Raw genomic sequence first — 115343 nt, forward strand, 5'->3', positions numbered from 1 at the left:
ATTTTTGAGAAATTTTACAGGGAACATACCGGCGATTTACACAATGTAAAAGGACACGGGCTTGGATTAGCCTATGTAAAGCGAATTGTAGATGACCATAACGGTCAGATATTCGTTGAAAGTGAGAAGGGAAAAGGAAGTACCTTCATTATAAAAATGCCACTAATAAATTAATGATATGGATACGACTAACAAAAAAATTCTTTTAGTAGAAGATGACCCCAATTTTGGAGCAGTGCTCAAAGATTACCTTTTAATAAATGATTTTGAAGTTACTTTAGCCAAAAACGGAATGGAAGGTTTCGAAAAATTCAAAAAAGACAACTTCGATTTATGTATTTTGGACGTAATGATGCCTTACAAAGATGGTTATACCTTAGCGAGAGAAATCCGCGAAAAAAATAAAGAAGTGCCGATTATCTTTTTAACGGCAAAATCAATGAAAGAAGACGTTTTAAAAGGCTATAAAGTAGGTGCAGATGATTATTTGAACAAACCTTTTGACTCGGAAGTATTATTGATGAAGATCAAAGCGATCATTCAGCGTAAAGCTTCGGAAGTAAAAACAGACAATACAAAATTTGAATTCCAGATTGGTAAATTCCACCTGAACTCCAAATTACGTTTCTTATCGTTCCAAAATGAGGAGCCGATCAAATTGTCGCCAAAAGAAAATGAATTGCTAAAAATGTTGGCTTTACACGAAAACGATTTGATGCCAAGAGAATTAGCATTAACCAAAATCTGGAGAGACGACAACTACTTCACCTCAAGAAGTATGGACGTTTATATTGCCAAATTGCGTAAATACCTAAAACAGGATGAGGATGTTGAAATCCTTAACATCCACGGAGAAGGTTTCCGTTTGGTAATCAAAAATAAAGTTACAGAATAAAAAGCACCCAAGCTACTTAGAAAAAAAAAAGCGCCCGGATTTGAATCCGGGCGCTTTTTTTACGATTTATTTAGTTACACCTGACAGGTTTTCGAAACCTGTCAGGTGTTTTTAGGCGGATTTAAAAAACTGTCAGGTGTTTTATAGGGTTCGCTTATTTCCAATCCAGTTGTAACGCAAAACAAGTCTTATCAGCTTTAGTAACCGAAAAATAAGCCGGTTTCACTTCCGGTGTTTTATGAATCGAAATCACATCATTCAGATTCAGTTCCCGTAAAAAATTCATTTCAAAGCTTTTGATTTCCTGTTTCAGGACGGCTTTGGCATCGAGCGTATCCAAACACCATTCCAGGTATTTTACGTTGTTTACGTGATTCACAATGTCCAGATCAGACAACACTACATTTCGGTTGGCTACCGTTTCTGTATCGCGGGAAACATTGATTTTAGAAAAGTGCTGTTCGGTGGCATGCCATTCCGGATATTTTTCAAAATGTTCGTGTGGTAAGGCCAGGGCCTCGGCTTTTCGGAGTTTGGTATTAAAAACAGCCCAAAATGTAGACGCTCCGGCTACTTTTTTTCCATTCAGATACATTTCGATATTTCGGATGGAACGCGAACCCTGTAGGTCTTCGATCCAGGTTTTAACCGTTACCTTGTCCATCCATTTGGGAAGAACGTCGGTTATTTCTACGCGAATACGACTCAAAACCCAGGCCTGATCGTGTTGTTGCATATCATTAAAACTCAGTCCACCGTGAATGGAATGTTCTGCTGCTGTCAATTGTAATATATTACACAAATCAACATATTTCAGGTAACCAAAAGGCGTACATTGTGTAAAATTAATTTCCCATTCGTGTTCGTAAACGGAAGTAAAATCAGGGGATATAGGCATTTTTATTTATTTTGGATTTGTTGATCCGCATACGCGATAATTTGCGCGATCGGAGTTGTATAATCGAACCATTGAGCGTTTTCGGTACGCTTAAACCAGGTAAGCTGCCGTTTGGCAAAACGTCGCGTGTTCTTTTTAATCTCTTCGATGGCAAAATCGAGTGTGTAATCACCGTCAAAATAACTAAATAATTCCCGATAACCGACAGTTTGTAAGGCGTTTAACGTTTTGTTGGGATAAAGTAATCGGGCTTCTTCAAGCAAACCGGCGTCCAACATCAGATCCACACGACGATTGATACGGTCGTACATCACCTCGCGCGCGGCTTCCAGTCCGATAACTACCGGAATAAAGTTGCGTGCATTTTTTTTCTGATTCAGAAAGGAAGAATACGGTTTTCCGCTACCAAGGCTAACTTCCACAAAGCGCATCATACGCTGTGGATTTTGTAGTGTCTGCGGATTTTCGGAACTTATTTTACGATAATATTCCGGATCGAGTCGTTCGAGTTGCTCCTGAAGGTAGCTAATCCCTTTGTTTTCGTAGTTTTCCCGAATGTTTTCCCGAACACAAGAAGCTATATCCGGAAAATCGTCAAAGCCCTTTAAAATGGCGTCTACATACAAACCGGAGCCGCCCACCATAATCTGCACATTGTTTTCAGCAAACAGTTCATCGAGTTTTGTTATGGCTTCTCTTTCGAAATCGCCAACGGTATACGGATCGAAAACCGAAATATGCTGGATGAAATGATGCGGTGCTGCGGCAAGTTCGGCTTCTAATGGAACCGCGGTACCGATAGTCATTTCTTTAAAAAACTGCCGACTGTCACAGGAAAGGATATCGCATTTAAAGTGTCGGGCGAGTTCAATACTTAAAGCCGTCTTGCCAATAGCGGTCGGGCCTATAATGGTGATCAGGTAATTAGCCATTTGTTAATTTTTCGCCACAATGATGGCAATATCTGGAATCTTCGTTATAAATGATAGTCGTACAGGACGGGCATTTTCGTTTTCCGTCCATATCGGGAGTATTTCGTTTGGCATTGGCAAACTCGGCTGTTACAATACCGGTTGGAACCGCAATGATACCATAACCCATGATCATAATAAAAGCCGCAATAACCTGACCTAAAGTGGTCACCGGTGCAATATCACCATAGCCTACGGTTGTGAGGGTAACGATACACCAGTAAATACTTACCGGAATACTGGTAAAGCCACTTTCCGGCCCTTCGATAACATACATAATCGCACCAAGTAAAATAGAAACGACCAATATAAAGTAGATAAATACGATGATTTTGGTCCGGCTGGCTTTAATGGCCAGTTTCAATTGAGATTCCTGTCCGGTAAAATGCACCAGATTCAAGATTCCAAATAAACGAAGTAGTCGTAAGGCTCTGATAACCGACAACATTCGCGATCCCGGAACAAAAAAGGACAAATACATCGGTAAGATGGAAATAAGATCCACAATACCGTAGAAACTAAAAACATATTTCAGCGGACGCTTGTTACAAAGGATCCGAAGTGCATATTCGATACTGAAAAATACCGTAATAATCCATTCCGAAACCACAATAAAGGTGTGGTATTTCGCATCGAGTTTTTCGATCGATTCGAGCATAACGAGCAAGACACTCAGTAGGATAACGCCCAGTAAGGCCAAATCGAAAAGACGCCCGGCAAACGTATTGGAACCATAAATAACAATATACGTTTTTTGTTTAAAAAGATCGTATTTGGTTTTTAAAGCTTTCAAAACGGTTTGGTGTTAAAACGTTACTACTTTGTTGACTTTTTTCTTCCGCAGGAAATTCTGAATAATATTGCGGGTATCCCGGTTGTTTTCCATCGGGATAATGATCTTTTTTAGAATATCGATGTTGTTGATCTGGTAATTCAGATCGTAAAAACAATAGCCTTTATAGATGCCGTTTTCCACCAATATGGCCGTTCGTTCGTCGATACTGCGACCACGGTCCACAATAACCATATTCTGGTTCTGAAACTGATAGTTATCGATAAAATCCTGTACGCGTACATTGTACTCTGCAGGACTTTCCTTGCCGATGCAGGCGCCGTTACATTGTTTGATGTCGTATTGAAAACAGCCTTTTTTAGTATCGTACAAACCGTTGATCTTCTGGCACAACTGGTATTCGGCGGTAATCTTATGCAGGAAGTTTTTACCTTCCACAACGGTTACAAAAGAAGTGATTTCTTTTTTGCGACCATCGGCTTTTGCCAGACGAAGACTCAAATAACCTTCGTTGTCTTTTTCAACATATAAAGCCCACGGAAATATGGTTTTGCGTTGTGCACGGTTGTAAATCGGTTTGTTGATCTTGATTTCTTCGCTTTCTTTTAAAAGCGCAATCAATTCGCTACCGGTTTCTTCAAAAGTGACGGCGTAAACCTCGTTTTGTATTTTTTTAGCCTTACGGGAAGTTCCGGTAAAATGCTGGTTAACACGTTTTTTAATGTTTTTGCTTTTGCCGATATAAATAATGGTTCCGTCTTCACGATGGATGTAGTAAATGCCGGTTTTGGATGGAATACCTTCCACAATATCCAGCAATTTTGGTGACATTCCGGATTTGATTTCTTTTTTGATAAAAGTCGTAACGATTTCCTTTTTAAGATCCTTGGACAAAAGCATTTTAAACAGCTTTACGGTGGCCATCGCATCGCCGGTCGCACGATGACGGTCGGCTATAGGAATTCCAAGACTACGAACGAGTTTTCCAAGACTGTAGGAAGGCTGATCGGGAATTAGTTTTTTAGATAACTCTACCGTACACAGCGTATTGCGGTTGAATTCATAACCCAATCGTCGGAATTCCATACGGAGTACGCGATAGTCGAAAGCCGCATTGTGCGCCACGATAATACAATCCTGTGTAATTTCGATGATACGTTTGGCGACTTCATAAAATTTAGGAGCCGAACGTAGCATGGCATTATTAATACCGGTCAGTTTAACTACAAACGGTTGTATGGGAATTTCAGGGTTTACCAGACTAATAAACTGATCAACCACTTCATGGCCGTCGAAACGATAGATGGCAATTTCGGTAATGCCCTCTTCGTTGTATTGTCCTCCTGTCGTTTCTATGTCAAGTATAGCGTACAATTCTGTGTCTGAGTTTTAAAATTCGCGGTTAGCGGGAGCCAAAAATACTGCTTCCGATCCGTACCATTGTACTGCCGCAGTCGATAGCAATCGCATAATCGCCCGACATGCCCATCGATAAAATGGAAAGGTCAGTAGTTAGGGTCTTATTATTTTTATACGTGTCAAAGATAGCTTTTAAACGGCTAAATTCTTTTTTAATTTGCGCTTTACTATCGGTAAAGGTTGCCATTCCCATTAAACCTTTAATTCGCACGTTTTGTAAGTCGTGTAAAGCATCAGAAGTGAGCACTGTTTTTAATTCATTTTCATCCAATCCGAATTTGCTTTCTTCTTCGGCTATATATATCTGCAGCAGGCAATCGATAACCCGATTGTTTTTTTGCGCCTGCCTGTTAATTTCCTGTAGTAGTTTTAAACTGTCCACACCGTGAATAAGGCTCACATAAGGTGCCATATATTTCACTTTATTGGTTTGAACATGTCCAATCATATGCCATTGGATATCCTTAGGCATTTGCTCCCATTTTTCGGTCATTTCCTGGATCTTATTTTCCCCGAAAATACGCTGACCGGCGTCATAGGCTTCCATTAAATCGGAAACGGGTTTGGTTTTGGAAACGGCTACCAGCGTAACCTGTTCCGGTAAGCCTGCTTGTATTGCTGTAAGATTTTCACGTATTGTCATAGCGTCATTACTGTTTTTGCCAAAATTAAATTTCATAAACCACAAGACCGCTTCTGAACTTCGGTTCGATAAACGTACTTTTTGGTGGCATGATCAAATTGGCATCGGCCAGATCCTTAATTTCTTTAATACTAATCGGGAAGAGCATAAAACCGACTTCAAATTCGCCATTATCGACCTGTTCTTTGATGGTTGTAATGGATTTTGTACCGGGAACATATGCAATTCTGTCGTCCGTTCGCAAATCGTCAATACCCAGTATCGGTTGTAAAACCGTTTTGTAAAGGATCTGAGCATCTAACCCGGACAGGGCATCATCAAAGATAAAGTTTTCTTCTTTAAGTTTTAAAGAATAAAAATCGTTATCCAGATACATACCAAATTCAAATTTATGCTTTGGTTTCCACAATTCCTGTTTTTTGCTTTTGATCACAAAATTATCGGCCAGTTTTTTGATAAAATCCTCTTTGGAAAAACCATTCAAATCGCGGATCAATCGGTTGTATTCGTAAATTTTTACGTTACTATCGGCAATCAGATAACTCATAAAATAATCCAGATTCTGATTTCCGGAATTTTTATCCTGCTCGTATAGTAATTCCGCCGATGCGGAACGATGATGGCCGTCGGCAATATACAAATCGCCAATACTTTTAAATTGTTCCTGCAGCCATTGGATTTCGTTTTCGTCTGCAATCTTCCAGAGCGTATGTTTCTCTTTATTCGTTGTAGAAAAATCCAATAGTGGACGTTCCTGTGATTTCGCTTTGATCCATTCGCTTAAAGCGGTAGTACTGTTATAGGTCATCAATACAGGTTCGGTATTAAAACCGGTTTGATGTAAATAATCTTTAAATAAATCCACGCGATACTGTAGCGTATCCTCGTGTTTTTTGATCACGTTATCCTGGTAATCCTTGATGGAAGTTCCGGCCAGGATTCCGATAAACGCATGGTTTTTGGATTCGATCTGATACAGATACAATACCGCCTTTTCTTCCTGAACCAGAATTCCGTCCCGCTTAAAATCGGCATATTTATGCGCCACGGCTTTAAAGCGTTTGTCAAAACCGATTTTTTGCTGGTTCATATAGGCCGGATTTAAAATATGCAAAAAGGAAAACGGATTAAACTCCAGGTAAGCAGCCAACTCGGTTGCTCCGTAATCGTCGTACGAACGGGAAGTCACCAGACTTACTTTGTCTGCCGTAGGATGGACCGCTTTAAAAGGTTGTATTATAGCCATTGAATCGAAATTAAAATTGGCAATTGATAACCGAAATTACCAATTGCCAATCGGGTATACGTATAATTAAGCGAACATTTTCGCTACTTTCTCTGCTTTTTTGCTTTCGGAATAATCGTAGAAACCTTCACCGGATTTCACACCCAGTTTTCCGGCCATTACCATGTTTACCAATAAGGGACAAGGCGCGTATTTTGGATTTTTAAATCCGTCGTACATTACATTCAGGATCGAAAGACAAACGTCCAATCCGATAAAATCGGCCAATTGTAATGGTCCCATTGGATGCGCCATTCCCAGTTTCATTACCGTATCGATTTCGGCTACACCGGCTACGCCATTGTATAAGGTTTCGATAGATTCGTTGATCATTGGCATTAAAATACGGTTGGCTACGAATCCAGGGTAATCGTTTACTTCTACTGGTGTTTTCCCCAGTTTTACAGACAAGTCCATAATCGTTTTGGTTACTTCGTCTGTTGTGTTATAACCGCGGATGATTTCGACCAGTTTCATAATTGGCACCGGGTTCATAAAGTGCATTCCGATAACACGTGCCGGGTTTTTCACCACAGAAGCAATCTGCGTAATGGAAATGGAAGAGGTATTGGAAGCCAAAATCGTATTTTCGTTACAAACCTCGCTTAATTGTTTGAAAATGTTCAGTTTTAACGTTACATTTTCCGTAGCTGCTTCTACAACCAGGTCGGCATTTACCACACCGTCTGCAATATCGGTATAGGTGATGATATTTTCGATAGTCGCTTTTTTGTCGGCTTCGGTAATGGTTCCTTTGGCAATCATACGATCCAGGTTACCTACGATGGTAGCCATTCCTTTTTCCAGAGATTTTTCGGAAATATCAATTAATAATACTTTAAAACCGCTTTGTGCAAAAGTATGCGCAATTCCGTTGCCCATTGTTCCGGCTCCGATTACAGCTATGTTTTTCATTTTATGGTTGTTTTTTAATGTTTGTTATGATTCCGTTTGATAGTAACGTATTCGGGATGATAATCCTGTTTTGGGTATCGTCCAGAATAATGGTGTCGTGTAAATTTACTTCCAGTACACGTCCCGATTTGCCCTGAAATTCGATATAATCGTTTACGCGAAACGGTTTGAAAATCAGGATAAAAATGCCGCCTACAATATTACTCAGTGCCTGTTGTGAAGCAAATCCGGCGATTAAGGTGGTGACACCGGCACCGGCGAGTAACGAATGACCGTAGGTTTTGGCGATCGGTAAGGTGAGCAAGGCCCATCCAAATCCGAAAAGATAGATAATAGCAGTCGCAAAATGTTTAAAAAAAACATAATTCGTCGGATCGCTGTCTATGATGTTGGATTTTTTGTAGATCAGTCGCTTTAGATACAAATTGGCAAAATACGAAAATAGCAATGTCAGTCCGCAAATAATTGCGAAATGTACCAGCGTTTCTGTATCCTGAAGCAACTTTTGGATCATGGTTATTTTTTAAAACAGTCGATAATCTGATGAGCCACCCGAAGCGCCTCTGTTCCGTCTTCCAACGTTACAATTGGTGTTGTATTGTTAGTGATAGCATCGGCAAAAGTCTCCAGTTCGTCCAGAATAGCATTGTTTTGTTCCACTTCTGGATTGTCGTAATAGATTTGTTTTTTGATACCTTCGGCATTTTGAAGGATCATATCAAAATCGCCGGGTACTTCCGGAGCGTCTTTCATTTTGACTACTTCGCAGATTTTGTCGAGGTAATCCACCGAAATATAGGCATCTTTCTGGAAAAAGCGCGCTTTACGCATGCTTTTCATCGAAATCCGACTGGAGGTTACGTTGGCCACACAACCGTTTTCAAATTCGATACGGGCATTGGCAATATCCGGAGAATCACTGATCACCGAAACACCGCTGGCGCTAATATTTTTGACTTTGGATTGAACGACACTTAGAATAGCGTCAATATCGTGAATCATCAGATCCAGTACTACCGGAACGTCGGTACCACGGGGATTAAACTCCGCCAGACGGTGCGTTTCGATAAACATCGGATTCTCGATTTTGTCTTTTACCGCTTTAAACGCCGGATTAAAACGTTCTACATGACCCACCTGACCTTTAACCTGATGTTTGGTTGCCAGTGCTATAATTTCCCGGGCTTCATCAACTGTGTTGGCGATAGGTTTTTCAAGGAAAATGTGCTTTCCGTTTTCGATGGCTTCTTTGGCACAATCGAAATGGGAAAGGGTTGGGGTTACAATATCCACCACGTCAACAGCCTGAATCAGTGCTGTGATCGAGTCGAATTTTTGGTAACCGAATTCCTGAGCCACTTTTTCGGCATTGTCGGTATTCGGGTCGTAAAATCCTACTAATTCATATTTTTCAGATTGATTGAGTAATCGTAAATGTATTTTTCCAAGGTGGCCGGCACCTAATACGCCAACTTTTAGCATGAGCATCTATTTTCAACAAAAATAAAAGATTTCGACGTAAAAACTTCTATTTCAAATTTAAAAGTTAGGGGATTTTTTTTAAGAGAAGCACGTGTTAATAATTTCCGGAGATGGATTTCAAATTGTAAATTTGTTTGTTATTTTTACCCTTTAATAATTGCCATAAAAGTGAGAGATACTGCCAAACATCAAGGACTTCGAAATCAGCTGGTAACCGTATTACAACAAAAAGGTATTACGGACAGAAATGTATTGGAAGCCATTAAAAAAATCCCGAGACATCTGTTTTTAAATTCAGGATTTGAAGATTTTGCCTACCAGGATAAGGCCTTTCCGATCGGAGCCGGGCAGACGATTTCACAACCCTATACGGTAGCCTTCCAATCGGAATTATTACAGGTGAAAAAAGACGACAAAGTATTGGAAATCGGAACCGGTTCGGGTTACCAAACGGCCGTTTTGTGTATGATGGGTGCAAAAGTCTACAGCGTGGAACGTCAGAACGAGTTGTTTAAAAGTACGTCCTTATTATTGCCAAAACTGGGAATTCGTCCGAAACAATTGTCATTCGGCGATGGTTATAAAGGATTGCCCAATTTTGCACCATTCGATAGTATTATCGTTACGGCCGGCGCACCGTTTATTCCGCAACCGCTTATGGCACAACTTAAAGTGGGTGGCCGATTGGTTATTCCATTGGGAGAAGATGTTCAGGTAATGACCTTGCTGATCCGTAAAAACGAAACACAATTTGAAAAGCACGAATTCGGCGACTTCCGATTCGTTCCTTTACTGGAAGATAAAAATTAATGAAAGCGCCCGACTCGTCGGGCGTTTTTTATTGATGAACCAAAAGGTTGAGGTAGCGCTCCAGACTTTCCTTTTCTGCCTGAGCAACGATTAACAATAGCTTTTCTTTATTTTGAGTGGAATGGGCTTCATGCAGTGCATTTTCAAACACTATTCGCGATGCCGCATCACCTTTGATCAACGCATAAAGATAACCGTGTTGGATTAAAATGGAATTCATCACCAAACGGCCGACTTTATTATTTCCGTGCGTAAAAGCCTGTATAAAACCAAACTGCGCAAGGACTTCACCGGCCAGAATCACCGGATGCAATTTGTTTTTATTGGTTTCGTACCATAAAAAGAGATCGTCCATCAGTTTGGGAATACTGTTGGCACGTGGTAAGGTGTCGGAATTGTGGTTTGGTATGTTGTCGCTACTTCTGTATTTTCCGGATTCATCGGGAGCTATACCACGGACGATCAGATTGTGAAGCGTAAAAATATCCTTTTCGGCTATAAAGCTATTCTTTTCCGGAAGACTTTCGAGGTAACGAATGGCTTCCTGATGGTTGATCGCTTCGAGGTGTTCCCGCATACTTTTGCCGGAAATGGTTTCGCCTTTCTGAATTACGGCTCGGGTTTCGTCCAGTGAAAAAGCGGCTCCGTCCAATTGATTACTGCAAAAAATATAGTCAAGTGCCAGAGTTTGTCGGATCGCTTCGGTTTCGAACGACCGGAAGCGCGTTACTTTTTCCTTTAAATTGTCGATTTCGTGTAGTAGGATTTGCAGCGCGGCCGGAATAAAATAGGTCTTGGTAAAAGCGTTGCGTTTGAGTTCTTCCTCGGCCATTTGTATCGCTTTTAAAGCCAATTCGTCCTGACCAACTTCATAGAGAATCTTTTCTTTAAGCCAGTTGACCAATATGGTGTCAAAATCGATTTCGAGTAAAGTAGCCAGTTTAACGAGTTGCTCGCGTGTGGGTTTACGCTGTCCGTTTTCGAATTTACTGATCAATGCCTGATCGATATGAAGCAGCTGCGCCACTTCGCGGGTTTTAAGTCCTTTTTGTTCGCGGGCGTTTTTAAGTAGATCTTTCATGTTTCCGGCTATTTCATGACAATTTTAGTCATAAATCAGCAAATGCAAAACACTTTTAAACGATAAATTAGTGTGATTTTTTGATACGATCCAGATCCCGTTTGTTATCACGGTCTTTGATAGTATCCCGTTTGTCGAAATTTTTCTTACCACGACAAAGGGCGATGTCCAGTTTCGCCAGTCCTTTTTCGTTGGTAAACAAACGAAGCGGAATAATGGTAAGTCCTTTGTTTTGCATGCTTTTTAAAAGACTTTTCAGTTCTTTTTTGTTTAGCAATAACTTACGCTCACTTTTGGCTCTATGGTTGTAATGCGTACCGTATAGGTATTCTTCGACATTGGAGTTGATCACAAACAGTTCATGACCGTGGAATTCGCAGAAACTCTCGGCTATAGAGGCTTTACCCAAACGAATCGATTTGATTTCCGTTCCGGTTAATACGATTCCTGCGGTATACTTTTCGAGTATTTCATAATCGAATTTCGCTCTCTTATTAAGTATGTTAACTGTTTTTAGCATAGGACGGCAAATGTAAGAACAAAAAGCGAATCGTAAAAATTTTGTGATTCCAATTACTAATGAAAAAGTTTTTGTACTATGATTTTTGTCAGTTTTTGCGCGTTATTATGCGGTTACTTTTGTCCTGTAATAATTAACTGATTCAATGATGAAAAAAATAACTTTATTAGCAGCAGCAGTATTCCTATTTGGTGCAAATGTAATGCAGGCACAGGAAACCAATACAAAATATAAGACCGAAGATTTTAAAAGATGGCAGGTTCGACTACGCGGTGTAGGTGTGGTACCAAACGAAAGTGCCGATATCAGTACGATTGGTGGCGATGTTTCCATTTCGAACACCATTATTCCGGAGCTGGATTTCTCGTATTTCTTTACTAAAAACTTTGCCGTGGAATTAATTCTGGGAACCTCAAAGCACGATGTACATACGGTAGGTTCCGATATTTCGGCCGTTGGCGGACCAACAAAAGCGAATGTCGATCTGGGTTCGGTACGTTTATTACCACCAACCTTGATGGCGCAGTACCATTTTTATCCGATGAACGAAAAAGTATTTAAACCGTATGTAGGTGCCGGACTAAACTATACCATCTTTTATGATGTAAAGGCCGGAAATACGGTTAAAGATGTGAAATACGACAATGCATTAGGCTATGCGGTTCAGGCAGGTTTTGACCTTATGGTGACCGATAAGTTCTTTATCAATGCCGATGTAAAACGATTATTCTTGAAAACAGATGTCACAGTGGATGCTTCCAATTTAGCCGATGGTTTAAGTATTCCGGCGGATGTTAAAATAAATCCATGGTTATTAGGGTTAGGGGTTGGAATGAAATTCTAATCCATGGTTTAGTGGTTTTTTGATAAGAAAGGTTGCCAACTGGCAACCTTTTTCTTTTTTAAAACTGTAGCAGATAATCGGTAATGCTATCGCCTTTAATGACTACGAGGTATAGGTTTCCGAATACACTTTCGTCAATTTCTTTGTATTTCGACTGACCAATCAGCGCGTTGACAAAACCAGGGATGGAATTGCTATGTCCCACAATGAGCACATTTTTCCCTAAAGTTTCCTTTTTAAACTTTGAAATGTCGAGGTCTTTATGGTTGTAAACGATGATGTCCTTATGATTCCGATTCGCGGTTGGCTGAGCGGTTTGTTGTGTTCGTTTGTATACAGTACCATACACCGCATCAAAAGAAATATTTTGTAAAATACTATCCCATTTGGCCGCGCGTTCAAGGCCTTTTTCAGACAGATTGGTGTCTTTTGACGAATCGGCTTTTTCAGCATGACGGATTAAAAAATAGGAGGTCGTAACTTCTTGTGCGTGGAGTACCTGTGCCATGATCAGGGAAAAAATAAATAGTAAATTTTTCATTTTAGCATCTTTAGTGCTTAAAGGTAACATTATTTTATAAAACCAGTAGTAGTAAGGGTTTGTTGTTTTTTATTGTTGTATTTGAGTATTTTTGTTATAAATATTTTGTTTTTGTGTTAAAAATATTGTTATTTTTAGAAAATGTAATCCCAAAAACAGATAAATAATGAAAAAAAATTATGTTGTAGTGGCACTGCTGAGTGTAGTGCTTTTTTCGGCCTGTTCTAAAGATGAAGATCGCTATTCGGGTGCCAACCAATCCGGGCAGGAGTTATTTCAAAAAGATACCCTGTCTAAAGCAGCGATCAATTCCCGTATTGATCAAATTAGCAATGAAAAAGGATCGTTTCATTGGAAAGATGGTGGCTACCAGATGTTATGGAGTGCTATTATCCGCGGAAACAACACCGTTACGATCGGGTATGGTGTGAATGCCGATGATTTCGACAGCCACAAATCCGGGAAAGGACGTGAAATTAAAGCCCGTTTGAAAAGTATTATTCTGGAATCTGAAAAAGGATCCGAAAAAGAGGTGATTTTCAAAGAGGATGATGATCTAAACCTTATGGATGTGGTGATTAAAAAACGCGAAACATTGGAAGCGTTATTAAAAGAACAACATATCCGTTATATCGAACCAGCCGATTACCGTTATTTTGATACTGTAGAGGCACGTCCGGTTTATGGACCGGAAGTAAGTTCGAGTTCGGGTTGCGGTTTTTCATCGGCTACCATTGCGACAGCCGATTATACAACGGTAACACCGAATGCGCGAGTGCCGTGGAATTTTTACAAGCACAATATCCCGGGAGCCTGGAATTACAGTACCGGAAGCGGGATCACCATTGGGGTTGTCGACACCGGATTATCGCCGCAACAAAGCCTGATGGGAAGCAGTTTTAACTCCGGCGCTTCGTCCGGCAGAACCGTACAGCGTTTTGGTGTTTATGTCGATTCGATCTGGCCGTGGTCTTCGGGATTTGACGGACCGGATGATCAATGCGGACACGGAACCAGTATGGCATCGGTGGCAACAGCACCAAGAAACAATAGCGGATTACCGGTGGGTGTGGCCTATAATGCCAGTCTGATTACGTATAGAGCGGCTTCGAATGTGGTTCTGGACGGTTATCACGAACAGGAAGGCGTTAAACTGGCCTTTACCGCTCTTGGAAATAACAACAATGTTAAAATCATTTCGATGTCGATGGGGCATATTATTTCGGTTGGAAAAATTGAAGACGGTGTAAAATATGCCTATAGCAAAGGAAAACTGATTTTCTGCGCCGGTGGAACCTCTACCAGTTTTACCAACTTTGCGGGTGTGATCTTCCCGGCTTCGATGAGCGAGGCGGTTGCGGTAACCGGTGTTAAAGAAGGCACGACTTTTCAGGAATGTGATGTGTGTCATAAAGGAGGTAAAATCGACTTTACAATCGTAATGGAACGCGCTGGAACCAACAACAATGTTCCGGTATTGAGCTACTACAATAACCAGGCGAATTACGTAGGCGGATCGTCGGTGGCTACTGCGACGACAGCTGGTATCGCGGCTTTGGTTTGGGCTAAAAATCCGGGCTGGACACGCGATCAGGTGTTGACAAAAATGAAGCAGTCGTCGACATTCTATCCGACTAAAAATGCCGATTTCGGACATGGAAATATCAATGCGCAGCTAGCGGTGCAATAATTTAAGTATGATCAAATATAAAGGGTTGCCCAATGAAGGCAACCCTTTTTTATTTGTAACTTCTTCAGACCTGACAGGTTTTCGAAACCTGTCAGGTCTTTTAGAAAGTATTTTTATTGATCAAATAAAAACTAAAGACAATTCAGTACAAATAGGAACCATTAAAACTAATGGTATTTCTGATAGATTGTTTTGATTTAACTTTAAGATACGACCTAAGAAAAATACAGATCGAATATCATTAAGGAATTAAATAAGTAAAGATGGGAAGGATTTTAAAAAAAATATCTTTTTATGGAATAATTTGTTTTGGTTTTATAATGATACTATTCACATCATGTAGTTGTTCAAAACCCTATTCTGAGGAAATGAAGACTGAATTGGCTAGAATGTTTAAAAAAGATCAAGAACTTCAGGATTGGGATGTCAAGCGATTAGAGGATCGTAAATATACAGATTCTATGCAAACTGAAATGTCTAAAACTGTTAGAGCGAATTGTGAGACGATTAAAAAATATTATAAGGAATGTGGTTATCCGGGTTTAAAAGAGAATGGTAGGGATGCCTGTGTAAGATTTTGGTTAGTTGTACAACATAGTGACCACGATGTAATATTCCAGGAAAAAATGCTAAAGGCTCTTAAAAGGCAATTAAAGAAAAAGAACGCTCTGGTAAGAAATTATGCGTATTTGTATGACAGAGTAATGAAAAATAAAGGGAAAAAGCAAAAATACGGAACACAACTGGGACGTCGTACTGGTGGAGAAAAAATGCATCCAATTCCGGAACTTGAATTTCCTGATAAGGTTGATGAACTGAGGAAGGAAATGGGATTGGGGACATTAAAAGAATATGTCGATTCGTTTGAAAATTAAACAGCTATTTATTAACTAAAATGTATATGTTATGAGAAAATTAGAATCTTTCAAAAAAGAAATCTTCACTAAAGAAGAAATGAAAACAATCAAAGGTGGCTTAATATATGCTAGTCCTACTAAAACAAAGTGTAATGGAACAACTACTGGACTTCCAGATGGTACTCGTGTCCAAGATTGCGGTGACAGTGATAACATTGATTAATTAGATTAATTGTTTAAAAATGTAAAGACTGGTTTATTAGTAGTCTTTACATTTTTTAGAAATTACTTTAATATATGATATTAATACTTTCCCATGAGCATATCGATGAACCGACTAATACGATTATTGATTGGCTAAGTTTTTACAATGCGCGTTTTTTGCGTTTAAATGGTGATGACTTTTTACAAAATAAATATGTAAAAATTGATATTAATAATACTACTGTTATAACGAACTACGGACAAGTAATCAATTCCAATGAAATCAGTATCGTTTGGTATAGGAGATGGATTAAGCCAACAGAGAAAAAAACTTTTTTCGAAAAATTTAAGCAACTGAACTTTACCAATGAAGAAGCGCTTTTAGTGGAGACCTATGATAAATATTTACAAAAGGAATCAACAACTTATGTTAATGGCATTTTTTCAGTATTTAAGGATAAATTATGGATACCAAAGCCGAGTAAAGCCAGAGGAAACATTAATAAGTTAGATGTACTCTTACGAGCAAAAGATATAGGGATGAAAATTCCAAATACTATTGTGACATCTTCAAAAAAAGAAGTTGCATTATTTTTGAAAGCAAATGGTAGTATAATCACTAAGCCTATCTATGAGGCAAATTGTTTTGATTATAAAGGAGAATCGGCACCAATGTATACTAAAGAAGTTTCCGAGAATGATGTAAAAGCTTTTCCTCAATTATTTTTTCCGTCATTATTTCAAAAAAAGATTGACAAGCAGTTTGAAATAAGGACATTTATTCATCGAAATAAAGTTTACTCTATGGCAATGTTTAGCCAAAATGATGTACAAACAAGTATCGATTTCAGAAATTATAATTGGGTAAAACCTAATAGATATGTTCCTTTTAAATTACCACAGAAGGAAGAAGAAAAGCTATTAAAGTTATTAAATGACCTTGATTTAAATACGGGTTCCATTGATTTAATTTATGATGATAAAGGGAACTATGTATTCTTGGAAATCAATCCGGTTGGACAATTCGGAATGGTCTCTATAAATTGTAATTACAATTTAGAAAAAATCATTGCAAACGACTTGATAGCATTGAGTAACGAACAAAAAAGAACCGATGAAAGAGATAATTAAAGTTTTAGAATTAGAATATGATGTTCCATTCCAATTAACATTAGTAAATCCAAAAAGTAGTAAAACGAATAATTTAGTTTTGAAGTTTTGTTATTCAAGTTCTCATAAAACGAGGCATCTTATTGTTAGGCCATTCTATAAAAAGACATTCTGATTTTGATATGAGAAATTTTCTATCAGACATTCCGTTTCATTTATTTGCTTGCTGTATTTTGGTTAAAGGTTACAATAGATCGTGTATTTATGATTTGCAAAGAGACGATTTTGAATACATTCCGAATTCGCTGTACGATATTTTAAAAGAGTCGAAAAATCTAAGTTTTGATGCTCTTTTAAGCTCATTTGACCAGAAAGAAGATAAGGAGACTTTGTTAGATTATTTTAAATTTTTATGTGACAAGGAGTTTATTTTTTTCTCGAATTTGGATAGCTCTTTTTTTCCTAAATATGAAATTGAATTTTCAAAGCCTTATCATGTTTCTACAATGGTAGTCGATATTGATGTCTTTGAATTAGCCTATATCAATAAATTATTAGATACTATTTTTAAGGTAAAAGTGGAGTGTTTAGTATTGCGTTTTATTGCTACTACTTATGAAAATATTATAAAAGTATTGAAAGAATTTAATGATATGCCTACTCGAATACTACAGGTATTGATTGATAAAAATACCAGTGTTGAAAGAGAATTAGTGGAAGGAGTTTTTAAAACCAACGATAGAGTCTCATTAATTGTTAGTTCAAGCGATGAAGAAGAGTACATTGATCAATTTGATAGAGGTGTATTCTTTAGTACAAAGAGGGATATCATTAATGAAAAAAAAGGGATAACTGATATAGCTGATTTTACGCCGAATCTGGACTTGTATATGGAATCTAACTTTTATAATACATTTTATAACAGAAGAGTTTACATTGACCGTAATGGAAATATATTAAGATATGAAGGTGATACAATGACTTTTGGAAATAGTATTGATGTCGAATTAAGTATGATATTACAATTGCCCGACTTTAAAAAATATTGGAATATAAAAAAAGATGATATTCAAAAGTGTAAAGACTGTGAATATCGGTATATGTGCGTAGATAATAGATTGCCAATAAAAACGAACAATGATATTTGGGGATTTGATGAAGAATGTAATTACGATCCGTATCAGTCAGAGTGGAAAAAATGATCGATTAGCTTATAGTGATTTTAGAAATATGATATACATCAGATATATTTTGTTATTGGTGTCAAAAAATATATAATGTCGCTTTACATTGAAAAAGATTTGTGAATAGCAAAATTCCAACGTCTATTTTTTAACACCCGACAGGTTTTAAAACCTGTCAGGTGTTTTTTTATAAAGTTTTTATTTTTTATTGATCAATGAATATACATAGCTATCCAGATATTGACCGTTCCAGTAGGTATCTTCTTTAAAATGGCCTTCGCGGATAAAATCGTTTTTTTCCAGTAATTTCCAGGAAGCATAATTTTCCGGAGCGGTAATCGCTTCGATGGAATGTAGTTTCATTTCGTTAAAACCATAATCGATAGCTCTTACCAATGCTTCCTGCATAATCCCTTTTCCGTGATAATCGGGTGATAACATATAACCGATTTCGGCACGATGGTTTTCCGGTTTCGGACGGAAATAGCCAATCAGACCCACTATGATATCTTCGTCTTTAAAGGTAATGCCCCAGTTTACACATTCGTTATTCAACCGTAGGTCATTCATATAATTGATATGCGCAATGGCATCGTCGATCGTTTTAGGTAACTCCCGCGGAATATATTGCATGGTTTCGGGATTGGAACGAAGTTGGAACATTTGTTCGGCATCCGTTTCAACGATTTGACGCAATCGTAAGCGATCTGTTTCCAGAATCGGAAAAGGGGAGAAATTCAAATGGAGCATAGTATCAGAATTTAAAATCGAAATAAAAGTATAAAAACTTTTGATTCAAAAAACGATTTTAGCGCAACATTGAAAAATGTCCTTTAATAACGCGTCCGCTGTCAAACGTTACCGTAAACCAATAATCGGTCGAAGGCAGATCGCGGCCGTTGTATTTTCCATTCCAGCCACTGCCGTTTCCTTTAAAAAAGTAAAGCAGTTTTCCGAAGCGGTCAAAAATAGCCACCTGTGCGGTTGGATAACGGTTGAGGTACGGAATGCGCCATACGTCGTTATAGCCATCACCGTTTGGCGTGAAAAAGCGCGGATAATCCAAAACAAAAAAAGTTTTAGTCGTGATACCACATTCTTTTTTGTCTTTTACCGTTACGGTATATTCACCCGAATCCAGATTGGTAAAAGTAGGCGATGCCTGGAAATGAACGCCGTCTAGCGAAAATTCGTAATCGCCAATTCCCTGATAATTTACAGTAGCACTGTTTTGCCCGGATTGAAAATCGTCCACCGTAACCGATAGGATGGTAGCCGGTGCCGAAGCCACTACGGTAAAGGTTTTGATCACGGAACAACCGTCGGAATTGGTAATTTTTACACTAAAAGTACCTGCCTGAGCCACGGTAATATGCTGACCGGTTTGTGTTGGATCATTATTCCATTCGTAGGTAAAACCAGCCGGAGCATATAGAGATAGTAAAGTGTTTGGACAAATCGTTTTGGTTTCGTCCTGAATATTGGAGCCGTTAAAATTATTCACCACCAGCGAAACGGGAGCGATACCATAGCAATCGGAACCGTTTACCACGCGGGCATAAATGGTGGTACTGGCAGTGTTATAAGGAGAATTGAGCGGGTTAACTAATAAAAGGGCGTCATTCGCCGAGGCAAAATACTGTATCGTAGCGCCTGCCGGTAGGCCGGTAAACATTGCAGTCATTGCATTCAGATCAAAATTGGCTTTACCGTCGCCATCGTTATCACATTCGCTTTGCGGACCAATAGGAGTAATCGTGTTGTTTACAACCTGTAAGGTTACCGTTGCATAATCCACACAACCGTATTGGTTTTCAACACGGGCTACAACGGTAGTATTTGAGGCGTTATATTGATAATCGTCCGGATTGGTGATTAAGTTAGTTTGCGCCTGAGCATTGGCTAAAGTTGGATAAAAAGCCACACTAAGATTGTTTCCGCCAGCGGTAATGGTCGGATTGGCAAGCGTGAGATTAAATTTTGTTGGCCCGCTAGGAGCGGCACATTGGATCAAAGTAGCGTTGTTTGCCGTTACCGGAGCATATTCGATAGTCACTTCGCTACTGGATGTACAACTTCCGCCGGACGTAGTAATCGTGGTTTCCACGCGATAGGTTCCCGGAGCAGTTACGTTATAAATCGGATTCGTCTCACCGGTAATAGCTCCAGTAGCATCAAACCACTGATAGGTAACATTAGTACCCGTTACCGTTGCATCCAGTGGATAGCTGCTTCCGGGGCATAATGGATTTCCGGTAGCAATAAGTCGGTTCGGGCCTAAATCGGTTGCAATATTAAAACTACCGCCTTTTAGGAAAATAGCCGAATCGTAATATTGATTTCCCTGATCGGCAATAACCATTTTAATATGATAGGTCACACCCGGGGTTACGGTCGCTTCCGCGCGTAAGGTTTGAGTTTGTCCGTTGTAATTGGTTGGACTGTTTACATCGTTAAATCCACCAAAATATTGTGGATTCGCCTGCGGGCAAATAGTTCCCGGTCCGCGAACGGTAGTTACTTTAACCGGGATATTGGTTCCTGGAACTACGGCCAGATTTTGGTATTGTGGCGTAGTCGCTTCCCGTAGTAAAAAAGCAAAACCATCCGAGTAATTACATTGATTAGCACTCGGATTGGTTAAATATTGTTCGGATGCAAAGACGTAGTCAAAGCTCATTTTATTGGAAATCGGTACAAAGTCGAATTCTAAAACAGTAGCATTAATCGTGTTGTGTTCGTTAATGGCTTGTTCCAGATCCGGATCACCGAGCCAGCTGGCCGGGCCTTCACTCAAAATCGAGGAATTCGGACCTACTGCCGATATCGCTTTCCCTGTGGTGATGATTACACCGTCGTTAAAAGGAAAACCGTTGTAACCCTGGAAGTAGCCATAACTTTTGGCGCCATCCGAAAAAGTGTATCCATTGATCGCAATATTGGAAACCTGTGCACAGGAACTGTTAAATAGTTTATCAAGAACGAGTTGATCGTCTGTGTAATTCTCGGTTACTTGTATGTATTGTGCCCATATCGTTGAGGAAAACAACAATACTATTGCTGTAAAAAAACGGGAGATCTGTACCTGCATAATGCCTGCAAAGATACTACAAATCTCGTTTTTTTAGAATTTTATACGATATTAACATAAAAATAACGGTCCAGACAAGCACAATGGTTACGTCGCCAAAATGAACACTGTAGTCTTTTGCCATGTCTTGTCCGCTAATGGTGCTGCTCAGGTTTTTAATAACCGAAAGACGGCTAAAAGGCTCTTTAATCAGATTGCTCATCGATTCTAAAGGAAAAAACTGACTAACTTTTTGGTAAACATCCGTGTCTTTGAAAAATTTCCAGCGCATTAACCCGATGGCGATCGCTTCTAAAATACTCCATAATAAAAGGAAACCAAGTGCAAAGGCCGAACGTTTTACTAAAATACCCAATAACAAACAGAACGAGAAAAAGGCGGTTAGTTTTATAAAATAGGCAAATAGATATTCCATATCGGAAAAAACAATGCCGAATTCATTATAGGACGAATAACTATAGCCTAAAATAAGGGACATTAGGAATACAAAAACAGTCGATCCAAAGGCAAAAAGCAACACCGTCAGGAATTTGGACTGGATAAACTCTTTTTTACTTAAACCATCGATAAGATTTTGTTTTAGTGTACCATAGCTATATTCATTTGCCATCATGGAAACGATTACAATGGCCAGGAAAAGTTTAAAAATGGACGCTATCCAGGTATTAAAGTGCCAGATAAACGGGAAATTAAAAATTCCTTGTTCGGCAATATGCAGTCTGAAGTTTCCAAAATCGAATTTGATAGCTGCGATTAAAGCGATAAACGATAATAAAATAAAATAGGAAAGAATCAGTACTTTACTGGCTCTGTTTTTCCATAGTTTTTGAAGTTCGATTTCTAAAAGACGTTTCATAAGATGCGATTGTGATTGATGAGAATTAGTGCTTGCTGGTTAATTGTAAAAACTGTTCTTCGAGACTGTGCTTGCGTTTTACAAGGTGATTCAGGACAATATTGTGCTGAAACAGAAAGCGATTGAGTTCCGAAGCTTCCAATGGAGCATTGAGATAGACCAGCAATTTACCTTCTTCCTCTTCAATTTTATCAATAGCGGTAAGGTTTGTAAGCGTCGATTTTAGAATTTCGTGATCGTCCGATTGCAGTTCAAAGAAGCCTTCGTTCGAAATAATACCATCAACGGTACCGGTATACAGGATTTCGCCTTTGCGAAGTACGACCACATGTGAACATACTTTTTCAACTTCGTCCAATAAGTGCGAAGCCAATAGAATTGTGGTGCCCATTGAGGCAATATGTCGGATAATATCACGAATCTGACGGATTCCCTGTGGATCCAATCCATTGGTAGGTTCGTCCAGAATCAGGATTTCCGGATCGTTTAAAAGTGCCGATGCAATGGCAAGACGTTGTTTCATTCCTAGTGAAAAAGTTCTGAATTTGCTGTCTTTTCGTTCGTAAAGCCCTACAACTTCCAGCTTTTCTTTTACTTTATCATACGAAACGCCTTTGATTTTACAAACCAGTTTTAGGTTTTCTTCAGCGGTTAAATACGGATAAAAATTAGGACGTTCGATAATGGCACCGACTTTTTTAAGCGCATGATGCGTGTCCAGTTTGCCATCGAACCAGGTGTAATTTCCGGATGTTTTGTTAACCACATTCAGGATAATACCCAATGTAGTGGATTTTCCACTACCGTTCGGTCCTAAAATGCCATATACATTTCCTTTTTTGATCTCGAAAGAGACATTTTTTACGGCATGTACATTCCCGAACTTTTTATCTAAGTTTTGAATAGTAAGGATTGTTTCCAAAGTATATTTTTTTGATTGATAAAATATATGACGAACCACCAACCAATTTGTTACGACAAAAATAAAATTATTGATACGGAACCACGGTAGGGTTTCCCATCTGGAAATTCTGTAAACCGAAATCGGTGTTTTTAAAGGAATTTGTCTTAAAAATATTATCTCCGTTTCCGGGAATCGTAGGGTAGAAGGCAAACGACAATTGGAAGCTGTTAAAAACGAGGTAATCGTTACTGATCAGTACTCCCAAACCGAATTTAGAATAGAGTCGGGTGGAAAACAGATGGTTTTCATCGCCTAACATACCAAATGAAAAGTTGGCAAACGGACTAAAACGGAAACCGTACCAACTTCCCGGCATATACGATTGTGTTTGAACCGTAAACTGCCATCTCCGACTACCATAGAGATCGACGCTATCAAAACCCTGGATGCCATTAGTGCCGGATAAGGTTAATAAATCCCGTTCTGTAGGCAAACGATGGCTACCAATAATCAGTTCGGGTTTTATAAACTGACGGAATTTCCAGCTTCCGAGTTCAATCAGTTTGGTGAAATAGTTAAGTTCGAAGCGGAATACCGTTTGTTCGGTAGATGCACCGTTAAAATAAGCACCCCATTCGACAGTAGTGCCTAAAAATCCGAAATTATAATAATCGCCGGATGATAATCGGCCGCCCAAATACAGACGTTTCAATTGGTTTTTATGATGAATTCCGGTGGTAATCGAATACACACGTCCTACCGGGACGTCTTCAATAATACCGTAGTTAAATAAAAACCGTTCCTGAACAAAACTACGGGTGGTAATTCCGATACTGGCCAGATACAATTGGGTATTGGAAAAGAAATTGATGGAATCGTATTGTATTCCGGGTTTTTCGATAAACTTGAGGTTGTAATATCGAGCTGTGGTTACCAGATTAGTTACCCGATTGTCTTCCGATCGGTCTTTAAAAATACGGAACGCATGACCAGCCCAGATATTTTGTCCTTCGGCTTTAAAATTTTGGAAAACCGTATTCGGGTTGCCTTCATCGTCGAAAGTACCGTCTTTAAATTCTTCTTTATGAAAGTTTTGTTCAAAACCATAGCCGCCGGCCCATCGGGTTAAGGGTGAAAAGAACCCACGTTCTACGGCAAAACCTTTAATATAATCGTCTTCCAGTCCGTATTCGTAGCGAAGCGTTGTATTGATATAGGTATTCCGGATGTTTGGAATTGTATATTTCGCACTATAGGCACTTTTATTATCGGAAAAGCGTTGTTTAAAATTATTTTCGAATTCATGTCCCAATCCCAGAAAATTTCGTTCGGTTAATTCCAGGTTACTTTGCGAACTGGAAATGGCTCCGGTAGGTACAAAACTCCAGGAATCGAGTACGCGGATTACGACATCGACCGAATCGGGGCTTGTGGTAGGAACGGGTTTTACGACCACGCTGCGCACATAACGCTGGCGACGGATCAGACGTTCCGATTCCCGCATTTTTAGCGAGTCGACCGTTTCGTTTGGCTTAAAAAGTAACAGATTGCGCACCGTCCAGTTTTTGGTGCGTATATGAATCCGGTTTCCAAAACGTTCGATCCATTTTCGCGGCGCCTCACTTTCATTGGTAACGGAATAACCAAACGGATCCAGTGTTTCGATTTTGATGTTACGGATTACTTTTCCTTCAAACGGTAAATAGGAAGCTGCTTTGGGTGGCGGTACGTTTTTAATTTCCTTTTTTGGAGTGGTTACGCTACGGGTTGGCCTGAAAATAAGCCGGTGAATAAAGCTGGTAAATTTTTTCTTTTTGGAAAACTTTTCGATATCCTGATAAATGGCTTTTGTTGAATCGGCTTTGGTTTTGTTGTCCTGCGCATATCCATGTGATGCGAGAACGAGAAATACAACCAGAAAAGCAGCAATTTTTTGTAACATTTATCGGTAATAATCGGTACTTGATGTTATAAAGATACGTTAATGAACGGAAAAAAACGAATGTTGTTATCTTGTGGAATAAAAAAAACAGGGAAGTACCTTTTTATTTTTTGTGAGGGAAATTTGATTAGTAACACCTGACAGGTTTTTAAAACCTGTCAGGTGTGGTTATTGCTAAAAAAAAAAGCGGCTGTTCACTTTTGAAACAGCCGCTTTGTTGTGTATTAGCTTTTTTGTTCTTTGTTGAAGTATACTAAGTAGTAATACATCTGTTTTTCTTCGTCCCAGCCTTTTTCTACGAATTTTTCGGCACTTTCCGGGTTAATAAAGTCCAGTTTGATCTGAATATTGGTATCCAGCTCGATGATGTTCTTCATTTTTTTACGGGCATCCGATACGGCCGCATTGGCAATCGGGAAGTTGGTCAGGTCTTCAATACTGTATTTCTCACCTTTGTCAACTTTATAGTTTTTGAATTCGGAAATCAAATCCGGATTGTCGATTACCTCATTTAGGAAGTTGGTTTCTTCGAACTCGTCATTTTTAGCAAAATAATTTACCGAACGGTTCATAAACATAACCTCTTCTTTTTTGTCTTCGGCCGGTAAAACAACTTCTTTTGCAAAATCCTGGCAGAATTTCAGGTATTTTTTAGTCATAAAGTTTTCGTCCTGAAACGCGTCCACCGATAGGAAATGCTCCAACCAGTATCGCGCATCATAACGGTTACTGTCGATCGTTAAAATTTTATAACCTTCTTCTTTTTTATAGTTAAAGATCAAACAACCTTTGTCCAGTTTGTTCAGGTTGATTCCCTGTTGCAAAATCATCTCCAAAGTCGAACCTTTTTCTTCAAATTGAAGGAAATCGGCTTTTAACTCGCTTTTAAAAATTCCGATCGCATCCACTACATTATTGTCGATCGAAACATTGGTCAGGTAGGTTACATACACCTCTCCGTTTTTGATATGCGGATGATTGGACTGTTCAAAAAGGTGTTTGGTTATTTTTTTAGAAACATCGTGAATGCTTCCCGGATTGGCAAAAATCTCGTTCGAGAAATTGTACATTTCGTTATAATCCAAATCCACATCGTGTGCAAACTGAAAGTAATTTTCCTCTTTTTCGCGGAAAGGTTTGAAAAAATACTCTTTTAATAAAGGCATAATCTCATCATTCAGACCATAAGGTGTTTCTGAAAGAAAGATGGCCTCACTGCGGCTTTTATTTCCTACTCTGTGGATAGAAAGGTTGTCGATGTGGGTATTAAATAAGTTTATCATGGTGTTATAATTGCTGTGGCAAAAAAAACCGACTGTTTTTTAGTCGGATTTTTTATGCCGGATATAGTATTGATGTGGTTGTATTTTTAAAGCGATTTTTAGTTCCAGTTTTCTTCAAAACCGTAATCGTTAAAACTGTCGTCTCCGTCGAACATATCAAGATCTTCCTCGTCAAAATCGTCTTCAAACTCTCCATACATATCGTCGCTCGATACGATAGGACTATTGAAATCTTTGGTTGGTGCATCTGTTGGTAATTCGCCATGCGCAAACAACAGATCCGGATAGGTTACCCCATTTTCAGGTTCTTCTACAGCGGCCAATTCTACGAAGAACGTCCACATATTTAAGAAATCGTATACATAGATGATTTTAGTACTGGCTTCGTCCAAAATGGAAGAAAGCGGATAATCCGCCATGGTTCTTTGTTCGCCAGGAACATCACCGGTATCAAACAACGGGATTTCATCTTCCTGTGTCCATTCGTCATCGCAAGTATAAAATGAAGCGATTTCCATTCCGTCAAAGCCAAAAGCGTTTACGATAGCATTGTGTAAATCCTCCAGAGAATCGTCTTCAAGAATGGCAATGTCCCTGAAAATGTCTTCTTCGGCGTCGAGTATAACTCTAAATTTATAAACCATAACCTTATTTGTTTTAAAAAGCCAAAGTTACGGTTAATACTTTTGAATCCAATTAGTGTTGATAATTTTTTGATGAAGTTTTGTAAGTTGTTTAATTGTAGTGATTTAAGTGTTTTTCTGATCTGCTGCTGTTTCGGATGTGAAACGTTTATTTTTCGTAGAATTCGATCGGAAGATCGTCCGGATCGGCGATAAAGAAAAAGCGTTTTCCGGTATATTCATCCACGCGAATGGTTTCGGTTTCGATTTTACGCTCGGAAAGATACTGCTGTGTTGCGACAATATTGTCGACTTCAAAAGCCAGGTGGCGCAATCCGGCAGCTTCCGGTCGGGAAGGGCGTTGCGGCGGATCGGGAAAAGAAAAAAGTTCAAGGCAATAATTTCCGTTAATCGCCAGATCCAGTTTATACGATTGGCGTTCGCTTCGGTATACTTCCTGAAGGACGCTTAATCCTAAAATTTCGGTATAGAAATGTTTGGAAACGGTATAGTCCGAACAGATAACGGCAATGTGGTGAATTTTGTTAAGCGATAACATGGAATAGAGAAAGAAAAAGCCTGGTGTTAACCAGGCTTCTGTAAATTATTTTTTAGCTTTTGGAGCTGGAGCGGCACTTTTAGCCTTTGCAGTTCCGTTTACTGTATTTAATACTGTTTGGTACGAATCGTTTACTTTGGTAAGCGCTTTTAAAATCGCATCATTAGAACCTTTACTGTTAATGATGTCATTTAAGTTTTTGGTTTCGTTGTGTAGTGCTTCTACCTTTTCCGTTAAACCGGATGTTCGGGTTACGTGCTCCGGAAATTTGTTGGCATCAATAGCTACTGCATATTGTACCAGAGATTCTCCATTTCCTTTAAGCGGAGTGAAATTCCCTTTCTGAGCGTCACGGGATACTTTGGTTAATAAATCCTGAAAATTTTTCATTTCCGGCCATTTATCGGTAACGGACTGTGCTGAAATCGTGTTTAATGCGAATAATGCAACGATAACTAATAAAGATTTAAAGTATTTCATAGTTTAAGGTAGTTAATATTGTTTTGCAATACTAAGAAAATTAATTTTATAATTATAATATTTTAAGAGTAATTAAAATATTGATATCATTTTGTTATTAATTCGCACTTTTAGCAGCACTTTGTTAGTTTAAGGTTTTAACCGGCTGATGATGCTTTTCTTAAAATGAGTAAACTTCGGATGCGTAGGATACTGTCGGTTGGAGGTCATATTGTTAAAGAGGAGTGCCACTACCAGCAATACCAGTGCTCCTGTTAACACCGGCGAAACCACATACCAGTAACCGAGTTCCTTAATCTGAGGCGAACCGGTAACCGCGATTAATGCTGTGGCGCCTCCGGGTGGATGTAGCGTTTTGGTGATTTGCATCAGCACAATCGACAGGGAAACAGCTAAAGGAGCCGAAATCCATAAAATATCCGGAATCAGTTTTTGTAAGGTAACACCAATCAGTGCGGAAATAAGATGACCACCTACCAGATTGCGCGGTTGTGCCAGCGGACTCTGAATCACACCATAAACCAGTACGCACGACGCACCAAAAGAACCGATCAGGAAGGTATAATCCTGAGGCGTAAACAAACCATATTGGAAGTAGGAAATAATCCCCAATCCGACCAACGATCCGAGGAAAGCCCAAAAATGTTCTTTATAATCGATTAAGGTTTCTTTGTAAAGCACATAACGGGCCTTGCGGTAATTGCGTTTGATTTTAGGGGTAGGCATATTAAACTCGGGAATAGTTGTAAACAGTATATGGATAAATGAATTTAGCAGTAGTTTTCGATACCAGACAAACCATCAGGATCGGGAAAAATAACGTATAATCGCCAATGGCTTCACAAACCAGAAATAAAGCGGTAAACGGAGCATGGATACTGGCACTTAACATCGCTGCCATTCCAATGACCATAAAATTAATTGGTAAGACATTGGCGTGGAAAAACGTATTTAAAACGGAGGCAGTTAGTAAGCCTAAAAAGGCACCGATAAACAAACTCGGTGCGAATACACCGCCATCGCCACCGGAAACCAGGGTCAATGAGGTAACGATTGGTTTTAGTAAAATTACAAAAACCAACGTTGCGGCCAGCGATACGGTGAGTGTAAGATTGCCCGATTGTAGCGTCAGTTCTTTTACCGCGTGATAGCCTTCCCCGTAAAGTTGCGGGAAAACAAGCAGCGCGAGACTAACCAATCCGGCACCAATGATAATACGAAAATGATGCTGATCAATTTTGGCGAATTTCTTTTTAAAAAGCAAAACACATCGATTCAGATATACGGCATTCACACCGGCTATCATTCCTAGGAGGATCATATAGGGAAGAGCATGCAAATGCCAGGGCAATACGTTAATATTAAAAAGGGGCTGATTGTCTACAAAATACGTAAAGGCAAAAGCGACTGCTACCGCAACGCCATTGGTCAGTAAAAACGATCGGGACCATTTTCGGGAAATCACTTCATAAGCGAAAATCAGTCCGGCAAGCGGGCTACCAAAAAGCGCGGTGATTCCGGAAGCAATTCCGGCACAAATAAGTTGCGTTTTATAACGTTTAAACAGATTTTCCTTTTGCTGAACCACCGAACCGATCGCCGCCGAAGCCACTACGGTAGAAACTTCAATCCCGGTTGAGCCACCAAAAATAACCGTGATCAGGCCATTTAGGAAATGCGAAGTCACTTTATAGGCCGGCAGGTTTTTGTTTTTGGATTCGGTACTCTCGTAAATTTCCTTGATGCCTTTGTTTTCCTTTTTACGGAATAGTGTCTGCCTTAAAAAATAAATGATCGAAAAACCCAAGATCGGGAACAATAAATACAAAAGCCAGTGTTGTTGTGCCAGTGTAAAGAAAATAGCTTCGTAATGTTCCGTTATTTTTTTGAGCGTATTGCCCAGTAAGGCACTTAAAAAACCGATAACAGCAGATATTATGATCAACTTTTGAAGAATAATCAGACGATGGTTCTTTTTGATCCGGGTTGTTTTTTTCATTTCAGGGGAACTAGGAATGCAAAATTTGATACGCAAAAATAACCATTGAAATGCTAAAAAACGGAATAAAAACGTTAAAGTTACGGTGTAACAACCCACCATTGGTTTCCAAAAGGATCTTCAAAACCAGCCGTATAGCCGTAATTCTGGCGAACAGGTGGCATTAACGAGACCGCTTTTTGTAGTAATGCTTTTTGATAGACAGTATCCACATCGGCTACATAAATAAACATCCCGCAGGAGCGAGTCTCATAGTTGTCCGGTTTCTGGGCAAACATGATTACCGCGTCTCCAATCCGAATTTCGCCATGCATAATCGTTCGGTTGCCTTCACCGGGAACGATAAGCTGCTCCCGGGCATCCAGTACTTTTTTAGTAAAATCGAGAAAAGCCTCGGCATGGTCAGTAATGATATACGGCATGACTGGTAAGTATTGGTCGGGTATTTTCATGGTTTTGTTTTTTTGGATTACTATAGTGAAGCCTGAACTTTTGCTGACAGTTTTCCTTTGATCAGTCGATAGGACTGCGCGATATAGTGTTCCCACTCTTTTGATGTTAGTACGGAACTGTCTTCTACCAATACCCATTTATACCGGGCCATATACGGAGCCGGTTTTATATGCAGTCGTGTGGTTAATTGATCAAAATCTTCTTCGGTCGTTTTAAACGAAACCGTTAGCGGTGTGCTATCAAGACCGATAACACAAAACATTTTATTGGCGATCAGAAAACACAGATCATTTCCCCATTTGATGTCCTCCGTTACACCCGGAAAAGAGGAACAAAGGATTTGTAGTTCTTCAATATTCATACGATAATAACTTGGATTCCTGCTAATTTACGCCATTTTGCGACAAAAGAAAAGCACGCTTCTAAATAATTTACAATTCATCCTAAGAAAACTACAGTTCGGTATCCTTTTTTATTAAATGAAAACCAACTGTTGCAATTTTGAGGCACTAAAAAACAAGAAATGATGAAAACGATACTTACAATTTGTAGTCTTTTATGTTGTCTGGTATTTCAGGCGCAAACAAAAATTTCCGGAAAACTGGTTGATCAAAAAGGGAAACCGCAGGAGGGGGTGAATGTGTTTATAGAAGGAACCTATGACGGAGCGCCATCTGCAGCCGATGGTACCTTTTCATTTGAAACCGATGCCAAAGGAAGCCAGGTTTTGGTGATCAGTTCGTTACTGTTCGAAACCATTCGGGAAGCTATTGTAATAGAGACTTACAAATCCCGTTCGTTTACGGTAAAATCCAGTGCGAATGCTTTAAATGATGTAGTGATTTCTGTAGGTTCGTTTCAGGCCGGAGCTACTACAAAAGCATCGGTTTTAAAACCACTGGATATTGTCACTACAGCCGGTTCTCCCGGTAATATAATCGGAGCCTTGCAAACCCTTCCGGGCGCGCAGATTGTAGGAGAGAGCGGTCGTTTGTTTGTTCGCGGTGGGGAATCTGATGAAACCCAAACCTATATTGATGGTATCCGGGTCGCACAGCCTTATGGCGCTTCGGCCAATAATCTGCCAACCCGGGGACGTTTTTCACCTTTCTTGTTTAGTGGAATGTCTTTTACAACCGGAGGTTATTCGGCCGAATTTGGCGATGCTTTATCCAGTGTGTTGTTATTGAATACGATTGATGAACCGGATCAGGAAAAAACAGATATATCCCTGATGACTGTTGGTTTGGGTGTCGGGAATACGCAAAAATGGGGGAAAGGATCTTTTAGTTTTAATACAAGCTATATCAATCTGGAGCCGTATCAAAAGGCGATCCAACAAAATGTAGACTGGATCAAACCGTATCAGTCCATGTCGGGGGAAATGGTTTTCCGTCGTCAGTTTAAAAACGGGTTGTTTAAATTTTATACGGCTTATGATTATGCCAATTTTGAACTCAATCAAAAAGATATTAATTATGAAGACCCGATTCGTGTAGCTATTCAAAATAATAATCTGTATCTGAATGCATCTTATAAAGGAAATTTTGGCGCCAACTGGACGATACAAACCGGAATAGGTTATGGTTATAGTCTGACCAAAACGGATTTGGATAGTAATGCGGTAAAAGATCAGGAAAATGCCGCACACCTAAAACTAAAACTGGGTAAAAAGTTTTCGAATAAAGTACGAATGATTTTCGGTGGGGATTATTTTACAACGGATTTCGACGGAAGTTACCGCCAGCCGTCAAATGAATTTAAAACCGGTTATACCAGTGGAATCGGAGCCTTATATGCTGAAACGGATATTGTACTAACATCAGACTTTGCCGTAAAAGCCGGACTTCGCGGAATGCACAGCGATTTATTAGGAACATCGGTATTGGAACCGAGAGCTTCTCTGGCTTACAGAACCAATAAAAACGGGCAATTGTCACTGGCGTATGGCGATTTTAATCAGTTGCCAAAACAGGATTACCTGAAATACACGTCGGCGTTCGAACCGGAAAAAACAGCACATTATATACTGAATTACACCTATAACCCGAACGGAAGAACACTACGTGCCGAATTGTATTATAAGGATTATAGCAATCTGGTAAAATACAACACCGATTTGCCACAATACAACAGTATTTATACCAACAACGGAAGCGGATATGCCAAAGGATTTGATCTTTTCTGGAGGGATAATAAAACGGTTAAAAATCTGGAATATTGGTTGTCCTACTCGTATATCGACAGTAAAAGGGATTATAAAAACTATCCGGATAAAGTAACGCCCAATTTTGTAGCGAACCATACGCTTTCGATAGTAGGAAAATACTGGATCAATGATTTGCGTTCGCAGTTGAGTGTGACGAACAGCTTTGCTACCGGACGTCCGTATAACAATCCGAATGAAATGACTTTTATGAATGGAAAAACGACAAGTTATAACAGTTTGAGTCTGAGTTGGGCATACTTAATGTCGCCACAAAAAATACTATACCTATCGGTTTCAAATGTAATGGGAAAAGACAACGTTTTTGGTTACCAATATGCCAATTCACCAGATGTAGGCGGACAGTTTCAACGTCAGGCGATAGGACAGGCTGCCGACCGGTTTTTCTTTATCGGTTTCTTCTGGACCATCAGTCAGGATAAGAAATCCAACCAATTGGAAAACCTGTAACAATTCATCCCTTAAAAATGACAGTTGGGTCAGGATTAATTTTAAAGTCGCTCCGGTCAAAATACCTTTGGACTATAAATAAAGAACAACGTTTCAATCATCAAAAAAAGAAATCAATAAACCAACTAAAAAACAAAAAACCATGACACGAATTATCACCGCATTAGCCTTATTTATCTGCCATATGGCATTTTCGCAAACACAATATGAGCAAGGAATGAAAAAAGCCCTTGGTTTGTGGGGAGAAGGAAAACCTACCGAAGCGGCAGCCCTTTTTGAACGTATCGCATTAGTAGAAAAAGACAACTGGCTACCGAACTACTACGTAGCTTTGATCAACACAACTGAAGCCTTTGTTCCTGCCAATCGTGACAAAGTTTCGGCTTTATTGGAAAAAGCACAACAAGCCGAAAACGACGCCAACATGATCAGTCCGAATAATCCGGAATTAATGGTCATGCAGGCACTGATTTACACTGCCTGGATTGTATACGATCCGCAATCGAATGGAATGAAATATAGCGGGAAAACGATGGAACAATATTATAAAGCACTGGCTTTGGCACCGAATAACCCGAGAGTTGTATTTTCGAAAGCCGAATTTGAAATAGGTGGCGCCAAATTTTTCGGAAAAGATACCAAACCAATGTGTGCGCAAGTTGCGAAATCAATTGAACTTTTTGCTACTTTTAAACCAGAATCGCCTTTTCATCCGAACTGGGGATTGGACAGAGCGCAGGAAGTGCTGCAAAACTGCAACACAAAATAAAAACAAACCGGCGGAATAGCCACGAATAAACAGAAAATAAAATGAGCTTTTACCTGAGACATTTTTTACGAGCCATAGGTATTGGAACGGCCATCATTGGTGTATTGCTTTTGCTGCGATGGATTAATGGAAACCCGGTACCAATTAACGATGCTTTCTGGCTAAATGTTGAGTTTACAATGCTCTATACGGTAGCATTATATATGGCAAATATGGCTGTTTTCGTGGTGCTGGACCGGATATTTAAGCAAGATCGTTTTGCTTTGAAAAGAGTAATAATAGGGTTTTTAAGTTCCTTTGTGGTTTCTATAGCGGTCATTTTTTTATTACGGGCTTTTGAAGAAATACAATTTAACGGACTGACATTCCGGGCGTTTTTAGAAAAAGAGAAACCTGGGAATTATCTTATATCGATCATTATTACATTTATTATTACGCTGATTCTCCATATGATCTATTTTTATAGAGCGTATCAGGAAAACCGTTTTAAACAGCAAAAAATCATCGCCGGTACGGCCTCTGCCAAATTTGAAAGTTTAAAAAACCAGATCGATCCGCATTTTTTGTTTAACAGTCTGAATGTACTGAGTTCGTTAATCGAGGAAAACCCGGATAATGCACAACGTTTTACGTCTTCTTTATCGAAAATATACCGCTATGTGCTGGAACAAAAAGATAAGGAACTGGTTAGTGTGGAAGAGGAACTTGCCTTTGCCAAGACGTATATGAACTTATTAAAAATGCGTTTTGAAAACAGTATTTACTACGAACACCCGGAAAAATCAGCAAATCCGGAGGCGAAAGTGGTTCCGTTATCGTTGCAGTTATTATTGGAAAATACGATAAAACACAATATCGTTAGCGAACAAAAGCCATTACACATTCGCATATTCGAACAAAACGGCTACCTCGTAGTACAAAACGATCTGCAAAAAAAGGAAGTTTTAAAAGACCGACAAGGTGTTGGTTTGCAAAACATCATCGACCGTTATGCGATTCTCACGGAACGTAAGGTAAAAATAGAACAAACTGAAAAAACATTCACGGTACAACTACCGATGTTAACCAAACAAATTGGTATTATGGAAACCTATCAGCAACATGACGATACGGCTTATTACCGGGCTAAAAAGAAAGTAGAAGCTTTGAAAGGATTTTACGGAAATCTGATGTCCTATTGTTTAGTAATTCCGTCCCTCATATTTATTAATCTTTATTTTTCATCGGGTTTCCAATGGTTTTGGTTTCCGATGTTGGGATGGGGTATGGGGCTTTTTATCCACGGATTTAGCGTATTGGGATATGGCGCCAGCTGGGAAGAACGTAAGATCCGGGAACTGATGGAAAAACAGGATACCGACAGTAAAAAGAACTGGAAATAATGTAAAAGAATATTCATGGAGCCTAATTATAACGAACAGGAACGCTATCAGCAAGCGCGTAAACGAGTGGAAGAAATCAAAGGTTTTTACGGAAATCTTACCGCTTATATTGCTGTAAATCTTACATTGTTAGCAATCAACCTGCTAACGTCCCCGGAGCATTTATGGTTTTTTTATCCGATGATCGGATGGGGAATTGGAGTGGTTTTCCACGGGATGAAAGTTTTCAACTATATGCCCTTTTTGGGGCGTGACTGGGAAGCCCGAAAAATGAAAGAATTTTTAGAGGAAGAAGAAAAGCAAAAACACAAACAAAACTGGAACTAAGATGCGCCGCAAATACAAATCATGGGAAGAGCAATACAGTAGCGATAGTCGTTATGAAGAAGCTGCCAAAAGGGTAAAACGAATCAAAGGATTCTATACGCACCTGATGATATACCTATTGGTAAATCTGTTTATCGTATTTTTAAACTTTCGGGATTTAAAAGTAGGGGAAAGTTATTTTCAGTTTAAAAACTTCTTTACCGCGATATGTTGGGGCATCGGATTGCTTGCACACGGATTGCGGGTTTTTGGATACGATTTTTTCTTTGGAGGTGACTGGGAAGCCCGCAAAATCAAAGAATTTATGGAAAAAGAGAAAAATGAAAAATGGGAATAATCACAAAATAGGAATACGAATACGATGAATATTATAATTATAGAAGACGAAAAACCGGCTGCGCGATTATTACAGCGAAAAGTTGAAAAACTGGGATTAAACGTCCATACCATGTTGCATTCGGTAGAAGAATCTTTACAATGGTTTCAAACCAATCCGCATCCGGATCTTATCTTTCTCGATATCCAGCTTTCCGACGGACTTTCTTTTGAAATCTTTGAACAGATCGATATCAAAAGCGCGGTTATTTTTACAACGGCCTACGACGAATATGCGTTAAAAGCCTTTAAATTAAACAGTATTGACTACCTGTTAAAACCAATAGACGAAGACGATCTGGAAGTGGCATTAAACAAATACCGACAACGCAATCCGGAGCCGCAACAATTGTCACTGGATTTTGAAATGATCAAACGAATGCTCGTGAATCCGGTGGATAAATCGTATAAAAAGCGCTTTACGGTAAAAATCGGTCAGCAGTTAAAAGTAATTCCGATAGAGGAAGTCGAATGTTTTTATAGCGAAAACAAAGGAACCTATGTTCATACGACTGATAACCGCGATTATTTACTGGATCAGGCATTAGAGCAATTGGAAACCGAATTGGATCCAAAAGATTTCTATCGCGTGAGTCGTAAATTTATCATTCCGATGCGCGCGATAAAGGAAATCGTACTCTATAGCAATTCCAGACTAAAAGTCATTTTGCCAACCTATAAAGGCGATGAGGTTATTGTGAGCCGCGAAAGGGTTAGTGATTTTAAAGAATGGATCGGTTAGGATCCATTTTTTATACCGTTTTATTTTTTCGGGCTTCCAGAATCATATAAAACTGCACTCCGAATAAAATCGAGGCAAGTACCAAATGAATTGTCTGACTTCCAAATGGGAAATGCAGGTAATACATGGCAATTCCGGAGGCGATTTCCAATGCTAATAGCAGCATCACCCAGTTGATTTTTGAAAAGCCCAAACCCAATCGTTTGTTGCGTAAATACAGAAACAGACTCGATAAAAATACCACTACGGAAAACGTACGGTGAAAGTAAAAACTCACTTCGGGTTTACTTAACCAAAGGGTTTCATTTCCGATTCCGGATTTTACCTGTTCGTCTACAAATTGGCGTACCTGAGTTCCTAAAACCACCTGAATTAACGTTAATCCAAGTGAAACCCAAAGGATAGTCAAAAACATCGGATTCGCAATTTTATCCGACGAAACCGGTTTGGCCAATCGGATGATATATAAGATAACGGCAACGATTACCAGTGCCATTACCATATGAACGGTGATTTTTACCGGGTTTAATACCGAATACACAACCGTTGCGCCCAACCATGCCTGGAATCCCATCATAAAAACAACCAGCCAGGACAATAGGGTAATCTTTTTACTTTGTTTCCACAGTGAAAATGACGCAATAGCCATAATAAAACAAGCCAGACCGGCGAAAGCACCTACCAGTCGGTTGCCATATTCGGTCCAGGTATGCGAAGCATTAAAGATCGCATAATCGTGCTTGGTGTATTTTTTCCAATGGGAAGCGTCAAATTCCGCTCCGGTGGTAAAATCATCTTTGGCTACCAACAGACTTTCATCTTTAATGATCACCTGACCTTTTTTAAACGTGTGGTTTTCACTCCAGGTCAATTCCTTGATATCGGTTGGAGGAATATAATATCCAAAACATTTCGGCCAATCGGGACAACCCATTCCGGAACCGGTCATACGAACCAGCGCTCCGGCTACAATTACTAAATAGACTAATACTAAAGCTGTTTTTGCGATGGTGGTGAAATGTTTTTTCATTTTTGTAAGCTTTTAAGTTTGAACCAGAAGGTTATTCGGTTGCCTTTTTTAATCCTAGTTTTGCCGCTTTTTCCATCATAAAATCGTAAGCCGGCTGGTATTCATTCGGGATTTCTCCTTCGAGTATGGCTTCCTTGATGGCTTCTTTTAAAAGGCCGATTTCGCGGGAAGGTTTTAGATTAAAAATGGCCATGATCTCTTCTCCGGTAATAGGCGGTTGAAAGTTTCGAATATGGTCGCGTTCTTCCACTTCGACAATTTTCTGGCGGACGATTTTAAAATTATGATGATATTTTCGGAATTTCGACGGGTTTTTAGTTGTGATATCGGCTTCACACAAAATCATCAGATTTTCGACATCCTCACCGGCATCAAAAACCAAACGACGGACGGCTGAATCGGTTACAATATCCTGAGCCAGAACAATTGGTCGGGAACTCATCATAACCATTTTCTGCACGAATTTCATCTTGTGATTTAACGGCATATGCAAACGTTCGAAAATACGTTTTACCATTTTACCACCTAAAAATTCATGTCCGTGGAATGTCCAACCCTGTTTTTTAGAAAAACGTTTTGTTGGTGCTTTACCGATATCGTGTAACAATGCCGACCAGCGTAGCCATACATCGTCGGTATTTGGACAAATATTGTCGACGACTTCCAGGGTATGATAAAAGTTGTTTTTATGGGTATGGCCTTCTATTTCTTCCACCTGATTTAAAGCGGTCAGTTCCGGTAAAATAATATCGAGTAAGCCGGTTTGATACAAAAGAAGGAAACCTACAGAAGGTTTGTCTGACAATAGGATTTTGTTTAATTCCTCGACAATGCGTTCTCCGGAAATAATGTTAATCCGATCCTTATTTCGGGAAATGGAAGCCAACGATTCCGATTCGATGGTAAAATTGAGTTGGGATGCAAAACGGATCGCACGCATCATACGTAACGGATCATCTGAATAGGTAATATCCGGATCCAGCGGCGTTTTGATGCATTTGTTTTCCATATCGGCCAATCCGTTAAACGGATCAACCAGTTCGCCGTAGTTGGCTTCGTTTAGGGAAAGTGCCAAAGCGTTGATTGTAAAATCGCGACGGTTTTGATCGTCTTCCAGCGTACCATTTTCCACAACCGGATTCCGGCTGTCGAAATGATAGGATTCTTTGCGGGCACCTACAAATTCGATATCCATATCCTCATAGCGAAGCATGGCGGTACCGTAATTTTTAAAGACCTGCACTTTCGGATTGTGTGGGATCAGTTCCGACACTTTTAAAGCCAATTCGATACCACTACCAACGGCCACGATGTCGATGTCTTTTTTATGATTGCGTTCCAGAATCAAATCCCTTACAAAGCCGCCAATAACATAGGAATCGACCTGTAGCTCTTTGGCCGCACGGGATATAATTTCAAAAATTTTGGACTGTAATGCCTCTTTATATGAAGTTTGTTTTTTCATTAATGGTCGCTCCGGTTTGCAGGGCTAAGCTGTTTATTTTCGTATAATTTTTACCTCACTGTTCCCAGACAGTTTTATGATAGTCGACGGTTTACCGCCAATTTTATCGTGGTGCAAATTTACAACATAGTCGACGCCTTGCAAAATTGCGGGGCTTATTTCTTTAAACGATTTTGGAGTAGGTTCGCCACTGATGTTTGCCGAAGTGGAAACCAGCGGAACTTTCATCCGTTCCATTAGTTTAAAACAGAAAGGTTCTTTAACGATTCGCATCCCTAACGTATTATCCTGGCCGATGATATTGGGTGCGACATTTCGCGGATTATCCAGGATTAGTGTGGTTGGTTTTTCAGATAAATCGAGGATTTGCCAGGCTACTTCCGGAATATCTTTAAAAACATTGTATACCATACGGTCTCCGTTCATCAGGACGATCATGCTTTTACTTTCTTCCCGTTGCTTTAGCACGTATATTTTTTTTACGGCTTCCGGATTGGTTGCATCACAACCGATTCCCCAAACGGTATCGGTTGGATACAGAATGATTCCTCCGTTTTTGATCACTTCGTATGCTTTGTGAATTTCTTCTGCAATCATTTTATATTTATTTAAACTGTTTTTATAAATCATTACAGGAAGCGATTCAAAACAATACTAGCGACTTAATCAAAAAAAGTAGTCATTATTTTAGATAAATCGTTGTTAAAAACAGCTTCTTCCTGTTCAATTTTTTTGCGATAGCTATCGAAATGGCGGACTTCTTTTTCATATGCTGTAAAACAATTTTCTAACAAGTCAATAACATCACGTTCTTTACCCGGTATAAAATCTATTTTAAATTTGTCCGGTATCGGAATATCTTCTGCAAAGTTAGCACTTCCTTTTCTGTTTGTAACTATAATACAGCCACACATTGCAGCTTCTCTCGGAATACGGTCTTTACCGGGATGATTTCCAAAGTCGATATAAATTTTGGCGCTAAGTAACAATTGTCGCACCTGCGACGGAGTGATGTTTTCTATCGGAAACCAATCAATATAAGGTGCTTTTCGGATCAACTCCAGCATATCACTAAATCCTTTTTTGGGATTGTATACAATCCTGTTTTTTTTATTCTGGTTGGTAAAAGATCTTTCTTTTAATTTATCGATAAAAATAGCGTCAAGATAGTCGGATAAATTATAAATGTCAGTGACGCTTTTCGATTCCAGAAAATGCCGGGCATAATGCGATTGTACCCAATGGGAAAGCAAGGGTTCCTTTTTAAAATCATAATGGTACACTGTTGGTTTTAAACCCAAAAAGCGTCGTAAGGAAAAGGGTTTCGGCCTAATGGCAGCCAAAAAGAAATCGACACTTAACCACCAGATTACCTTATGGATTTTTTTATAGTGATAGATCATCCCGGTATAGATTTCGGGAAAGATGGCGATATTTTCCGGAATATCTGTTATAATATTCGTATACGGGATTTTAAAGCGTTTGTAAAATTCATGTACCGGATTTATGTATGATTGCTGCCCGATATACATCATTTTGGCTTTAAATCCCATACCGATCAGTTTGGATGCCAGTTGGTGCATTAACAAGGGACCGCCCGAAGCAAAATTGGCCGGGGCTATCAGATAGAAAGTTGTGGTTGTTTTATTTAGTTTCACAATATTCGGTTTTAAATTTTCTAATGGCCGAAGCAATAATTTGATGCATATCGTAGTATTTATATTCGGCAAGTCGACCACCAAAAATAACCTTGGAATCCTTTGCCATGAGGCAATACTGTTTATAAATCGCCTGATTCTTTTTATCATTAACAGGGTAAAAAGCTTCTTTTTTTGAAGACCAGGATTCCGGATATTCTTTGGTGATAACGGTTTGCGGTTGTTTGCCAAATTCGAAGTGTTTGTGCTCGATGATACGGGTAAAAGGAACTGTAGCATCATTATAATTGACCACGGCATTACCCTGAAAATTGGAGCTGTTGATAATTTCGTTTTCAAATCGGAGCGAGCGGTACTCGAGTTCTCCGAATTGATAATCGAAATATTCATCGATTTTTCCGGTAAATACAATAGTCTCGGCCAGCGATTCGAAATACGAACGATCGTCAAAAAAATCCGTATTTAAACGTATTTCAGTTCCTTCCAGCAATCCGTCAATAATTTTATTATAACCGCCAACGGGTATGCCCTGATAGGTATCGTTAAAATAATTATTGTCGAAAGTATACCGGATTGGCAACCTTTTAATAATAAAAGGCGGTAGCTCTGTAGCTTTACGCCCCCATTGCTTTTCCGTGTATTCTTTGATCAAAGTTTCATAAATATCCTTACCTACCATAGAAAGAGCCTGTTCTTCGAGATTTGCCGGATTTGCAACGCCAAACCGGTCTATCTGGACATTAATTTTTGCCCGTGCTTCTTCGGGAGTAATAGCACCCCATAACTGGTAGAATGTATTCATGTTAAAAGGCAGGTTGTAAAGCCTTCCTTTTGCAAGGGTCACGGGACTATTGATGTAATGGTTAAACGTGGTAAACTGATTGACATAATCCCAGATAAATTTATCGTTGGTATGGAAAATATGCGCACCATATTTATGGATTGTAATGTCTTCTATCTTTTCACAATAAACATTACCGCCCCGATGGGATCTTTTGTCAATAACAAGGCATCTTTTGCCGATTTTAGTGGCTTCATGAGCAAAAACGGCTCCAAAAAGTCCGGAACCTACAATTAGAAGATCATAGTCAGTTGTCATCTTATTTTTGGTGTTAAATGGAACGTGAATGCATATTGAGAACCGCTTGTTGTTCGGATTTTATGAAATTGGCTTTACGGAAGTTTAAAATTTGGTCCCAGGTGGTCACAATGTCCTGTTCTTCGTTTTCAAGGTTATATTTGTCGAGAATTGTTTGTGAGGCTTTGATTTGTTTTTCAAGAAAAAGGATAGGATCCTGTTCGTAAAGTGCCAGTACTTCTTCAATTTTGCGAACAAAATCAATGATGTCTCCATCGGAGACAGGATAGCAGAAGTCGGGATTAAAATATTCTTCACCGGCCCGTCCTGTATACCCGATAACGATACAGCCACAAGCCATAGCTTCGGCAGGAGGAAGGCCAAACCCTTCGATATGGTTAAAACTCAGGAAAATATGGCTTTCCCTCAGAATCTGAGCCACTTCCTGTTCTGTTTTATTATCAATACTTACCAGTAACCAGTCCTGCAAACTATTTCGATATTTTAGAATATTGAAAATCTGTATAATGTCCTCTTTCATTTTACGAGGCATAAAAGCAATCTGTTTCTTTTTCCGGGGTTGATAATAAAACGTGTTTTGATCAATACCTATTCGTATCCGATAGAGTTTTATATTGGGAATGGCAAAGGATAGATAGTTTTTTGAATCTTCGGATACGACTATCGTCGCCAGGATATTTTGATCCGCATACTGCCTTTCGGTCGGGAGTTTTTCGAGTGTGTTATAGAAAAAAGAATAATAGCAGTTCTGATTGAAAACCACCTTTTGGATATCTTTTTTAATTTTTAAAAAACTCATAGTAAACACTTCGGGGAAAACAAATATGGCGTTCGTGTCGAGTTTAGAAGGCAAAAGACTTTGTATAACTAAAGTAATTTTGTAGAAAATTCTTTTCAGAAATGATACTTCCCCCATTCGGATACTTTGTTTGATCAACGAAAAGAAAGAAGCGCTATATTCTATCCCGGTTGTATTCTCAAACCACTTATGTCGGAAACCTCTTTTTCTATGAAGGATAGCCGCGTTAAAGCCATTTTTGTTTAAGATATCAACCTGTCGGTAGAGTTGTTTGATGCCTCCGATGGGCGCTTTGGTGTCGGGGCAAATAAAATAAATTTTTTGTTGCATCATAATGAAATATCTTTATAGTTGTTATGGAATGAACCCAATTTTCGAGTGTGTATTTTTGTCGAATGGCGATGGGGATTTCGGTATACGGCGTGGTGAAAAAAGAATCCGGAACGGAGAGAGTGGTATTGGTCCAGATAAAAATGTTATTCGGATTGTAGAAGTCGTAGGTTTTGATATGCGGATTGGTAGTGATTAATTTTTTCTTTAAGCCCATGGCTTCAAACGGACGAAAAGATAAGCCGGATTGATTGCGGTGGTGGATATCAAGGATAATCTGTGTATTGCCGCTATGAGCTACAATCTCAGGGAATGGAATAATTTTATCCAGAAAGGAAATTTTTTGGGAAGTATGTTTTTTACGAATGTTTTTGTCTTTGGAAAATAATAAAGCCTTTGCATTTTTTCCCTGATGGTTTAATTGCTGTATAATTTGTTTTATTTGGGTAAAACGATAGTCATAGGTACCGAGAAAAAGGACATCGTATTGGGGTTTTGACGAATGATTTTCGGTAAAATAGAAATTGGGGGTAAAGTGTAAACCATATTGAGTACAGTCGTTTTGATCAAAACTATAATGGATATCAAAATAAGGCATGGTCTCTTTCTGACCTTTTATTTTGGAAAAACTATCCCAATAATGCGCAATGGAAAAGGTTGCTTTTTGGGCAATAAGCGCTAATAATTCAGTAGAGAGCATATCGGGGCGGTTCACATAAACGATATCGTAAGTGGGATATTGATTTATTTTTTGGAGGATAACTTTTTGAGAATGGATTTTTTTGATATTCGTATGAAAACACAGCTTTAAAAAGAAATTCAAACACCGTTCGCCAAGATTTTTATAGTGATACGAATATCCGTTGGATAAAACCATGACCACAGAATGATCGGTAAAATCCTGAAATCCTTTTAGGATGACTTTATAGAAGTCATAATGATCCGGAGCAATATATAACATCTTTTTCTTCATGGGCATGAATTTTAGTGGTTATTATTATGCTTTAGCAGGTACAATAAAAGTCTGGCCGGAGTGGAGAATATCCTTTTCCGGAATCGTTTTAAGATCTATTTTTATTGCTTTAATTAGGACAATACGAGCCATAGCCGAATTATAAACGCAGCGTTTAATCGATTAATAGTCGATTGTCCAATTGTTTGGGGCGGGTTTAGAATGTTATTTCAGGTAATTCTTTTTTGATAACCGCAGGAACACCGGCAGCCATACAATTGTCCGGTAAATCTTTTATAACGAAAGCACCTGCAGCAATGACAACATTTTTTTCGATTGTAATTTTGGGAAGTATTGTCGCATTGGTTCCGATGTTACGATACGCACCGATTTTACAATTACCAGAAATATTTACACCTGGTGAAATTTCCGAAAATTCTCCAATATGACAATCGGAACCGATGGTACAATCATGGTCTGTAAACGTTCTTTTCTGGACAATACCGGGCTTTTTTAGCGATTTAAAATACGATATCGGGACGTATTTTTTTGATGACAGCAGGAACACCGGCAGCCATACAATTATCCGGCAGGTCTTTGGTGACCACAGCTCCGGCTGCAACAATAACATTTTTACCAATCATAACCTTAGGAAGTATTGTGGCATTAGTACCAATAGTAGTATAAGATCCTATTTTACAATGTCCTGTAATGTTTACTCCCGGGGATATTTCGGTAAACTCTTGGATATGGCTATCGTGGCTAATGCTGCAATTTAGATTGATCAGTACCCCTTTTTCAATCGTAATGCCATTGGTAATAATGGTTCCTGTCATGATATTACATCCCGAAGCGATCTGATTTCCAAAAGTGCCTATAGCAGTATGCGGGCAAATGGTAGAAGTGAAATCGCCTCCAATAGCTATAAATTTATCATAGAGAAGTCTTCGCAATACCGGATTACCTATGGCAATCGTAAAACGGTTATCGGTTTTCTGAAGATAAGCCTGTGCCTCGGTCAGATTGGTCAGTATCGGGAAGAGATCGTATACTTTGTCCGGGATATCCGTACTAACGTCATCATAAAAGACCAGATTTTCGGTCTGATTGTTCCGGTGAAGTACTTCCAGAATCTCTTTGGCAAATCCTTTGGCTCCAACTACTAACATGCGTTCTGATTGATTATAGTGACAATTTGTTGTAATTCTTCTTCGGTTAGACCAACATACAAAGGTAAGGAGAGTATCCGTTTGGCAACCGATTCTGAAACCGGCATGGACTGATCCGGTTGGTTTACATATTCGATTGTATTTAACGAAGGGTAAAAATACCTTCTTGGGATAATATTGTTATCGTTTAAAGCTTTTTGAACTTTTAAAAGTATTGCTTCCGAAGGTACGATAATTGGATAATAGCTGTAATTCCAGGTGGTTTCCGGTCGGATGATCATGGTTTCTAACTGATTAAAATCCAAATGGAGGTTATAAAAATCAACTATTTTTTTTCGTTCAGATAAAATGGTTTCCATATGTGGTAAAACAGCCAGTCCCATAGCCGCCTGAAGTTCGGATATCTTCGCATTAATTCCCAGTCCGTGAAATTCCAGCGGACCGTTATGTCCGAAGTTATGACTATAGAATAGTTTATGAAACAGCGTTCTGTCTTTACAAAACAGTGCACCACCTTCGCCGGTATGGAAAAGTTTGGTCGCATGAAAACTACAGGTACTCACATCGCCATAATTAAACAGCGATTCACCTTTATAAGTTACACCAAAAGCATGGGCGGCGTCATAGATCACCTTTAGGCCATATTTTTGCGCAAGGGCTTCAATCGCTTCGACTTCACAAGGGTTACCAAAGACATGCGTAGCCAGAATAGCGGTAGTTTTCGGTGTTATCGCCGCTTCGATTTTGGTTTCATCAATAGTGAGGTATTCCGGATGAATGTCTACAAAAACAGGTGTGCAGTTTTCCCATATAATAGAAGACGTCGTCGCTACATATGAAAACGGAGTGGTAATGATTTCCCCTTGTTTGCCTAGAATTTTAAGAGCAATCTGTAGTGGTACAGTTCCGTTATTGGTGATGATCATGGAATTGCTTTTCAGATAATCGGTTAATTTCTGTTCCAATTCCAGTACCAGTTCTCCCCGGTTAGTAAGCCATTTGTTTTCCCATATTCGTTCAAGTTGCTTTTCGTATTCTTTTAAATCCGGAAAAAAGGTTTTGGTTACTGTTATCATTAATATGGGTTTGTAAATTTTATTTGTATTGATAAACGAACTTAATGGTTACATTTGTGCAGTAAAAATATAAAAAGTTAAGCAATCTGAACGTACCCAAACGGAATAAGATATCAATCAGATCCGGATTGGCCGGATCGTAACAGAATTATAGATGAAGCATTACAGAAGTCAGGAAGAAATACTGGCCGATTGGAGCGGACAGGATATTCACAAGCCCTTAGTCAGTATTTTATGTGATACCTTTAAGCATGAAGCGTATTTAAGCGATGCGTTGGAAGGATTTTTAAGTCAGAAAACAAATTTTCCGTTTGAAATTATTGTCCATGAAGATGCTTCTCCAGATGGTACACCAGCGTTATTGAAAGAATTTGAAAGCCGCTATCCGTTACTAATCAAACCAATTTATCAAAAGGAAAACCAATTTTCCAAAATAGGAACCCGTGGTATATGGGGAGAGACAACTTTTCCGCGAGCCAGAGGGAAATACATTGCACTTTGTGAGGGAGATGATTATTGGATAGATCCGTACAAATTACAAAAACAGGTTGATTTTCTGGAAACCAATCCGGATTATGTAATCACCTGGACCAATTATTGGAATAAAAAAGGTGAAGAGTTATGGTCTAATGATTTTACAGAAACGCTACCGCCAATTCATACGATCGATTTCGACAATCTTTTTGTTCCTTATTGTACACTTACTTTAACCAGTTTATTTCGCAGGTCGGCTGTAAATCCGCAAGACTTTACAAACTTTCAATATGTAAAAGACAACACCTTATACGGATTGGTTTTATGCCATGGTAAAGGCGCTTTTCTGAACTTTCAGGGCGGAGTATACCGTTGGCATATGGGCGGAATTTATTCGTTAAAACCAGCTTTTTTTCAACGATATTCGTCCTATCTGAACGTAAAAGAAATTTACGACCGACTGCCTCAGGCGCAAACATCGAATATGCAAAAAGTAATCCAGTCGCTGCTAAAAGATTCGGCTTTTGAAGCGTTGAAATTGTACAGGGATAAGGAAGCTTATGCCAAGGAACCCCAACAGGCGGTACAGCTATTCTTAAAACAGGCCTCGTTTGGAATGCGCATGAAATTCTGGCGACGCCATATCAAAATGAACTATTTCGGTATAAAATACAACTAAAAAGAGGAACCTGAGTTCCTCTTTTTTTATAGTTTTGATTGGTAGTATAAAATATTACGTTCTGAAAATCGTAAGCTACCACGCTTTAGAATTTAAAATATTGATTTAAGCGTAATCAAAATACGGTCAAACCAGCGTACCTTACGAAATATCGGCTTGCCTTCATTTCGAAGGTATTGTAACAGTGGTTTGTTAAACTCTTTCGATTTACGAACCGTACGGACTACAATCTGGTTCATCTGTTTTTCGAGTATTTTTTGATCAAAAATACGGGATTCGCGGTTTTTGGCGATTAATTGCTGAGATGCATCAATAGTCGCGATGACTTCCTGAGCCGATAATCCCCGTTTAAAATTAAACGCATTCAGATAACCCTCAATATTGGTATTTTCAGGAGTAATACCAAAATCACGTTGTAATTGCGCTAACCGGAGGTTTCGGAGCGCGCGGTTTACATTATGAATTTTGGTCTGACTGATATTCGTATCATGCCATCGGTAATCAAGAAGCGATTCCGATATATTAGCCATTTGGGTATGAGCACTCATCCGATCCCACAATTCATAGTCTTCGATCGGCACAAAATCGTCATCAAAGCGAAAATCGTTTAAAACAGCCTTACGAAGCATGATCGTAGGATTCCCAACCGGATCATAAAAAAGAAAAGCTGTTCGGATCGCAAGATGCTCTGTCGGAAGAGCTATTAATTTTCGTTTGCCATCCATTTTAAAAAGGGTGTAAAACGTTCCGCAGACACCTACTTCCGGATTTTCTTTTAGAAATTGGAGCTGTTTGGCGAAACGATCGGGCATAGCGATGTCATCGGCATCCATCAAGGCGATAAATTCCCCTTTTGCCGTTTCAAAACCTTCATTTCGCAACCGCGCCGGTCCTATATTTTCTATTTTGTCGACAAACACGATACGGGAATCGGCAGCCGCATTTTTTTCGATAATGGCTTTACTGTTATCCGTCGATTTATCGTTGAGAATTATCAACTCATAATCAGTAAAAGACTGGTTCAGGATACTGTTAATTGTTTCCTGAAGGTATTTTTCAGCATTATATACCGGTATAATTACAGATAAAATAGGTTGACTCATAAATAATCGATTAACAGAAGTTAGTTATGATTTTGGATAATTGTCGTATAATACTCTAAGGTTTCGGTCATCATTTTTTCGATGCTGAAATGATCTACAACGGTTTTTCGCGCCTTTTGGGAAAGGGTTTCAGCCAAAGTAGTATCGGTCAGTAAATCGGATATATGGGTTACAAAATCAGCATCGGTGTCACAGATATAGCCATTTTCGCCCGATGTGATCAATTCTTTAAAAGAATCCAGATTCGAAGCCACAACAGGTTTGGCCAGTGCCATCGCCTCTAAAAGTGCCAGACCCAAAGTTTCTCCTTTGGACGGAAAAATTCCCACATGCGCACTATTGAGCAAACGAATGATATTTTCTTTAGACTGATAACCGTGGAAGATAACCTTATCGGTCAAATCCTGCGCCTGAATTTCCTTATCTAAAACCGCTTTATAAGGTGTTTCCCGACCGACAAACTGCAGGGTCGCCTGCGGGAATTTCGCTGCTAAACGGGCGAATACACGGAAAGCAGTATCGGCTCCTTTCTCAAGGGAAACATTTCCGAGATAGAAAATGGAAAATGGAATTATAGACGGATTTGGATCCGGTTGGAATTCCTGAATATTAATCCCGTTATAAATCAGTTTGAATCTGGAAACACCAAATAATTCCCGATTAATCTGCTCGGAAAAACGAGATATGGCGATCACATTTCTAGCTTTTTTAAACGCTTCGCGCTCGCAATGTTTACGGCCGGCTTCTACTTTGTAGCCAAAATATTTTTCCAAAACGGAAAAGGAACCATGACAGCGCACGACATACGGGAATTTTTTACCTAAAAACAAACTTAAGCCTTCAAAATCATGACATTCGATAATATCGACAGCCAGATTGTTCTTCTCAATATAGGCAAAAAGCCGCCGACTGATATCGCGTTTTTCTTTTTCGTGAATTTTAAAATGATAGGGCATTAAAAACGAAAACTTCTGCGTAATGGATCGAATCAGATCGTACACAAAATTGCGTTTAAAAAGGTTTTTGGTATAATGAACGCGAACCCCTTCGTCATCAAAATCGATATTGGTTTTGTTTACACCAAAAACAGTTACCTGATGGCCTCTTTTTACCAGTTCTTTGGCCAGTAGTGTATTAAAGATTCCGGTTCCGCCACAAGGAGGAAGCTTGTCATTTTTGTATTCTCTCGTTAAAATAAGAATATTCATAGGCTATTTTTTCAAGTCAAAGATCGTAGTAACCCAATTGTCTAATGTATATTGATTGTAAATTTCTTCCGGAACGGGTTCATAATCCGTCGTTAGAAATTCGGTAGCAATTACAGGGTTTTCGCGATCAATGATCAGGATGTTATTCGGATTATAAAACGGGTAATTCACCACGGTTTTATTATCGGTGATCAGTTTTTTCTGCATTCCCATAGCCTCAAACACCCGGAAACTCAAACCGGTCTGGTTGTTTTGTACAATATCCAGAATAATTTCGGCTTCCGAATAGAGTTTTAGCAATTGTTTTAAACGGATTTTCTTTGATTGAAATAATAACTGCCCGTTGGTTTTGGCGCCGGTTTCGGCTTTGAAATTGTATTTGAATTTTTTGTATTCAATATTCCGGCTCACAAAAATAAAATGAAAAGGCACTTTCAATTGTTCCAACTGATAGGCAATTTTATTGTATATCGGAAAGCGTTTGTCAAACGAAGAGATCGTTGTAACTTTATATTTCGGTTTTTCGGTTGGGATTTCCTGTTTGTCAAAGTAGATATAATTATTCATTTTGACAAAATTGTGCGCTTTGGCATCCTGTTCGTCAAAGGAAAAAACCTGATCAAAAAGTCCGGCATTTAAGAGATGGTCAACCGGACAGCGATCCAGGCTGTCATACAGATATGCAACATATTTTTTAGTATATTGTTTAATCTGTTGGTGGTATTTCAATTCGATAACATCGGGATTGATCACCAGAATAATATCGTGTTGACCGTTTTTTTGTAATTCGGAAATAATATGTTCCTGTTTCTTTTTGGTTTTCAGATTAATACCCAGGAAAATTTTGGAAAACACATTGACGATTCGCGATGCTAAATTGGCATGTTTATAACCTCCCAAATTGATATGATACGCATCGATATTCTTTTGCTGTAACAATTTGATGATATATTTGTCGTAGTGCCAGTTGTCGAAACTGATCAAACAAATCTTCTGCTTCATTTTTTAAATACGAATTAAAGGGAGTGTGTTATTACTATAACTGTTACAACTAGTTAAATATTTTGTTTTTGGTTCGCTTTTAATGATTTATACGTATGATATACGCTTAAAGCCTGTAAATACGATATGATAAAACCGTCTTTTCCGTCCAGTATTCCCAGGCGGATAAAGTAGGCTTTGATAAACTTAAAAATGGTTTTCAGGTATTGCGTAAAAACGCTGTATTTTTTGCCTTTAAGGAACAGTTCTTTTCCTTTTAAAACACCATAGCTAATCATTTTTTGTTTATAAATCGCATAATTGTCGTAGGAATAATGGAGTAACTTATTTTGAAGTATTCCAATAGTACCGTCGACTTTTAAGGTTTCATGAACCAGTTTTTCCGGGATATAATGCGCTTTATCTTTTTTAAACAATCGGAAATTTTTATCCGTTTGCGTACCGGAGAAATGGATCGCTCTTCCGGCAAAATAGAACTTCCTTAAAAAGTAATACGCATCTTTGGTTTCCGGTTTCTGAACTTCAGCGATAATTTCGGCGCGCAATGGCGGCGTAATGCGTTCGTCGGCGTCCAAAAATAGAACCCAGTTATAGCTGGCCAGTTCCAGCGCCAGATTTCGTTGCGTGGTAAAATCGACAAATTTATTTTGTACCACCTTAACGTTCGGATACGTCCTGGCAATGGGCACAGTGTTATCAGTGCTATACGAATCCACGATGATAATCTCATCTACAAAGTCCAGGCATTCGATGACCTCCCGGATATTTTTTTCTTCGTTATACGTGATTATCAGCCCGCTGATTTTAATTGAACCGGATTGCAATTTCATATGCGATTAGCTTCTTTTTACAATTACATAATTGCGGTATTCGAACAGTCGTTTACCGGTTAAATCTTCGATAAAAGCCAGGAATTTTCTTCTGAAATTCATTTTGCGCCCCATTTTGGTTGGATCGAAAGAGAATTTCCAGTTGCTACGATTCACCCTGTCCTGGAAAACCTGAGGATGGGTATCTTTAAACTTCAGTAAGCGTTCGGCATTACCGTAGTCAAATTCATAATCTTCATTATAGGTCCGGTCGATCCACTCGTCGTCACTACTGTAAAAACGACCGGTGTTTTTCACCTTGGTTTTTAAGCCACTTGGCGCTTTAACCCATCCGTAATGATAAATATAAGCCGGAATGTGTTTTACTTTCAGTTTGCGACCGTTAAAACGGAAACCCTGCGCATCTTTATACGACTCCATACCCGGAAGGTTACGGACAATACGGATTTCCCTACGGTACCATCTGCGGGAATGTGCATAAAAATCATACGATCCGTAAAAATGCATATAGTTAAATAGTAAGCCTTCGATGGTTGGATCATTTAGTGACGCTTCCATCTCTTTACGAATGGTTTCCAGATATTTTTCATGGACACATTCGTCTCCCTGAATATAAAAAGCCCAGTCTACATCCGGACTAATGGCTTTAAAAGCCTTGTCGGTTTCCAGTGCAAAAGTGCGGCCGCCTTCGCGTACGCTATCGTCCCAAACGGTCTCAATAATTTTGATTTTTGGGGAATCAATACTTTTAATAAGATCTAAAGTGGTGTCGGTTGAATTTCCATGAGCTACTATAAATTCATCACATATAGGTAATATTGACGTAATTGCTTCTACGATAGAGTAATCGTTTTGTACCGCATTGCGGATAAAGGTAAAACCGGCGACTTTCATGTAGGTTGGATTTTATTTGGTTTGTTATACTATCTTAAAATAAGAATGTTCGTTTATAATGATTTATATAAGGTCATAATCCTGTTTGCGATAGCATCGTCATTAAATTTCTGTACAAACATATAACCTTTTTCTGTTATCTCGTCTCTTAAATCGGGATCACGAAGTAATAATTCAATTTTTGACTGTATGTCGGCGCTATCGTTCGGATCGACATAAAGACTATCAGGTCCGCCGGCTTCCGGGAAAACACCGGAGTTGGTTGTGATAACCGGAGTTTTGGAATATAAGGCCTCAATAATCGGAATTCCGAAACCTTCAAACAACGACGGATAAATAAAAACAGTAGCCAATTGGTATACCATTGCCAGTTCGCGGCTGTTAAGTCCTTTTAAAAACAGAACTTTGTCGTCCATTTGATGTTCCTGGATATAATTTTTTACCGTTTGCGTATAAGCCGTTTCCCCTCCGATAATGACAAGCTTCGTATCGATATTCCGAATGGCTTTTACCGCCGCCAGTACGTTTTTACGGGTTTCAATCGTACCAACATTTAAAACAAACTGTTCCGGAAGCTTGTATTTTTCGATAACGGCTTTCTTTTCCTGATCGGTATAGGTTTCTTTAAATACCTGTTGGCATCCCTGGTAAATCACTTCGATTTTCGATTCCGGAATTTTCAGGTACTGTACAATATCTTTTTTGGTTTGTTCGCTAATCGCGATAACCGTATCGGCACTTTGAGCAGCCTTTTTAAATTTATAAAAATGAATTTTCCGGTCGAAGAACGAATAAAACTCCGGGTAACGCATAAAGATCAGATCGTGAATCGTTACGGTACTTTTAATTCCGGCTTTTTGTAATCCCGAAGGAAGTTCGCCCGAAAGGCCGTGGAATAATTGAACACCGTCTTTTTTCAGATCGGAAATGATGGTACGTTGGCGCCATATATTATAAAACTTCCGATTAAACCAGTTGGTCGGGCGTTTTTCGATGATCGTATCCGAATCCGAAGTAAAAAGTTGCTTCTTTGCCGGTTTCGGATTGTATAGCAAATAATTGTTTTCCGGATAAAAGCGATTCAGAATCCGAACCAGATCGCGGCTGTAATTACCCAGTCCGGTCTGATTGTGAAAAACGCGTTTTGCCTCATAACCAATCGTTAGGTTTCCGGGATTCCGATTTTCATTTCGGAGCAGTTGTTGCAGATACACATAACGCATATAGACGTGTTGTGACATGATTTTTGCCAAAGATACACCTTGTGATCCATTTAGGAATCCAAATTCGATTATATAATGTTTAAAAAAACGAAAGGCGGGTTTTATATAAAAATGAAAAGCGGTAGGTTTTGTATTTTTCTGATACAACTCCTGAGCCCGTAATTGCGAATATTGTAGCCGTTTACCTAGAAAATCGGCTTTATTTTTAAACGAATAATGATGAATAATTTCTTTTAAAATTCCGGTTTTACCGTTTACGATAAGTTGTTCGTGTACAAGTTTGTGCGAATAGCGACATTTGGATTTTCGGAACAGGCGTATCGCTCTGTCCTGATTTTGTCCGCCATAAAACATCGGTTTTTCGGCATAATAAAACGCGCGTTTTACCCAGAAAGCGACTTCCTCCGGATGGGAAGCCACGAGCTCCAGAAGTTCCCGGATACCATTTTCGGTAACCCTTTCGTCGGCATCAAAAAAGGTAACCCAGTCATTTGTAGCCAAATCGATGGCAAAATTCCGCTGACGGGAAAAATCGTCAAACGGGCGTTGTACGATTCGTACCTGCGGAAACTCGCTCCGGATAATATCCAGCGTGGCATCGCTACTGTACGAATCGACTACAATGATTTCGTCCGCGAAAGCCATATTCCGGAGATACGCCCGGATATTGTCTTCCTCGTTTCTGATGATGGCTAAAGCCGATATTTTTGGACTTTCGCTCATTAAATTAGATGGCAACGTCGTATTCTCTTAAAGCGTCGTTTAATGACGTTTTTAAATCGGTTGAAGGCTTGCGTTTTCCGATGATCAGCGCACATGGCACCTGGTATTCACCGGCTGCAAATTTTTTGGTATAACTACCTGGAATCACCACCGAACGCGCCGGAACAATACCTTTCATTTCGACTGGTGTATCGCCGGTTACATCGATGATTTTTGTAGAGGCGGTAAGACAAACATTGGCGCCTAGTACGGCTTCTTTTTCAACGCGAACACCTTCTACCACGATACATCTTGAGCCGATAAAAGCACCGTCTTCAATGATTACCGGAGCCGCCTGTAACGGTTCCAATACACCACCGATTCCAACACCACCACTTAGGTGTACGTGTTTTCCGATTTGCGCACAGCTGCCAACCGTTGCCCAGGTATCGACCATGGTTCCTTCGTCTACATAAGCACCAATATTGACATAGCTTGGCATTAAGATAACCCCGCTGGAAATATAGGCCCCGTGACGCGCCACAGCATTTGGAACCACGCGGATGCCTTTTTCGGCATACCCTCTTTTTAACGGCATTTTATCATGATATTCGAATATTCCAGCCTCAAGCGTTTCCATTTTCTGGATTGGGAAGTACATCACTACGGCCTTTTTTACCCATTCATTTACCTGCCATCCGTCGGTTGTTGGTGCTGCAACACGTAATTTTCCGGCATCCAGTAATTCGATCACTTCTCTAATGGCATTCGTCGTTTTTTCTTCTTGTAATAAGGCACGGTTTTCCCATGCTTGCTCTATTATTGGCTGTAAGGCATTCATATAAAAATCGATTTTTAGCAAATATAGCCCCATTTTTTTAAAACGAAATAGAAAATAGCAGAATTTGGGCAGGCTGATACCTTTCGAAACCCCATATATTTTTCTATTTTTGCAGCACAACACAACACACTTATGTACAAATCAATTATCAGACCAATACTGTTCCGTTTTGATCCGGAAAAAATCCATCATTTTACCTTTGGAAGCATTCGTTTTCTACACCAAATACCGGGTGTTCCGGCTTTGTTAAACGCTATTTACGAAGTGAAAGATCCACGACTGGAACGGGAAGTTTTTGGATTGCGTTTTAAAAATCCGGTAGGATTGGCCGCCGGATTAGATAAGGACGCCAAATTATACAAAGAACTGTCTAATTTAGGCTTTGGTTTTATCGAAATTGGTACTCTTACGCCCAAAGGTCAGGAAGGAAATCCTAAAAAGCGATTGTTCCGTTTAAAAGCCGATAGTGCGTTGATCAACCGTATGGGGTTTAATAACGGTGGCGTTATCGAAGCAGTGGAACGTCTGAAAAAAAATAAAGGCGTACTGATTGGTGGTAATATTGGGAAAAACAAACTGACACCCAATGAAGCCGCGACCCAGGATTATGAAATTTGCTTTGAGGCGTTATACGATTATGTCGATTATTTTGTCGTAAATGTAAGCTCGCCAAACACTCCTAATTTAAGAGCCTTACAGGATAAAGAACCGTTAACGGAGCTGTTGCAAACGTTACAAAATAGAAACCAGACGAAACCGAAACAAAAACCGATATTGTTAAAAATTGCCCCGGATCTGACCAATGAGCAATTGCTGGATATTATCGATATTGTACGCGATACGAAAATTGCCGGTGTGATTGCAACCAATACTACTATTTCGAGAGATGGACTGGTTTCCGAGAATAAAAAAGAAACCGGTGGACTTTCCGGAAAACCTTTAACCCAACGCTCGACCGAGGTCATCCGGTTCCTGTCGGAAAAAAGCAATAAAGCGTTTCCGATTATCGGAGTAGGAGGGATTCATTCGGCCGAAGACGCGATCGAAAAATTGGAAGCAGGCGCGAGTCTGATTCAATTATATACCGGATTTATTTACGAAGGACCGGGTCTGATTAAAGCTATCAATAAAAAAATACTGGCCGGAAAATAATACCATTTATTTTGACACTACAATTGGAATCTGTTAAACTTTTTCCTTTGGAACAAACCGCAATTTTATAATTGTTTGAAAATTATAGGATTGCGGTTTTATGTTGGTCAACCTATTTAAAATACAGCGATGGCACTATCAGTATATTTGAAAATTATGAACTTTAGCTTATCTTTGAAACATGATGGAACAAGTTAAAATCATAGAGTGTCCCCGCGATGCCATGCAAGGTATCAAGGCGTTTATTCCTACAGAAAAGAAAGTACAATATATTCAATCCTTATTGCGTGTAGGATTTGACACTATTGATTTTGGCAGTCTTGTTTCTGCAAAAGCCATTCCGCAAATGCAGGATACGCCGGAAGTATTGGCACAACTGGATTTGTCGCAAACCAAGAGTAAATTATTGGCTATCATTGCCAATACTATAGGGGCAGAAAATGCGTCCCGTTATGCTGAAATCAAATATCTGGGATTTCCGTTCTCAATATCGGAGAATTTTCAGATGCGGAACACGCATAAAACCATAGCGGAATCCCTTGTGACGTTACAGGAAATTCTGGACATTGCCAATGCTACTGATAAAGAAGTTGTGGCCTATTTGTCGATGGGCTTTGGAAACCCTTACGGCGACCCGTGGAGTGTGGAAATCGTAGGAGAGTGGACCGAAAAATTATCCAATATGGGCGTGAAAATCTTATCGCTTTCCGATACGGTAGGATCATCGACACCGGAAGTGATTTCCTATTTGTTTTCCAACCTGATTCCGAAATACCCGCATATCGAATTCGGAGCACATTTGCATACTACTCCCGATAAATGGTTTGAAAAAGTGGATGCCGCCTATAAAGCCGGTTGTCGTCGTTTTGACGGAGCTATTCAGGGATTTGGCGGTTGTCCGATGGCTAAAGACGACCTGACCGGAAATATGCCAACCGAAAAAATGCTATCCTATTTTACTTCACAAAAAGCCGAAACCGGATTAAGTCCGATGAGTTTTGAAAGTGCCTATAACGAAGCACTGAAAGTTTTCACGGTTTATCATTAATCAAAAATAAAACGTATTATTTATTGTCCGTTATGTGTCTATTCTTGAACATGCGTGATAAAGTGTTTTCTTGAGATGGATTATTACTTTTGACTTAGTAATTTATAATTAATCTTAATAAGAATTGATATGCGTTTTAGAAAAATTACAGCTGCCGTTTTAATAGCGTCGGCTTTCGCGGTATCGTGTTCAAATGATTCCAATGACACACCACAGCAAACAATTGCAATTCAGGTTCATGCTAATCCGGCTCAGGCCTTAACAAGGGTAAAAATGCTGGCTGAATTTGATGCATATTCTAAGGATAAAACACTTTATCCGTTGACCAAAGCCAAAATTAAAGGAATGTTTGCAAATAGCGGAAATCCGTTTTCGGAAGCTGCTTTAAATACTTCCGGCGTTTCCCTAAAGGAAAAAACAGCGGAGCATGCAAAACCGGAGTTTGATCTTTTCTTTACCGAAATGGGAGATGTAGCTGCGACCTATCAGATTCCGGCGGCTAAGGGTGTAAAAGGATCGTATACAACGGCTACTTCTGCCAGATTATTTAATGAAAAAGGACTTGAAATCAATCAAGCTATTATCAAAGGACTTATGGGAGCCGTTTTACTCGATCAGACGTTGAATTATTGTTTGAATCCTACTGTTTTAAATGCTGCGGCTAATCCAGAGGAAGCTCAACAACTATGGGAGGAAGGGTATAATTACATCTTCGGATACAAAGGACCGAACAATAACAAAAAATATTTCTGGGAGAGTTATTTGAATACCGTCAATGGAAATGCAAATTTTTCAGGGATAACGCAGTCGGTTACGGCTGCTTTTGAAAAAGGGAAAGCGGCAATTATAGCAGGTAATAAAATAGAACGGGATAAGCAGATAAACATCATAAAAGAAAAATTATCAAAAGTAGGTGCTATCCGTGCGGTTTATTATATGAATAAAGCAAAAGGTAAATTATCAGGTACAACAACAATCACCGGTGATCTTGCGGCCGCCTTTCACGGTTTGTCTGAAGCTTACGGATTTATAAGTGGATTGGCTTATACAAACAACCCGGCTACTGGACAGCCTTATCTTATAAAAGCAAGAGTTGAGGAATTATTGACTTCATTTTTAGGCGGTAATGATGGATTTTGGGATGCTAACTATACAGCAGATCAAATTGATTTGATTTCTCAGACGATCGCAACGGCATTTGAATTTACGATTGAACAGGCCATAACACAAGGGGGAAGCCATTAACGTTTAAAAAGAGTCCTGAATTCGGAACGCTTTCCATTTTTAAAGACATTCAGGAGCCGGATATTCCTTTCTGATATGATTCTTTTGTTCAACTTTAAAGCATTTATTAAATGAAAAAAACAGGGCTGTTATTAATAGTGGTAGCGCAATCATTGTGGTCTTGCGGTCTTAATAATACAGATAGTGAGGTTGTTGCAGATAAATACGATAGAAAAGCAATGTTGGTGAATTGGGTTGATAATAACATTATGCCTTCATTTCAGCATTATAAATCAAAATTAGAAAACCTGAAAAAAGCTTCGGATGATTTTATTGCGACACCCGATAGGGCTCAGCTTGAAGAAGTAAGACAAAAATGGCTGGAAGCGTATAAAACCTATCAATATATTTCGATGTTTTCTATCGGTAAAGCAGATGAAATACAATTCAGCAAGTATTCAAATACCTATCCGACGGCAACAGGACAAATAGCGGTAAAAATCGATTCGGGTAATTTTGATCTGAACGGAATTTCTTTTGATGTCGTACAGGGATTTCCGGCTCTGGATTATATGTTGTTCGGATTAGGAGAGAATGAAAATGCAATCCTGGAGCGGTATACAACAAACACGAATGCCAACAAGTATAAAGGCTACCTGTCTGCGCTTGTAAACCGATTGACATTATTGTTTAACACGGTTTATGATGACTGGCAATCCGGATATAAAGCCATTTTTATTCAAAGAAGTGACAATACGGCTTCCGGAAGTGTAAACCGGATGATTAATGCGTATATTCATTTTTATGAAAAAGATATTCGGACTGCAAAAATAGGCTATCCGGCAGGTACGTTTTCGACTGAAACCTATCCGGATAAGGTAGAAGCATATTACAGTAAGAAGTATTCGAAAGAACTGCTTTTGGAGTCGATCATAGCGGCGCAAAACTTCTTTGAAGGCAAACATTTTAACGGAAATGAAAGCGGACCTTCAATGAAAAGTTATTTGGATTATCTGACTATAAAGGGTAAGAGCGAAGAGTCTGGAATTTTATTAAGTAAACTGATTTGTAATCAATTCTATAAATCACTTTATATAGCAAATTTGCTACTACCGGATTTAAGTCAGCAGATTATTACCGATAATACAAAAATGACTGCCACTTTTAATGTTTTACAACGTAATGTAGCCTATATGAAATCGGATATGACATCCGCGATGAGTATCGCGATCGATTATGCAGACACAGACGGTGATTAATACAAATCAGATGAAACGATTTCAGGACTATCTAAACCGAACAACCGAAGCCGCTCCGTTGGCTACTTTTCGTATCCTTTTCGGTACTATTATGTTCGTTAGTCTGGTTCGGTTTGTGAGTAAAGGTTGGGTGAAGACGTTGTATATTGAACCAAAGTTTTTCTTTTCCTATTATGGATTGGAATGGATAAAACCATTAGGGAATTTTACGTATCTGATTTTTTTGGTTTGTGCTTTGTCCTGTGTATTGATCACTATAGGATATCGATATAGAATTGCCATTATCCTGTTTTTTATAAGCTTTACGTATATCGAATTAATGGATAAAACAACCTATCTGAATCATTACTATTTTATTAGTGCGATAGCGTTTATACTCCTTTTTTTGCCGGCTAATGTCTATTATGCAATGGATGCCCGATTAAAACCGGAATTAGCCTTTCAGAAAATACCGGCCTGGTGTATCGACTGTCTGAAGCTTATGTTAGGGATTGTATATTTTTATGCCGGATTGGCCAAAATCAATTCAGATTGGTTGTACAAAGCCATGCCGTTACAGTTATGGCTAAAACCGCAGTATGATCTTCCGGTATTGGGTTTTTTATTCCAACAGGAATGGATGCCACTTGTATTCAGTTGGGCAGGTATGTTATATGATTTGGCTATCCCGTTTCTGTTGTTGTACCGCAAAACCCGATTTATTGCCTTTGTACTGGTAGTCGTTTTTCATAGTCTAACCCGGATTTTGTTTCCAATCGGAATGTTTCCGTTTATCATGATCGGCGCAACATTGGTGTTTTTTAAGGCAAAGTCCCATCATAAAGCATTGCAATACCTCAGTATAATTTTTAAAATCAATAAGACCCGATTTGATAACGGAAAAGCACGATTCACCACAACACTGAACGGCGCAGCAATACGTATCAAAATATTGATTTGTTTTTTTGTACTACAATTGCTATTCCCGTTGCGCTATCTTTTATATCCAGGTGCATTATTCTGGACAGAAGAGGGGTTTCGCTTTTCCTGGCGGGTTATGCTGATGGAAAAAGCAGGTTACACGCAGTTTATTGTAAAAGATGCGGTAACAGGAAACTCTTTTTATATCGATAACTCCGAATTTTTAACCCCTTTTCAGGAGAAACAAATGGCCTTTCAGCCGGATTTTATCGTTGAGTTTGCCCGTTTTATACACGATTATTACAAACAAAAAGGGATACATGATCCTATAGTTTCTGTAGAAAGCTTCGTAACCCTAAACGGAAGGCCTTCGCGAATATTCATTAACCCGACTGTAAATCTGGCAAAAGAGAAAGATTCTTTTTTACCAAAACACTGGATTATTCCATTTGAAGATGAGAGTAAAGGACTTTAGTATAATATTATTTACATGGATCAGTTGGAGCTGTTTTTCACAATACAATATCCATGGAAAAATAATAAATGCTAATAATGAAGCTCCGGTTGTTTTGGCTGAAATCTTAAAAGTAGATGATGGTATCCGGGTCCAATCCGACGAAAACGGGGAATTTACTTTTTCGAATCTAATGCCCGGTCAATATCATTTGATTTTTTTGTCCGATAATTTTCATCTGAAAGAACAAAAAATAAATGTAAAGGATCAGGATATCAGTGTGTTGGTGGTATTGAAGCCAATGGAAATCCAACTCAGTGAAGTTTTAATTCAAAAAAGGAGAAAGGAAGTTTTTGCAATGTCACGATTGCGGGATGTTGACGGAATGGGAATCTATGCCGGTAAAAAATCAGAAGTGGTTATTGTTGATGTACAAATGGGAAATAAGGCTGTAAATCTAGCCCGACAAGTGTTTTCACAGGTCGTAGGATTGAATATTTATGAAAGTGATGCCGGTGGTTTACAACTTAACATTGGGGGAAGAGGCCTGGATCCGAATCGATCGGCACATTTTAATATCCGTCAAAACGATTACGATAGTAGTGCCGATATTTTAGGCTATCCGGAAAGTTATTATACACCGCCGGCCGAAGGATTAGACCGGATACAGATCGTAAGAGGCGCCGCATCCTTACAATACGGAACGCAGTTTGGCGGATTGATTAATTTTAAAATTAAAGCTCCGGATCAACATAAAAAACTCCGGTTGACGAACAGACAAACCATAGGGAACCATAATTTATTTACCAGCTTTACCGATTTAAGCGGAACGATAAAGAATTTTAGTTATTACACATTTTTAAATTATAAAAAGGGAGATGGTTTTCAGCTTAATTCTGATTTTGAATCTCAAAATTATTTTGGAAACTTTAATTATCGTATTACTCGTAAAACGAACTTAAGTTTTGACTACACTCATTTTCAGTATATAGCGCATCAGCCCGGAGGATTAACAGATAAAATGTTTTATGAAGACGCTTTTCAAAGTAATCGGAAGCGAAATTGGTTTGCGGTTGATTGGAATCTTTTTTCATTTAGAATAAAACATCAGGCTACTCAAAAAACGGATATAAGCCTGAATGTATTCGGATTGTATGCCGGTCGGAAAGCATTAGGATTTCGTTCCAATCGTGTATTTCAGGAAGATCAGGAAGGAACCGTTCGTGATTTGATTACCGGAAAATTTGCCAATTGGGGTGCCGAAGCAAAAATAGTACACCGCTATCACTTTCTTGGTCATGAAAATGCCTTTGTGATAGGAGGAAAGTATTATCAGTCGAAAAACAATGCCCGACAAGGGCCGGGAAGTTCCGGAAGTGATGCCGATTTTAATTTTGCAACGGAAGAATTTCCGTATTATCAAAATCAATCCGATTACAGCTATCCAAATCTCAATTTAGCGTTGTTTGGAGAAAATATCATCCGTATCACGAATGCACTTTCGATAACACCCGGAATTCGTTGGGAATATATCAATACGCGGGCGAAAGGATATTATCGAAAAATAAACCGCGATAATGCCGGGAATGTCATTTTGAATAGACGCTATGATGAAGATAACGATCTAAAACGTTCGTTTGTGCTGTTAGGAATCGGTTTGAGTTTTAAGCCGGTCAAAGCGATGGAAGCGTATCTGAATTGCTCACAAAATTACCGCTCGGTTACGTTTAATGATATACGAATTACAGAACCATCCTACCAGATCGATGAGCACCTAAAGGATGAATATGGTTACACGTTTGATTTCGGAATCCGGGGCCAATGGAAAAACAAGTTGACGTATGATATCAGTGCTTTTGGATTGGCCTACAAAGGGCGTTTGGGACAGATTATTAAAGAGACAGATGATTTTCGGATTATCCGCTTCCGAACCAATGTGGGGGATGCAATGCTATACGGATTTGAATTTTTCACTGATTTAAGTTTGCAAAAAATACTATTTAATCCGTTAAATAACAATTACAAATGGAATGTATTTGCCAATCTGGCGCTTACAAAGTCAACGTATACGCATTCGAAACAACCGGGGATAACCGGAAATCAGGTAGAATTTGTTCCGATGATCAATTTAAAAACAGGGATAACGTCAGGCTATAAAAACCTGATAACAAGTGTACAGTTTACGTATCTAAGCGCGCAATACACCGATGCTACGAATATAAAACAGGACAAAAGCGAAAATGTACGCGGAATCGAAGGTCAGGTTCCCGGTTATGCAATTACAGATTGGTCGTTATCCTATAAATTCGGTTCTCATTTTACATTGGAAACCGGAATTACGAATCTGATGAATACGATTTATTTTACCCGGAGAGCCTCCGGTTATCCTGGTCCGGGAATTATACCATCAGCACCGAGAGCGGGCTATCTTACATTGCAATATCGGTTTTAGTCGAACAGAAAAAGTGAACCCATGTTGTTGAAACTATAATAAAAAGGAATCCTGTTTTTTCTTTCGTATGGCCGGTTTTGGCACTTTCTTTAAAAATGTAGAATTTCGCCAGATGGATAACTGTTGTTTTACCGTTATCTTCGTCCCTATATAGACTAGTAACGGCTAATTCTTTTTTACCGAATAACCGATCATACAGGAGTATTGTAAATGTTTTTTGACTGGGAGGTTTTTGGGTAATCGTAAAGACCTGAAATTCTGAATTCTTAATTTTTTCAAAGGTTCTAAGTGTGTCAATCGGACTTCCCGGTAGTTTAGGGAATAGAAAAGCATACGAATAAAGCGGTTGTATCGTTAAATAAGCCACAACAGGACAATTTATAATAATGTTAAAGTTTTTCCCGCGGATGGAATAAATGTGTTATATTTGCATGCAATTCAACTACAAATTGCAACATGAAAGCACACACAGCTAAAATCATCGGGGAAGGACTAACCTATGATGATGTTCTACTCGTTCCCAATTATTCAGAAGTACTTCCCAGAGAAGTAAGTATCAAAACGAAATTTTCAAAAAATATAACACTAAACGTACCGGTTGTTTCGGCTGCTATGGATACGGTTACAGAAAGTGCTATGGCTATTGCAATGGCACAGGAAGGTGGTATTGGTGTATTGCATAAAAACATGACAATCGAGCAGCAGGCTGCCGAAGTACGAAAAGTAAAAAGAGCCGAATCCGGGATGATTATCGATCCGGTTACGTTACCGCTTACGGCGACTGTGGGTGATGCTAAACTGGCGATGCGCGAATTCAGTATCGGAGGAATCCCTGTAGTAGATGAAAATCAGATTTTAAAAGGGATAGTTACCAATCGGGATTTGCGTTTTGAGAAAGACAATACCCGTTCTATTATCGAAGTAATGACTTCTGAGAATCTGGTAACAGCTGGAGAAGGAACAACTTTAGCTACTGCCGAAGCAATTTTACAACAAAATAAGATTGAAAAACTACCGGTAGTCAATCAGGAAAACAAACTAGTTGGATTGATCACTTTTAGAGATATTACCAAGTTAACACAAAAACCAAACGCAAACAAAGATAAATTCGGACGTTTACGTGTTGCAGCAGCTTTAGGAGTAACAAATGATGCAGTTGAAAGAGCAACGGCTTTGGTAAACGCCGGTGTAGACGCTGTGATTATTGATACAGCGCACGGACATACCAAAGGTGTAGTTGGTGTTTTAAAACAAGTAAAAGAAAAATTCCCACAACTGGACGTAGTAGTGGGGAATATTGCAACACCGGAAGCGGCTTTATATTTAGCGGAGAATGGTGCCGATGCTGTTAAAGTAGGAATCGGACCGGGATCGATCTGTACCACCCGAGTGGTTGCCGGAGTAGGATTTCCGCAGTTTTCGGCCGTATTGGAAGTAGCTGCCGCTTTACGGGGAACCGGAGTTCCGGTTATTGCCGATGGAGGAATCCGTTATACCGGTGATATTCCGAAAGCGATAGCAGCCGGAGCCGATTGTGTGATGTTAGGATCGCTATTAGCAGGAACCAAAGAATCGCCGGGTGAAACCATCATTTTCGAAGGAAGAAAATTCAAATCCTACCGTGGAATGGGATCGGTAGAAGCGATGAAAGAAGGGTCTAAGGACCGTTATTTCCAGGATGTGGAAGACGACGTAAAAAAACTGGTTCCGGAAGGAATTGTAGGACGTGTACCGTACAAAGGAGAGTTAAACGAAAGTATGCTGCAATTTGTTGGCGGGCTACGTGCCGGAATGGGATATTGTGGAGCAAAAGATATTCAGACGCTACAGGAAACGGGACGATTTGTTCGTATCACGGCCAGTGGAATCGGAGAAAGCCATCCGCACAACGTAACCATTACAAAAGAAGCGCCGAATTATTCGCGATAAAAATATAAAACCTGATATGAAAATATCAGGTTTTTTTAGGTTTAAAACACACCTCAAAGGTTTGTAAAGTCTGTAGACCTGACAGGTTTCAAAAACCTGTCAGGTCTTGTATTTAAAGTATTATTGATTCTTAAAAGCGGCAGCCAATAGTTTTTTATCACCAACCAACCATAAGATATCATTTCGTTCTAAAATCAGGTGGGACTCCGGATTCAGGATACGTTCACCATTCCGTTCGATACCTACAACAAGACCACCGGTACGTTCCCGTAATTGCGATTCGCGAATTGATTTTCCGATAAACTCCTGATTGGTCAATTCGTATTGCTGTAGTACGATTTGTGCTTCGGTAACCGATTCCGGAACTTCAATCTCATTCTGATCCAGATAACCTTTAAAATTCTGAACCTGGTCGTCTGTTCCGATCACACAAATTTCATCACCCGGAAACAACCGCTCGTTACGCGTAGGGATGTTGATCATGATTTCACCACGCTTGATGAAGGCGATATTTACCCCCATTTTTTCACGCACTTTCAGATCCTGAAGTTTCTTTCCGGCAAGGTTGGACTCTTTAGCAATTTCAAAATTAGCCATGTGTCCGTCCCAGGGGGTTAAATCATCCCGGGTTTTCTGAGCGCGTGCAATTTCACGATCGTTGAAATTTTTAAGAAAGTGCTTTTCAATTTTATCGTACTGGGCATGCAATTTTTTAGGAAAGATGATATAGGAAATGATCACGAGGATCAACGCAATAAAAGCGACAATCGGTGAAAAGAAATTATTCAGAAGGAATCCCACAAAGAACAGCGCAAGGCCAATTCGAACGAGAATCAACATGGTTAAAGGACCGCGGTATTTGCGTTCTTTCCGGAGTTCTTCCATGGCACTTTCGGCGACTCTTCGCAGCGATAACGCCCATAAAAACGGAGCGATGATCACTAAGGTTATCAATGCGGCTACGGCATTTCCGAATTTAGAATCGATTACCAAAGGTGAAATATAAAGATCGGCCAACAGGATAATCGCAATAATAATAACCGAACTGATCACAACCTGTGTCATCGTAGCACGCAATACGACCTGCCAGTTACTGGTTGCTTTAATCGACTGGGAATTGGTACTGTAATTATCGATAGCGGTAAGCCATTTTTTTGGTAATACTTTTTCAAGTTTCTCATAAAACGGCATTGACATTTTGATCATAAAAGGTGTTGTAAACGTGGTCACAGCCGAAACGGCTACCACAATCGGATACAGGAAATCACTCGTTACTTTTAGCGACATCCCTAAGGTGGCGATAATAAAAGAGAATTCCCCGATTTGCGCCAGACTCATACCCGCCTGAACGGATTGTTTTAAGGGCTGACCGGATACCAATGCTCCGGCGGCAGTACTCACGGTTTTTCCTAAGATGGTAATCAAAGTGATCAATAAAACAGGAATGGCATATTCTACCAAGGTGTCTGGATTGATCAACATTCCGACAGATACGAAGAATACCGCTCCGAAAAGGTCTTTTACCGGTTTGATAAGGTGTTCGATTTTTTCGGCCTGAGTGGTTTCCGCTATAATAGATCCCATGATAAAAGCACCTAAAGCAGGGGAGAAACCGGCATTAGTCGCCAGGATAACCATCATCAAACATAGGGCTAATGAGATGATCAATAAAGTTTCTTCATTTAATAAGGTCTTGGCTTTTTTCAGTAAGGTCGGAATAAAGAAAATACCACCCACAAACCAAAGAATCAGGAAGAATAAGAGTTTTAAAACGGATTCGAATAACTCGGCTCCGGAAAATTGCTGACTTACTGATATAGTCGAAAGCAATACCATCAGTAAGATGGCAACAATATCTTCAACAATTAAAGCACCGAAAACGATTCCGGCATATTTTTTTCCTTTGACATTTAATTCATCAAATGCACGGAGAATAATCGTGGTAGAGGACATGGAGAGTATGGCACCGAGGAAAATACTGTCCATTTGCGACCAACCCATCCATTGTCCGGACATATATCCGATAAATAGCATCGAGATAATCTGGATAATAGCGGTAATGGAGGCGGTTCCGCCGACTTTCATCAGTTTTTTAAAACTGAACTCCAATCCGAGGCTAAATAAAAGGAATATCACCCCGATTTCGGCCCAGACTTCAACACTTTTGCTATCGGTGACCGAGGGGAAAAAGTCAAAATTATTTCCGGCAAGAAAACCGGCAACCAAATAGCCTAAAACCAGCGGTTGTTTGATTTTTTTAAACAACAGTACGGCTACTCCGGCTGTCATTAGGATTAATCCTAAATCACTGATTAACGGATATAAATGGTGAGAGGTTTCGGCTACGGTTTCAGCTGTTGATAATGGCATATATTTTTTGTTTTTTAGGATTTGTGTAAGTTATAAAATAATGCGTATTTATAAAAGCTACAGGGCTTATTATGCCGTTATTTTAAGATAAATTTATCATAAATAGCAATAAAAAATCCCGATAGTTATAGCCATCGGGATTTTAGAATATTTTTTAAAAAGAGTTATATTCCGAGGTAATTGCTCGGTGTAATTTGTAAAAGTTCTGCTTTTATCGCATCCGATACATTTAAAGTCGCGATAAAATTATGGATTGCCTCTTTGTTGATCACTGTATTGGTACGGGTCAAATCTTTTAACGCTTCATACGGATTCGGGTAGGCCTCACGTCTTAAAATCGTTTGAATGGCTTCGGCTACTACCGCCCAGTTTTTTTCCAGATCTTCTTCGAATTTTTCAGCGTTTAAAAGTAATTTGTTTAGTCCTTTTAAAGTCGCTTCAAAACCGATAATCGTATGTCCGATTGGTACGCCAACATTACGCAACACGGTACTGTCGGTTAAATCGCGTTGCAAACGGGATACCGGTAATTTGGCTGCCAAATGTTCGAAAATGGCATTGGCAATTCCCAGATTTCCTTCCGAATTTTCAAAATCAATCGGGTTTACTTTATGTGGCATCGCCGAGGAACCAATTTCTCCGGCTTTGATTTTTTGTTTGAAATACTCCATCGAAACATATGTCCAGATATCGCGATCCAAATCGATCAAAATGGTATTGATACGCTTTAAAGCGTCGAAAAAAGCGGCAAAATGATCGTAATGCTCAATTTGTGTCGTTGGAAAAGAATGGTGTAGTCCTAGTGTAGCTTCTACGAAATCGTTTCCGAATTTTCGCCAGTCAACTTTTGGATAGGCTACAAAATGGGCGTTGTAATTACCGGTGGCACCACCAAATTTGGCGGCAAACGGTACGTTAAATAACAAACGCATTTGTTCTTCCAAACGTTCTACAAACACAGCGATTTCTTTACCCAAACGGGTAGGGGAAGCCGGTTGTCCGTGCGTGCGGGCCAACATCGGAACGTCTTTCCATTCCTGGCTTAATTCTTTAAGTTTGGCCACTACGCTTATTAACGACGGCAGGTATACTTTTTCAAAAGCGTGCTTGGTCGAAAGCGGAATCGCAGTGTTATTGATATCCTGAGAAGTCAATCCGAAGTGGATAAACTCTTTGTAGGCTTGCAGTCCCAATTTGTCGAAAGCAGCTTTAATAAAGTATTCAACCGCTTTTACATCGTGATTGGTGGTCTTTTCAGTTTCTTTGATCCAAAGTGCATCTTCTGTCGTAAAATTCTCGTATATTTTTCGCAAATCAGCGAACAGGTTTTTATCCACTCCGGCCAATTGCGGTAAAGGCAATTCACAAAGGGCGATAAAATATTCGATTTCTACCAGTACACGGTATTTGATCAAAGCTTCTTCAGAAAAATATTCGGAAAGGGAAACGGTTTTGTTTCTATACCGACCATCGATAGGCGATATAGCACTAAGTTCAGTTAAATGCATTTGTTGTTGTGTTATTTTCTAATAATCGCAAAGATAAGGTTTTACCGAAACTTCTGGAAATACAATTTTAAATCTTTTCCGGCTGAGTGCTAAGCTCCTGTCGCAGTACTTCTATTCCTTCTGAAGCGGACAAGGCTATAGCTTTAAACGGATTGTTTACATTGTAAATTTGTGCTGGTTTAGGATCGATATAGTACACCGGGGTTGTTAGTTGGGTATAACCGATTAATCCGGCGGCCGGATAAACCTGTAACGAGGTTCCGATGATCAAAAAGATGTCGGCTTTCTGAACAAGTGCTATGGCTTCATCCATTGCGGGTACCGCTTCTCCGAACCAAACGATATGTGGTCGTAATTGGTGTCCGTTGCTGTCGTTGTCGCCAATATGAAGATCGGTTTTCCAATCCAGAATATAATCGGGATCCATAGTGCTGCGTACTTTGAGTAGTTCGCCGTGTAGATGTAAAACCTTACTACTGCCAGCTCTTTCGTGTAGGTCGTCTACATTTTGAGTGATTATGTATAGGTCGAATTCGGCTTCCATTTCGGCCAGAATCCGGTGCGCGTTGTTGGGTTGTACTTCAAAAAGTTGTGTTCTTCTTTTGTTGTAAAAGTCCAACACCAACGCTTTATTTTTGTTCCATCCTTCCGGACTGGCAACCTCTTCAATAGGGTGCCCTTCCCATAGCCCACCGGCATCGCGGAAGGTCTTTATACCGCTTTCCGCGCTGATTCCGGCTCCGGAAAGAACGACTAATTTTTTCTTTGTGATCATTACTGGTTTATACTTTTCCTAAGGTATATAATTGCTCTAAAGTAGGCGCGGCACTACCACCGGCTGGTTCCAGTGTGATACCAAACCCTTCGGCATCCATGGTATTGTCGACTTTAAATATTCTGGATTTTCCGATTTCTGTTTTTTCCAGTAGTCCGATACTTGTTGGTGTGAGTGGATCCATTTTTAACGACCATACCTGATACACATATCCTTTAGGTGGTTCCGGTAGTCCTGCAGCATCTACATATACAGAATGGTCATTCTGATTCCAGTATATTTTGGCTTTGGCTTCCGGAGCGACCGTTTGACCGGCAAGGGCTACTACTTTATTGTTTTCATCTTTAAAGAGATTCAACAGGGTTTCGTTGTTTTTATTTTGTTCTTCTAAGGTTACTACTGATTTTTGTAAATCCTGATTTTTTTCTCTGCTATCTTTAAGCAAAGTATCGTTTTGGTTCATCTGGAAATAGAGGAAGCCGGCTCCTAGCAATAATAGGAATGATGCTGCCCAACCCATATAAGCCGGCCAGTTGGATTTCGGTTTCAGGGTTACGACGCCCGATTCTCTTTCAAGTAACGCTTTTCGGATGGTATTGAAATTGTCCAGTGACAAATTCGGTGCAACACTATACGAAAGGTTAATGATAGCCTTTTCGATGCTTTCGATTTCTTGTTTTATTTCCGGATATTCATTGGCGTAAACCTGTACTTCTTCGTTTTCCGATTCGGACAGTTTTCCGAAAATGTACAGTTCCAAAACTCCGGATTCTATGTATTCTCTAGTGTTCATTATACTCGCAATAAGTTTCTTAATTCGTTTATACAGTTTCTGTTTTGTGTTTTAACCGTTCCCAATGGAATTTCCAGTGTTTCGGAAACTTCCTGTTGTGTATAGCCTTTAAAAAATAAGAGGTCAATCAGCTGTATACATTTGGGTTTTAGTTTTTTTACAAATTCCTGAATTCCAATCGTATCGATCTTATTCATGGTTCTTGTAGTGTCATCGAGTATATGTACGAAATTGTCAGAAGATAAGTTTTTCTGATTGTTGTTAAAGTTTTTAGAACGCAGCCGATCGATAGCGCTGTTACGGGCGATATTGAGCAGCCAGGTAAAAAAGCGGCCTTTACTTTCGTTGTAAGTGTCCAGATTTTTCCAGATTTTAACAAAGGTTTCCTGAAGGACATCTTCGGCTTCTTCCCGGTCTTTTAATAGGTTGTAAATGATGCCGTATAGGTTTTTGGCATACATGTCGTACAAAAGCGTAAAAGCTTTGTTGTCTTTTTTGTAGATTTGCGCCAGTAATTCTTCTTGTGTCATAAGAGTAATTTAACTTCACTAAAGTTAGTAAAGAAATTTAACAAATTCATATTTTTTTTAATGGAACCGCTTTTTTCCGATACCGCCTATTTAGCCTATTTAGAAAATTTTATCACCGAGAACCGCAGAGACGGCTTTAAGCGCGTGTTGGAAAACCGTACCAAGCACTTTACCGTGGCGGTTGAAGATTTGTACCAGTTGCACAATACCAGCGCCGTAATGCGCAGTTGTGAAGTTTTTGGAATACAGGAACTGAATGTGGTAGAAGAACGTTTTGGGAAGAAAATCGATAAAGAGATTGCAATGGGCGCTCAGAAATGGGTGGACATCAACCGATTTAATTCGAATCAGGATTGTATTACCGATTTAAAACAAAGAGGCTATCGGATTATTGCGACAACGCCACATGATAATGATTGTTTGCTGGAAGATTTTGATATTACGCAGCCGGCGGCAATCTTTTTTGGAACGGAACGGCTTGGACTATCGGATGAAGTCATGCAGCAGGCCGATGGATTTTTAAAAATTCCGATGGTTGGTTTTACCGAAAGTTTGAATATTTCGGTATCGGCGGCCATCATCCTGCAAAATATTTCGACACGATTGCGTAATTCCGGTTTGGATTGGAAACTAACGGATGCCGAAATGCTGGAAAAACGAATCGACTGGGCGCGAAAATCGATTAAGGATATTGACTATATAACCCGCTTGTATCTGGAAAAAAACAAAAAAGAGGATTTTTAATCCTCTTTTTTTATTGGGTGTTATTTTTGTCGTTTTAAGATCTTGTAATCTTCATAACAGCTACTGATTGCTTCCATGATTTGCAGGTCGTTTGCTGTTTTGATAAAGGTTTCGGAATAATTACAACGCTGTAAAATCTCGTTGATTTCCTTTGGATCGATTCCTAAAAGTGAAGCCAGCGTTTCTTTGTCAAATTTAGAAGCCAAAAGATTTTTTACAACATCGTCTTTTTTGATTTCCTTTAATTTACTCATTTCTTTCGGTTTTTTTCCAAAGAAATTATAGAGTAAATCGGCCGGGTTAAAAAGAGATCCCAATACGCGGTTAATTTTATTCGGAGAGTGATCGCCGGCCTCATAGCCATATGGTAATCCCGAAATCGGATAACGAAAATTCTCATTTAACGGTAAAATTTTGGTGTCGACTTCCAGATAACCGGTTAGCTGGTATTTGTTGATCACAACCTCTTCCAAGGCATAAGCCTTTTCGGTTAGCCGAATCTTGGTATTCTTGTTTTTAATCCAGTCGTTGGTAACCCGTATTTTAATCGATTCAAAACCGATAAACGAAAAGTGAAGCGTATCGTTTACTTTGGCTTCAATGGTAAATTCACCATGTCCGCTGGAAGTGGTACCTTTAACGGTATTGATATTAACGATATTGACGTTACTCTTAGGAAGTAAAGTTGTAGCGTTCACTACTATACCGGAAACCGTTGAGGGAGTTTCCGTTTCCTGCGCGTAGGAAGCAAATGTTAGTAGGGTAAATAAAAAAACTGCAAAAAATCTCATACGGGTTATTAGATTGGTCTAAAAGTAAGGGATATTTTGCAGTTTTTAAGTTATATTAGAAGAAAATTAACAAAAGAATTAGCTTCTTCTGGGGCGTCTTCCGCTGCTGTTGTTCGAAGAACCTTCGGAACGACGCGGAGAACGGTCTGATCTTCTTTCATTTCGTAATGGTCGGTCACCAAAATCATCTTTTCTTTCCGAACGACCACCGCCAAAACTACGCTCTCTTCTTGGTCCTCTGTCGCGATCGCCACCTCTGTCACGGTCACCACCTCGGGAACGGTTGCGATCACCACCACCGTTACGTCCGTTATGGTCGCGTCTTCTGTTGTTGGATCCACCGTCGTTTTTAGAAATTTCCACGTTGATTTTACGTCCTTCTAAATGAATGTTGTTTAAAACATCCATTACTTTCTCGGCATGTTCCGCATCAGTATTAAAGAAAGAGAAACCTTCTTTTACATCTACTTTAAACAAATCGTCACGACCTAATTCTAAAGTGTCGCGTAAGAAATCTTTCAACGTCATCCAGTCATAATTATCACGGGAACCGATGTTGATAAAGAAACGTACTGCTCCGTCGGACGGGATGCTTCCTGCGTCTTCACGACGGTCACCAGCATTTTGAGCGGATAAATCGCGAGATTTCTTATAATAATTGATAAAACGGTTGAATTCTACCGAAACCATTTTCTTGATTACTTCCTCTTTTGTAAGGTCTTTCATTACCTCATAAATAGCCGGAAGGTAGGCATCGATTTCATGGTCAACTTCAACGTCTTTGATTTTATTCGCTAAGTGGAATAACTGAATTTCGCAGATTTCAATTCCGGAAGGAATCGGTTTTTCTTCGAATTTCGTTTTGATGATACGCTCGATCTGTGAAATTTTACGCAATTCACTTTTCGTAATGATCACCATAGATGTTCCGGATTTTCCGGCACGTCCTGTTCTACCGGAACGGTGCGTATACGTTTCGATTTCGTCTGGTAACTGATAGTTGATTACGTGTGTTACGTCATCTACGTCGATACCACGGGCCGCTACGTCGGTAGCAACCAACATTTGGATCTGACGACCACGGAACGATTTCATTACGCCGTCACGTTGCGCCTGAGAAAGGTCACCGTGTAAAGCAGCAGCATTGTACCCGTCTTCGATTAGTTTTTCAGCAACAGCTTGTGTGTCTCTTTTGGTACGACAGAAGACAACCGAGAAAATATCCGGGTTAGCATCAGCCAGTCGTTTTAAAGCCGAATAACGGTCGCGGGCATTTACCAGGTAAAATTCGTGCGAAACGTTTTGCGAACCAGAGTTTTTGTGTCCCACTGTGATTTCAAGAGGTTTACGCATAAACTCGCGTGCAATACGCGCTACTTCCTGTGGCATGGTTGCCGAAAACAACCAGGTACTTTTGTTTTCCGGTGTATCGGATAAAATGGAAGTGATATCATCATAAAATCCCATGTTTAACATTTCGTCGGCTTCGTCAAGAACACAGAAATTAATGTTCTTGATATTTACCATACCTCTGTTAATCATGTCCTGCATTCTTCCTGGAGTGGCCACGATAATCTGTGCACCTCTTTTTACATCTTTCGCCTGTTCGGTAATGCTGGCACCACCATAAACGGCAACAGTGTGAATTCCTTTAACGTATTTTGAATATTGTTTAATCTCATTGGTGATTTGTAAACAAAGTTCGCGTGTTGGCGATAAAATTAATGCCTGAGTCGTTCTGTCCTCAGCATCAATCTTTTGAATCAGTGGAAAACCAAACGCAGCGGTCTTACCTGTCCCGGTCTGTGCCAATGCAACTATGTCTGTGTCTTTTTCCAATAATAGGGGAATCGCCTTTTCCTGTACCTCCGACGGATTTTCAAATCCTAGATCTTTAATCGCCAGCAGTAGCGATTCATTCAATCCTAATTGTTCAAATTTATTCATTCGTTATTTTTAAATTGGGGGCAAAGTTACTGTAAATTAACGAGATATGCTAATATGTTTTCGATATTTATGCTTTTGTTTTTTATTGATTTTCAGATGGTTATTGTTTTGGTGCTTACTTCATTAGGCTTTCCGAAGATTTTAAGTGTCGGATTGATCAAATGCTGGCTCTGATTTGTGAAAATTTTAAGCAGAATTTTCAACATAATTTAACAAAGACATTTCTGTTATCCAAACTTTTACCGCACTATTGGTTTAAAAAAGCAGCCAACTGTTTTACGGCTTTTCCACGGTGACTGATACCGGATTTTTCTTCCATTTCCAATTCGGCAAACGTACGACTATCATTTTCGGGTACAAAAACCGGGTCATAACCAAAACCGTTGGTTCCTTTTCGTTCGCGGATAATCGTTCCGTGGATGATTCCGGTAAATAGCTGTTGCGTTCCGTTGAGGTTTAAAGCAATCACGGTTTTAAAATTAGCCTTGCGGTTGTTTTCGGTTTCCAACTCCGACAGTAGTTTGTCGATATTGTCGTTATCGTTTTTATGATCACCGGCATAACGGGCCGAAATCACACCCGGAGCGCCGTTTAGTGCGTCCACTTCCAGTCCGCTATCGTCTGCAAAACAGTTATATCCATAATGTTCGGTGACATAATTGGCTTTTAAAATGGCATTGCCTTCAATGGTATCGGCTGTTTCCGGAATGTCTGCATCACAATTGATATCGCTAAGACTTAAAACCTGAATGGAGTCGGGAAGGAGTTGCTGAATTTCTTTAATTTTGTTGGGATTGTTGGATGCGAAAACCAGTTTCATAGTCGTTGGAAATTTGTAGTTTAAGCACACAAAGATAATTCAAAAAGCATTTTTGTATCACAAATCAAGGCAAATAATTTTGTAAATTTAAAGGACTTTTCGAAGTGTTTCAATCCCGCAAGTTTCGGGTCGGAAAGCGTTTTTACGGCGATTACCTTTGTAAGGTGAATTCCAAATATATATCCATGAAAACACAGGAACAATTTCAGTTTGACCGAATTGCAAAGGCAATCGACTTTTTGCATCATAATTTTAAAACACAACCGTCATTGGACGAAGTGGCTTCTTTTGTCCATGTAAGTCCATTTCATTTTCAAAAATTGTTTACCGAATGGGCGGGCGTGAGTCCGAAGAAGTTTTTGCAATATCTAACGGTGGAGCACGCCAAAAAAATGCTTAAATCGAGTCAGCTTACCTTATCCGAAGCGGCTTTCGAAACCGGACTTTCCGGAACCGGACGTTTGCACGATTTGTTTGTTAATATCGAAGGGATGACGCCGGGCGATTATAAGAATGGTGGCGAACAGCTGCGAATCAATTATCATTTTGACGAAAGTCCGTTCGGAACATTGTTGATGGCTTCTACCGAAAAAGGAATTTGTCGGCTTGTTTTTGCCGATGATCAGGAGTTGGCGTTAGCGGAATTAAAAGCAGAATTTCCAAATGCTTCTTTTGCCAATCAGACCGATACTTTTCAAAAAGACGTACGCTCGTTTTTTGGTAATGACTGGAACGAATCACAGACTGTAAAACTGCATTTGCGGGGAACGGATTTTCAGCTAAAAGTATGGGAAACGCTGTTAAAAATACCTATGGGACAGTTAACAACCTATGGTGCAATTGCACAAAGTATTGAAAAACCGAGAGCTTCACGAGCAGTGGGAACAGCAATCGGAAACAATCCGGTGGCTTTTCTGATTCCGTGTCATCGGGTAATTCAGGCCACGGGGATGATTGGCGGTTATCATTGGGGAAATACCCGAAAAAAAGCCATTATCGGATGGGAAGCCTGTCAGTCGGATCTTTTACTACAGGAATAATGGAGGCTGTATTGGAACGATTGCAGGCTACCGATTGGGATCAGGTGGCCGGAATGATGCATGAAAAAGGATACGCCGTATTGTCGGATATAATTCCGGAACCGGTTTGTGATACGCTGATTGGTTATTATCCGGAAGATAAACGCTATCGAAAAAAAGTAGTGATGGAACGGTATCGCTTTGGACAAGGCGAATACAAATATTTTGATTACCCTTTACCGGATCTGATTCAGCAATTGCGGACTATGGTTTATGAAAAACTGGTTCCGATTGCTAATTTATGGATGAAAGCATTACAGATAGACCGGCAATTTCCTGGAAAACATGAGGAATTATTGGCACTTTGTAAGGCAAACAATCGGTCGAAACCTACGGTATTGGTACTGAATTACAGTGAAGGCGGTTATAATACCTTACATCAGGATTTGTATGGCGATGTCTTTTTCCCGATTCAGATCGTGTTATTTCTCAACGAGCCCGAAAAAGACTATACCGGTGGTGAATTTGTACTGACCGAACAGGTTCCCAGAGCACAATCGAAAGCAATCGTCTTACAACCAAAACGAGGGGATATTCTGGTTTTTACGACAAACTTTCGTCCGGTACGTGGTACAAAAGGCTATTATCGTGTAGCGATGAAACACGGAGTGAGCGAAGTGCGCAGCGGAAAACGGTATACAATGGGAATCATTTTTCACGACGCGATCAGTTAAAGATGTGGCTACATGAACAACTTCCGGATAGCGAACTACACCATCGGATCCGGAAACAAAGTATTACCTTTGGCGGAAATAAAAAACTGAAAATTGTTGGACGTTTACATTGTACATCCGGCAAAAGAATGAAAAAAACAAATCGGGTATTCTTTGCCTCAATGGAAGAAGCGGAAGCAATGGGGTATCGGCCTTGCGGACATTGTATGCGGGACGTGTACCAGCACTGGAAATTAAAACAACAACTATAATGGATTTATTCAGTACCGGAGAAATCGAAAACATACTGCCATACGACGGAGAAGTGTACTATCATGGTCGCATTATGACCGATCGGGAGGCAAAGCACTATTACAATCGTTTTATGGAAACCATTGAATGGCGCAATGACGAGGCGATTGTTTTTGGCAAACTGATCCAGACCAAAAGAAAAGTGGCCTGGTATGGTGATCATCCGTTTCAGTATACCTATTCCAATACAACCAAAACCGCCTTACCCTGGACGGAAGAATTAATTACCTTAAAAAAAATAGCCGAAAATTTAAGCGGTACTACTTTTAATTCCTGTCTGCTAAACCTCTATCACGACGGACAGGAAGGGATGGCGTGGCATAGCGACAGCGAAAAATCCCTTGGTATGAATACCGTAATTGCGTCGCTAAGCTTTGGAGCCGAACGCAAGTTTGCCTTTAAACACAAAACGACCAAAGCTACGGTTTCGCTGGTGCTGGAAGCCGGAAGCCTACTCATTATGCAGGGAACGACCCAAACGCACTGGTTACACCGTTTGCCGCCAACCACCAAAGTGATGCGTCCGCGTGTGAACCTCACTTTCAGGACTATTGTGGATCAATATTGAAAAATGTTGGATTTGTTAAAAAAATAGGAAAATAGAAATCGAGCGAATCGTTATTTTATGATTAATTTTGTTTTTTCTTTGAAATAGAAGAATTTTCGGAGTGAATCGAAAAAAAATGGTTAGTGAAAAAGGGGAAAATTCCCCTTGTAATAGTTTCGCCAAGCCAGTAATTTTGCCTTTAAATCAATAAACCCATCTAAAAATGAACACAATGGTGAAACCTACTCAATTAATTTCTTTTGAAAAAGGGAAAGAGTTGAACAAAAATTACAATGAAAAAAGAGGTGCTTTAGTAACCGAAAGATCCGGATTGGAAGATGCCAATGCCTTTTGGTTTTCTATCGAAGAGTTGGAGCGTTACATCGCGTATGTAAAAGAAAATGCTGTCGAAAAAGGCTACATGGTTGACGGTATTCGTATTTATCTGGGTGTTTATCCGGAAACAGAAGAAAAAAATGCGGGTTATACGACTGTGTTTTTAACACCAACCGGAACGATCATCGATGAACAGGGAGGCCGGGGCGGTGCCAGTTTGCAAGGTAATGCACTGGATATAACAACTATTGAACCTTTAAATTTCGGTTCTATGGGGAATCCTCCAAAACTCAATTACGGTGGATAACGAATGTTGGCAGATCTAAGATTATATACTGTGTTTCTCGCCTTATTATCGGGAATGTTTGGCATCATTTACTGGTACAAACTTCCGAATAATAAGGCAAAGTTTTTTGTATTATCCATCTGGCTCTCGGCACTAACAGAGCTAACCGGAATTTTTTATACGCAAATAACCGGGCAGGTTAACTATATGGTTTTTAATATCTATATGTTTATTATCCTGCCGTATTATATACTGTTTTTAAAATCCATTTTACAACAGCCTAAACACAAACAGGTTGCGAACGTATGCTTTGCGCTTTTTTTGGTGTCGGTATTCGTGAACCTCACCTTTTTTCAGGATGTAGTAGAAGAAGTATGTTTTAACAATTTTGCCATCGGTGTAGTCATGATTCTAATGTTGAGTTGTCTCTACCTGATGGAACTGTTCAATTCAAATCTGATATTATCCATTAAGGACACGATTTTTTTCTGGTTTGTATTGGGAATATTACTTTTTTATGTTCCCTTTTTACCGTTTATGCTCTCTTTACGCTGGTTTTTATCCGGAATCCACGAAACAACTTATAGTTTGATCATTTTCTTTTTAAACGTATTAATGAACACCAGTTTTATCTTTGGTTTTATATGGAGCAAAAAGAGATACCATTATTGATCATTTCGTTTAGTATAGTGCTTTTAACCTTGTTGGGCACCTTACTGGTCTTTTTCCTGTATTTCCAGAAGAAAAAGTCGAAATTCCTAATGGATAAAATGGAAGCAGAGTTGTTTTTTAATTCCGAGTTGGCCAAATCACGAATCGAAATTAAAGAGCAAACCCTGTCGAATATCAGTCGGGAATTACACGATAATATCGGACAGATTTTATCGGTCGCGGTGATGCAGCTCAACCTGATGGTGGCTAAAATTGATACCGACGATAAGCATGAACTCGATGAGGTACGCAAGCTTGTTAGTAAATCGCTGGACGAAATCCGTATGGTTGCCAAATTGATCAATGGCGATGTGGAACTACAATCCGGCTTTATTGATGCCGTAACCGAAGATCTGAACCGAATCACCAAATTGAAAATCATTAATGGTAACCTGAATATATCCGGGCAAATACAACCTATTGACCCGCAACACGAAGTGATCATTTACCGGATATTACAGGAGGCTATTTCCAACGCCTTAAAATATTCACATAGTAAAACCATCGACGTGGATATCTGTTTTGACGCCAGGGAATGTATTATAGAAATAACCGATTCCGGAATCGGTTTTAACAATGCCACCGTAGCCAAAGGTTCCGGACTGGCAAACATGAACACGCGGGCCCGCTTAATTGGCGCCGCTTTTTTGGTTTCGTCCCGTCCGAACGAAGGTACGAAGCTCAAAATTGTATATCCTTTGGAAAAAGGACGCAAAGAGTAAAAAAATCCCCTTACTACTATGAATAAAATAAAAATTGTAATTGTAGACGACCACTTACTGTTTTCCCAGTCGCTATCGTTCCTGATAAACAGCTTTAAAGAGTTTGCGGTCTGCGGAAATTACAACAATGGAAAAGATTTCCTTACCGGACTAAAAGCTATGGATGAACTTCCGGACCTGGTATTACTCGATGTCAATATGCCGGTTATGGATGGCGTGGAAACCATGCGACGCCTTAAGGAAGATTACCAGGGTTTACGGGTATTGGCGTTGTCGGTAAACGATGACGAAGACACGATCATTAAGATGATCAGTAACGGTGCCAGTGGTTATTTATTAAAAGATACCCATCCGAATATGTTTCGGGAAGCGCTGCTAAAAGTACACGAAACCGGGTATTTCTATACCGAAATGGTTTCAGGTGTATTGATCAACAAACTGGAAGCCGGTAACAAAGCCAGTTTAAAAGAACGCGAACTGGAGTTTATTCGCCTAGCCTGTACCGAGATGACCTATCGCGAAATTGCCGATGAAATGTGTCTGAGTCCGAAAACGGTGGATGGCTACCGGGAAAATCTGTTTCAGAAACTGGAAATAAAAACCCGCATCGGACTGGTGTTATACGCAATGAAAAACAAAATCGTTTGTGTATAGTGGGTACGATTGCTGCCGATACGGGGAAGGGAGGAAACGGTTAACCTGAATTTAGGTTCAGGTGGTATATTTTTGATACGCTCTGGCCAACTTTTCGTCGTATTGGTTCACTTTATAGCCTTCGCCATTATAACGGTAGGCAAAAGTGGTCCAGTCTTTATTTTGTAAAGCACCGATCAGGTTGTTTGTTTTTAGAAAACAGCCAAAAGCAGTAAGATGTTCCCGTTCATTCAGGTACATTTTACCAACAAAACTGTCCATACTGTCATACCCGATTGGGATGGCATTAAATCCCATGATCTGGAAAACGCCCCAGGAAGCGGAAGCATGAGCGGCATCGGTAAGATTGAATCCCGGAATAAGCGTGGCAGCTTTGGCCAAACGTTCGTATTCCCGCGAACCGCCCTGATAGTATTTTTTGGTCCATTTTTTATATAAAACATCCTGATTTTCCGGTCGGATGTAGGCTTGCGGATCAATATTCCGGCGTTCCAGTTCCTGCCAGAAAACATGGCCTTCGAATAAAATCTTAGGTCGGCCGTCAATAAGAAAGCCTTTTCCGCTGCTTTCGATTTCGTTTACTGCCTTAATACAAGCGAGTTCCACCTGATAGTCATTGGCAAAATCAATCAGATCCTGTTCCGAAAGTAATTTGTCATTATATTGCGTCAGCGTACTGTTTTTCTCAAAAAGGCGGGACCAGGTTTTAACACCAACGATCCCGTCTACAACAAGGTTATAATCGCTCTGAAAGCTTTTTACGGCTTCATCAACGGCAATGGTAAAAACATCCGAAACCATAACCGGATAGCCCATTCCTGCCAATATCTCGCATAAAGTAGTCACTTCCGGGCCTTTTGAATGCAATCGGACGGTTTTCATGATCCGGATATTTTAGGGATCTGTGGTAATTTTTCGCAGATCATTCCAATCAGGAAAAAACTGTCGTAAGTGACCGATTCCGGCGCCAGTGCATATTCTTTGGTCACGGTAAACAGGTTTTCAATTTTCAGTTCGGTTTCAAAAACTTTATAGCCGTCTTTTTTGATCTTAACCTTGTAGTTTCCTACCGGAAGCTGGAATTCGATCGCCCCGTTTTTATCCGATTCGATTTCTTTAAATGTATTATTATTGGTTCCGATGATCGAAATTTCCGATTTATAAACACTTTGTCTGGAAACCGAATCGGTAACGGACAAAATCACTGTGGTTAGGGTTTTGGCTGGCGTTGGATCTTTAATGACTGGCGGAAACAATATCGGATTGGTACGGATAAAACGTTTGATGCCCCAAACAGCATTTGAGGTTTGTGGTGAAGGTGTCGGAACAGGTGTCGGAGTTGGATCGGTTGATGGCATCATTTTGATACCTGGAGCCATAGTAGTTTTGATCAACGGTTGTTTGATGCCTGCCAAAGTTTTATAAACAGGAGCAGAGGCAATCGGTTTGATCGGTGGCGTGGTAATTGGTTCCGGTTCAAAGGGAGCCGGTTCGTCCAGTGTCGCTTTGGTACTGTAATATTTGACGTTATTTGATTCCAGCGTTTCTTTGTTTTTGATCGCCTTGATAAAACGGACATTCGTACTGGCATTGGTAAACAACTGATTTTTCATAATGATCGGACCAAAATGTATCAACTGATCAATATTGCTGACAACCGCGTCCGAGATATTCGGATCGATATTGATTTTCAGATTTTTAATCAGAATCATTTTTTTTGGAAAAGCCGATAGCAGGAAATCGTTGCTTATGGTTTGTCCGTCGGATACCGGTTGTTTGCCGTTCCATTTAAAATACTCCGACGTAAGTGTTGGCAACGAAAACCAGTTGCGGAGCATCGTTACGATGGAAAACTCCAATTCGATTCCGATAATGTTTTTTTCGTCATAATCAATCGAAATCACCTCGTCCGGGAAAGCATCTTTTTCGTTTTTGGCCATTTCATACAAACTGTCCAGTTCTTTTTTATCGATCGAAAGTTTAATCCAGCCACTGTCGTTCGACATAAAATCGTAAGGAACGAAATTAATATCGTGATACGACTCCAACGATTGAATTCCGGTTTTTCGGGACATCTCCATTGTATTTCGCGAGTTGGTTAGATTGGCCAGGAAAATTTCCAGTCCGTCCTTGCTGTTCAGTTGTTTTATGGCTTCTTCGATCTGTTTTTTATAACCGAGTAGTTTATGATCAACAGCCATTTTTTCTTTTTTCAGCAGGATTACGTTTAGTTTTTCCAACCAGATGTTTTTTTCATCATCCGAAAAAGCATCGTCATAAGTGTTTACATGCGTTTCCCATTCGCGAAGCAGCGTTTCATATTGCGTCAGGTATTTGTCATAGGCTTTCTTTTCCTTGGTCGGCTTCCCTTTGGCATCGTATAAAACCTTTTGCGCTTCTTCGTTTACCGTTGCGATGGCATCGGGCGACAGTCCCTGATCGGCATTGATCAGCTCACCGTAAACATTAAACAACGTATTGGCCGGATTGACATCCCAAAAAGTATCCGAAGCCGGTAAGGAGTTTAACTGGAACGAAAGATCCTGTTTTTTGAGTAAACCTTCGCCTTTTAGCGGATCGTCCAACAGAATTTGCGGCAGTAACAATTTGATTTCATCGTTTTCATAGATCCGTAGTGACGGACAAATCAAAGCCAATTCGGATGGATTGGAGCTTTGCGATTTATAGTATTCCTTTATTTTCTGGAATAAAGCGGTATAATATTTCATAATGTGTTTGCTTAAAGAAAGGAATTCCAAATACCGGAGTTGGTATTTGGAATTGCCTGGAATTATAAGGATTAATTAACTTCTACCCATTCGTCATCTTTGATCGATGGAAGCGGGTTAGGCGATAAATCGAGGATGTTACATTTTCGTCCGATCAGTAAAATTCCTTTCGACGACATTCCCTGTTCCGATCTTTCCCCGGAAGAATTCACACGGGTATCGTCGTAGCCATAGCTTCCGCCAATGGAAAACAATCCGAAGTGCACTCCGGCACCGGCACCGACATGGTTTTCTACTTTTTTGTAAGAATCACTTCCTTTTTTAAATCCGATTTTCAGATCGGTAATAAAGTAAAGTTCCGTGGTTACGGCCGGCATTAATCCGCCGCCGTTTCCGTCGCTTACCATTTGGTTGTTCACCACATCCTGACCGGTTTTAGAATATTTCCAGAATCGGGATTTGATAAAAGTGGTACCCAACCACGGACGGCTGATAAAACATTTACCCAGTTTAAAGCTCATTTCAAAGTCGTTGAAATTATAGCTAGAATCGATTTTTTGGTGCGATCCGCTGGCTGTTCCGCCAAAAACGCCCAGGTAGGAAGCTGCAGCCGACCAACTGTGTTTGGTGTTTTTATAACTCGTATCGTAACTTGATTTTGTAAACTTATAGTCTACCCATTGTGTCGAATTGGCCAAAGTGGTCGCCGGTAGTGGCGCCGAATAGTAGTAGGTATTCATACCGCCCAATCCGGTTCTTTTGGCGGCCAGTAATTCCGATTCATAGCGTTTTTTAACAGTGATAAAGTTGCTGCTTTCGATTTCGTCGATATAGTTCATGATTTTTTCAACGGCACCTTTATATCCCATCGATTCCCATCTTTTCAAGGCATCGTCACGTTTTTTGATATAGTTTTTACCGGAAATGGTCATTTCGGCCATCGCATCCGGATCCTGAAGATCCACACGTCTTTTTAACTCCGCTAAGCGATCGTCGGCATCATAAAACAAGGCTTCATATTCCAGGTATTTAACGTATTTCGGCGATGGGAAGGTGTTAAAAACATACTTCGGGTTATCGTCCGGATGTTCCGGTATACTGTCGTCATAATCCGGATTTTTTAATTTTTTGATGGTGAATAATTCGCCTCTTAATTTTTCCAGTTTTTTCTCGACTTTAGGATCGATTTTGGAATCTTTTACGACACAAAATTCCATGATATCGCTATAGACGTTTGATACGGTATGATCATTTTGCGAACTGAAAATGGTAAACTTACGGCAACCGTCTTTATCCTTTTCCGGGATATTGCTTGGAATCTGATCCACCAGTCGTGCAAATTCTTCCGCATGGGCATAGGCCGAATATTTTTTCTCATTACGAAGGTCAGTATACTCTTCGTCGGTCATTCCTTCCAGTTTTGGTGCGCTACCGGTAAACCCTTTGTGTGCATATTCAAAAGCAGTTTTGTCGATTACGCTGGCTACCGGTTCCCAGGCCACAAAATTGTTGGGGCCTAACATTTTCGGATCGCCTCCGTTGGTTAATTTTTTAAATACGTCTCCTAAGATAACGTTCATGAATTCGGTTTCATCCGGCATAGGTGTGAATGTTCCCATAGTGTTTGATTGTTTTGATTGATGATTTCCTACTCTGTTCCGGGCTTTTCGGATACCGCCCTGATTGGATTAACTGTTCGATCTTGATTGATGTCCTTTTTAAAAGGATGGATTAGCGCCCCACATTGATTTTTGTATTGACGATTTTATTGTGAAGGTTAAGCGCGATAGCACCCAATACGACTTCGATGATTCCTAAAAAGGTCAGGATGTTTCGTCCGCATACGATACAAATAGGTTCCGGGATCGGTTTTCTTCCGATAATGATGATTACACCTCCGATAATAATGATGATCACCATTACTGCTCTAAAAATTAATTTGTTGTTCATGATTTCAATGTTTTTAATGAATGTTATTTTTTCGTATACCAATCGAAGGATTTGGTCTCCGTTTTGAATGGTTTTGTTTGTTGGTGTAAAATTGCATTAGTTCAATGGGCTGAAAAAGAGGATATTCCCGTATTTTAAACGGGGATATATTCCCTTGCGATAACGGGAAATTCACCCATAAAAAGCCTCCCTAAATTTGGTTAGATAAATTTGTAAACTATTGTTTTATAGTTGTTTATGTTTTTATCCGTTTTGCCGTATGTTGTGAAGAATAGTAAAATCCGGTTTTTTAAAAAAGGCAGAAATTGGGTTTGGACATAAAAAAAGCCGTTGATTTCCAGAAAAATCAACGGCTTTTTTTAAAGCGTTTTTGACGGTATTTTAAATTGCTTTTTTTAGGAATACGGTAAAAGTACTACCGGAACCGAGTTCACTTTCTACAGTGATCAATCCCTTTTGGGCTTCGATAAATTCTTTACTAATGGCCAATCCCAGTCCGGTGCCTTCTTTTTCCGAGCCCGGAATCCGGAAATAACGATCGAAGATTTTGCCGGTATATTGGGACGAAATACCGAGTCCGTTGTCTTTTACAATGATTTTTACATACGAATCGTCTTCCGAAAGTTGTACCTGTATGCTTGCGTTTTCATACGAATAGCGAATAGCGTTTGTGATAAGATTGGAAACCACCCAGGTTGTTTTTTCACGATCGGCCCAGACATCGGGAATAGTATCGGGAAATGCCGTAAAAAGCTTGATGTTTTTCTGTTCGGCGAGTTTTTGCGTAGCGTCCACGGCTTCGGTTACAATTTGAAGGACATTGCTTTTCTCGATTTCCAATTGCGTTTTTCCGGTTTCCACCTGCGTGATGTTAAGTAGTTCGCCAGTGGTTCGCAGTAAACGATTGGTATCGTCCTTAATACTGGCGATGAGGTGTTGTTGCTCTTCATTTAAAGAGCCGATACTTTCGTTTTCCAACAGTTGTAAACTCATTTTCATCGAAGCGATAGGTGTTTTAAACTCATGGGAAACGGTAGCGATAAAATTGGTTTTCGCATAATCGAGCTCCTTATATAGCGTAACATTGCGTAGGATGATAAACGAACCGATTTCTTTTTTTTCAGTTTCTCCGGTAGGCGTGATTACAATCGGGACAATCTGTTTTTCGAAATAACTTTCTTTGTTATCGGCATAGATCGTCAGCGTTTCATTTTTGGAATTATCGACACTATTTCCGGCCAAATGCTGAATCAGTGAGCGAATAAGATCATTATACACCGCGATATCCTGAACGGGTTTCCCGATAATATCGGCCGATTTGAGTCCAGATATTTTTAAGGCTTCCTCATTGGCAAACAAAATCTTTTGGGTATCATTCAATCCGATTACCGGGTCGTGCATATTGTTGATCAGGGTTTCTATCCGTTTCTTTTCCATCATCAAACGGGCAAGACTGCTATCGCTGTATTCCTGTAGTTTTTCGGCCATCGTATTAAAAGAACGTGCTAGATCGCCAAATTCGCTATGTCCTTCAAAATGTACCCGTCGGGAGTAGTTTTTACCGGCAATCTGACGGATACTTTCAGTCAGGTCTTTTATAGGATCGGCAATTGTACTCGGTAGGTTGATCAATAATGTAAAGGCAATAATAAAACACATCGACCCGGTAATGGAAATCCAAAGAATCGCCCGGTCGGCTGTTTGGGAGGCCACAATACTTTTCCGCTGAATGGAATCCATATTGAGTTTCATAATGGCATTCAGGTCGTTCCGAATCAAAAGAATAACCGATTTGTTATCCGGTTGCTGGAGGAAAGTTTGGCTATCCTCGAGCAGGTTTTCGGTTAGTTCTTTTTCGCCAATTTCGGTAATATTCCGACTTTGGAGTTCGAGATAATGCTGAAATTTTTCGAGTGACTGTTTGTCGGTTTCAATTTTGTCCAGTTCTTTTAGCATATTCCGGGAATAGTCGAGCGAATTGTAATTGTCGACCAATATATTTTCGGTATCGTTCGCCAACGTATGCAATTGTCGGACACCCAATGCGACCAGTAGTACGATCAGGAAAAAGAGCAATCCGACACCGAGGGTCAATTTGGTTTTTATTTTCATTTGGCGTTAACTTAAAATGATCAGGTCAATATCACTCGAAGATAGTTTATTCAGCAATTCTTTAAAAACGTTTGTCGAAAGAATAATTTTCAGGAAATTCATACGCGGCTTACCAATACAAACGGTGGTTATTTTTTTGAGTTCCGCTTGTTCGATAATGGCTTTGGAAATTCGGGTATGTTCAATTTTTAGCACTTCACCGCCGAGTTCGGTAGCCAGTTTAAAATTATTGATCAGGTGACGTTGTTTGTCCAGTGCAATCTTATCGGCACTTTCTTCCGGAAGTTGCACGTAGAGTACAAACCATTTGCTGTTATAATAATTGGCGAGTCGGGCGGTTTTTCGAATCACCCTTTTTGCCGTTTTTTCGTTACTGCTAATACACGCCATCAGTTTTTCCTGTCGGATGTTTTTATTTTTTATGACTTCCGTTTCGACTTTCCGCTCCACCTGACTAGCGACTTCTTTTAACGCCAATTCACGCAACTGAAGAATATGTTCGCCTTTAAAGAAATTGCGCAATGCCATTTCGATTTTTCCCGCTTCGTATATTTTTCCTTCTTTTAAACGGGTAATCAGTTCATCGGCGGTTAAATCGATATTTACCACCTCATCGGCCTGTGCCAGTACACTGTCGGGAATCCGTTCTTTAACCTCGATACCGGTAATGTTTTTAACCGATTCGTTCAGGCTTTCGATATGCTGGATATTGACGGCACTGATCACATTAATACCCGCATCGAGTATTTCGATTACATCCTGCCAGCGTTTTTCGTTTTTACTGCCTTCGATATTGGTATGCGCGAGTTCATCGACAATCACAACTTCCGGACGGAGATTAATAATCGCCTGAACATCCATTTCTTCGAGTTCTTTGCCTTTGTAAAACAGTTTGCGACGCGGAACAACAGGTAAACCCGCGAGTAGCTCGTGGGTTTCCTTACGGTTATGGGTTTCGATAAACCCGATTTTAATGTCGATTCCGTTTTTTAACAGGGAATGGGCTTCCTGGAGCATACGATAGGTTTTGCCCACACCGGCGCTCATCCCGATATACACTTTGAATTTTCCCTTTCTTGATTTCCGAATCAAGTCGAGAAAATGTTGTACGTTATCTTCTCTGTTATTTTCCAAAATATGCAATTTTAAAATGAAACGGCCAATGCGGTAACGGCAACAAAATTATAGGTGACAGACGCCGCATCGCGGGTGAAAATAGCATCTTTACTGTTCAGATTCCGGGCTTCGACACGCCATACCACATTATCCATGATTTTGTAATCCAAATTTACGGAATATCCGAATGTCTGAAACCCGTTTGGTGTATTGGTGCTGATAATGACCCCGTTTTTGTCGGAATAGTATTCGCCACGTGCTGTTAGACTGATTTTGTCCGATGCGGAATATTTTAGGATCATCACGGGTGAATACCAAAGATTATAGCTGTTACTGTGTTTTTCTTTTTGTTCGGCTCCGGTATCGATTCCGGCAATCAGTCCCCATTTGGAATTCAATTGAAACTGACCGTATAGGTTGTGGAAATACCGCATGCGTTTTTCGGATTCCGGTTTGTCGTTTCCGATAAACGAGCTACTGTTCAAGGTTACGCGGCTATTAGGTTTATACGTCAGTTGGTGACCAAAAGCCAGCGATTTGTTGCCATCCACACGTTGGATGCGTTGCCATCCGTTAAGAACCAATCCGCTAAGAAACCATTTTTCACTAGGCGAGGTGTACGACAGTTTGGCGCCGCTTTCGTAATAGGGTGAATTATCCGCGAGTATACTTCGGGTTAACGTCCAGCAATCTTTTCCCACGGCGCTTTCAAAACCGATATGCGATCCGAAAATCCCGGCATCGATCCATAGGTTGTGATTTTGGGACAATTTAACGCCGGCATTGGCTTCGTAAATGTTTTTTAAAACACCGGCTTCCGAAGCCAGATTCGCATTGCTATAGGTTCCGGCCATGATCGCGAGGTTGGCTCTGACGTTGTCTTTTTCGTAATTCGCTTTGATAAAACCGAGATTCAGGTTGATTTCGTTATGACGGTTATGCGAATAGATAAAACCGGGACGGGTATTGTTTTCTGGCGCTCCAAGATCGTAGGCATAATAGGTTTCCAGGTAGCCGGTTATTTTTAAAGGCGATTTTTTTTCCGCATCGTTCGTTTCGGTTTGTGCTTGTATGCCGAAGGAAGCCAATGCGATTAAGGTCGAATGGAAAATTTTGGTATTCATTAGGATTGTAATTTATCGAGGGCGATATTTAATTGTAAGACATTGATTTTTTCAGGGCCAAAAAGACCCAATACCGGTTGTTGTGTGTTTTCGATAATTAATTGATAGAGTTTTTGCGGTTCGATAGCGCGGATTTTAGCGATACGATTCACCTGAACTTTGGCCGCTTGCACCGAAATATCCGGATCCAATCCGCTACCGCTAGCAGTAACCAATTCTGCCGGAACAGCACTTTTGGAAATACCGGGATTTTGAATCAGAAACGTATCGATTCGCTTTTGAACCTCGGCCAGATATTCCGGATTACTCGGACCTTTGTTACTTCCGCCGGAACCGGCTGAATTATAATTAACAGCCGACGGACGGGAATTAAAATACTTCGGAGCGGTAAACGCCTGTCCGATATTGGAATAGTAGGTTTTACCTTTATAGGTCACGATTTCGCCTTTACCATTATTCGGAGCCAGTTGTGCAATTCCCCAGATAAACAAGGTGTAGACTCCGGCGAAAAACACGATACAAACCAATGTTAGTTTGATGCCGGATAGGATATGATTTTTCATGATTTTAATTTTAAGTTGAGTTTAGAAGAACAAAGCGACCATCATATCGATGAGTTTGATTCCGATAAAAGGCACCAGTATTCCGCCAAGACCATAGATTAGTAGGTTGCGGCGTAATAGGGCCGAAGCACCGATAGGTTTATAGGCGACTCCTTTTAGCGCCAGCGGAATCAGGAATGGAATGATCACGGCGTTAAAAATCACGGCCGATAAAATGGCGGTTTCCGGACTGTGGAGTTTCATGATATTCAAACCTTGTAAGGCAGGAATCGCGGTGATAAACAAAGCCGGGATAATCGCGAAATATTTGGCTACGTCGTTGGCGATACTAAAGGTGGTTAGCGTACCACGGGTCATTAGTAATTGTTTCCCGATTTCCACAATCTCGATTAATTTCGTTGGATCATTATCCAAATCGACCATATTACCGGCTTCTTTGGCCGCTTGTGTTCCGCTGTTCATTGCAACACCTACATCGGCTTGAGCCAATGCCGGCGCATCATTCGTACCGTCACCCATCATGGCAACCAGTTTTCCTCTTTGTTGTTCGGCTTTGATATAGTTCATTTTATCTTCCGGTTTGGCTTCGGCGATAAAATCATCCACACCGGCTTTTTCGGCGATAAATTTGGCCGTAAGCGGATTGTCTCCGGTAACCATCACGGTTTTAACGCCCATTTTACGCAAGCGTTCGAATCGTTCGCTTATTCCGGTTTTGATGATATCCTGTAATTCGATTACGCCGATAATTTTTTCGTTTTGCGCCACTACTAACGGCGTACCTCCATTTCCGGAGATTTTTGTCACGGCATCGGAGATTTCCTTTGGAAACGGAAATCCGGCGGTTTCACTTAGCTTCCGAATGGCGTCAAAAGCTCCTTTTCGGATTCGGGTGCTATCGGGAAGATTCACTCCACTACAACGGGTTTCGGCGGTAAATTGAATCAGTGTCGCTCCTTTGATTGATAGGTTTTGCGTTAACTCTTTTCCAGCCAGTTCCACGATGGATTTTCCTTCGGGCGTTTCATCCGCCAAAGACGACAAGACACAGGCTTTTATAAAATCAGTTTCATGGAGTCCGTTTATCGGGTGGAAATGGGTTGCTTTTCGATTACCGATGGTTATGGTTCCGGTTTTGTCCAATAACAAGACATCAATATCTCCGGCGGTTTCCACAGCTTTTCCGGATTTTGTGATCACATTGGCACGTAACGCCCGATCCATACCGGCAATTCCGATAGCGGATAATAAACCGCCAATGGTAGTCGGAATCAAACAGACAAAAAGGGAAATAAAAGCGGCAATGGTAATCGGAATTTGCGCATAATCGGCAAAAGGTTTTAGCGTAACGCAAACGATGATAAACACCAGCGTAAATCCGGCCAATAATATTGTTAAGGCAATTTCATTCGGCGTTTTTTGTCGGGAAGCACCTTCTACGAGGGCAATCATTTTATCGAGAAAACTTTCTCCGGGCTCGGCGGTTACCTTTACTTTAATTTTATCGGACAACACTTTAGTACCGCCGGTTACGGAACTTTTATCACCGCCGGCTTCGCGAATCACCGGAGCACTTTCGCCGGTAATGGCACTTTCGTCGATGGTAGCAAGACCTTCCACGATTTCACCGTCAGTAGGAATAATATCGCCGGCCTCACAAATAAAAAGATCGCCTTTTTTGAGACTGGACGATGGAACGATGGTGATCTCGTTCACATATAATTCGCCAACCTGTTCTATTTTTTTAGCAGGAGTTTCCTCGCGGGTTTTTCGCAGACTGTCGGCTTGAGCTTTACCACGCGCTTCGGCAATGGCTTCGGCGAAATTGGCAAACAACAGTGTAAACAGCAGTATTAAAAACACCGTGAAATTATAGGCAAAACTCCCCTGTGCCGTTTCTCCGGTCAGAATCCAAAGGCATACGCCCAACATTACTGCGGTACCGATTTCGACGGTAAACATGATCGGATTCCGGAAAAGGCTCACCGGGTTAAGTTTTACAAAAGATTGTTTCAAGGCTTCCAACAGCAATTCTTTTTGAAACAAAGACTGATTTTTGGTTTTCATGGTAGTGTTTTATTTCATTGAAAAATATTCCGCAATAGGCCCGAGTGTCAAGGCGGGGAAGAACGATAACGCAGCGATGATCGCAATCACGGCAAACGTCATCAATCCGAAAGTAGCGGTATCGGTTTTTAAGGTTCCGGCACTTTCCGGGATATGCTTTTTAGCAGCCAGAATACCGGCGATGGCTATCGGACCAATAATAGGCAGGAATCGGGAAAGTAGTAATACGATGCCGGTAGTGATGTTCCACCACGGATTGTTGTCGCCCAGACCTTCGAAACCGCTACCGTTATTGGCTGCCGATGAGGTGTATTCGTATAGAATTTCACTAAATCCGTGGAATCCGGGATTATTTAGCGTACTGGCACCTTGTTCCGGAAAAGCGGTAGACAAAGCGGTACCGACTAAAATCAGAAACGGATGCAATAGTGCGATGATCATTGAAATTTTCATTTCGCGGGCTTCGATTTTTTTACCTAAAAATTCCGGTGTACGTCCCACCATCAATCCACTGATAAATACCGCGAGGATGATAAAGATGTAAAAGTTCAGAATCCCCACGCCACAACCGCCGTAAAAACAGTTCACCATCATGGCCAATAACTGATTCATTCCGGAAAGTGGCATCGCGCTATCGTGCATCGAATTGACCGATCCAGTCGAAATCACCGTGGTTGCAATACTCCAATATCCGGAAGCCGCCGCTCCAAATCGGGTTTCTTTTCCTTCGGTAGCGCCTTGTGTGGTGTTGATACCCATTTCCGCGATTGCCGGATTTCCGTTTATTTCGGTCACTATTGTCGGAACGGCTAGCGCCAGAAAACCGATGGTCATTACCGAAAAGATCATCCAGGACAACTTGTGGCGATTCAGATAAAAACCAAGGGCGAAAATCATCGCAAAAGGAATGATCATCTGAGCTACCATTTCGGTCATGTTGGTGACATAATTCGGATTTTCAAAAGGATGAGCTGAGTTGGCTCCGAAAAAACCACCACCGTTCGTTCCGACGTGCTTGATTGCGACAAAAGCCGCAGCCGGTCCGGTGGAAACTTGAACCGTATCACCCTGTAAAGTTGTCATCGTATCTTTACCGTTAAACGTCATCGGCGTACCGTTCCATAAAAGGATTACAGCCGTGATCACGGATATTGGCAGGAGAATGCGCGTGCAAGATTTAATAAAATAGTTGTAAAAATTTCCCAGCTTTTCAGTGGTTCGCTCTTTTAAGGCGTTAAACAATACCGCCGCGGCTGCCAGTCCGATTCCAGCGGAAACAAATTGCAGGAACATTAAAAACAACTGACTCAGATAACTGACACCGGTTTCTCCGGAATAATGTTGCAGGTTGCAATTAACAAGGAACGAGATAATGGTATTAAAAGCCAGATCGGGTGTCATATTCGGATTCTGATCCGGATTTAACGGTAACCAACCCTGACAAAGTAATACGGCCATTCCGAGGACAAACCAAACCACATTGATGGCCAATAATGCAATCATATGCTGTTTCCAGTTCATTTCTTTTGTGGCGTCTATTCCGCTGGATTTAAAAAACAATTTTTCAATCGGATTAAAAACCGGATCGAGAAATGTTCTTTGTCCCGAATAGACTTTGGCAATGTATTTTCCCAATGGCAGCGCTGCTACCAGTGTGATGGCGAACATTGCTATGATTCCTATAATTTCTGTATTCATCATTTTCGTTTTTGGGTTTTAGAATTTTTCGGGCTTTAGCAGGACATAACAGATATAGGCAAAAACGGCCAGTGCTATAAAAAACAGTAGTATCATTTCGTTAGATTTTATCAAAATAAAAAACAGACAGGTATAACAGGGCAAAACACAATAACCCGGTTACGGTTAAAACAAGTGTCATCATACTCCGGAAGTATTAATTTGTTTGATATACTCTTTGTGTAGGCTTACCGGAAGTAATTTGGCCATCGGATACCGGTTCAGTTCCATATAATGAGAAACGGAAAAGAGGTAGACATTGGTAATGGCATTTTTCATTTCGGCATTGCCTTTTTGCAACAGTTGATCGGCCAGATTAAGACATCTTTTGGTACAAACTGTTTTCCCCGATTGCAAACTTTGGATGGTAAGATTGGCCAGACGTTCCATTTTTTGAACCAGGGTTTCGTTGAATGTTTTCATAAGGATTAAAATTATTTATCGTGTTATAACCAAATGCCGATCCGAATTTGTAGAAGTGGAGCTAATGGCTTGATTTTACAGTGATTATTTTTTTGACGACCTTATGCCAAACGAAAAACCCTATCAAAACGATAGGGTTGGTACTTTCAAAACGATAGGGTTTTTTAGCTGATACGGTATTCCTCCAGTTTGCGGTAGAGCGTTGTTAGCGCAATATTGAGTAAGCGTGCTGTTTCGGTTTTGTTTCCGTTGGTATGATTCAGTACTTTTTGGATATGAATTTTTTCGGCCGCCGCCAATGAAAAAGCGGATAGGATAGTGGTCGCATCGTTTCTAGTTTCGTCCTGTAATTGTTGTAATTCCAGTGGAAGACTACTTGAGGTTAGTGTTGCTTCGGTTTCGAGGATCACACTTCGCTCGATGATATTTTTTAATTCGCGGATATTTCCGGGCCAGGTGTGTCGTTTTAAAAGTTGCAGGCAATCGTCGGAAATGGATTTGATTTTTTTATTGCTTCGGATACTAAAAAACTGCAGGAAGTTTAAGGCCAATTGTTCAATATCAGACGGACGGTCTTTTAAAGCCGGTAACTGAATCTGAAAAACCGATAGTCTGTAAAACAAATCCTGACGGAAATGCCCGTTTTCGATTTCTTTTAGCAGATTCCGGTTGGTTGCGGCGATCACGCGAACATTTACTTTGGTTACTTTGCTTTCGCCGACTTTAATAAATTCCCCGTTTTCGAGTACGCGTAAAAGCTTGGCCTGTAAATCCAAAGGCATTTCGCCGATTTCATCGAGGAAAATCGTACCGTTATGGGCTTCTTCAAAAAGTCCTTTTTTGTCTTTATTGGCTCCGGTAAAAGCACCGGCGATATGACCAAACATTTCACTTTCCAACAAGTCATGACTAAAAGCCGAACAGTTAATCGCAACAAAATTTTTATTTTTCCGCATTCCGGATTGATGAATGGCTTGCGCGAAAACTTCTTTTCCGGTACCGGTTTCACCGGTTAGCAACACGGTTGTATCGGTTACAGCGACTTTTTTAGCCAGTTCGATCGCTTGCCGTAACATTTTAGAGTTTCCAATGATGCCGTCAAACGAAAATTTGTTTTCCAGTCGGGCTTCCAGTTGGGCTACCCGTTTGGTCAGTGCGCTTTTCTCGATAGCCCGGTGTAACAACGGAATGATCTTATTGTTATCGTCACCTTTTACGATATAATCGAAGGCTCCGTTTTTAATCGCCTGAACGCCATCGGGAATATTCCCGTAAGCGGTAAGCAGAATCACCTCGACATTTGGATATTTTTCCTTGATTTTTTGGGTGAGTTCCACGCCATTGCCATCGGGAAGCTTTACATCGCATAATACGATGTCAATTGGATTTTGTTCCAGTTTTTTTAAACCGGATTTACAATCGCCAGCCTGGAAGACTTCAAAATTTTCCAAACCGATAATGCGTGCCATCAGGGAACGCAGTTTTTCTTCATCGTCTATGATCAATATTTTTTTCAAGGGGAAAGGCTTAAATGCAAAACAAAGGTATTAAATAAGTATATAGAAAGACCTGTCAGGTTTCAAAAACCTGACAGGTCTGCTCAATTGTTATAAAAAACAAAGCCTGTCAGGTCTCGAAGACCTGACAGGTTTGAATTAGAATTTGTTTTCCACTTCTGCCGCCTGAAGCATCAGATAGTGTAAATCGGTATTTTTTACAAATGGTTTTAGTAAATCGCTACCCGGTCCAAACATCGCCAGTTCTACATAATCGGCAGAGTGATCCATACTGATCCAACCCACGGAGTTTGTTTTTTGTTGCATTTCGGAGAAGGCTTTATACGGTAACTTTTTGTAGTTGTACAAGCCGTCTTCCTTATGTAGGCCGTCGTAATAGCTTAAAACGGTTTTGGCATCCTCATCGGTTATGGTTTTACCGTTGGCATGTTCGATGATGTCGTGAACCTGTTTTACCGTCGATTGCGGACTAATGGAATTTAGAATCCACTCGTTGGTTTGGGTATAGTTTTGAATACTGTCGAAATTCGCATTGGCGTATTTACCGTAAATCACACCTGGATTCGCATTTCCGTGGTCGGTTGTAATGATCACTAAGGTTTCCTTATCTTTTTCAGCAAAATCGATCGCTACTTTTACGGCCTCGTCAAAAGCCACCTGATCGTAAATTAACGCTCCGATGTCGTTGGCGTGCGCTGCCCAATCCACTTTTCCACCTTCAATCTGTAATACAAAACCATTTTTATGGTTCTTCATACGGTCGATTGCTTTTTGAGCCATTTCAGCTAAAGTCGGAATTTTTTCGGTTAATTCAGGGCTGCTTTTACGGTCGATACTATACGGTAAAGCATCGTCATAAAATACCCCTAAGATTGGTTTATTGGTATCAGCGGCCATCATTTCCTTACGGCTACGCGCTACCTGATAGCCTTTGGCTTTATAAGCCGCATACATATCTTTTTTATCTTTTCGGATTTCCGGACTGAAATAATTGTTTCCACCCCCCATCATAATATCAAATCCCAGTTCCAGATACTGTTCGGCAATATCTTCCTGTGCATTACGACTTTTGCTGTTCACACAAAAACCAGCCGGAGTAGCATGCGTAATGGGAACCGTAGTCACACAACCCGCCATTTTTCCGGATTTTTTAAATTTTTGCCAGATCGGCATATGAACTTCTCCGTTAGGACCTACGTTAAGCGAACCGTTGTTTACGCGGAAACCACCACCCCAGGAAGAACTTCCCGCAGATGAATCCGTTACAATAGAACTCGCCGAAGCGGTATCCATCAACGCACGGTTAATACGGTTGTCGCGGTATAACTGTAACCAATTGGAACCGTGACCCATTTTGCGATTCAGATACAAATCGGCCATATTTAAAGTTCCGGTACTCATCCCGTCACTTACCAGGAAAATGATGTTTTTTGCTTTTTTATTTTTTCGAACTGTGTCAAATTCAAGTGTATTGGAAACGGCATCCAGCGGATTTACCAGGGCAGCGCCCAAAGTAAAAATCGAACCGTTTCTAAAAAATCTCCTTCTGTCCATGTTGTATAATGCTGTAATTAGGCTTCAAAGGTAAAAAACAATTGGTTAAGCCGTTTTATCTTAGTGTTATTTTAAGTAAAAAGAGCCTTATTATGAGGCTCTTTTCTTAAATTGTCTGTTATTTTTATTCAAAATCTACAATAACCTGATTGCGGATGATGTCTTCGAAAGTTTCCCGTTCGCGAATCAGGTGCGCTTTTCCGTTATACCAAAGCACTTCGGCCGGGCGTACTCTCGAATTGTAATTGGACGACATCGAAAAGCAATAGGCTCCGGCATTGCGGAAACACAGGATATCGCCTTCTTTGATTTCGGAAATCCGACGGTTACTGCCAAAGGTATCGGTTTCACAGATATAACCCACAACGGTATAAAAACGCTCTTTCCCTTTCGGATTGGAGATGTTTTCGATATGATGCTGCGATCCGTAAAACATTGGTCGGATCAGGTGATTAAAACCACTGTCGATACCCGCAAAAACGGTTGAGGTGGTTTGTTTCACCACGTTCACTTTTGCCAGAAAATAACCCGCTTCGCTTACCAGAAATTTGCCCGGTTCGAAAGCCAGCGTCAGTTCGCGGCCGTATTCTTTACAAAACGTATTAAAACGACGGGATAATTTTTTACCCAGTTCTTCGACATTGGTTTCGATATCGCCTTTTTTGTACGGTACTTTAAAACCGCTTCCGAAGTCGATAAATTCCAGTTCTTTAAAATGACTGGCCGTTTCAAATAATATTTCGGCGGCATATAAAAACACCTCAATGTCCAGAATATCCGAACCGGTATGCATATGAATCCCGTTGATATGCATTTGTGTGTTTTCGATGATACGCAACAAATGCGGTACCTGATGGATCGAAATACCGAATTTACTATCGATATGCCCTACGGAAATATTTGAGTTACCGCCCGCCATGACATGTGGATTGATTCGGATACAAACCGGAGTGGTTGGATGTTTGGCTCCAAATTGTTCCAGAATGGATAAATTATCGATATTGATCTGAACGCCCAGTTGAGCTACTTCCTCGATTTCTTCCATCGAAACCCCGTTAGGTGTATAGATGATTCGTTCGGGCGTAAAGCCTGCAAGTAAGCCTAACTGTACCTCTTGAATAGATACCGTGTCAAGCCCCGATCCCATCTTCTTCAGTAGCTTAAGAACAGATAGGTTCGACAATGCCTTGACTGCATAATTGATGCGCAACTTTTCCACCTTGGAAAAAGCATTGGTTAAACGTTGGTACTGTGATTGCATTTTTTCGGCGTCGTATACATAAACAGGACTGCCAAATGCTTCCGCTACTGAAAGTAAATGATTGTTTTGCATGCTCTATAAAATTTGTTACTAAAAACAAATATAAAAATCATACGGTTTGTGTTGGAGTTGGTATGAATAATTAGTGAATATCCATGTAATCTTATTAGAAATATATTATTTCGATATTTTTATTGTTCTTTATTGCGATAATCGCAACTAATTTATGGATTTGATCAATGGGTGAGGAGTAATGATGACGCTGAAATGTCCTTGATTTAGAAGGATTTAGTCAGGCGAAATAAAAAACCGCTAACAGTGTGATACTTTTAGCGGTTGTGATTATAATGTAACAAAAAGTTTTAAAATGTCATTTTTTGTAAGGATTCCAATACATACGAATGCATGACTTCGCGATAATCGAGGTGTGTTACCAAACGTAGTTTTCCTTTGCCCATCGAACTGATAAAGATGTTTTTTTGTTTTAGTTTTTCGATAATAGCATTCTCATCATACTGGGGTTTTACGGAGAAAATAAGAATATTGGTTTCCACGGGTTCTACTTTGGCAACCCAGGGTAATTCCTTTAAAACAGAACCAATTTGTCGGGCTCTGCGATGATCCTCTTCCAGTCGGCCAACATGATGTTGCAGGGCATAAAGACCCGCCGCCGCCAGATAACCGGCCTGACGCATACCTCCGCCAAAAATCTTACGAATCCGGAGTGCTTTATGCATATCTTCACGACTTCCTAATAATACCGAACCTACCGGAGCTCCTAAGCCTTTAGACAAACAAACTGAGATCGTATCGAATAGCGCACCATATTGTCTCGGATGTTGTCGTTTGGCCACAAGGGCGTTCCATAAACGAGCGCCGTCCAAATGGTATTTTAAACCATGATCGCGACAAACCTGTCGAATGCGTTTTAATTCTTCAATATCATAACAGGCACCACCGCCTTTATTGGTTGTGTTTTCGATGCTTACCAGACTTGTTAACGGACTGTGGTAAAATTCCGGATCGTTGATGTTGGCTTCCACCTGGCTGGCGGTTATCATGCCGCGATCACCATCAACAAGGCAACAGGAAACACCACTGTTAAAGGAAGCGCCACCACCTTCATAATGAAAAATGTGGGACCATTTGTCACATATAATTTGTTCGCCGGGATTGGTATGCAATTTTATTGCGGTCTGATTGGCCATAGTTCCGGAAGGGAAAAAAAGCGCGGCTTCCATTCCGAACAGATCCGCAACGGTTTCTTCCAATTCGATCACCGTGGGATCCTGCTTATACACGTCGTCACCCACTTTAGCCCGGAACATTTGCTGTAGCATTTCGGGAGTAGGCTTTGTAACGGTATCGCTAACTAAATTTATTTCCATATATTTAAAAAGGAATGTCTATTTTTGCGGGTATAAAACTACGATATTTATGGTAAATACCGAACAGATTAAGGATATTATTGAGCGCCTTGGTGCGTTAAGGAGGTATCTTTGACATCGATAAAAAACAGATAGAGATTACCAACGAAGAAGAGAAAACCTTTGCACCGGACTTTTGGAATAACGCCAAAGAAGCGGAACTTATTGTTAAAAATATCCGTTCCAAGAAAAAATGGGTAGACGATTATGAAAAAGGAGTCGCTCTGGCCGAAGAACTTCAGATCATTCAGGAGTTTTTTAAAGAAGGCGATGCGACCGAAGAGGAGTTGGATCAACAATACGAACTGACGAATACGCATATTGAAAACCTGGAATTCCGAAACATGCTTTCGGACGAAGGCGACAGTATGAGTGCCGTACTTCAGATTACAGCCGGGGCGGGTGGAACCGAAAGTTGTGACTGGGCTGCCATGCTGATGCGAATGTATTTAATGTGGGGCGAAAGTCAGGGCTATAAAATCAAAGAACTAAACTTTCAGGAAGGTGAGGTTGCCGGTGTTAAAACCGTAACTCTTGAATTTGAAGGTGATTATTCTTTTGGTTATTTAAAAGGAGAAAATGGTGTACACCGATTGGTTCGTATTTCACCTTTCGACAGTAATGCGAAACGGCATACTTCCTTTGCATCGGTTTATGTGTATCCGTTGGCCGATGATACGATCGAAATCGAGATTAGTCCATCGGATATTTCGTGGGAAACCATGCGTTCGAGTGGTGCAGGAGGACAAAATGTAAACAAGGTGGAAACGGCGGTACGTTTACGTCACCATCCAACCGGAATCATTATTGAGAATTCTGAAACCCGTTCGCAATTGGATAATAAAACCAAAGCGATGCAGTTGTTAAAATCGCAATTGTATGAAATCGAATTGAAAAAGCGTCAGGCCAAACGAGACGAGATTGAAGCCAATAAGATGAAAATCGAATGGGGATCGCAAATCCGAAACTATGTGATGCATCCGTATAAACTGGTAAAAGACGTTCGGACTGGTTATGAAACCAGCGATGTCGATGGTGTAATGGATGGCGAACTGGATGAGTTTTTAAAAGCCTATCTGATGATGATGGGACAAAAAGATACCACCAATTCTTAAAAGCACACCTGACAGGTTTTGGAAACCTGTCAGGTGTAAAATAGGAGTGAAAACAAAAACGGGCTACATAATGCAGCCCGTTTTTTTATAAATGATGGTAAACGCTTAGTTGATGATCACTTTTCTGGTGGTAGACTGATTTTCGGCAGCCATTTTTACAAAGTAGAATCCTTGTGGAAGGTTTTCCAGTGTATAGGTACCCTGGTTTCCGGTAGGATTTTTTATTTGTTGTAGTACTTGTCCGTTAAGTGTGATCAGTGTGATTTCGTCCAATGCTTTTTCCGATTGAATCGAAATACGGTTAGTATTCGACGGATTCGGATATACTGTAACAGCCGCCAAGGCATCGAAAGTATCGGTAGCCAGTACCTGACCCCAGATCATCGCTACATATTCCGGATGATCAATATACGGATTACGATTGCCCTGAAAAGCATAAATCGCATTGTTACGGGCAATTTCACGCGGACTTACCGGATCCTGATTGTGCCAGGTTAATAAGATATTTTTAAACCAGTTGCTCAGTGCCTGATTGCTGGTATTATTAAGCATCGCATGATTCCAGTTGGCTACTTTATCTTCATAACGGGTTACGAAATACAACAAACAACGGGCTACATCTCCTTTAAACTCATCGATCGGTTCAAAGGCTTTTCCGGAATATCCGGAGGTAGTATTATTTCCTAATTTCGAACCATTTTTAGAAGTCCAGGTCGGGCTACTTACCATCCCGAACGGATAATTGCTACGCATTCCGTTTACCTTACCATCGGTTGGTAAAATATGATGGGCATCCGAGACCATTGGAGAAGCTTCATTAAAAACACTTTGTGGCATTAGGTGTTCGCGGTTAAAACAATCGCCTTCATTACTGTAATTTCCGCAACGATCACCCGTGTTGGTAGCCGAAAAGTTGTAGTAATCCGGACCATTCGGTTTTTCAGAATAAATGTCTAGAATAGTACCGTCGTTTTCATAAAAATAATCACGATCGGAGGTTTGATAGCAAGTATAAAGCGCATTGTAACTTTTAGCATTATGATTTTTAATAATGTTAAACAATTGCGTTTTAAGCGTGTAACCGGTTCCGGTAGCGGAATTGTAGTACCCTTGAGGAATCTGGGCAAACGCGGTTACTACCGACATTAAAAATGCGGATAGGTAAAATTTCGTCATAGTGGATTAATTTTGGACGGCAAATGTAAGTTCTTTATCCGGGAGCGAAAAGAATTTAACTGTTAAATTTTTTTAATGGATGGTATGATAAGCGATTGTATTTTAAAATGTTATAATGGAGATTCGATCATTTCGGAAATATTTAAAGGAATATAGAGATATGATAGTGGGCTGATTATTTTTGGCCTGATTATTGTTTTATCTTTGTTATAATCAATAAAACCAAAATAATTATGAAAAAGATAATTCTACTTTTAGCCGTTGTAACCGCATTTGTAATTCAGGGATGTGAAGGTCCCGAAGGACCACAGGGGCCAACAGGACCTCCAGGTGATACGATTAGTGCCGTTTATGAATTTCAGAATGTTAGTTTTAGCTATAACAGTACAGATGGGTATGTTTTTTACCGACAAATACCGGGAATGTATCAATCGGATGTGATGTTAATTTATCGTATGAACGGTACGGTTAATTCCACAACACCAATTTGGCAACAGATTCCAAGAACCTTATATCTGCCACAAGGTGAATTGGATTATGACTTTGATTTTACCAGAACGGATTTTAATATTTATGCTGGCGGAAATTATGACCTATCGTTAACGCCGGCCTATCTTACCAATCAGACATTCCGGGTGGTAATTGTTCCGGGCTATTTTGCTAATAAAGGAGGAAAAACAGTTGATTACTCCGATTATAATGCGGTGATTAAAGCGTATAATATTGATGATTCAAAAGTAAAAGTATTAGAATAAAAATCATTTGTGATCATAAAAAAGTGCGTTGTTTCTACAGCGCATTTTTTGTTTATATAATTGCTTGGTGTTGTTTAAAATGTAAATTATAAGTAAAATAGACATCTATTGTGTTGATGGTAAGTTAAATATTTTTTTTTGAAGGTTTGTTTTTTGTTACTTCTGTAACTTTAATAAAAAATAAATTGGTTCAAAATGAGAAAATTTTACGTTACATTTTTAATTCTGTTGGTAACACATCTTTGCATTTCACAGGTAAATGTTGAAGTTTCAGATTTAAAGGTTAATAATGTTGTTTCGGGCAATATTAATTTTAATAATCAAGATGTAATCAATGTTAGTTTTAAGGCTAAGTTGAAGACTTTTAATGGAGATCCAAATAATATTCTTGGAAATCTATATGTGAAAACTAAAGAAAGTCAAAATACTTTGTTTCCTGTCCAAAAATATATTCAAGCTGTCACTTTTACAGTACAATATCCCCCTTTTGTTACGCAAATAACATATAATGCTTCATTTGAAGTGAGTGTGCAATTAAATGCAAGTGAGTATTATGCATCAGGAGGAGTGTTGTATTGTGAGTATGTTAATAATACTACAACCGCTTTTTTGAGCACCGAAAAAAGCATAGTAGGAGGGAAAAAAGTCCCTGCTACTGATACAGGATCGTTAACAAATGATATTTGTTGTAATCAGACAATCCGATATGGTGATAAGCCAAATATGATTACAGGAAATCTTGTTGCAGGACAGATTTCGGCTGGCTGGTATTCGCAGAATGGATACTTCTCCGGTAATCAGGCTGCAGATGTAAAAAATACTTTGGATCCAGACTATATGTTTTCTACGATGACTTTTACGCGATTACTTGGAAATGCATATCCTTATAAGAGGAGTAACGAAGTTACTATAACGGTGGTACAGACTCCAATTATATCTAATACAATAGGAACTAATGCTGTATCGGTGTCAGAAGGAGTATTTGAAATAGGTAGTGATAAAACTGTTGAATTTTATGGGAATATTTCAAAAGCTAACTTGAATATATTGAATAATCCAGCCCATTTACCGTCTCATTTTGATTTATTTGATGATGTAACAGAATATCAATGGCAGTATAAAAATTTTACACATCTTAATAAATGGGTAAATATAGTAGGAGCAACCGCGGTCAATTTAACAACTTTTACACCTCAGTATACAACATATGGTTATAAAGTAAGGAGAATTGCTAAATATCAGGGAATTTCCAGAGTTAGTAATGAAATTGAAATTGTAGTCCGAGGAAATACAGCTCAAAATGTAATATGTTGTGATCAGGTTCTACTATCATCAGTATCAGGAATACAACTACCAGAAATTATTACAGGTTCTGAATATATTTTTAATATTTATGATCATGTAGATTCCTCGGATTTAGATTCTTTTGTTAGTTTTTCTATACTATATCAATGGCAAAAGCAAAACAGGTCTTTGTCATGGGAGAATGTTGATTCGAATGGAAATTCTAAAGACTATTTACCTCCATCTTTAGGACGTGGTGGAAATGTAAAGTATAGAAGAGTCTTGACGCTTAATTATAAATATTATGCAAAAAGACCGTTTGTTAACTTGCAAAATGTTACAAAAGTATATTACAGTAATGAAGTGTCGCTAACTGTTTCAGGAGGAATCAGAGGACGTAACGCTAAGGGAGATAGTCTGCAAAACTGGGATGTAGATAAGCAATCAGTTGTTTTTCCGAATCCTGTTGCAACAGTTTTAAGTGTGAGTAATATTTTTGAAGCATCTAAATCTATTGTTACTATTATAGATGAAACAGGAAGAGAGATAGCAATTGATAATAATGTGGAGAAAAATGAAGATATGCTTTCTATTAATGTAAGCAAGTTGCCAAAAGGGGTATATTTTCTTAAAATAGAAAATAATGCTGATATAGTTTTTAAGAAATTTATTAAAGAATAATAAAAGGAACCTTTTTTTTGTTTTAGGAGTGTGTTTTTAGGGGTGTTTGTGTTTGTTAAAAGATATTTATTTTTAAATATACCCCTAAAAAAATAGGGGTATTTTGTTTTTGGATTAAAAAATAATATAAATTTGCAGGGTCAAACAACGGATACAAATAAACAACACAACTTTTATGTCAACATTTCGTTTTCAGGCTCTAAAAGAGGCCAGCAGTAGAAAACCGGTAGCGGTAGAAGAACTGGATAAAAAATCACTGATTTTTGGAAGTAATGTATTTAATGATAAGGCGATGCGTCAGTTTCTGACCAGCGAAGCGTATCAGGCGGTAAAAAATGCAGTTCAGCACGGAACAAAAATCGACAGAAGACTGGCCGATTATATCGCATTGGGAATGAAAGAGTGGGCGTTATCTAAAGGAGTAACACACTACACGCACTGGTTTCAGCCGTTAACAGGAACGACCGCCGAAAAACACGATGCTTTTTTCGAAACGTCATTTGACGGAAGCGACCCGGTAGAAAAATTCGGAGGAAGCCAGTTGGTACAACAGGAACCGGATGCGTCCAGTTTCCCGAACGGAGGAATCCGAAATACTTTTGAAGCCAGAGGATATACCGCCTGGGATCCAACATCACCGGCTTTTATCTTCGGAACAACACTATGTATTCCAACCGTATTTATTTCGTATACCGGAGAAGCGCTGGATTATAAGACACCTTTATTACGGGCCTTACATGCTATTGATCAGGCGGCTACCGATGTGGCGCGTTATTTCGATAAAAACGTTAAAAAAGTAACGCCAACCTTGGGTTGGGAACAGGAATATTTTTTGGTTGACAGTGCTTTGGCGGCTTCAAGACCCGACATTCTGGCAACCGGAAGAACTTTATTAGGCCATACATCGGCCAAAGGACAACAATTGGAAGACCATTACTTCGGATCGATTCCAACCCGCGTATTGAACTATATGAGGGATTTGGAAAACGAATGTATGTTATTGGGAATCCCGGTAAAAACACGTCACAACGAAGTGGCTCCCAACCAGTTTGAGCTGGCGCCGATTTTTGAGGAAACCAATTTAGCAGTTGATCATAACTCCTTATTGATGGATGTGATGCAAAAAGTAGCAGAGCGTCATTATTTTAAAGTGCTATTCCACGAAAAACCATTTAAAGGTGTAAACGGATCCGGAAAACACAACAACTGGTCTTTGGCAACCGATACCGGAGTGAATCTGTTAAGTCCGAGCAAAACGCCAATGAGCAATTTACAATTCCTGACCTTCTTTATCAATACCATCAAAGCGGTTTATAATAATGAAGAATTGGTACGGGCTTCGATTGCTTCTGCAAGCAATGATCATCGTTTAGGTGCGAATGAAGCGCCACCGGCTATTATTTCGGTATTTATCGGTCAGCAATTGACAAAAGTATTGGAAGAGTTGGAAGGTGTTTCAAAAGGGAAATTATCACCGGAAGAAAAAACCGATCTTAAATTAAACGTAGTTGGAAAATTACCGGATGTATTTTTGGATAATACCGACCGAAACAGAACCTCACCGTTTGCGTTTACCGGAAACAAATTTGAGTTCCGTGCGGTAGGATCATCGGCAAACTGTGCTAATTCGATGACGATTTTAAACACTATCGTAGCCAAACAGTTAAAAGACTTTAAAATCGAGGTGGATAACCTGATCGAAACTAAAGACATGAAAAAAGATGATGCGATCTTCAACGTATTGAGAGAGTACATCAAACAATTTAAAACAATCCTTTTCGAAGGTGACGGTTATAGCGAAGCCTGGGAACAGGAAGCAGCCAAAAGAGGATTAAGCAATCATAAAACCACTCCAAAAGCCTTAAAAGCGAAAGTGTCGAAACAGGCATTGGCGTTGTTTGAAGAGATGGGCGTTATGAATCATGTGGAAATGGAAGCCCGTTATGAAATCGAATTGGAAGAATATGTAAAAAAGATCCAGATCGAAGGACGTGTTTTAGGTGATATTGCCCGTAACCACGTAATCCCTACAGCAATCCGTTATCAGAACACTTTAATCGAAAACGTAAAAGGATTAAAAGAGATTTTCGGAAAAGAATTTGAAACTATCGGACGCGAGCAAATTGGTTTGATCAAAGAAATTTCAGAGCACATTGCAGCCATCAATGCCAAAGTGGAAGAAATGACCGAAGAGCGTAAAAATGCCAACGAACTGTTGGAAATAGAAAAACAGGCAGAGGCCTATTGCGAAAAAGTAAAACCATACTTTGATGTGATCCGTTATCACAGTGACAAACTAGAACTTTTGGTAGACAATGAGATCTGGACCCTAACCAAATATAGGGAGTTGCTTTTCACCAAATAAGGTTAGAAATCAATAGATTAATAAAAATAAGCCTCCGGAAACGGAGGCTTATTTTGTTAAAAAACAATGCTTTTCATCTGATTTTTTATTCATCTTATAGAAAATTGGCTGTTTTTTTGAATAAAGTCAAATGCCTGTCTTTTAGCGAAATATAAAATGGCTATCTTTGAAAAGGAAAATAACCACAATTTTCCGGACTTTCAAAACAACATTTCCACCATGTCGCAACCGACATAAAGGATACCCACGAATCGTATTGCTTCCTCATAATAGAAATGAAATTTTAACCAATTAAATATTTTTATTATGAAAAAAGTGATTTTTGGCATCTCCGCGATGCTGTTAACCGCAGGGGCATTTGCCCAATTTAATTTAAGTACTGTAAGCCAGACCGGAATTGGGAACATGTCGAATGTAAACCAGGCAGGATTTTTAAATATTTCCGATGTTGATCAGCTAGGATTTTTCAATAATTCTGATGTGGATCAATTGGGAATTTTAAATGGTTCTGATGTCGATCAGGTAGGATGGGGAAATGATGCCAGTGTAGCACAATGGGGCATTTTCAACCAATCATCCGTGTATCAGTTGGGCGCTTTTAACGATGCCAGCGTAACACAGATCGGTATTGCCAACAGTTCCGATATCCAACAAATCGGAATTGGAAACGATGCTTCCGTACTACAAGTAGGAACGCTTAATGATGCCAATGTATTACAGGTAGGAGCTGGAAACGATGCTGCTGTGATTCAGGTAGGTACTGCAAACGTAGCCGATCAGACTCAGTATGGAGTGGACAATACGGCTTTGGCAGTACAAGCTGGAACCGGTAACTATTCCATGCAAATGCAAGTGGGTGAAGACAACACTGCGATGGCTTTCCAAACCGGAACCGGTAACCAATCCTACCAATTCCAGTTAGGTGAAGATAACATGGCGGTTCACACTCAGGACGGATTCTATAATACCGCAATTACAACTCAGGCCGGCGACGCAAACCTTTCGTTAATTAATCAGGATGGTGCGTTAAACTTTGCCTGGACCAACCAAACTGGTTTAGGACAAATGAGTTTTGTAAACCAGGCTGGTATTGCTAACGTATCTTTAGTAAACCAATCAAATTAATCCCATAGAAAAGAGGAGAGGTAACTGTAAAGCGATCTCTCCTTTTTCCTCCTAAATAACAATGCCATGAAAAGGACGGTAACATTCGGATTACTGATGGTTTTGTTTTCCTGGAACCTTCAGGCACAGGACGAGCAGGATTTTAAACAATTCGGACTGCAAAAGCAGCAGGAGGCCATGCAAAAGGCTCAAAAAGAAAAAACCTTTTCAGGAAATAACAATGTTACGATTCAGCAGGTTGGTTATCAGAATTATACCAATATCGCCGTAAAAGCCCAACAATCCAACATCGATGTAAAACAGTTGGGAAACCAAAATAGCCTGGAGCTGTATAAAAATGCCAGGGAGATCAATCAGTCATTGATTCAGAGAGGAAACAACAACAACATCAATGACTTTTCCGCCAATCCGTATAGCGCGAGTAACAATCAGATACTCCAGTACGGAAACAATTTGAATTATACCAGTTACGGATCGAATTCGATATCCGATGACATGAAAATCATCCAAAGAGGGAATTCCGGATCCCTACTTATCTTAAACCGATAACAGCGCCATCATGAAACCAATCTACCCACTTTTAGTACTACTGCTTGCCTTTTCATTTTCCGGTTATACTCAGATTATGAACAAAGAGGTTAAAGCCAAAATTGAAACGACAGAAATCGAAAACATGCTATCGGTTACCGGAACGGCCGAAAATGTAACGGAAATACACAAAAGTTTGCGTTACAAACTAACGGTCATCAAAAAAAACAAAAGAAGTAAAAACCTTTCAAACAACTCGCAGGACGGCCGGTTTACATTGGCGCCAAACGAAAAAAAAGTGCTGTCCAAAACCCAGGTGAACATTTCCAAAGAAGACGAAACCATTCTGTTGTTACTCATTTACGACGAAGATGATAAAATTATCGGAAAAGACCGTATCGTGGTAGGCGAAAATGATAAAGCCGAACAACCTGCCGACGGACTGGAACTAATGGGAATTGTATCGGACGAAACCAAGACCAAGTTCGGAAAGGAATTCTACGACTATTTCTACGGTAAATATCAGGAAAAAAAACTCAATGCCCGTAAAATCGTAAAAATAGAAGAAGAGCTCAGTTTTGGTCGTACTACCCGAATCCGGGTGGTCATTGATAATGATTTGATAAACGAATTTGTTTCGCGACCCGATGAGGATTTCCTGCTTTATATGGCTGAGGATTCCATCGCAAAATTGATCAAATATTTTCAGGACGTCGAAAAACAAAAAAACTATATAACACAGTATTAATGCCAGCTTTTGCCTTATGAAAACAATCGTTTTTTTAGTGATGATGACGCTTTCCGGAGTGTATGCAATGGCACAGGATTTGGTTTACAAACCGATAAATCCGGCCTTTGGAGGCGACACCTTTAATTACCAGTGGTTACTCAATTCTGCCGATTCGCAGAACAAGTTTAAAGAACCGACAAGCGATTTGTACAAACCGCAGACAGAATTGGAACGATTTAAAGAAAATTTAAACAACCAGTTGTTAAACTATATATCGCGTTCACTATTTCAGCAACAATACGGCGACGGTACTGCAACAGGAGGTACCGGCACAGGCACGGGCACGGGTACCGGTGGACTTCAGCAGGGAACCTATGTTTTTGGAAGCCTTTCGGTCGAAATATACCCGTCCAATCTCGGTGTCGTTGTAAACATACTCGATATCACAACCGGAGAACAAACACAAGTCATCATTCCAGGGAATTAATATGAAAAGAGCACCATTACTTTCGTTATTACTGGTACTGACCTTATCGGGTTGCGGCGCTTATTTTAACCAACCGGTAGGCGTCGAAAAAGCTGCCATCGGTGAGCCAACCCCGTCAACCAGTGCCTTAAAATCGCTACCGCCTCCTAAGGAACCGGTGGTGATCGGAGTCTATAAATTCAGAGATCAAACCGGACAATACAAACCCACCGAAACGGGAAGTACTTTTAGTACGGCCGTTACGCAGGGTGCGACCTCTATCCTGATAAAAGCATTGGAAGATTCCAAATGGTTTACGCCCATTGAAAGGGAAAACCTGGCAAACCTGATGAACGAACGCAATATTATCCGTTCTACCCGACAGGAATACAATAAAGATCAGAATGCGCCCGAAATGCAATTGGCGCCCTTGCTCTATGCCGGTGTATTGTTGGAAGGTGGCGTGATTTCATACGATTCAAATATCATTACCGGTGGCTATGGCGCACGTTATTTTGGCGCAGGCGGATCGACCCGTTACAAACAGGATCGGATTACGATTTATCTACGTCTGGTGTCGACTTCAAACGGGAAAATATTGAAAACGATTTATGTTTCGAAAACAATTTTGTCGCAATCGGTTGATGCGAGCCTGTTTCGCTATGTCGATTTTAAACGATTGTTGGAAGTGGAAACCGGATTTACAAAAAACGAACCCATTCAGATGGCGATTACCGAGGCTATCGAAAAAGGAGTGGAAGGGCTTATTATTGAAGGAATCCGCGATAATATCTGGGAGGCCAAAGCACCCATTGCGAAGTTAACAGAATTGATCAACAATTATGATGCGGAAAAACAGGATGCCGATGTCTCCGGATTATACGGTCGGCATTTCACCGAACGCCGGGCGCGTTATGGTATTGAAATCGGAGGCGGAACAACATTAATCAATGGTGATTATCCGAATGCCGAATTAAAACCGATGATCCGCGGTGGATTAAAATATTTTTTCTGGCCCAATTTTAACATGACCGCTTCGTTAAGTCCGTCGTGGTTTGGGAATAAAAATTACCTCGATGTGGGCTATCTCATTGGCGATTTGAATTTCGAATTACTGGTTTTACCCTACGATCGGTGTACGCCTTATATCTACGGTGGTGGCGGATTGGGAATTAACAGCGCCTATGAAAATTTGCATACGAAAATACAGTTTGGTTTGGGCGTGGAATATCTGCTGACGGATAACTTCGGTATAAAACTCTACGGCGAAAACAATATTACCTTTTCGGATAAAGTCGATTATCTGGTGATGGGGAAAAGAGACGATTATTATTGGCGTTTTGGAGCCGGGATTACCTATTATTTTCCAAAACAAAAGTATCCCAATAAAGCAATGAAAAAACATGTGGAAGAAAGTAAACGCGGTACAGGTTATACCAACGGCTTTCCGGAAAACTAAAAGAAAGGGATATGAAAATAGTAATCAGAATAGGACTGTTGCTAACGCTTTTGGGTATCGCATGGTCTTGCAGTCAGGAAGAATTTATTGAAAAAGGCCAGGGAATCGTTAAGGGAAGAGTCGTCGAATCGGAAACGTTTACACCCATTGCCAACGCCCGGGTATCGTCCAGTCCAAGTACTAGTACGGTTTTTACCGATTCGTCGGGTTATTATACCGTGACTCAGGTGAACGAAGGCGATTATTCGTTCGAAGCCCGAAAAGACGGTTATATCGCCAAATTCGAGGCGGTACACGTAAACACCGGCGGAACGACCGAAATGGTTTTTGAACTGGTGAAACAACAACAAAATAATTTGCCGCCAACGGTTCCGGTGTTGACCACGCCAACCGATAATGCGTTGGATCAGTCGCTGGAAGTAACCCTTAAATGGACGTGTACCGATCCGGAACAGGATGCACTTACCTATAAGGTTACGCTACGAAACGATACGAGCAATAGTGTCGTGACCTATGATGCTATTACGACGACCAGCTTTACGCTGACGAATCTGAATTATAGCACCAAATATTATTGGCAGGTTACGGCGAACGACGGCATTAATGCAGATGTGAACAGTCTTACGAGTTCGTTCCGAACGCTGATGTTTCCGAATGCCCGGTATCTTTTTGTTCGGAAAGCCGGTGACAACAATGTGATTTTTACCGCCGATGATGCCGGAAATGAATTGCAGATCACCTCAGATGCAACCAATAGCTTCCGACCGCGCAAAAACACCCAGGCCAACAAAATTGCGTTTATCAGAACTACTGGCGGACAAGGGCATATTTACACGATGCGTCCCGACGGTTCCAGCGAATTTAAAGTGACAAGCAATGTTCCGGTGGCTGGGTTTAATCTGGATTATTACAATTACTGTTGGCGCGCCAATGGTAGTCAGCTGATTTATTCCAATTTCGATAAACTCTACCGAATTAATGCCGATGGTAGTGGCTTAATCCAATTGTACCAAACACCAAATGGGAAATTTATATCGGAATGCGACTGGAGTTACGACGGCAATCGTATTGCGCTTAAAGTGAATGATCTTAGCGGTTATAATGTTGAAATTTATGTGATTGATATGTCCGGAAATGTCGTTGCAAATGTGTTATCCGGCTTTAATGGTGCCGCCGGAGGCTTACATTTGTCTGTAAATAATACCAAACTGGTATTTACCCGAGACGTTTCCGGTTACCAAAGTAGCGATTACCGTCAGTTGGACAACCGCATATTTATGTACGATTTTACAAACAGTACAACAACCGAAGTCGCGGTGCAACGTCCGGCCGGATACAACGATCTGGATGTACGCTTTTCACCAAATGAAGCCGAACTGATCTTTGTGAGTACGTCCAACGATGGCGTATCGCCGCGAACGATAACAAAATATACGATGGGAACATCGAATTCCCGGACAGCACTGTTTAGCAACGGTGTGATGCCCGACTGGAAATAAACGTCCACCTCTTTCTTTTGGTAAAGGTGTGTCTCTTGAACATTAGGGGCGCACCTTTATTATTTTCGCGAATAAAACGCCGGAATACTTTTAAAATTCACCGGAATATCGTTAATTCGTTACTGTAAACTACTGAAATGAGATCGTTTTTAGCCCTTTTTCTGTTCCTTGCGGCCGCGTTTAACGCATCGGCACAGGAATCATTTGTTGTCTATTTCGAAAGCAACAAACACGAACCAAATAAAAAAGAAATGCTCCGACTGGAAAGCTGGATGCAACAAAATGCCACATCCAAAATCGTCGCGATTAACGGCTTTACCGACGAAGATGGAACCACGGCCTATAACGATACGCTGGCTCAGAAACGGGTGTCCTTTATTTATGATCTGGTAAAAGAAAAAGTAAAAACCCGTGACGATTTTAAAACGCGCAGTTTCGGGGAAAGTCATAAACAATCTAAAATCAAAGCCGAAAACCGGAAAGTAACCATCCATTATATTTTGGCGAAAGACCTGTCGCGGGAAAATGAAATATTAGGAATTAAACCGGTTACCGAGGTCAAACGAGTGGAATTACCGCTTGATGCTTCATTGACCATGCGCGTGGAAAACGCCCGGGTTGGGGACAAACTAAAACTCGAGAATCTTAATTTTTACGAAAATACCTTTGCTATTTTACCCGAATCCCGACCGAAAATGTTTGAATTACTGGAGATCATGAAAAAGAATCCGAAACTAAAAATCCAGATTCAGGGACATATCTGCTGTATGCCAAACGATCGGGCCGATTTGTCGACCAAACGCGCCAAAGCCATCCGAATGTTTTTGGAAGCACACGGAATCGATAAAAGCCGGGCGACCTTTAAAGGATTCGGAAGTACACAACCGATCAATCCGCTACCGGAGAAAAATGAAGAAGAGCGCGCGGCCAACAGAAGAGTGGAAATTGAAATCATAGAAAACTAAGCGGAATATTTTCAAATCCGCATTTTTTTCAAATTCCACATTTTAGAGTATCTTTGCGGGACAACAACACACACAAAATACATGAGTTCTGATACGAGTAAACGTTACAGTTTAAGAGGCGTTTCTGCCGCCAAAGAAGATGTGCATAACGCCATTAAAAACATAGACAAAGGGCTTTTTCCAAAAGCATTCTGCAAAATAGTACCCGATTACCTGACCAATGACGCCGATTATTGCTTGATCATGCATGCCGATGGTGCTGGTACAAAATCCTCATTAGCGTATTTATACTGGAAAGAAACCGGCGATATGTCCGTTTGGAAAGGCATTGCACAAGACGCTTTGATTATGAATATCGACGACCTGTTATGTGTGGGAGCGGTCGATAACATTATGCTGTCGTCTACCATCGGACGAAACAAAAACCTGATTCCGGGTGAGGTAATTTCGGCCATCATTAACGGAACTGAAGAACTGATCG

Annotated in this window: 112 protein-coding genes (2 of these 112 cut by a window edge); 44 read left to right on the plus strand and 68 right to left on the minus strand. The window is 40.0% G+C overall.

Annotated elements, in window-relative coordinates; all coding sequences use genetic code 11:
- Together E6C50_RS07285 and E6C50_RS07290 are read left to right on the plus strand one after the other, a co-directional pair.
- Positions 1–174: the end of a sensor histidine kinase gene (locus tag E6C50_RS07285; RefSeq protein WP_136402545.1), read on the plus strand. Its footprint begins 1413 nt before the window's first position; 174 of the gene's 1587 nt are visible here — the last part of the coding sequence; the start codon falls outside the window, past its left edge; its stop codon occupies positions 172–174.
- 4 nt (positions 175–178) lie between these two features.
- Positions 179–895: a response regulator transcription factor gene (locus E6C50_RS07290; protein ID WP_136402546.1), complete on the plus strand. Its 717-nt coding sequence runs from the start codon at positions 179–181 to the stop codon at positions 893–895.
- A gap of 154 nt (positions 896–1049) precedes the next feature.
- Here E6C50_RS07290 and E6C50_RS07295 read toward each other — a convergent pair whose 3' ends face one another.
- The 9 genes from E6C50_RS07295 to E6C50_RS07335 form a co-directional block, all read right to left on the minus strand.
- Positions 1050–1793 (minus strand): acyl-[acyl-carrier-protein] thioesterase, encoded by a 744-nt coding sequence (locus tag E6C50_RS07295; RefSeq protein ID WP_136402547.1) that lies wholly within the window; start codon positions 1791–1793, stop codon positions 1050–1052.
- Between the two features lie 2 nt (positions 1794–1795).
- Entirely contained in the window at positions 1796–2725 is a 930-nt protein-coding gene (miaA, locus tag E6C50_RS07300) for a tRNA (adenosine(37)-N6)-dimethylallyltransferase MiaA (RefSeq protein WP_136402548.1), read from the minus strand.
- Complete coding sequence (locus E6C50_RS07305; protein ID WP_136402549.1) at positions 2718–3557, minus strand: ion transporter; 840 nt, start codon at positions 3555–3557, stop codon at positions 2718–2720. Before E6C50_RS07305 ends, miaA begins: the two co-directional genes overlap by 8 nt.
- A gap of 12 nt (positions 3558–3569) precedes the next feature.
- The gene (locus tag E6C50_RS07310) at positions 3570–4931 is read right to left on the minus strand and encodes an exonuclease domain-containing protein (protein WP_136402550.1); all 1362 of its coding nucleotides are present in this window, start codon (positions 4929–4931) and stop codon (positions 3570–3572) included.
- A 28-nt stretch (positions 4932–4959) separates the two neighbouring features.
- On the minus strand, positions 4960–5619 hold the full coding sequence (locus E6C50_RS07315) for a YggS family pyridoxal phosphate-dependent enzyme (RefSeq protein ID WP_136402920.1): 660 nt from the start codon (positions 5617–5619) through the stop codon (positions 4960–4962).
- A 25-nt stretch (positions 5620–5644) separates the two neighbouring features.
- Complete coding sequence (locus tag E6C50_RS07320; RefSeq protein WP_136402551.1) at positions 5645–6865, minus strand: DUF1015 domain-containing protein; 1221 nt, start codon at positions 6863–6865, stop codon at positions 5645–5647.
- A gap of 66 nt (positions 6866–6931) precedes the next feature.
- Positions 6932–7819, minus strand: a complete 888-nt coding sequence (locus tag E6C50_RS07325) for a 3-hydroxyacyl-CoA dehydrogenase family protein (RefSeq protein WP_136402552.1) — start codon at positions 7817–7819, stop codon at positions 6932–6934.
- 1 nt (position 7820) lies between these two features.
- Positions 7821–8333 carry a mechanosensitive ion channel family protein gene (locus tag E6C50_RS07330; protein WP_136402553.1) on the minus strand — a complete coding sequence of 171 codons (513 nt, stop codon included), beginning with the start codon at positions 8331–8333 and terminating at the stop codon, positions 7821–7823.
- A gap of 2 nt (positions 8334–8335) precedes the next feature.
- The gene (locus tag E6C50_RS07335; protein WP_136402554.1) at positions 8336–9301 is read right to left on the minus strand and encodes a Gfo/Idh/MocA family protein; all 966 of its coding nucleotides are present in this window, start codon (positions 9299–9301) and stop codon (positions 8336–8338) included.
- 168 nt (positions 9302–9469) lie between these two features.
- On the opposite strand from E6C50_RS07335, the gene E6C50_RS07340 reads away from it, so the two are divergent.
- Entirely contained in the window at positions 9470–10111 is a 642-nt protein-coding gene (locus E6C50_RS07340; protein WP_136402555.1) for a protein-L-isoaspartate(D-aspartate) O-methyltransferase, read from the plus strand.
- Between the two features lie 28 nt (positions 10112–10139).
- On the opposite strand, the gene E6C50_RS07345 is transcribed toward E6C50_RS07340, so the two are convergent.
- On the minus strand, positions 10140–11192 hold the full coding sequence (locus E6C50_RS07345) for a Fic family protein (RefSeq protein WP_136402556.1): 1053 nt from the start codon (positions 11190–11192) through the stop codon (positions 10140–10142).
- A gap of 67 nt (positions 11193–11259) precedes the next feature.
- Positions 11260–11712, minus strand: a complete 453-nt coding sequence (smpB, locus tag E6C50_RS07350) for an SsrA-binding protein SmpB (RefSeq protein WP_136402557.1) — start codon at positions 11710–11712, stop codon at positions 11260–11262.
- A 148-nt stretch (positions 11713–11860) separates the two neighbouring features.
- On the opposite strand from smpB, the gene E6C50_RS07355 reads away from it, so the two are divergent.
- Entirely contained in the window at positions 11861–12556 is a 696-nt protein-coding gene (locus tag E6C50_RS07355; protein WP_136402921.1) for an OmpW/AlkL family protein, read from the plus strand.
- A gap of 58 nt (positions 12557–12614) precedes the next feature.
- Here the strand turns inward: E6C50_RS07355 and E6C50_RS07360 are convergent, their stop codons facing one another.
- Positions 12615–13097, minus strand: a complete 483-nt coding sequence (locus tag E6C50_RS07360) for a phosphoglycerate mutase family protein (RefSeq protein WP_168732765.1) — start codon at positions 13095–13097, stop codon at positions 12615–12617.
- Positions 13098–13263: 166 nt separating this feature from the next.
- Here E6C50_RS07360 and E6C50_RS07365 point away from each other — a divergent pair, with 166 nt between their 5' ends.
- From E6C50_RS07365 to E6C50_RS07380, 5 genes are all read left to right on the plus strand, one after another.
- Positions 13264–14787, plus strand: a complete 1524-nt coding sequence (locus tag E6C50_RS07365; RefSeq protein ID WP_136402559.1) for a S8 family peptidase — start codon at positions 13264–13266, stop codon at positions 14785–14787.
- Between the two features lie 263 nt (positions 14788–15050).
- Positions 15051–15662, plus strand: coding sequence for a DUF6624 domain-containing protein (locus E6C50_RS07370; protein WP_136402560.1), 612 nt, complete (start codon positions 15051–15053; stop codon positions 15660–15662).
- Between the two features lie 31 nt (positions 15663–15693).
- The gene (locus E6C50_RS17615; RefSeq protein ID WP_168732766.1) at positions 15694–15867 is read left to right on the plus strand and encodes a hypothetical protein; all 174 of its coding nucleotides are present in this window, start codon (positions 15694–15696) and stop codon (positions 15865–15867) included.
- Positions 15868–15941: 74 nt separating this feature from the next.
- On the plus strand, positions 15942–16979 hold the full coding sequence (gene gwsG, locus E6C50_RS07375) for a grasp-with-spasm system ATP-grasp peptide maturase (RefSeq protein ID WP_136402561.1): 1038 nt from the start codon (positions 15942–15944) through the stop codon (positions 16977–16979).
- Between the two features lie 161 nt (positions 16980–17140).
- Positions 17141–18160, plus strand: a complete 1020-nt coding sequence (locus E6C50_RS07380; RefSeq protein WP_136402562.1) for a hypothetical protein — start codon at positions 17141–17143, stop codon at positions 18158–18160.
- A gap of 180 nt (positions 18161–18340) precedes the next feature.
- Here the strand turns inward: E6C50_RS07380 and E6C50_RS07385 are convergent, their stop codons facing one another.
- The 13 genes from E6C50_RS07385 to E6C50_RS07445 form a co-directional block, all read right to left on the minus strand.
- Entirely contained in the window at positions 18341–18892 is a 552-nt protein-coding gene (locus E6C50_RS07385; RefSeq protein ID WP_136402563.1) for a GNAT family N-acetyltransferase, read from the minus strand.
- 58 nt (positions 18893–18950) lie between these two features.
- Positions 18951–21233, minus strand: coding sequence for a choice-of-anchor L domain-containing protein (locus E6C50_RS07390; protein WP_136402564.1), 2283 nt, complete (start codon positions 21231–21233; stop codon positions 18951–18953).
- Between the two features lie 16 nt (positions 21234–21249).
- Positions 21250–22089 (minus strand): ABC transporter permease, encoded by an 840-nt coding sequence (locus E6C50_RS07395; protein ID WP_136402565.1) that lies wholly within the window; start codon positions 22087–22089, stop codon positions 21250–21252.
- Positions 22090–22114: 25 nt separating this feature from the next.
- Positions 22115–23011, minus strand: coding sequence for an ABC transporter ATP-binding protein (locus tag E6C50_RS07400; protein ID WP_136402566.1), 897 nt, complete (start codon positions 23009–23011; stop codon positions 22115–22117).
- 67 nt (positions 23012–23078) lie between these two features.
- A complete protein-coding gene (locus tag E6C50_RS07405; RefSeq protein ID WP_136402567.1) occupies positions 23079–24935 on the minus strand; it encodes a BamA/TamA family outer membrane protein in 1857 nt (618 codons plus the stop codon).
- Positions 24936–25159: 224 nt separating this feature from the next.
- Positions 25160–26218, minus strand: a complete 1059-nt coding sequence (locus tag E6C50_RS07410) for a nucleoid-associated protein (protein ID WP_136402568.1) — start codon at positions 26216–26218, stop codon at positions 25160–25162.
- A gap of 98 nt (positions 26219–26316) precedes the next feature.
- Positions 26317–26862, minus strand: coding sequence for a plasmid pRiA4b ORF-3 family protein (locus E6C50_RS07415; protein ID WP_136402569.1), 546 nt, complete (start codon positions 26860–26862; stop codon positions 26317–26319).
- A gap of 148 nt (positions 26863–27010) precedes the next feature.
- On the minus strand, positions 27011–27400 hold the full coding sequence (gene gloA2, locus E6C50_RS07420) for an SMU1112c/YaeR family gloxylase I-like metalloprotein (protein ID WP_136402570.1): 390 nt from the start codon (positions 27398–27400) through the stop codon (positions 27011–27013).
- Between the two features lie 45 nt (positions 27401–27445).
- Entirely contained in the window at positions 27446–27880 is a 435-nt protein-coding gene (locus E6C50_RS07425) for a hypothetical protein (RefSeq protein ID WP_136402571.1), read from the minus strand.
- A 129-nt stretch (positions 27881–28009) separates the two neighbouring features.
- Complete coding sequence (locus E6C50_RS07430) at positions 28010–28606, minus strand: HPP family protein (protein WP_136402572.1); 597 nt, start codon at positions 28604–28606, stop codon at positions 28010–28012.
- 1 nt (position 28607) lies between these two features.
- Positions 28608–29879: a chloride channel protein gene (locus E6C50_RS07435; protein WP_136402573.1), complete on the minus strand. Its 1272-nt coding sequence runs from the start codon at positions 29877–29879 to the stop codon at positions 28608–28610.
- Between the two features lie 80 nt (positions 29880–29959).
- Entirely contained in the window at positions 29960–30331 is a 372-nt protein-coding gene (locus E6C50_RS07440) for a VOC family protein (protein WP_136402574.1), read from the minus strand.
- A 20-nt stretch (positions 30332–30351) separates the two neighbouring features.
- Positions 30352–30693, minus strand: coding sequence for an MmcQ/YjbR family DNA-binding protein (locus E6C50_RS07445; RefSeq protein ID WP_136402575.1), 342 nt, complete (start codon positions 30691–30693; stop codon positions 30352–30354).
- A 165-nt stretch (positions 30694–30858) separates the two neighbouring features.
- Here E6C50_RS07445 and E6C50_RS07450 point away from each other — a divergent pair, with 165 nt between their 5' ends.
- From E6C50_RS07450 to E6C50_RS07475, 6 genes are all read left to right on the plus strand, one after another.
- On the plus strand, positions 30859–33009 hold the full coding sequence (locus tag E6C50_RS07450) for a TonB-dependent receptor (RefSeq protein WP_136402922.1): 2151 nt from the start codon (positions 30859–30861) through the stop codon (positions 33007–33009).
- A 142-nt stretch (positions 33010–33151) separates the two neighbouring features.
- Complete coding sequence (locus tag E6C50_RS07455; RefSeq protein ID WP_136402576.1) at positions 33152–33778, plus strand: hypothetical protein; 627 nt, start codon at positions 33152–33154, stop codon at positions 33776–33778.
- Positions 33779–33819: 41 nt separating this feature from the next.
- Positions 33820–35160, plus strand: a complete 1341-nt coding sequence (locus tag E6C50_RS07460) for a histidine kinase (protein ID WP_136402577.1) — start codon at positions 33820–33822, stop codon at positions 35158–35160.
- Positions 35161–35175: 15 nt separating this feature from the next.
- Entirely contained in the window at positions 35176–35487 is a 312-nt protein-coding gene (locus E6C50_RS07465; RefSeq protein ID WP_136402578.1) for a 2TM domain-containing protein, read from the plus strand.
- Between the two features lies 1 nt (position 35488).
- On the plus strand, positions 35489–35824 hold the full coding sequence (locus E6C50_RS07470) for a 2TM domain-containing protein (RefSeq protein WP_136402579.1): 336 nt from the start codon (positions 35489–35491) through the stop codon (positions 35822–35824).
- A gap of 24 nt (positions 35825–35848) precedes the next feature.
- Entirely contained in the window at positions 35849–36604 is a 756-nt protein-coding gene (locus E6C50_RS07475) for a LytR/AlgR family response regulator transcription factor (protein ID WP_136402580.1), read from the plus strand.
- Positions 36605–36614: 10 nt separating this feature from the next.
- On the opposite strand, the gene E6C50_RS07480 is transcribed toward E6C50_RS07475, so the two are convergent.
- The 10 genes from E6C50_RS07480 to E6C50_RS07525 all read right to left on the minus strand — a co-directional run bounded on the left by E6C50_RS07480 (position 36615) and on the right by E6C50_RS07525 (position 46182).
- Entirely contained in the window at positions 36615–37634 is a 1020-nt protein-coding gene (locus E6C50_RS07480) for a COX15/CtaA family protein (protein WP_136402581.1), read from the minus strand.
- A 31-nt stretch (positions 37635–37665) separates the two neighbouring features.
- Entirely contained in the window at positions 37666–39099 is a 1434-nt protein-coding gene (locus E6C50_RS07485) for a CCA tRNA nucleotidyltransferase (RefSeq protein ID WP_136402582.1), read from the minus strand.
- A gap of 33 nt (positions 39100–39132) precedes the next feature.
- Positions 39133–39696 carry an L-threonylcarbamoyladenylate synthase gene (locus E6C50_RS07490; RefSeq protein WP_136402583.1) on the minus strand — a complete coding sequence of 188 codons (564 nt, stop codon included), beginning with the start codon at positions 39694–39696 and terminating at the stop codon, positions 39133–39135.
- A 65-nt stretch (positions 39697–39761) separates the two neighbouring features.
- The gene (locus tag E6C50_RS07495; RefSeq protein WP_136402584.1) at positions 39762–40757 is read right to left on the minus strand and encodes a hypothetical protein; all 996 of its coding nucleotides are present in this window, start codon (positions 40755–40757) and stop codon (positions 39762–39764) included.
- Positions 40744–41856, minus strand: coding sequence for a UDP-galactopyranose mutase (glf, locus tag E6C50_RS07500; RefSeq protein ID WP_136402585.1), 1113 nt, complete (start codon positions 41854–41856; stop codon positions 40744–40746). Before glf ends, E6C50_RS07495 begins: the two co-directional genes overlap by 14 nt.
- A gap of 13 nt (positions 41857–41869) precedes the next feature.
- Positions 41870–42988 (minus strand): glycosyltransferase family 4 protein, encoded by a 1119-nt coding sequence (locus E6C50_RS07505; RefSeq protein WP_136402586.1) that lies wholly within the window; start codon positions 42986–42988, stop codon positions 41870–41872.
- A complete protein-coding gene (locus E6C50_RS07510) occupies positions 42906–43958 on the minus strand; it encodes a lipopolysaccharide core biosynthesis protein rfaS (RefSeq protein ID WP_136402587.1) in 1053 nt (350 codons plus the stop codon). Before E6C50_RS07510 ends, E6C50_RS07505 begins: the two co-directional genes overlap by 83 nt.
- Before the next feature lie 196 nt (positions 43959–44154).
- Positions 44155–44505: an LbetaH domain-containing protein gene (locus E6C50_RS07515; protein ID WP_230978971.1), complete on the minus strand. Its 351-nt coding sequence runs from the start codon at positions 44503–44505 to the stop codon at positions 44155–44157.
- Entirely contained in the window at positions 44459–45106 is a 648-nt protein-coding gene (locus E6C50_RS07520; RefSeq protein ID WP_136402589.1) for an acetyltransferase, read from the minus strand. The genes E6C50_RS07515 and E6C50_RS07520 overlap by 47 nt, the downstream gene beginning before the upstream one ends.
- Positions 45100–46182, minus strand: a complete 1083-nt coding sequence (locus E6C50_RS07525; RefSeq protein ID WP_136402590.1) for a DegT/DnrJ/EryC1/StrS family aminotransferase — start codon at positions 46180–46182, stop codon at positions 45100–45102. The genes E6C50_RS07520 and E6C50_RS07525 overlap by 7 nt, the downstream gene beginning before the upstream one ends.
- 154 nt (positions 46183–46336) lie before the next feature.
- On the opposite strand from E6C50_RS07525, the gene E6C50_RS07530 reads away from it, so the two are divergent.
- A complete protein-coding gene (locus E6C50_RS07530; RefSeq protein WP_136402591.1) occupies positions 46337–47335 on the plus strand; it encodes a glycosyltransferase family 2 protein in 999 nt (332 codons plus the stop codon).
- 92 nt (positions 47336–47427) lie between these two features.
- Here E6C50_RS07530 and E6C50_RS07535 read toward each other — a convergent pair whose 3' ends face one another.
- The 7 genes from E6C50_RS07535 to E6C50_RS07565 are packed head-to-tail and all read right to left on the minus strand — an operon-like array spanning position 47428 to position 55138.
- Positions 47428–48438 (minus strand): glycosyltransferase family 2 protein, encoded by a 1011-nt coding sequence (locus E6C50_RS07535; RefSeq protein WP_136402592.1) that lies wholly within the window; start codon positions 48436–48438, stop codon positions 47428–47430.
- Positions 48439–48458: 20 nt separating this feature from the next.
- Entirely contained in the window at positions 48459–49646 is a 1188-nt protein-coding gene (locus tag E6C50_RS07540) for a glycosyltransferase family 4 protein (RefSeq protein ID WP_136402593.1), read from the minus strand.
- A gap of 3 nt (positions 49647–49649) precedes the next feature.
- The gene (locus tag E6C50_RS07545) at positions 49650–50648 is read right to left on the minus strand and encodes a hypothetical protein (protein WP_136402594.1); all 999 of its coding nucleotides are present in this window, start codon (positions 50646–50648) and stop codon (positions 49650–49652) included.
- 53 nt (positions 50649–50701) lie between these two features.
- Positions 50702–51478, minus strand: a complete 777-nt coding sequence (locus E6C50_RS07550) for a glycosyltransferase family 2 protein (protein ID WP_136402595.1) — start codon at positions 51476–51478, stop codon at positions 50702–50704.
- Between the two features lie 6 nt (positions 51479–51484).
- Entirely contained in the window at positions 51485–52372 is an 888-nt protein-coding gene (locus E6C50_RS07555) for a glycosyltransferase family protein (RefSeq protein ID WP_136402596.1), read from the minus strand.
- A gap of 53 nt (positions 52373–52425) precedes the next feature.
- Positions 52426–54318 (minus strand): glycosyltransferase, encoded by a 1893-nt coding sequence (locus E6C50_RS18045; RefSeq protein ID WP_136402597.1) that lies wholly within the window; start codon positions 54316–54318, stop codon positions 52426–52428.
- A 4-nt stretch (positions 54319–54322) separates the two neighbouring features.
- Positions 54323–55138, minus strand: coding sequence for a 2,3,4,5-tetrahydropyridine-2,6-dicarboxylate N-succinyltransferase (locus E6C50_RS07565; RefSeq protein WP_136402598.1), 816 nt, complete (start codon positions 55136–55138; stop codon positions 54323–54325).
- A 132-nt stretch (positions 55139–55270) separates the two neighbouring features.
- Between E6C50_RS07565 and E6C50_RS07570 the strand changes: the two genes are divergently transcribed.
- From E6C50_RS07570 to E6C50_RS07595, 6 genes are all read left to right on the plus strand, one after another.
- Positions 55271–56290, plus strand: a complete 1020-nt coding sequence (locus E6C50_RS07570; protein WP_136402599.1) for a quinone-dependent dihydroorotate dehydrogenase — start codon at positions 55271–55273, stop codon at positions 56288–56290.
- A gap of 181 nt (positions 56291–56471) precedes the next feature.
- Positions 56472–57338: a hydroxymethylglutaryl-CoA lyase gene (locus E6C50_RS07575; protein ID WP_136402600.1), complete on the plus strand. Its 867-nt coding sequence runs from the start codon at positions 56472–56474 to the stop codon at positions 57336–57338.
- Between the two features lie 129 nt (positions 57339–57467).
- Positions 57468–58583, plus strand: coding sequence for a DUF4856 domain-containing protein (locus E6C50_RS07580; RefSeq protein WP_136402601.1), 1116 nt, complete (start codon positions 57468–57470; stop codon positions 58581–58583).
- Between the two features lie 110 nt (positions 58584–58693).
- Entirely contained in the window at positions 58694–59821 is a 1128-nt protein-coding gene (locus tag E6C50_RS07585) for an imelysin family protein (RefSeq protein ID WP_136402602.1), read from the plus strand.
- 10 nt (positions 59822–59831) lie between these two features.
- A complete protein-coding gene (locus E6C50_RS07590; protein WP_136402603.1) occupies positions 59832–61196 on the plus strand; it encodes an HTTM domain-containing protein in 1365 nt (454 codons plus the stop codon).
- Complete coding sequence (locus E6C50_RS07595) at positions 61177–63627, plus strand: TonB-dependent receptor domain-containing protein (protein WP_136402604.1); 2451 nt, start codon at positions 61177–61179, stop codon at positions 63625–63627. Before E6C50_RS07590 ends, E6C50_RS07595 begins: the two co-directional genes overlap by 20 nt.
- Here the strand turns inward: E6C50_RS07595 and E6C50_RS07600 are convergent.
- On the minus strand, positions 63605–63994 hold the full coding sequence (locus E6C50_RS07600) for a hypothetical protein (protein ID WP_136402605.1): 390 nt from the start codon (positions 63992–63994) through the stop codon (positions 63605–63607). The genes E6C50_RS07595 and E6C50_RS07600 overlap by 23 nt on opposite strands.
- Positions 63995–64083: 89 nt before the next feature.
- Here E6C50_RS07600 and guaB point away from each other — a divergent pair, with 89 nt between their 5' ends.
- Complete coding sequence (guaB, locus tag E6C50_RS07605; RefSeq protein WP_136402606.1) at positions 64084–65556, plus strand: IMP dehydrogenase; 1473 nt, start codon at positions 64084–64086, stop codon at positions 65554–65556.
- Between the two features lie 120 nt (positions 65557–65676).
- Here the strand turns inward: guaB and E6C50_RS07610 are convergent, their stop codons facing one another.
- From E6C50_RS07610 to E6C50_RS07630, 5 genes are all read right to left on the minus strand, one after another.
- Positions 65677–67926, minus strand: coding sequence for a cation:proton antiporter domain-containing protein (locus E6C50_RS07610; RefSeq protein ID WP_136402607.1), 2250 nt, complete (start codon positions 67924–67926; stop codon positions 65677–65679).
- Between the two features lie 164 nt (positions 67927–68090).
- Positions 68091–69434, minus strand: coding sequence for an adenylosuccinate lyase (gene purB / locus E6C50_RS07615; protein ID WP_136402608.1), 1344 nt, complete (start codon positions 69432–69434; stop codon positions 68091–68093).
- A 67-nt stretch (positions 69435–69501) separates the two neighbouring features.
- Positions 69502–70209 carry an SIR2 family NAD-dependent protein deacylase gene (locus tag E6C50_RS07620; protein ID WP_136402609.1) on the minus strand — a complete coding sequence of 236 codons (708 nt, stop codon included), beginning with the start codon at positions 70207–70209 and terminating at the stop codon, positions 69502–69504.
- Positions 70210–70216: 7 nt separating this feature from the next.
- On the minus strand, positions 70217–71002 hold the full coding sequence (locus E6C50_RS07625; RefSeq protein WP_136402610.1) for an anti-sigma factor: 786 nt from the start codon (positions 71000–71002) through the stop codon (positions 70217–70219).
- Entirely contained in the window at positions 71002–71532 is a 531-nt protein-coding gene (locus tag E6C50_RS07630; protein ID WP_136402611.1) for an RNA polymerase sigma factor, read from the minus strand. Before E6C50_RS07630 ends, E6C50_RS07625 begins: the two co-directional genes overlap by 1 nt.
- 60 nt (positions 71533–71592) lie before the next feature.
- On the opposite strand from E6C50_RS07630, the gene E6C50_RS07635 reads away from it, so the two are divergent.
- Positions 71593–72276, plus strand: coding sequence for a TrmH family RNA methyltransferase (locus E6C50_RS07635; protein WP_136402612.1), 684 nt, complete (start codon positions 71593–71595; stop codon positions 72274–72276).
- A gap of 20 nt (positions 72277–72296) precedes the next feature.
- Here the strand turns inward: E6C50_RS07635 and E6C50_RS07640 are convergent, their stop codons facing one another.
- From E6C50_RS07640 to E6C50_RS07650, 3 genes are all read right to left on the minus strand, one after another.
- Entirely contained in the window at positions 72297–73067 is a 771-nt protein-coding gene (locus E6C50_RS07640) for a carboxypeptidase-like regulatory domain-containing protein (RefSeq protein ID WP_136402613.1), read from the minus strand.
- Between the two features lie 78 nt (positions 73068–73145).
- A complete protein-coding gene (locus tag E6C50_RS07645; RefSeq protein WP_136402614.1) occupies positions 73146–75014 on the minus strand; it encodes a DEAD/DEAH box helicase in 1869 nt (622 codons plus the stop codon).
- A gap of 247 nt (positions 75015–75261) precedes the next feature.
- Positions 75262–75834 carry a non-canonical purine NTP diphosphatase gene (locus E6C50_RS07650; RefSeq protein WP_136402615.1) on the minus strand — a complete coding sequence of 191 codons (573 nt, stop codon included), beginning with the start codon at positions 75832–75834 and terminating at the stop codon, positions 75262–75264.
- 185 nt (positions 75835–76019) lie between these two features.
- On the opposite strand from E6C50_RS07650, the gene E6C50_RS07655 reads away from it, so the two are divergent.
- The 8 genes from E6C50_RS07655 (at position 76020) to E6C50_RS07690 (ending at position 81134) form a co-directional block, all read left to right on the plus strand.
- A complete protein-coding gene (locus E6C50_RS07655) occupies positions 76020–76874 on the plus strand; it encodes a methylated-DNA--[protein]-cysteine S-methyltransferase (protein ID WP_136402616.1) in 855 nt (284 codons plus the stop codon).
- The gene (locus E6C50_RS07660; protein WP_136402923.1) at positions 76874–77587 is read left to right on the plus strand and encodes a 2OG-Fe(II) oxygenase; all 714 of its coding nucleotides are present in this window, start codon (positions 76874–76876) and stop codon (positions 77585–77587) included. The genes E6C50_RS07655 and E6C50_RS07660 overlap by 1 nt, the downstream gene beginning before the upstream one ends.
- 2 nt (positions 77588–77589) lie before the next feature.
- Entirely contained in the window at positions 77590–77838 is a 249-nt protein-coding gene (locus E6C50_RS07665) for an Ada metal-binding domain-containing protein (protein ID WP_136402617.1), read from the plus strand.
- Positions 77838–78446 (plus strand): alpha-ketoglutarate-dependent dioxygenase AlkB family protein, encoded by a 609-nt coding sequence (locus E6C50_RS07670; protein WP_136402618.1) that lies wholly within the window; start codon positions 77838–77840, stop codon positions 78444–78446. The genes E6C50_RS07665 and E6C50_RS07670 overlap by 1 nt, the downstream gene beginning before the upstream one ends.
- 211 nt (positions 78447–78657) lie before the next feature.
- A complete protein-coding gene (locus E6C50_RS07675; protein WP_230978972.1) occupies positions 78658–79068 on the plus strand; it encodes a hypothetical protein in 411 nt (136 codons plus the stop codon).
- 30 nt (positions 79069–79098) lie between these two features.
- On the plus strand, positions 79099–79719 hold the full coding sequence (locus E6C50_RS07680; protein ID WP_168732767.1) for a hypothetical protein: 621 nt from the start codon (positions 79099–79101) through the stop codon (positions 79717–79719).
- Positions 79692–80480 carry a sensor histidine kinase gene (locus E6C50_RS07685; protein ID WP_136402621.1) on the plus strand — a complete coding sequence of 263 codons (789 nt, stop codon included), beginning with the start codon at positions 79692–79694 and terminating at the stop codon, positions 80478–80480. Before E6C50_RS07680 ends, E6C50_RS07685 begins: the two co-directional genes overlap by 28 nt.
- Positions 80481–80498: 18 nt before the next feature.
- Complete coding sequence (locus tag E6C50_RS07690; RefSeq protein ID WP_136402622.1) at positions 80499–81134, plus strand: response regulator; 636 nt, start codon at positions 80499–80501, stop codon at positions 81132–81134.
- A 57-nt stretch (positions 81135–81191) separates the two neighbouring features.
- Here E6C50_RS07690 and E6C50_RS07695 read toward each other — a convergent pair whose 3' ends face one another.
- From E6C50_RS07695 to E6C50_RS07770, 16 genes are all read right to left on the minus strand, one after another.
- Positions 81192–82016 carry an N-acetylmuramidase domain-containing protein gene (locus E6C50_RS07695; protein WP_136402623.1) on the minus strand — a complete coding sequence of 275 codons (825 nt, stop codon included), beginning with the start codon at positions 82014–82016 and terminating at the stop codon, positions 81192–81194.
- Positions 82013–83863: a carboxypeptidase-like regulatory domain-containing protein gene (locus tag E6C50_RS07700; protein WP_136402624.1), complete on the minus strand. Its 1851-nt coding sequence runs from the start codon at positions 83861–83863 to the stop codon at positions 82013–82015. Before E6C50_RS07700 ends, E6C50_RS07695 begins: the two co-directional genes overlap by 4 nt.
- 71 nt (positions 83864–83934) lie before the next feature.
- Positions 83935–85482 (minus strand): hypothetical protein, encoded by a 1548-nt coding sequence (locus E6C50_RS07705; protein ID WP_136402625.1) that lies wholly within the window; start codon positions 85480–85482, stop codon positions 83935–83937.
- Positions 85483–85594: 112 nt separating this feature from the next.
- The gene (locus tag E6C50_RS07710) at positions 85595–85813 is read right to left on the minus strand and encodes a hypothetical protein (RefSeq protein WP_136402626.1); all 219 of its coding nucleotides are present in this window, start codon (positions 85811–85813) and stop codon (positions 85595–85597) included.
- A 381-nt stretch (positions 85814–86194) separates the two neighbouring features.
- Complete coding sequence (locus tag E6C50_RS07715; RefSeq protein WP_136402627.1) at positions 86195–87925, minus strand: ATP-binding protein; 1731 nt, start codon at positions 87923–87925, stop codon at positions 86195–86197.
- 6 nt (positions 87926–87931) lie between these two features.
- On the minus strand, positions 87932–89059 hold the full coding sequence (locus tag E6C50_RS07720) for a sensor protein KdpD (RefSeq protein ID WP_136402628.1): 1128 nt from the start codon (positions 89057–89059) through the stop codon (positions 87932–87934).
- 11 nt (positions 89060–89070) lie between these two features.
- Positions 89071–90165, minus strand: a complete 1095-nt coding sequence (locus tag E6C50_RS07725; protein WP_136402629.1) for a porin — start codon at positions 90163–90165, stop codon at positions 89071–89073.
- Positions 90165–90728, minus strand: a complete 564-nt coding sequence (locus E6C50_RS07730) for a K(+)-transporting ATPase subunit C (protein WP_136402630.1) — start codon at positions 90726–90728, stop codon at positions 90165–90167. Before E6C50_RS07730 ends, E6C50_RS07725 begins: the two co-directional genes overlap by 1 nt.
- Positions 90729–90749: 21 nt before the next feature.
- Positions 90750–92795 (minus strand): potassium-transporting ATPase subunit KdpB, encoded by a 2046-nt coding sequence (gene kdpB, locus E6C50_RS07735; protein ID WP_136402631.1) that lies wholly within the window; start codon positions 92793–92795, stop codon positions 90750–90752.
- Between the two features lie 9 nt (positions 92796–92804).
- A complete protein-coding gene (kdpA, locus tag E6C50_RS07740) occupies positions 92805–94493 on the minus strand; it encodes a potassium-transporting ATPase subunit KdpA (RefSeq protein WP_136402924.1) in 1689 nt (562 codons plus the stop codon).
- A gap of 18 nt (positions 94494–94511) precedes the next feature.
- Positions 94512–94589: a potassium-transporting ATPase subunit F gene (locus E6C50_RS18075; RefSeq protein ID WP_136402925.1), complete on the minus strand. Its 78-nt coding sequence runs from the start codon at positions 94587–94589 to the stop codon at positions 94512–94514.
- 84 nt (positions 94590–94673) lie between these two features.
- Complete coding sequence (locus E6C50_RS07750) at positions 94674–94955, minus strand: DUF7674 family protein (RefSeq protein ID WP_136402632.1); 282 nt, start codon at positions 94953–94955, stop codon at positions 94674–94676.
- Positions 94956–95119: 164 nt separating this feature from the next.
- On the minus strand, positions 95120–96472 hold the full coding sequence (locus E6C50_RS07755) for a sigma-54-dependent transcriptional regulator (RefSeq protein WP_136402633.1): 1353 nt from the start codon (positions 96470–96472) through the stop codon (positions 95120–95122).
- A 138-nt stretch (positions 96473–96610) separates the two neighbouring features.
- Complete coding sequence (locus E6C50_RS07760) at positions 96611–98026, minus strand: alkaline phosphatase (protein ID WP_136402634.1); 1416 nt, start codon at positions 98024–98026, stop codon at positions 96611–96613.
- A 124-nt stretch (positions 98027–98150) separates the two neighbouring features.
- Entirely contained in the window at positions 98151–99359 is a 1209-nt protein-coding gene (gene lysA / locus E6C50_RS07765; RefSeq protein WP_136402635.1) for a diaminopimelate decarboxylase, read from the minus strand.
- 290 nt (positions 99360–99649) lie between these two features.
- Positions 99650–100675 (minus strand): threonine aldolase family protein, encoded by a 1026-nt coding sequence (locus E6C50_RS07770; protein WP_136402636.1) that lies wholly within the window; start codon positions 100673–100675, stop codon positions 99650–99652.
- A 49-nt stretch (positions 100676–100724) separates the two neighbouring features.
- Between E6C50_RS07770 and prfB the strand changes: the two genes are divergently transcribed.
- Positions 100725–101829 (plus strand): peptide chain release factor 2 gene (gene prfB, locus E6C50_RS07775; protein WP_136402637.1). Its coding sequence is split into 2 segments (ribosomal slippage): positions 100725–100787 and positions 100789–101829, totalling 1104 coding nucleotides; the frame shifts between segments, so codons are not numbered across the junction.
- Positions 101830–101934: 105 nt separating this feature from the next.
- Here the strand turns inward: prfB and E6C50_RS07780 are convergent.
- Positions 101935–103005: an endonuclease gene (locus E6C50_RS07780; RefSeq protein ID WP_136402638.1), complete on the minus strand. Its 1071-nt coding sequence runs from the start codon at positions 103003–103005 to the stop codon at positions 101935–101937.
- Between the two features lie 233 nt (positions 103006–103238).
- On the opposite strand from E6C50_RS07780, the gene E6C50_RS07785 reads away from it, so the two are divergent.
- From E6C50_RS07785 to E6C50_RS07840, 11 genes are all read left to right on the plus strand, one after another.
- Positions 103239–103760, plus strand: a complete 522-nt coding sequence (locus E6C50_RS07785; protein ID WP_136402639.1) for a hypothetical protein — start codon at positions 103239–103241, stop codon at positions 103758–103760.
- A 195-nt stretch (positions 103761–103955) separates the two neighbouring features.
- A complete protein-coding gene (locus tag E6C50_RS07790; RefSeq protein ID WP_136402640.1) occupies positions 103956–105725 on the plus strand; it encodes a T9SS type A sorting domain-containing protein in 1770 nt (589 codons plus the stop codon).
- Positions 105726–105900: 175 nt separating this feature from the next.
- Positions 105901–108090 (plus strand): glutamine synthetase III family protein, encoded by a 2190-nt coding sequence (locus E6C50_RS07795; RefSeq protein ID WP_136402641.1) that lies wholly within the window; start codon positions 105901–105903, stop codon positions 108088–108090.
- Between the two features lie 306 nt (positions 108091–108396).
- A complete protein-coding gene (locus E6C50_RS07800; protein ID WP_136402642.1) occupies positions 108397–109215 on the plus strand; it encodes a hypothetical protein in 819 nt (272 codons plus the stop codon).
- A gap of 66 nt (positions 109216–109281) precedes the next feature.
- Complete coding sequence (locus E6C50_RS07805) at positions 109282–109764, plus strand: hypothetical protein (protein WP_136402643.1); 483 nt, start codon at positions 109282–109284, stop codon at positions 109762–109764.
- 10 nt (positions 109765–109774) lie between these two features.
- Entirely contained in the window at positions 109775–110491 is a 717-nt protein-coding gene (locus E6C50_RS17965; protein WP_230978973.1) for a curli production assembly/transport protein CsgE, read from the plus strand.
- A gap of 16 nt (positions 110492–110507) precedes the next feature.
- On the plus strand, positions 110508–110960 hold the full coding sequence (locus E6C50_RS07820) for a curli production assembly/transport component CsgF (protein ID WP_136402644.1): 453 nt from the start codon (positions 110508–110510) through the stop codon (positions 110958–110960).
- 1 nt (position 110961) lies between these two features.
- Positions 110962–112398 carry a CsgG/HfaB family protein gene (locus tag E6C50_RS07825; RefSeq protein ID WP_136402645.1) on the plus strand — a complete coding sequence of 479 codons (1437 nt, stop codon included), beginning with the start codon at positions 110962–110964 and terminating at the stop codon, positions 112396–112398.
- 11 nt (positions 112399–112409) lie between these two features.
- Entirely contained in the window at positions 112410–113897 is a 1488-nt protein-coding gene (locus E6C50_RS07830; protein ID WP_136402646.1) for a carboxypeptidase regulatory-like domain-containing protein, read from the plus strand.
- 137 nt (positions 113898–114034) lie between these two features.
- Complete coding sequence (locus tag E6C50_RS07835; RefSeq protein ID WP_136402647.1) at positions 114035–114862, plus strand: OmpA family protein; 828 nt, start codon at positions 114035–114037, stop codon at positions 114860–114862.
- Positions 114863–114943: 81 nt separating this feature from the next.
- Positions 114944–115343, plus strand: partial view of an AIR synthase related protein gene (locus tag E6C50_RS07840; RefSeq protein ID WP_136402648.1) — the start only. Its footprint extends 779 nt past the window's final position; only the first 400 of its 1179 coding nucleotides appear in the window; its start codon is at positions 114944–114946; its stop codon lies beyond the right edge, outside the window.

Origin of the sequence: Flavobacterium supellecticarium, assembly GCF_004801375.1 — a bacterium.
Classification (GTDB): Bacteria; Bacteroidota; Bacteroidia; order Flavobacteriales; family Flavobacteriaceae; genus Flavobacterium; species Flavobacterium supellecticarium.

Coding starts and splice junctions, on each gene's coding strand:
- E6C50_RS07530 (WP_136402591.1), top strand. CDS start 46,337: ATGAAGCATTACAGAAGTCAGGAAGAAATACTGGCCGATTGGAGCGGA.
- E6C50_RS07395 (WP_136402565.1), bottom strand. CDS start 22,089: ATGAAACGTCTTTTAGAAATCGAACTTCAAAAACTATGGAAAAACAGA.
- E6C50_RS07655 (WP_136402616.1), top strand. CDS start 76,020: ATGAAAACACAGGAACAATTTCAGTTTGACCGAATTGCAAAGGCAATC.
- E6C50_RS07820 (WP_136402644.1), top strand. CDS start 110,508: ATGAAAACAATCGTTTTTTTAGTGATGATGACGCTTTCCGGAGTGTAT.
- E6C50_RS07320 (WP_136402551.1), bottom strand. CDS start 6,865: ATGGCTATAATACAACCTTTTAAAGCGGTCCATCCTACGGCAGACAAA.
- smpB (WP_136402557.1), bottom strand. CDS start 11,712: ATGCTAAAAACAGTTAACATACTTAATAAGAGAGCGAAATTCGATTAT.
- E6C50_RS07555 (WP_136402596.1), bottom strand. CDS start 52,372: ATGAAAGTCGCCGGTTTTACCTTTATCCGCAATGCGGTACAAAACGAT.
- E6C50_RS07365 (WP_136402559.1), top strand. CDS start 13,264: ATGAAAAAAAATTATGTTGTAGTGGCACTGCTGAGTGTAGTGCTTTTT.
- E6C50_RS07675 (WP_230978972.1), top strand. CDS start 78,658: ATGGTGAAACCTACTCAATTAATTTCTTTTGAAAAAGGGAAAGAGTTG.
- E6C50_RS07355 (WP_136402921.1), top strand. CDS start 11,861: ATGAAAAAAATAACTTTATTAGCAGCAGCAGTATTCCTATTTGGTGCA.
- E6C50_RS18045 (WP_136402597.1), bottom strand. CDS start 54,318: ATGAGCGAAAGTCCAAAAATATCGGCTTTAGCCATCATCAGAAACGAG.
- E6C50_RS07325 (WP_136402552.1), bottom strand. CDS start 7,819: ATGAAAAACATAGCTGTAATCGGAGCCGGAACAATGGGCAACGGAATT.
- E6C50_RS07645 (WP_136402614.1), bottom strand. CDS start 75,014: ATGAATAAATTTGAACAATTAGGATTGAATGAATCGCTACTGCTGGCG.
- E6C50_RS07660 (WP_136402923.1), top strand. CDS start 76,874: ATGGAGGCTGTATTGGAACGATTGCAGGCTACCGATTGGGATCAGGTG.
- E6C50_RS07835 (WP_136402647.1), top strand. CDS start 114,035: ATGAGATCGTTTTTAGCCCTTTTTCTGTTCCTTGCGGCCGCGTTTAAC.
- E6C50_RS07760 (WP_136402634.1), bottom strand. CDS start 98,026: ATGGACAGAAGGAGATTTTTTAGAAACGGTTCGATTTTTACTTTGGGC.
- glf (WP_136402585.1), bottom strand. CDS start 41,856: ATGACAACTGACTATGATCTTCTAATTGTAGGTTCCGGACTTTTTGGA.
- E6C50_RS07435 (WP_136402573.1), bottom strand. CDS start 29,879: ATGAAAAAAACAACCCGGATCAAAAAGAACCATCGTCTGATTATTCTT.
- purB (WP_136402608.1), bottom strand. CDS start 69,434: ATGCATTTAACTGAACTTAGTGCTATATCGCCTATCGATGGTCGGTAT.
- E6C50_RS17615 (WP_168732766.1), top strand. CDS start 15,694: ATGAGAAAATTAGAATCTTTCAAAAAAGAAATCTTCACTAAAGAAGAA.
- guaB (WP_136402606.1), top strand. CDS start 64,084: ATGAAAGCACACACAGCTAAAATCATCGGGGAAGGACTAACCTATGAT.
- E6C50_RS07425 (WP_136402571.1), bottom strand. CDS start 27,880: ATGAAATACTTTAAATCTTTATTAGTTATCGTTGCATTATTCGCATTA.
- E6C50_RS07450 (WP_136402922.1), top strand. CDS start 30,859: ATGAAAACGATACTTACAATTTGTAGTCTTTTATGTTGTCTGGTATTT.
- E6C50_RS07610 (WP_136402607.1), bottom strand. CDS start 67,926: ATGCCATTATCAACAGCTGAAACCGTAGCCGAAACCTCTCACCATTTA.
- lysA (WP_136402635.1), bottom strand. CDS start 99,359: ATGCAAAACAATCATTTACTTTCAGTAGCGGAAGCATTTGGCAGTCCT.
- E6C50_RS07780 (WP_136402638.1), bottom strand. CDS start 103,005: ATGACGAAATTTTACCTATCCGCATTTTTAATGTCGGTAGTAACCGCG.
- E6C50_RS07630 (WP_136402611.1), bottom strand. CDS start 71,532: ATGACACAAGAAGAATTACTGGCGCAAATCTACAAAAAAGACAACAAA.
- E6C50_RS07330 (WP_136402553.1), bottom strand. CDS start 8,333: ATGATCCAAAAGTTGCTTCAGGATACAGAAACGCTGGTACATTTCGCA.
- E6C50_RS07705 (WP_136402625.1), bottom strand. CDS start 85,482: ATGGGAACATTCACACCTATGCCGGATGAAACCGAATTCATGAACGTT.
- E6C50_RS07380 (WP_136402562.1), top strand. CDS start 17,141: ATGAGAAATTTTCTATCAGACATTCCGTTTCATTTATTTGCTTGCTGT.
- E6C50_RS07485 (WP_136402582.1), bottom strand. CDS start 39,099: ATGAAAAAACAAACTTCATATAAAGAGGCATTACAGTCCAAAATTTTT.
- E6C50_RS07295 (WP_136402547.1), bottom strand. CDS start 1,793: ATGCCTATATCCCCTGATTTTACTTCCGTTTACGAACACGAATGGGAA.
- E6C50_RS07715 (WP_136402627.1), bottom strand. CDS start 87,925: ATGAAAATAAAAACCAAATTGACCCTCGGTGTCGGATTGCTCTTTTTC.
- E6C50_RS07460 (WP_136402577.1), top strand. CDS start 33,820: ATGAGCTTTTACCTGAGACATTTTTTACGAGCCATAGGTATTGGAACG.
- E6C50_RS07385 (WP_136402563.1), bottom strand. CDS start 18,892: ATGCTCCATTTGAATTTCTCCCCTTTTCCGATTCTGGAAACAGATCGC.
- E6C50_RS07440 (WP_136402574.1), bottom strand. CDS start 30,331: ATGAAAATACCCGACCAATACTTACCAGTCATGCCGTATATCATTACT.
- E6C50_RS07730 (WP_136402630.1), bottom strand. CDS start 90,728: ATGAAAAATCATATCCTATCCGGCATCAAACTAACATTGGTTTGTATC.
- E6C50_RS07570 (WP_136402599.1), top strand. CDS start 55,271: ATGTACAAATCAATTATCAGACCAATACTGTTCCGTTTTGATCCGGAA.
- E6C50_RS07510 (WP_136402587.1), bottom strand. CDS start 43,958: ATGAAGAAAAAGATGTTATATATTGCTCCGGATCATTATGACTTCTAT.
- kdpB (WP_136402631.1), bottom strand. CDS start 92,795: ATGAAAACCAAAAATCAGTCTTTGTTTCAAAAAGAATTGCTGTTGGAA.
- E6C50_RS07830 (WP_136402646.1), top strand. CDS start 112,410: ATGAAAATAGTAATCAGAATAGGACTGTTGCTAACGCTTTTGGGTATC.
- E6C50_RS07770 (WP_136402636.1), bottom strand. CDS start 100,675: ATGGAAATAAATTTAGTTAGCGATACCGTTACAAAGCCTACTCCCGAA.
- E6C50_RS07640 (WP_136402613.1), bottom strand. CDS start 73,067: ATGAGATTTTTTGCAGTTTTTTTATTTACCCTACTAACATTTGCTTCC.
- E6C50_RS07545 (WP_136402594.1), bottom strand. CDS start 50,648: ATGAAGCAGAAGATTTGTTTGATCAGTTTCGACAACTGGCACTACGAC.
- E6C50_RS07785 (WP_136402639.1), top strand. CDS start 103,239: ATGAAAAAGATAATTCTACTTTTAGCCGTTGTAACCGCATTTGTAATT.
- E6C50_RS07430 (WP_136402572.1), bottom strand. CDS start 28,606: ATGCCTACCCCTAAAATCAAACGCAATTACCGCAAGGCCCGTTATGTG.
- E6C50_RS07505 (WP_136402586.1), bottom strand. CDS start 42,988: ATGATGCAACAAAAAATTTATTTTATTTGCCCCGACACCAAAGCGCCC.
- E6C50_RS07520 (WP_136402589.1), bottom strand. CDS start 45,106: ATGTTAGTAGTTGGAGCCAAAGGATTTGCCAAAGAGATTCTGGAAGTA.
- E6C50_RS07700 (WP_136402624.1), bottom strand. CDS start 83,863: ATGAAATATTATACCGCTTTATTCCAGAAAATAAAGGAATACTATAAA.
- E6C50_RS07795 (WP_136402641.1), top strand. CDS start 105,901: ATGTCAACATTTCGTTTTCAGGCTCTAAAAGAGGCCAGCAGTAGAAAA.
- E6C50_RS07360 (WP_168732765.1), bottom strand. CDS start 13,097: ATGAAAAATTTACTATTTATTTTTTCCCTGATCATGGCACAGGTACTC.
- gloA2 (WP_136402570.1), bottom strand. CDS start 27,400: ATGTTATCGCTTAACAAAATTCACCACATTGCCGTTATCTGTTCGGAC.
- E6C50_RS07470 (WP_136402579.1), top strand. CDS start 35,489: ATGCGCCGCAAATACAAATCATGGGAAGAGCAATACAGTAGCGATAGT.
- E6C50_RS07790 (WP_136402640.1), top strand. CDS start 103,956: ATGAGAAAATTTTACGTTACATTTTTAATTCTGTTGGTAACACATCTT.
- E6C50_RS07370 (WP_136402560.1), top strand. CDS start 15,051: ATGGGAAGGATTTTAAAAAAAATATCTTTTTATGGAATAATTTGTTTT.
- E6C50_RS07410 (WP_136402568.1), bottom strand. CDS start 26,218: ATGATAAACTTATTTAATACCCACATCGACAACCTTTCTATCCACAGA.
- E6C50_RS07580 (WP_136402601.1), top strand. CDS start 57,468: ATGCGTTTTAGAAAAATTACAGCTGCCGTTTTAATAGCGTCGGCTTTC.
- E6C50_RS07445 (WP_136402575.1), bottom strand. CDS start 30,693: ATGAATATTGAAGAACTACAAATCCTTTGTTCCTCTTTTCCGGGTGTA.
- kdpA (WP_136402924.1), bottom strand. CDS start 94,493: ATGAATACAGAAATTATAGGAATCATAGCAATGTTCGCCATCACACTG.
- E6C50_RS17965 (WP_230978973.1), top strand. CDS start 109,775: ATGAAACCAATCTACCCACTTTTAGTACTACTGCTTGCCTTTTCATTT.
- E6C50_RS07695 (WP_136402623.1), bottom strand. CDS start 82,016: ATGAAAACCGTCCGATTGCATTCAAAAGGCCCGGAAGTGACTACTTTA.
- E6C50_RS07750 (WP_136402632.1), bottom strand. CDS start 94,955: ATGAAAACATTCAACGAAACCCTGGTTCAAAAAATGGAACGTCTGGCC.
- E6C50_RS07455 (WP_136402576.1), top strand. CDS start 33,152: ATGACACGAATTATCACCGCATTAGCCTTATTTATCTGCCATATGGCA.
- E6C50_RS07465 (WP_136402578.1), top strand. CDS start 35,176: ATGGAGCCTAATTATAACGAACAGGAACGCTATCAGCAAGCGCGTAAA.
- E6C50_RS07335 (WP_136402554.1), bottom strand. CDS start 9,301: ATGCTAAAAGTTGGCGTATTAGGTGCCGGCCACCTTGGAAAAATACAT.
- E6C50_RS07805 (WP_136402643.1), top strand. CDS start 109,282: ATGAAAAGGACGGTAACATTCGGATTACTGATGGTTTTGTTTTCCTGG.
- E6C50_RS07825 (WP_136402645.1), top strand. CDS start 110,962: ATGAAAAGAGCACCATTACTTTCGTTATTACTGGTACTGACCTTATCG.
- E6C50_RS07415 (WP_136402569.1), bottom strand. CDS start 26,862: ATGGTTTATAAATTTAGAGTTATACTCGACGCCGAAGAAGACATTTTC.
- E6C50_RS07685 (WP_136402621.1), top strand. CDS start 79,692: ATGGAGCAAAAAGAGATACCATTATTGATCATTTCGTTTAGTATAGTG.
- E6C50_RS18075 (WP_136402925.1), bottom strand. CDS start 94,589: ATGATACTACTGTTTTTTATAGCACTGGCCGTTTTTGCCTATATCTGT.
- E6C50_RS07405 (WP_136402567.1), bottom strand. CDS start 24,935: ATGTTACAAAAAATTGCTGCTTTTCTGGTTGTATTTCTCGTTCTCGCA.
- E6C50_RS07670 (WP_136402618.1), top strand. CDS start 77,838: ATGGATTTATTCAGTACCGGAGAAATCGAAAACATACTGCCATACGAC.
- E6C50_RS07315 (WP_136402920.1), bottom strand. CDS start 5,619: ATGACAATACGTGAAAATCTTACAGCAATACAAGCAGGCTTACCGGAA.
- E6C50_RS07635 (WP_136402612.1), top strand. CDS start 71,593: ATGGAACCGCTTTTTTCCGATACCGCCTATTTAGCCTATTTAGAAAAT.
- E6C50_RS07475 (WP_136402580.1), top strand. CDS start 35,849: ATGAATATTATAATTATAGAAGACGAAAAACCGGCTGCGCGATTATTA.
- E6C50_RS07535 (WP_136402592.1), bottom strand. CDS start 48,438: ATGAGTCAACCTATTTTATCTGTAATTATACCGGTATATAATGCTGAA.
- E6C50_RS07550 (WP_136402595.1), bottom strand. CDS start 51,478: ATGAAATTGCAATCCGGTTCAATTAAAATCAGCGGGCTGATAATCACG.
- E6C50_RS07800 (WP_136402642.1), top strand. CDS start 108,397: ATGAAAAAAGTGATTTTTGGCATCTCCGCGATGCTGTTAACCGCAGGG.
- E6C50_RS07290 (WP_136402546.1), top strand. CDS start 179: ATGGATACGACTAACAAAAAAATTCTTTTAGTAGAAGATGACCCCAAT.
- E6C50_RS07490 (WP_136402583.1), bottom strand. CDS start 39,696: ATGATTGCAGAAGAAATTCACAAAGCATACGAAGTGATCAAAAACGGA.
- E6C50_RS07480 (WP_136402581.1), bottom strand. CDS start 37,634: ATGAAAAAACATTTCACCACCATCGCAAAAACAGCTTTAGTATTAGTC.
- E6C50_RS07620 (WP_136402609.1), bottom strand. CDS start 70,209: ATGATCACAAAGAAAAAATTAGTCGTTCTTTCCGGAGCCGGAATCAGC.
- E6C50_RS07525 (WP_136402590.1), bottom strand. CDS start 46,182: ATGATAACAGTAACCAAAACCTTTTTTCCGGATTTAAAAGAATACGAA.
- E6C50_RS07345 (WP_136402556.1), bottom strand. CDS start 11,192: ATGAAAGATCTACTTAAAAACGCCCGCGAACAAAAAGGACTTAAAACC.
- E6C50_RS07390 (WP_136402564.1), bottom strand. CDS start 21,233: ATGCAGGTACAGATCTCCCGTTTTTTTACAGCAATAGTATTGTTGTTT.
- E6C50_RS07540 (WP_136402593.1), bottom strand. CDS start 49,646: ATGAATATTCTTATTTTAACGAGAGAATACAAAAATGACAAGCTTCCT.
- E6C50_RS07665 (WP_136402617.1), top strand. CDS start 77,590: ATGTGGCTACATGAACAACTTCCGGATAGCGAACTACACCATCGGATC.
- miaA (WP_136402548.1), bottom strand. CDS start 2,725: ATGGCTAATTACCTGATCACCATTATAGGCCCGACCGCTATTGGCAAG.
- E6C50_RS07585 (WP_136402602.1), top strand. CDS start 58,694: ATGAAAAAAACAGGGCTGTTATTAATAGTGGTAGCGCAATCATTGTGG.
- E6C50_RS07625 (WP_136402610.1), bottom strand. CDS start 71,002: ATGAACACTAGAGAATACATAGAATCCGGAGTTTTGGAACTGTACATT.
- E6C50_RS07725 (WP_136402629.1), bottom strand. CDS start 90,165: ATGAATACCAAAATTTTCCATTCGACCTTAATCGCATTGGCTTCCTTC.
- E6C50_RS07565 (WP_136402598.1), bottom strand. CDS start 55,138: ATGAATGCCTTACAGCCAATAATAGAGCAAGCATGGGAAAACCGTGCC.
- E6C50_RS07590 (WP_136402603.1), top strand. CDS start 59,832: ATGAAACGATTTCAGGACTATCTAAACCGAACAACCGAAGCCGCTCCG.
- E6C50_RS07710 (WP_136402626.1), bottom strand. CDS start 85,813: ATGAACAACAAATTAATTTTTAGAGCAGTAATGGTGATCATCATTATT.
- E6C50_RS07595 (WP_136402604.1), top strand. CDS start 61,177: ATGAGAGTAAAGGACTTTAGTATAATATTATTTACATGGATCAGTTGG.
- E6C50_RS07575 (WP_136402600.1), top strand. CDS start 56,472: ATGATGGAACAAGTTAAAATCATAGAGTGTCCCCGCGATGCCATGCAA.
- E6C50_RS07650 (WP_136402615.1), bottom strand. CDS start 75,834: ATGAAACTGGTTTTCGCATCCAACAATCCCAACAAAATTAAAGAAATT.
- E6C50_RS07690 (WP_136402622.1), top strand. CDS start 80,499: ATGAATAAAATAAAAATTGTAATTGTAGACGACCACTTACTGTTTTCC.
- gwsG (WP_136402561.1), top strand. CDS start 15,942: ATGATATTAATACTTTCCCATGAGCATATCGATGAACCGACTAATACG.